125 protein-coding genes, 2 tRNA genes and 3 pseudogenes (2 of these 130 cut by a window edge) are annotated in these 112620 nt (G+C 40.4%); 18 read left to right on the forward strand and 112 right to left on the reverse strand.

What is annotated here, in order from left to right:
• The 18 genes from ACZ5C4_RS10605 to ACZ5C4_RS10690 form a co-directional block, all read right to left on the reverse strand.
• Positions 1 to 138 carry the 5' end (the start) of an SIR2 family NAD-dependent protein deacylase gene (locus ACZ5C4_RS10605; RefSeq protein ID WP_464520962.1) on the reverse strand. The gene continues 606 nt to the left of window position 1, outside the view, so 138 of the gene's 744 nt are visible here — the first part of the coding sequence; the start codon lies at positions 136 to 138; its stop codon lies off the left edge, out of view.
• Positions 139 to 448: 310 nt separating this feature from the next.
• Complete coding sequence (locus ACZ5C4_RS10610) at positions 449 to 886, reverse strand: threonine/serine exporter family protein (protein ID WP_464520963.1); 438 nt, start codon at positions 884 to 886, stop codon at positions 449 to 451.
• On the reverse strand, positions 886 to 1656 hold the full coding sequence (locus tag ACZ5C4_RS10615) for a threonine/serine exporter family protein (RefSeq protein WP_186874283.1): 771 nt from the start codon (positions 1654 to 1656) through the stop codon (positions 886 to 888). Before ACZ5C4_RS10615 ends, ACZ5C4_RS10610 begins: the two co-directional genes overlap by 1 nt.
• 22 nt (positions 1657 to 1678) lie before the next feature.
• Entirely contained in the window at positions 1679 to 2728 is a 1050-nt protein-coding gene (locus ACZ5C4_RS10620) for a leucine-rich repeat protein (protein ID WP_464520964.1), read from the reverse strand.
• Positions 2729 to 2862: 134 nt separating this feature from the next.
• Positions 2863 to 4296, reverse strand: a complete 1434-nt coding sequence (gene purB / locus ACZ5C4_RS10625) for an adenylosuccinate lyase (RefSeq protein ID WP_464520965.1) — start codon at positions 4294 to 4296, stop codon at positions 2863 to 2865.
• A 66-nt stretch (positions 4297 to 4362) separates the two neighbouring features.
• Entirely contained in the window at positions 4363 to 5070 is a 708-nt protein-coding gene (gene purC / locus ACZ5C4_RS10630; RefSeq protein ID WP_186874280.1) for a phosphoribosylaminoimidazolesuccinocarboxamide synthase, read from the reverse strand.
• Positions 5071 to 5274: 204 nt separating this feature from the next.
• Positions 5275 to 6036, reverse strand: a complete 762-nt coding sequence (locus ACZ5C4_RS10635; RefSeq protein WP_186874279.1) for an amino acid ABC transporter ATP-binding protein — start codon at positions 6034 to 6036, stop codon at positions 5275 to 5277.
• Positions 6037 to 6048: 12 nt separating this feature from the next.
• Positions 6049 to 6696, reverse strand: a complete 648-nt coding sequence (locus ACZ5C4_RS10640) for an amino acid ABC transporter permease (RefSeq protein ID WP_186874278.1) — start codon at positions 6694 to 6696, stop codon at positions 6049 to 6051.
• Between the two features lie 92 nt (positions 6697 to 6788).
• Entirely contained in the window at positions 6789 to 7634 is an 846-nt protein-coding gene (locus tag ACZ5C4_RS10645) for an amino acid ABC transporter substrate-binding protein (RefSeq protein WP_464522335.1), read from the reverse strand.
• A 111-nt stretch (positions 7635 to 7745) separates the two neighbouring features.
• Positions 7746 to 8513 (reverse strand): hypothetical protein, encoded by a 768-nt coding sequence (locus ACZ5C4_RS10650; protein WP_186874277.1) that lies wholly within the window; start codon positions 8511 to 8513, stop codon positions 7746 to 7748.
• Positions 8488 to 9771: a DUF5716 family protein gene (locus ACZ5C4_RS10655; protein WP_464520966.1), complete on the reverse strand. Its 1284-nt coding sequence runs from the start codon at positions 9769 to 9771 to the stop codon at positions 8488 to 8490. The genes ACZ5C4_RS10650 and ACZ5C4_RS10655 overlap by 26 nt, the downstream gene beginning before the upstream one ends.
• A gap of 15 nt (positions 9772 to 9786) precedes the next feature.
• A complete protein-coding gene (locus ACZ5C4_RS10660) occupies positions 9787 to 13080 on the reverse strand; it encodes a DUF5717 family protein (protein WP_464520967.1) in 3294 nt (1097 codons plus the stop codon).
• 145 nt (positions 13081 to 13225) lie between these two features.
• Positions 13226 to 13690: a GNAT family N-acetyltransferase gene (locus ACZ5C4_RS10665; protein WP_464520968.1), complete on the reverse strand. Its 465-nt coding sequence runs from the start codon at positions 13688 to 13690 to the stop codon at positions 13226 to 13228.
• A 21-nt stretch (positions 13691 to 13711) separates the two neighbouring features.
• Complete coding sequence (locus ACZ5C4_RS10670) at positions 13712 to 14956, reverse strand: redoxin family protein (protein ID WP_464520969.1); 1245 nt, start codon at positions 14954 to 14956, stop codon at positions 13712 to 13714.
• A 169-nt stretch (positions 14957 to 15125) separates the two neighbouring features.
• Entirely contained in the window at positions 15126 to 17120 is a 1995-nt protein-coding gene (locus ACZ5C4_RS10675) for an FtsX-like permease family protein (protein ID WP_464520970.1), read from the reverse strand.
• Positions 17117 to 17881: an ABC transporter ATP-binding protein gene (locus ACZ5C4_RS10680; RefSeq protein ID WP_464520971.1), complete on the reverse strand. Its 765-nt coding sequence runs from the start codon at positions 17879 to 17881 to the stop codon at positions 17117 to 17119. Before ACZ5C4_RS10680 ends, ACZ5C4_RS10675 begins: the two co-directional genes overlap by 4 nt.
• A 177-nt stretch (positions 17882 to 18058) precedes the next feature.
• On the reverse strand, positions 18059 to 19090 hold the full coding sequence (locus tag ACZ5C4_RS10685) for a sensor histidine kinase (protein ID WP_464520972.1): 1032 nt from the start codon (positions 19088 to 19090) through the stop codon (positions 18059 to 18061).
• A 41-nt stretch (positions 19091 to 19131) separates the two neighbouring features.
• Positions 19132 to 19803, reverse strand: a complete 672-nt coding sequence (locus ACZ5C4_RS10690) for a response regulator transcription factor (protein ID WP_464520973.1) — start codon at positions 19801 to 19803, stop codon at positions 19132 to 19134.
• 228 nt (positions 19804 to 20031) lie between these two features.
• On the opposite strand from ACZ5C4_RS10690, the gene ACZ5C4_RS10695 reads away from it, so the two are divergent.
• Genes ACZ5C4_RS10695 through ACZ5C4_RS10705 form a run of 3 tightly spaced genes read left to right on the forward strand, consistent with a single transcriptional unit; the run spans position 20032 to position 21882 of the window.
• Positions 20032 to 20352, forward strand: coding sequence for a PadR family transcriptional regulator (locus tag ACZ5C4_RS10695; RefSeq protein ID WP_464520974.1), 321 nt, complete (start codon positions 20032 to 20034; stop codon positions 20350 to 20352).
• The gene (locus ACZ5C4_RS10700) at positions 20345 to 20929 is read left to right on the forward strand and encodes a DUF1700 domain-containing protein (RefSeq protein WP_464520975.1); all 585 of its coding nucleotides are present in this window, start codon (positions 20345 to 20347) and stop codon (positions 20927 to 20929) included. The genes ACZ5C4_RS10695 and ACZ5C4_RS10700 overlap by 8 nt, the downstream gene beginning before the upstream one ends.
• The gene (locus ACZ5C4_RS10705; protein WP_464520976.1) at positions 20926 to 21882 is read left to right on the forward strand and encodes a DUF4097 family beta strand repeat-containing protein; all 957 of its coding nucleotides are present in this window, start codon (positions 20926 to 20928) and stop codon (positions 21880 to 21882) included. The genes ACZ5C4_RS10700 and ACZ5C4_RS10705 overlap by 4 nt, the downstream gene beginning before the upstream one ends.
• 677 nt (positions 21883 to 22559) lie before the next feature.
• Here ACZ5C4_RS10705 and ACZ5C4_RS10710 read toward each other — a convergent pair.
• The 3 genes from ACZ5C4_RS10710 to ACZ5C4_RS10720 all read right to left on the reverse strand — a co-directional run bounded on the left by ACZ5C4_RS10710 (position 22560) and on the right by ACZ5C4_RS10720 (position 27307).
• Positions 22560 to 22907, reverse strand: a complete 348-nt coding sequence (locus ACZ5C4_RS10710) for an arsenate reductase family protein (protein ID WP_186874265.1) — start codon at positions 22905 to 22907, stop codon at positions 22560 to 22562.
• 244 nt (positions 22908 to 23151) lie between these two features.
• Positions 23152 to 25152 carry an AlwI family type II restriction endonuclease gene (locus ACZ5C4_RS10715; RefSeq protein WP_464520977.1) on the reverse strand — a complete coding sequence of 667 codons (2001 nt, stop codon included), beginning with the start codon at positions 25150 to 25152 and terminating at the stop codon, positions 23152 to 23154.
• Positions 25153 to 25171: 19 nt separating this feature from the next.
• Positions 25172 to 27307, reverse strand: coding sequence for a Dam family site-specific DNA-(adenine-N6)-methyltransferase (locus ACZ5C4_RS10720; RefSeq protein WP_464520978.1), 2136 nt, complete (start codon positions 27305 to 27307; stop codon positions 25172 to 25174).
• 262 nt (positions 27308 to 27569) lie between these two features.
• Between ACZ5C4_RS10720 and ACZ5C4_RS10725 the strand changes: the two genes are divergently transcribed.
• Together ACZ5C4_RS10725 and ACZ5C4_RS10730 are read left to right on the forward strand one after the other, a co-directional pair.
• Positions 27570 to 28772 (forward strand): FprA family A-type flavoprotein, encoded by a 1203-nt coding sequence (locus tag ACZ5C4_RS10725; protein WP_464520979.1) that lies wholly within the window; start codon positions 27570 to 27572, stop codon positions 28770 to 28772.
• 64 nt (positions 28773 to 28836) lie between these two features.
• Positions 28837 to 29322 carry a cytidylate kinase-like family protein gene (locus tag ACZ5C4_RS10730; RefSeq protein WP_186874263.1) on the forward strand — a complete coding sequence of 162 codons (486 nt, stop codon included), beginning with the start codon at positions 28837 to 28839 and terminating at the stop codon, positions 29320 to 29322.
• 84 nt (positions 29323 to 29406) lie between these two features.
• Here the strand turns inward: ACZ5C4_RS10730 and ACZ5C4_RS10735 are convergent, their stop codons facing one another.
• From ACZ5C4_RS10735 to pth, 3 genes are all read right to left on the reverse strand, one after another.
• Positions 29407 to 30468, reverse strand: coding sequence for a SurA N-terminal domain-containing protein (locus ACZ5C4_RS10735; protein WP_464520980.1), 1062 nt, complete (start codon positions 30466 to 30468; stop codon positions 29407 to 29409).
• 145 nt (positions 30469 to 30613) lie between these two features.
• Positions 30614 to 33964 (reverse strand): transcription-repair coupling factor, encoded by a 3351-nt coding sequence (gene mfd / locus ACZ5C4_RS10740; protein WP_464520981.1) that lies wholly within the window; start codon positions 33962 to 33964, stop codon positions 30614 to 30616.
• 5 nt (positions 33965 to 33969) lie between these two features.
• Positions 33970 to 34548 carry an aminoacyl-tRNA hydrolase gene (gene pth, locus ACZ5C4_RS10745; protein ID WP_186874260.1) on the reverse strand — a complete coding sequence of 193 codons (579 nt, stop codon included), beginning with the start codon at positions 34546 to 34548 and terminating at the stop codon, positions 33970 to 33972.
• 123 nt (positions 34549 to 34671) lie between these two features.
• On the opposite strand from pth, the gene ACZ5C4_RS10750 reads away from it, so the two are divergent.
• Positions 34672 to 35103, forward strand: a complete 432-nt coding sequence (locus ACZ5C4_RS10750; protein WP_464520982.1) for an FMN-binding protein — start codon at positions 34672 to 34674, stop codon at positions 35101 to 35103.
• Between the two features lie 14 nt (positions 35104 to 35117).
• On the opposite strand, the gene ACZ5C4_RS10755 is transcribed toward ACZ5C4_RS10750, so the two are convergent.
• From ACZ5C4_RS10755 to asnB, 20 genes are all read right to left on the reverse strand, one after another.
• On the reverse strand, positions 35118 to 35381 hold the full coding sequence (locus ACZ5C4_RS10755; RefSeq protein ID WP_186874258.1) for a glyoxalase: 264 nt from the start codon (positions 35379 to 35381) through the stop codon (positions 35118 to 35120).
• Entirely contained in the window at positions 35374 to 36051 is a 678-nt protein-coding gene (locus ACZ5C4_RS10760; RefSeq protein ID WP_464520983.1) for an HAD family hydrolase, read from the reverse strand. The genes ACZ5C4_RS10755 and ACZ5C4_RS10760 overlap by 8 nt, the downstream gene beginning before the upstream one ends.
• Positions 36052 to 36159: 108 nt before the next feature.
• On the reverse strand, positions 36160 to 36942 hold the full coding sequence (gene sigG / locus ACZ5C4_RS10765) for an RNA polymerase sporulation sigma factor SigG (RefSeq protein WP_186874256.1): 783 nt from the start codon (positions 36940 to 36942) through the stop codon (positions 36160 to 36162).
• A gap of 203 nt (positions 36943 to 37145) precedes the next feature.
• Entirely contained in the window at positions 37146 to 38756 is a 1611-nt protein-coding gene (locus ACZ5C4_RS10770; protein ID WP_464520984.1) for an MBL fold metallo-hydrolase RNA specificity domain-containing protein, read from the reverse strand.
• 59 nt (positions 38757 to 38815) lie between these two features.
• Positions 38816 to 39556: an RNA polymerase sporulation sigma factor SigE gene (sigE, locus tag ACZ5C4_RS10775; protein ID WP_186874254.1), complete on the reverse strand. Its 741-nt coding sequence runs from the start codon at positions 39554 to 39556 to the stop codon at positions 38816 to 38818.
• Position 39557: 1 nt separating this feature from the next.
• Positions 39558 to 40343: a sigma-E processing peptidase SpoIIGA gene (locus ACZ5C4_RS10780; protein WP_464520985.1), complete on the reverse strand. Its 786-nt coding sequence runs from the start codon at positions 40341 to 40343 to the stop codon at positions 39558 to 39560.
• A gap of 172 nt (positions 40344 to 40515) precedes the next feature.
• Positions 40516 to 41697: a cell division protein FtsZ gene (ftsZ, locus tag ACZ5C4_RS10785; protein ID WP_464520986.1), complete on the reverse strand. Its 1182-nt coding sequence runs from the start codon at positions 41695 to 41697 to the stop codon at positions 40516 to 40518.
• A 156-nt stretch (positions 41698 to 41853) separates the two neighbouring features.
• Complete coding sequence (locus tag ACZ5C4_RS10790) at positions 41854 to 42606, reverse strand: cell division protein FtsQ/DivIB (protein ID WP_464520987.1); 753 nt, start codon at positions 42604 to 42606, stop codon at positions 41854 to 41856.
• 34 nt (positions 42607 to 42640) lie between these two features.
• Positions 42641 to 43726 carry a putative lipid II flippase FtsW gene (gene ftsW, locus ACZ5C4_RS10795; protein ID WP_464520988.1) on the reverse strand — a complete coding sequence of 362 codons (1086 nt, stop codon included), beginning with the start codon at positions 43724 to 43726 and terminating at the stop codon, positions 42641 to 42643.
• A 13-nt stretch (positions 43727 to 43739) separates the two neighbouring features.
• Complete coding sequence (murD, locus tag ACZ5C4_RS10800; RefSeq protein WP_464520989.1) at positions 43740 to 45098, reverse strand: UDP-N-acetylmuramoyl-L-alanine--D-glutamate ligase; 1359 nt, start codon at positions 45096 to 45098, stop codon at positions 43740 to 43742.
• Positions 45099 to 45100: 2 nt separating this feature from the next.
• Positions 45101 to 46057, reverse strand: coding sequence for a phospho-N-acetylmuramoyl-pentapeptide-transferase (mraY, locus tag ACZ5C4_RS10805; protein ID WP_186874248.1), 957 nt, complete (start codon positions 46055 to 46057; stop codon positions 45101 to 45103).
• A gap of 72 nt (positions 46058 to 46129) precedes the next feature.
• Complete coding sequence (locus ACZ5C4_RS10810) at positions 46130 to 47854, reverse strand: peptidoglycan D,D-transpeptidase FtsI family protein (RefSeq protein WP_464520990.1); 1725 nt, start codon at positions 47852 to 47854, stop codon at positions 46130 to 46132.
• 84 nt (positions 47855 to 47938) lie between these two features.
• A complete protein-coding gene (locus tag ACZ5C4_RS10815) occupies positions 47939 to 49957 on the reverse strand; it encodes a peptidoglycan D,D-transpeptidase FtsI family protein (protein WP_464520991.1) in 2019 nt (672 codons plus the stop codon).
• Positions 49958 to 49970: 13 nt separating this feature from the next.
• Positions 49971 to 50516, reverse strand: coding sequence for a hypothetical protein (locus tag ACZ5C4_RS10820; RefSeq protein WP_464520992.1), 546 nt, complete (start codon positions 50514 to 50516; stop codon positions 49971 to 49973).
• A gap of 79 nt (positions 50517 to 50595) precedes the next feature.
• Complete coding sequence (gene rsmH / locus ACZ5C4_RS10825; RefSeq protein ID WP_464520993.1) at positions 50596 to 51531, reverse strand: 16S rRNA (cytosine(1402)-N(4))-methyltransferase RsmH; 936 nt, start codon at positions 51529 to 51531, stop codon at positions 50596 to 50598.
• Between the two features lie 32 nt (positions 51532 to 51563).
• Entirely contained in the window at positions 51564 to 52001 is a 438-nt protein-coding gene (gene mraZ, locus ACZ5C4_RS10830; protein ID WP_464520994.1) for a division/cell wall cluster transcriptional repressor MraZ, read from the reverse strand.
• A 316-nt stretch (positions 52002 to 52317) separates the two neighbouring features.
• Positions 52318 to 52572: a hypothetical protein gene (locus ACZ5C4_RS10835; RefSeq protein ID WP_464520995.1), complete on the reverse strand. Its 255-nt coding sequence runs from the start codon at positions 52570 to 52572 to the stop codon at positions 52318 to 52320.
• Positions 52573 to 52658: 86 nt separating this feature from the next.
• On the reverse strand, positions 52659 to 53498 hold the full coding sequence (locus tag ACZ5C4_RS10840; RefSeq protein ID WP_464520996.1) for a DegV family protein: 840 nt from the start codon (positions 53496 to 53498) through the stop codon (positions 52659 to 52661).
• A 320-nt stretch (positions 53499 to 53818) separates the two neighbouring features.
• Positions 53819 to 55234 carry an FtsW/RodA/SpoVE family cell cycle protein gene (locus ACZ5C4_RS10845; RefSeq protein ID WP_464522336.1) on the reverse strand — a complete coding sequence of 472 codons (1416 nt, stop codon included), beginning with the start codon at positions 55232 to 55234 and terminating at the stop codon, positions 53819 to 53821.
• Positions 55235 to 55297: 63 nt separating this feature from the next.
• Positions 55298 to 57178 (reverse strand): asparagine synthase (glutamine-hydrolyzing), encoded by a 1881-nt coding sequence (asnB, locus tag ACZ5C4_RS10850; protein WP_464520997.1) that lies wholly within the window; start codon positions 57176 to 57178, stop codon positions 55298 to 55300.
• A gap of 390 nt (positions 57179 to 57568) precedes the next feature.
• On the opposite strand from asnB, the gene ACZ5C4_RS10855 reads away from it, so the two are divergent.
• Entirely contained in the window at positions 57569 to 57868 is a 300-nt protein-coding gene (locus ACZ5C4_RS10855; RefSeq protein WP_464520998.1) for a LytTR family transcriptional regulator DNA-binding domain-containing protein, read from the forward strand.
• Between the two features lie 63 nt (positions 57869 to 57931).
• Positions 57932 to 58153 (forward strand): helix-turn-helix transcriptional regulator, encoded by a 222-nt coding sequence (locus ACZ5C4_RS10860; RefSeq protein WP_279287335.1) that lies wholly within the window; start codon positions 57932 to 57934, stop codon positions 58151 to 58153.
• Between the two features lie 69 nt (positions 58154 to 58222).
• Here ACZ5C4_RS10860 and ACZ5C4_RS10865 read toward each other — a convergent pair.
• The 5 genes and pseudogenes from ACZ5C4_RS10865 to ACZ5C4_RS10885 all read right to left on the reverse strand — a co-directional run.
• Positions 58223 to 58657: pseudogene (locus ACZ5C4_RS10865) on the reverse strand (manganese catalase family protein); the annotation flags it as partial.
• Between the two features lie 82 nt (positions 58658 to 58739).
• The gene (locus tag ACZ5C4_RS10870) at positions 58740 to 59660 is read right to left on the reverse strand and encodes a tyrosine-type recombinase/integrase (protein WP_464520999.1); all 921 of its coding nucleotides are present in this window, start codon (positions 59658 to 59660) and stop codon (positions 58740 to 58742) included.
• 218 nt (positions 59661 to 59878) lie between these two features.
• Positions 59879 to 60112: a hypothetical protein gene (locus ACZ5C4_RS10875; RefSeq protein ID WP_464521000.1), complete on the reverse strand. Its 234-nt coding sequence runs from the start codon at positions 60110 to 60112 to the stop codon at positions 59879 to 59881.
• Positions 60113 to 60139: 27 nt separating this feature from the next.
• Positions 60140 to 60337, reverse strand: coding sequence for a hypothetical protein (locus tag ACZ5C4_RS10880; RefSeq protein ID WP_464521001.1), 198 nt, complete (start codon positions 60335 to 60337; stop codon positions 60140 to 60142).
• Between the two features lie 152 nt (positions 60338 to 60489).
• Positions 60490 to 60732, reverse strand: coding sequence for a hypothetical protein (locus ACZ5C4_RS10885; RefSeq protein WP_464521002.1), 243 nt, complete (start codon positions 60730 to 60732; stop codon positions 60490 to 60492).
• A 280-nt stretch (positions 60733 to 61012) separates the two neighbouring features.
• Here ACZ5C4_RS10885 and ACZ5C4_RS10890 point away from each other — a divergent pair, with 280 nt between their 5' ends.
• Both ACZ5C4_RS10890 and ACZ5C4_RS10895 read left to right on the forward strand, forming a co-directional pair.
• Positions 61013 to 61201 carry a cag pathogenicity island protein gene (locus tag ACZ5C4_RS10890; protein ID WP_464521003.1) on the forward strand — a complete coding sequence of 63 codons (189 nt, stop codon included), beginning with the start codon at positions 61013 to 61015 and terminating at the stop codon, positions 61199 to 61201.
• Positions 61202 to 61289: 88 nt separating this feature from the next.
• Positions 61290 to 61469, forward strand: coding sequence for a hypothetical protein (locus ACZ5C4_RS10895; RefSeq protein ID WP_464521004.1), 180 nt, complete (start codon positions 61290 to 61292; stop codon positions 61467 to 61469).
• Positions 61470 to 61554: 85 nt separating this feature from the next.
• Here ACZ5C4_RS10895 and ACZ5C4_RS10900 read toward each other — a convergent pair whose 3' ends face one another.
• The 5 genes from ACZ5C4_RS10900 to xerA form a co-directional block, all read right to left on the reverse strand.
• Positions 61555 to 62223, reverse strand: coding sequence for a LysM peptidoglycan-binding domain-containing protein (locus ACZ5C4_RS10900; protein ID WP_464521005.1), 669 nt, complete (start codon positions 62221 to 62223; stop codon positions 61555 to 61557).
• 31 nt (positions 62224 to 62254) lie between these two features.
• Positions 62255 to 62737, reverse strand: a complete 483-nt coding sequence (locus ACZ5C4_RS10905) for a phage holin family protein (RefSeq protein ID WP_464521006.1) — start codon at positions 62735 to 62737, stop codon at positions 62255 to 62257.
• Between the two features lie 16 nt (positions 62738 to 62753).
• Positions 62754 to 63557: a hypothetical protein gene (locus ACZ5C4_RS10910; RefSeq protein WP_464521007.1), complete on the reverse strand. Its 804-nt coding sequence runs from the start codon at positions 63555 to 63557 to the stop codon at positions 62754 to 62756.
• 334 nt (positions 63558 to 63891) lie between these two features.
• The gene (locus tag ACZ5C4_RS10915) at positions 63892 to 64161 is read right to left on the reverse strand and encodes a hypothetical protein (protein ID WP_464521008.1); all 270 of its coding nucleotides are present in this window, start codon (positions 64159 to 64161) and stop codon (positions 63892 to 63894) included.
• Positions 64162 to 64360: 199 nt separating this feature from the next.
• Entirely contained in the window at positions 64361 to 65350 is a 990-nt protein-coding gene (gene xerA / locus ACZ5C4_RS10920; protein WP_464521009.1) for a site-specific tyrosine recombinase/integron integrase, read from the reverse strand.
• A gap of 156 nt (positions 65351 to 65506) precedes the next feature.
• On the opposite strand from xerA, the gene ACZ5C4_RS10925 reads away from it, so the two are divergent.
• A complete protein-coding gene (locus tag ACZ5C4_RS10925; protein WP_464521010.1) occupies positions 65507 to 65770 on the forward strand; it encodes a hypothetical protein in 264 nt (87 codons plus the stop codon).
• Here the strand turns inward: ACZ5C4_RS10925 and ACZ5C4_RS10930 are convergent, their stop codons facing one another.
• The 46 genes and pseudogenes from ACZ5C4_RS10930 to ACZ5C4_RS11155 form a co-directional block, all read right to left on the reverse strand.
• Positions 65771 to 67231, reverse strand: a complete 1461-nt coding sequence (locus tag ACZ5C4_RS10930; protein WP_464521011.1) for a hypothetical protein — start codon at positions 67229 to 67231, stop codon at positions 65771 to 65773. It lies immediately after the preceding gene.
• 11 nt (positions 67232 to 67242) lie between these two features.
• On the reverse strand, positions 67243 to 67740 hold the full coding sequence (locus ACZ5C4_RS10935; protein WP_464521012.1) for an endolysin-like domain-containing protein: 498 nt from the start codon (positions 67738 to 67740) through the stop codon (positions 67243 to 67245).
• Positions 67740 to 69653 carry a phage tail spike protein gene (locus ACZ5C4_RS10940; protein ID WP_464521013.1) on the reverse strand — a complete coding sequence of 638 codons (1914 nt, stop codon included), beginning with the start codon at positions 69651 to 69653 and terminating at the stop codon, positions 67740 to 67742. The genes ACZ5C4_RS10935 and ACZ5C4_RS10940 overlap by 1 nt, the downstream gene beginning before the upstream one ends.
• On the reverse strand, positions 69650 to 70342 hold the full coding sequence (locus tag ACZ5C4_RS10945) for a distal tail protein Dit (RefSeq protein ID WP_464521014.1): 693 nt from the start codon (positions 70340 to 70342) through the stop codon (positions 69650 to 69652). Before ACZ5C4_RS10945 ends, ACZ5C4_RS10940 begins: the two co-directional genes overlap by 4 nt.
• Positions 70342 to 72477 (reverse strand): phage tail protein, encoded by a 2136-nt coding sequence (locus tag ACZ5C4_RS10950; protein WP_464521015.1) that lies wholly within the window; start codon positions 72475 to 72477, stop codon positions 70342 to 70344. Before ACZ5C4_RS10950 ends, ACZ5C4_RS10945 begins: the two co-directional genes overlap by 1 nt.
• A 178-nt stretch (positions 72478 to 72655) precedes the next feature.
• Positions 72656 to 73027 (reverse strand): hypothetical protein, encoded by a 372-nt coding sequence (locus ACZ5C4_RS10955; protein WP_464521016.1) that lies wholly within the window; start codon positions 73025 to 73027, stop codon positions 72656 to 72658.
• Between the two features lie 55 nt (positions 73028 to 73082).
• Positions 73083 to 73943, reverse strand: a complete 861-nt coding sequence (locus ACZ5C4_RS10960) for a hypothetical protein (protein ID WP_464521017.1) — start codon at positions 73941 to 73943, stop codon at positions 73083 to 73085.
• Position 73944: 1 nt separating this feature from the next.
• Positions 73945 to 74445: an HK97-gp10 family putative phage morphogenesis protein gene (locus tag ACZ5C4_RS10965; RefSeq protein WP_464521018.1), complete on the reverse strand. Its 501-nt coding sequence runs from the start codon at positions 74443 to 74445 to the stop codon at positions 73945 to 73947.
• Positions 74445 to 74768: a hypothetical protein gene (locus tag ACZ5C4_RS10970; protein ID WP_464521019.1), complete on the reverse strand. Its 324-nt coding sequence runs from the start codon at positions 74766 to 74768 to the stop codon at positions 74445 to 74447. Before ACZ5C4_RS10970 ends, ACZ5C4_RS10965 begins: the two co-directional genes overlap by 1 nt.
• Positions 74743 to 75093 carry a hypothetical protein gene (locus ACZ5C4_RS10975; RefSeq protein WP_464521020.1) on the reverse strand — a complete coding sequence of 117 codons (351 nt, stop codon included), beginning with the start codon at positions 75091 to 75093 and terminating at the stop codon, positions 74743 to 74745. Before ACZ5C4_RS10975 ends, ACZ5C4_RS10970 begins: the two co-directional genes overlap by 26 nt.
• The gene (locus ACZ5C4_RS10980; RefSeq protein ID WP_464521021.1) at positions 75090 to 75368 is read right to left on the reverse strand and encodes a hypothetical protein; all 279 of its coding nucleotides are present in this window, start codon (positions 75366 to 75368) and stop codon (positions 75090 to 75092) included. Before ACZ5C4_RS10980 ends, ACZ5C4_RS10975 begins: the two co-directional genes overlap by 4 nt.
• A 21-nt stretch (positions 75369 to 75389) precedes the next feature.
• On the reverse strand, positions 75390 to 77039 hold the full coding sequence (locus tag ACZ5C4_RS10985) for a phage major capsid protein (protein ID WP_464521022.1): 1650 nt from the start codon (positions 77037 to 77039) through the stop codon (positions 75390 to 75392).
• A gap of 2 nt (positions 77040 to 77041) precedes the next feature.
• Entirely contained in the window at positions 77042 to 77635 is a 594-nt protein-coding gene (locus tag ACZ5C4_RS10990; RefSeq protein WP_464521023.1) for an HK97 family phage prohead protease, read from the reverse strand.
• Positions 77636 to 78835 carry a phage portal protein gene (locus ACZ5C4_RS10995; RefSeq protein ID WP_464521024.1) on the reverse strand — a complete coding sequence of 400 codons (1200 nt, stop codon included), beginning with the start codon at positions 78833 to 78835 and terminating at the stop codon, positions 77636 to 77638. It abuts the gene before it with no gap.
• On the reverse strand, positions 78828 to 80546 hold the full coding sequence (locus ACZ5C4_RS11000) for a terminase large subunit (protein ID WP_464521025.1): 1719 nt from the start codon (positions 80544 to 80546) through the stop codon (positions 78828 to 78830). Before ACZ5C4_RS11000 ends, ACZ5C4_RS10995 begins: the two co-directional genes overlap by 8 nt.
• Positions 80547 to 80562: 16 nt before the next feature.
• Positions 80563 to 80937, reverse strand: a complete 375-nt coding sequence (locus ACZ5C4_RS11005; protein ID WP_464521026.1) for a P27 family phage terminase small subunit — start codon at positions 80935 to 80937, stop codon at positions 80563 to 80565.
• A 67-nt stretch (positions 80938 to 81004) separates the two neighbouring features.
• Positions 81005 to 81196 carry a hypothetical protein gene (locus ACZ5C4_RS11010; protein WP_464521027.1) on the reverse strand — a complete coding sequence of 64 codons (192 nt, stop codon included), beginning with the start codon at positions 81194 to 81196 and terminating at the stop codon, positions 81005 to 81007.
• The gene (locus tag ACZ5C4_RS11015) at positions 81175 to 81474 is read right to left on the reverse strand and encodes an HNH endonuclease (protein ID WP_464521028.1); all 300 of its coding nucleotides are present in this window, start codon (positions 81472 to 81474) and stop codon (positions 81175 to 81177) included. The genes ACZ5C4_RS11010 and ACZ5C4_RS11015 overlap by 22 nt, the downstream gene beginning before the upstream one ends.
• Positions 81475 to 81638: 164 nt before the next feature.
• Positions 81639 to 81711 (reverse strand) — tRNA-Ile (locus ACZ5C4_RS11020).
• Positions 81712 to 81875: 164 nt separating this feature from the next.
• On the reverse strand, positions 81876 to 82313 hold the full coding sequence (locus tag ACZ5C4_RS11025; RefSeq protein ID WP_464521029.1) for a hypothetical protein: 438 nt from the start codon (positions 82311 to 82313) through the stop codon (positions 81876 to 81878).
• Positions 82276 to 82530: a hypothetical protein gene (locus ACZ5C4_RS11030; protein ID WP_464521030.1), complete on the reverse strand. Its 255-nt coding sequence runs from the start codon at positions 82528 to 82530 to the stop codon at positions 82276 to 82278. The genes ACZ5C4_RS11025 and ACZ5C4_RS11030 overlap by 38 nt, the downstream gene beginning before the upstream one ends.
• A gap of 16 nt (positions 82531 to 82546) precedes the next feature.
• The gene (locus ACZ5C4_RS11035; protein WP_464521031.1) at positions 82547 to 82687 is read right to left on the reverse strand and encodes a hypothetical protein; all 141 of its coding nucleotides are present in this window, start codon (positions 82685 to 82687) and stop codon (positions 82547 to 82549) included.
• 18 nt (positions 82688 to 82705) lie between these two features.
• Positions 82706 to 82906, reverse strand: a complete 201-nt coding sequence (locus ACZ5C4_RS11040) for a hypothetical protein (protein WP_464521032.1) — start codon at positions 82904 to 82906, stop codon at positions 82706 to 82708.
• A 4-nt stretch (positions 82907 to 82910) separates the two neighbouring features.
• Entirely contained in the window at positions 82911 to 83174 is a 264-nt protein-coding gene (locus ACZ5C4_RS11045) for a hypothetical protein (RefSeq protein ID WP_464521033.1), read from the reverse strand.
• Positions 83171 to 83548 (reverse strand): hypothetical protein, encoded by a 378-nt coding sequence (locus tag ACZ5C4_RS11050; RefSeq protein ID WP_464521034.1) that lies wholly within the window; start codon positions 83546 to 83548, stop codon positions 83171 to 83173. Before ACZ5C4_RS11050 ends, ACZ5C4_RS11045 begins: the two co-directional genes overlap by 4 nt.
• Positions 83548 to 83769, reverse strand: coding sequence for a hypothetical protein (locus ACZ5C4_RS11055; RefSeq protein WP_464521035.1), 222 nt, complete (start codon positions 83767 to 83769; stop codon positions 83548 to 83550). Before ACZ5C4_RS11055 ends, ACZ5C4_RS11050 begins: the two co-directional genes overlap by 1 nt.
• A gap of 18 nt (positions 83770 to 83787) precedes the next feature.
• Positions 83788 to 84129: a hypothetical protein gene (locus tag ACZ5C4_RS11060; protein WP_464521036.1), complete on the reverse strand. Its 342-nt coding sequence runs from the start codon at positions 84127 to 84129 to the stop codon at positions 83788 to 83790.
• Positions 84130 to 84173: 44 nt separating this feature from the next.
• Positions 84174 to 84659 (reverse strand): SAM-dependent methyltransferase, encoded by a 486-nt coding sequence (locus tag ACZ5C4_RS11065; RefSeq protein WP_464521037.1) that lies wholly within the window; start codon positions 84657 to 84659, stop codon positions 84174 to 84176.
• A 1-nt stretch (position 84660) separates the two neighbouring features.
• Positions 84661 to 84819 carry a hypothetical protein gene (locus tag ACZ5C4_RS11070; protein ID WP_464521038.1) on the reverse strand — a complete coding sequence of 53 codons (159 nt, stop codon included), beginning with the start codon at positions 84817 to 84819 and terminating at the stop codon, positions 84661 to 84663.
• The gene (locus ACZ5C4_RS11075; protein ID WP_464521039.1) at positions 84807 to 85109 is read right to left on the reverse strand and encodes a hypothetical protein; all 303 of its coding nucleotides are present in this window, start codon (positions 85107 to 85109) and stop codon (positions 84807 to 84809) included. Before ACZ5C4_RS11075 ends, ACZ5C4_RS11070 begins: the two co-directional genes overlap by 13 nt.
• Position 85110: 1 nt before the next feature.
• Positions 85111 to 85419 (reverse strand): hypothetical protein, encoded by a 309-nt coding sequence (locus tag ACZ5C4_RS11080; protein WP_464521040.1) that lies wholly within the window; start codon positions 85417 to 85419, stop codon positions 85111 to 85113.
• 10 nt (positions 85420 to 85429) lie between these two features.
• Positions 85430 to 85858 (reverse strand): hypothetical protein, encoded by a 429-nt coding sequence (locus tag ACZ5C4_RS11085; RefSeq protein WP_464521041.1) that lies wholly within the window; start codon positions 85856 to 85858, stop codon positions 85430 to 85432.
• Between the two features lie 25 nt (positions 85859 to 85883).
• Positions 85884 to 86792: a radical SAM protein gene (locus tag ACZ5C4_RS11090; protein WP_464521042.1), complete on the reverse strand. Its 909-nt coding sequence runs from the start codon at positions 86790 to 86792 to the stop codon at positions 85884 to 85886.
• 26 nt (positions 86793 to 86818) lie between these two features.
• Positions 86819 to 87709 (reverse strand): phosphoadenosine phosphosulfate reductase family protein, encoded by an 891-nt coding sequence (locus ACZ5C4_RS11095; RefSeq protein ID WP_464521043.1) that lies wholly within the window; start codon positions 87707 to 87709, stop codon positions 86819 to 86821.
• A gap of 23 nt (positions 87710 to 87732) precedes the next feature.
• Positions 87733 to 88278 carry an MT-A70 family methyltransferase gene (locus ACZ5C4_RS11100; protein ID WP_464521044.1) on the reverse strand — a complete coding sequence of 182 codons (546 nt, stop codon included), beginning with the start codon at positions 88276 to 88278 and terminating at the stop codon, positions 87733 to 87735.
• Between the two features lie 124 nt (positions 88279 to 88402).
• On the reverse strand, positions 88403 to 88639 hold the full coding sequence (locus ACZ5C4_RS11105) for a hypothetical protein (protein WP_464521045.1): 237 nt from the start codon (positions 88637 to 88639) through the stop codon (positions 88403 to 88405).
• On the reverse strand, positions 88636 to 89211 hold the full coding sequence (locus tag ACZ5C4_RS11110; protein WP_464521046.1) for an HD domain-containing protein: 576 nt from the start codon (positions 89209 to 89211) through the stop codon (positions 88636 to 88638). The genes ACZ5C4_RS11105 and ACZ5C4_RS11110 overlap by 4 nt, the downstream gene beginning before the upstream one ends.
• Positions 89211 to 89399 (reverse strand): hypothetical protein, encoded by a 189-nt coding sequence (locus ACZ5C4_RS11115; protein WP_464521047.1) that lies wholly within the window; start codon positions 89397 to 89399, stop codon positions 89211 to 89213. Before ACZ5C4_RS11115 ends, ACZ5C4_RS11110 begins: the two co-directional genes overlap by 1 nt.
• A 256-nt stretch (positions 89400 to 89655) precedes the next feature.
• Positions 89656 to 90081: an RNase H family protein gene (locus ACZ5C4_RS11120; protein WP_464521048.1), complete on the reverse strand. Its 426-nt coding sequence runs from the start codon at positions 90079 to 90081 to the stop codon at positions 89656 to 89658.
• 3 nt (positions 90082 to 90084) lie between these two features.
• The gene (locus ACZ5C4_RS11125) at positions 90085 to 90846 is read right to left on the reverse strand and encodes a rolling circle replication-associated protein (protein WP_464521049.1); all 762 of its coding nucleotides are present in this window, start codon (positions 90844 to 90846) and stop codon (positions 90085 to 90087) included.
• 172 nt (positions 90847 to 91018) lie between these two features.
• Positions 91019 to 91345, reverse strand: coding sequence for a hypothetical protein (locus tag ACZ5C4_RS11130; RefSeq protein ID WP_464521050.1), 327 nt, complete (start codon positions 91343 to 91345; stop codon positions 91019 to 91021).
• A gap of 1 nt (position 91346) precedes the next feature.
• Entirely contained in the window at positions 91347 to 91571 is a 225-nt protein-coding gene (locus ACZ5C4_RS11135) for a hypothetical protein (protein WP_464521051.1), read from the reverse strand.
• 47 nt (positions 91572 to 91618) lie between these two features.
• Positions 91619 to 91774 (reverse strand): hypothetical protein, encoded by a 156-nt coding sequence (locus tag ACZ5C4_RS11140; protein WP_464521052.1) that lies wholly within the window; start codon positions 91772 to 91774, stop codon positions 91619 to 91621.
• A 263-nt stretch (positions 91775 to 92037) separates the two neighbouring features.
• Positions 92038 to 92292, reverse strand: a complete 255-nt coding sequence (locus ACZ5C4_RS11145) for a hypothetical protein (RefSeq protein WP_464521053.1) — start codon at positions 92290 to 92292, stop codon at positions 92038 to 92040.
• Between the two features lie 27 nt (positions 92293 to 92319).
• Positions 92320 to 92511: pseudogene (locus tag ACZ5C4_RS11150) on the reverse strand (Thoeris anti-defense Tad2 family protein); the annotation flags it as partial.
• A gap of 40 nt (positions 92512 to 92551) precedes the next feature.
• Positions 92552 to 92722, reverse strand: coding sequence for a hypothetical protein (locus ACZ5C4_RS11155; protein ID WP_464521054.1), 171 nt, complete (start codon positions 92720 to 92722; stop codon positions 92552 to 92554).
• A gap of 140 nt (positions 92723 to 92862) precedes the next feature.
• Here ACZ5C4_RS11155 and ACZ5C4_RS11160 point away from each other — a divergent pair, with 140 nt between their 5' ends.
• The 5 genes from ACZ5C4_RS11160 to ACZ5C4_RS11180 all read left to right on the forward strand — a co-directional run bounded on the left by ACZ5C4_RS11160 (position 92863) and on the right by ACZ5C4_RS11180 (position 96577).
• The gene (locus ACZ5C4_RS11160) at positions 92863 to 93243 is read left to right on the forward strand and encodes a helix-turn-helix domain-containing protein (protein WP_464521055.1); all 381 of its coding nucleotides are present in this window, start codon (positions 92863 to 92865) and stop codon (positions 93241 to 93243) included.
• A gap of 302 nt (positions 93244 to 93545) precedes the next feature.
• A complete protein-coding gene (locus tag ACZ5C4_RS11165; RefSeq protein ID WP_464521056.1) occupies positions 93546 to 94064 on the forward strand; it encodes a hypothetical protein in 519 nt (172 codons plus the stop codon).
• A 72-nt stretch (positions 94065 to 94136) separates the two neighbouring features.
• Positions 94137 to 94334 carry a type II toxin-antitoxin system HicA family toxin gene (locus ACZ5C4_RS11170; RefSeq protein WP_464521057.1) on the forward strand — a complete coding sequence of 66 codons (198 nt, stop codon included), beginning with the start codon at positions 94137 to 94139 and terminating at the stop codon, positions 94332 to 94334.
• A 35-nt stretch (positions 94335 to 94369) separates the two neighbouring features.
• Entirely contained in the window at positions 94370 to 94774 is a 405-nt protein-coding gene (locus ACZ5C4_RS11175; RefSeq protein WP_464521058.1) for a type II toxin-antitoxin system HicB family antitoxin, read from the forward strand.
• 228 nt (positions 94775 to 95002) lie between these two features.
• Entirely contained in the window at positions 95003 to 96577 is a 1575-nt protein-coding gene (locus ACZ5C4_RS11180; RefSeq protein ID WP_464521059.1) for a recombinase family protein, read from the forward strand.
• Positions 96578 to 96678: 101 nt separating this feature from the next.
• Here the strand turns inward: ACZ5C4_RS11180 and ACZ5C4_RS11185 are convergent.
• The 3 genes and pseudogenes from ACZ5C4_RS11185 to ACZ5C4_RS11195 all read right to left on the reverse strand — a co-directional run.
• Positions 96679 to 96873 (reverse strand): annotated as a pseudogene (locus ACZ5C4_RS11185) (manganese catalase family protein); the annotation flags it as partial.
• Between the two features lies 1 nt (position 96874).
• Positions 96875 to 97144: a spore coat protein CotJB gene (locus ACZ5C4_RS11190; protein WP_464521060.1), complete on the reverse strand. Its 270-nt coding sequence runs from the start codon at positions 97142 to 97144 to the stop codon at positions 96875 to 96877.
• Complete coding sequence (locus tag ACZ5C4_RS11195) at positions 97141 to 97449, reverse strand: spore coat associated protein CotJA (RefSeq protein ID WP_464521061.1); 309 nt, start codon at positions 97447 to 97449, stop codon at positions 97141 to 97143. Before ACZ5C4_RS11195 ends, ACZ5C4_RS11190 begins: the two co-directional genes overlap by 4 nt.
• Positions 97450 to 97557: 108 nt before the next feature.
• Between ACZ5C4_RS11195 and ACZ5C4_RS11200 the strand changes: the two genes are divergently transcribed.
• Positions 97558 to 97632, forward strand: a tRNA-Pro gene (locus ACZ5C4_RS11200).
• Between the two features lie 59 nt (positions 97633 to 97691).
• Here ACZ5C4_RS11200 and ACZ5C4_RS11205 read toward each other — a convergent pair.
• The 5 genes from ACZ5C4_RS11205 to ACZ5C4_RS11225 form a co-directional block, all read right to left on the reverse strand.
• Positions 97692 to 98975: a S1C family serine protease gene (locus ACZ5C4_RS11205; protein WP_464521062.1), complete on the reverse strand. Its 1284-nt coding sequence runs from the start codon at positions 98973 to 98975 to the stop codon at positions 97692 to 97694.
• Between the two features lie 156 nt (positions 98976 to 99131).
• Positions 99132 to 100958: a glutamine--fructose-6-phosphate transaminase (isomerizing) gene (gene glmS / locus ACZ5C4_RS11210; RefSeq protein ID WP_464521063.1), complete on the reverse strand. Its 1827-nt coding sequence runs from the start codon at positions 100956 to 100958 to the stop codon at positions 99132 to 99134.
• 314 nt (positions 100959 to 101272) lie between these two features.
• Positions 101273 to 102742, reverse strand: a complete 1470-nt coding sequence (locus ACZ5C4_RS11215) for a cohesin domain-containing protein (RefSeq protein ID WP_464521064.1) — start codon at positions 102740 to 102742, stop codon at positions 101273 to 101275.
• A gap of 111 nt (positions 102743 to 102853) precedes the next feature.
• A complete protein-coding gene (locus ACZ5C4_RS11220) occupies positions 102854 to 104923 on the reverse strand; it encodes a hypothetical protein (RefSeq protein WP_464521065.1) in 2070 nt (689 codons plus the stop codon).
• Positions 104924 to 105139: 216 nt separating this feature from the next.
• Positions 105140 to 106498, reverse strand: a complete 1359-nt coding sequence (locus ACZ5C4_RS11225) for an LCP family protein (protein ID WP_464521066.1) — start codon at positions 106496 to 106498, stop codon at positions 105140 to 105142.
• Between the two features lie 566 nt (positions 106499 to 107064).
• Here ACZ5C4_RS11225 and ACZ5C4_RS11230 point away from each other — a divergent pair.
• The gene (locus ACZ5C4_RS11230; protein ID WP_464521067.1) at positions 107065 to 108387 is read left to right on the forward strand and encodes a DUF6020 family protein; all 1323 of its coding nucleotides are present in this window, start codon (positions 107065 to 107067) and stop codon (positions 108385 to 108387) included.
• Positions 108388 to 108438: 51 nt separating this feature from the next.
• Here ACZ5C4_RS11230 and ACZ5C4_RS11235 read toward each other — a convergent pair whose 3' ends face one another.
• The 4 genes in view from ACZ5C4_RS11235 to ACZ5C4_RS11250 are tightly spaced (at most 16 nt apart) and all read right to left on the reverse strand, a layout consistent with a single transcriptional unit that may run on beyond the window.
• Positions 108439 to 108825, reverse strand: coding sequence for a GtrA family protein (locus tag ACZ5C4_RS11235; RefSeq protein WP_464521068.1), 387 nt, complete (start codon positions 108823 to 108825; stop codon positions 108439 to 108441).
• Positions 108818 to 109744: a glycosyltransferase family 2 protein gene (locus tag ACZ5C4_RS11240; protein ID WP_464521069.1), complete on the reverse strand. Its 927-nt coding sequence runs from the start codon at positions 109742 to 109744 to the stop codon at positions 108818 to 108820. The genes ACZ5C4_RS11235 and ACZ5C4_RS11240 overlap by 8 nt, the downstream gene beginning before the upstream one ends.
• Positions 109710 to 111467, reverse strand: coding sequence for a DUF6020 family protein (locus ACZ5C4_RS11245; RefSeq protein WP_464521070.1), 1758 nt, complete (start codon positions 111465 to 111467; stop codon positions 109710 to 109712). The genes ACZ5C4_RS11240 and ACZ5C4_RS11245 overlap by 35 nt, the downstream gene beginning before the upstream one ends.
• Positions 111468 to 111483: 16 nt before the next feature.
• Positions 111484 to 112620, reverse strand: partial view of a lipopolysaccharide biosynthesis protein gene (locus ACZ5C4_RS11250; RefSeq protein ID WP_464521071.1) — the 3' portion only. The gene runs 381 nt beyond the window's last position; only the last 1137 of its 1518 coding nucleotides appear in the window; its start codon lies beyond the right edge, outside the window; its stop codon occupies positions 111484 to 111486.

Consider the following 112620-nt stretch of genomic DNA (forward strand, 5'->3'; position numbering starts at 1 on the left):
ATACTTTTTCTCCACATCATAGGAAGCAAAACCATCTCTCAATGCTGGGTATCCGTTCTCAATCATCATTTCTACGCCTGTCAATACTACTGTATACTTGCTGTTTTTCAGAACCTGAAGTATATTCTTTTCCCCCATATAGTACCCTCCACTGTTCTTGACTGAAAAAACACCACCCTGCTTCTTCTAAGCAGCCAAGGACACGAGAAGCCCCGTTCCTCATTCATATTATAGAACATGTAAAAGGATAGTTCAACAAACAAAAAAACCGATTTTTATGTAACAGTTCAGCCATACAGTGTGCGGGAAGCATAAAACATGCCTGCATGTTTTTGCGAGCGTACATCTGTATGAGCTTAAGCGCCCGTCAATGAGTAAAACGGTGGCGGCAGCCACGATAAGCACGTAGTGCGGTTTTACGAATGGCGCGGGCTGAACTGTTACATTTTTATATCTTTTTTTCTCTTTTCCCCACTATTTTAAACAACGTGTCCATGATGAAAATCGCCAGAGCAATCACCCCTGCGATCTCTAATGTCTGGAGCAAGTAATATCCACTTTTTTCACTGTCATTCTGAATCAAATAATATGCAGTCCTGTACATTCCAGCTCCAGGAACCGTAGGAAGAATCCCTGCAATTAAAAATACGGTAACTGGCTCTTTAAATATACGTGCAAACAAATGTGCCAAAAACGCGATAGCTAATACAGACAAAAAGGAAGAAAATACGACGCCCAGTTCATTTTTTGTTCCCAGCAGATACACAAAGCCGCCTACCGCGCCAACTACCCCTGCATGAATCAAATAGGATTTCGGAGTTTCCAGCAATATCGCAAATGCCGTAACCGAGAAAAAGCATCCCGCCACACCAATGATCAGACTCATCACCGTACACCTCCTGCTATAATCACTCCTGCAATCCACATGCCAGCTCCAGCACCGATGGCGATCCCTGCGGCTGTCAGAAATGCTTCTAGCACTCTTGCATTTCCAGACATGTAGTCTCCCTGTAAAATATCTCGGACAGCATTTGTGATTGCCACCCCCGGCACAAGCGGCATAATTGCACTGATAATTACAATGTCCAAATCCACACCCGATATTTTGGCACCTAAGAGAAACACTGCCGCTGCGACCATGAAGGACGATACTGTATCTAATATAAATCCATTTACATTCCACCGTTTGCCCACAGTGATAATCAGCGCCAGCAAAGCTCCCATCGCCGCAGACAGAAGTATCTCCGGCATCTGTCCCCCAAACAGGGGCGCAAATCCCGCCGGAATAATCAGTGTCGCCAGATTATAAATACCTGTTTTATACTGCTTCTTCTGAATACCGCCAAGTCGTTCATACGCCTCTTTCAACGGCATTTCCCCCGCACAGTATTTTCGTGAAATATCATTCACCTGCATAATCCGGTTCAAATTTGTACCAGAATTTTTTACCCGCCGCATCATTGTAACCGGTTCTATATCAGGATTATCAATTGTAGCCAGAATCCCCGTTCTAAACACAAGCGCCTCTGCCGTCTTTGTATGAGCTGTCTTGAGTATATGATTCATGGTATCTTCTACCCGATATGTCTCTGCTCCGCTTAACAGCATCAGTTCCCCCGCCAGGACCGCTGTACGGATAACAAGCTTATAATCCATTGGCACACCCCCTTAGATGAAATTAGAATGCACTTTCCACCGTCACATCATAACACAGAAACGCATTTTGGTAAATCTCCTCTGTTCCTTCCGGCACTGTTATTGTAATTCCCGTTCCGTTTCCTTCTCCAAATATGGAGGCTCCAATTTCTACTATTCCACATAATCTCATGTCGATTTTGGTAAGAGAGGTATGAAAGAAGGAATAATCTTCAAATCTCGTTACTGTCTCCGGAACAATATATGTTTCTATTCTTCCACTCGGAAATGCAACAATACAGCTCAAATCAGATGTGACTAAAACTCCATCCAGACTTGCATAGCTTTCATTTCCAGGTGCTGTCTCTATCCATTCCAGCTCATTTAATCCGATAAATGCGCCAGCCTCAATATTCGTGATATTTTCCGGAATATACATTTCTATTGCTCCCGCAGAAATATCGGCAAACGCACCTTTTCTGATTCCATTTACATTTTCTTGTGGAAGGCTGAGAAGATAACCGTCGTAAAGAATCTCCGTTCCTGGTTCGATTCCATAGATCATGCCAGCTTCATCTACCAGAAATCCATTCACTGAAACAACAGTTCCAGCACCGTTTTCGCCATCTGGATTTTCCAATGGAACATCGGTTTCCGGAGTAATGGGAATTTCAGGAACTATGCTCTCTTCATCTTTTTCAACTGGTACCTCCGTCACAATATCTGTTGTCACAGTTTCTTCATTTACTGGAATAGCTTCCGGCATATATGTAGCTTCAGCCGGCAAAGCAGGAGAATCTACTGCTATATCTGAATAACGATCCGCCTTTATCATTCCAGAAGCTGTACTGACTGCGGACTCCATCATCCCATACAAATCTGTAAACAGAACTTTCTCTTCTGTTATCTCTGCCTCTTTGTCTGCTTTTGCTCTGACATCTCCTTCATAGATTCCTTTCGTAAAATTTTCTGTAAACTCATGTGCCGCTAAAGAGAGAATACTCAAAAATACTGCCGTAAGAATTCCTCCCAGCAGCCGGACATACATTTCTCTTAAATTCAATCTGCTGTAAAACTTTTCACAATGTTCCATACACTTCACCTATACCTTTCCTATTCACTAAAACACCTATTAAAAATTAGCATAAGAAAAAGGAATGCCGCAATCATTTGCAACATTCCTTTGCACAAAATTCATCTCTTCTAAATCTCTGGTCTGCTTTGGAATTATATATGAATTTCTGCCTTCATTCCAAGTGCCTCTTCATTTTTCTTAAGCAGAGGGGAAATTACATTCTTTAGATACGCTTCCACCTGCTCTTTTGCCCGCCCTATATATTTGGATGGCTCCATTGTCTTTTTCAGTTCTTCCAGAGTCATATTAAACGCCGGATCCTCTGCAATCAATTCGAGTAAATTGTTCTCCTCTCCCTTTTCTTTTACATTTCTGCCGGCTTCCATGGAAAGTTCACGGATTCTTTCATGCAATTCCTGTCTGTCGCCTCCTGCTTTCACCGCATCCATCATAATATTTTCTGTCGCCATAAACGGCAGCTCCGACATAAGACGTTTTTCAATTACCTTCGGATATACAACAAGTCCATCCACTACATTCATACATAAATCTAAAATCCCATCCACCGCAAGAAAGCCTTCCGGTATACTTAACCGTTTATTCGCGGAATCATCCAGCGTTCTCTCAAACCACTGCGTTGCAGATGTAATAGCAGGATTCAACGCATCAATCATAACATAGCGCGACAAAGATGCAATTCTTTCACTGCGCATAGGATTTCTCTTATAAGCCATCGCTGAAGAACCAATCTGCGTTTTTTCAAATGGTTCCTCAATTTCCTTTAAATGCTGCAGCAGACGGATGTCATTTGAAAACTTATGGGCGCTGGCTGCAATCCCCGCCAGCACGTTTAATACTCTTGTATCCACTTTTCGGGAATAGGTCTGTCCAGATACCGGATAGCATGCCTTAAATCCCATTTTTTCTGCGATCATTGGATCGATCTTGTCTATTGTCTCTTGATCTCCGTCAAAAAGCTCCAAAAAACTTGCCTGGGTACCTGTAGTACCTTTCGAACCCAGCATTTTCAAGCTGCTAAGTACATAATCCAGATCTTCTAGATCCATTTCAAACTCCTGCAGCCAAAGTGTTGCCCTCTTTCCCACCGTTGTAGGCTGTGCAGGCTGAAAGTGCGTAAAGGCAAGCGTCGGCTGGCTCTTCTGAGCATCCGCAAATTTTGCCAGTTCCGCAATTACATTCAATAATTTTTTTCTCACCAGCTTTAATGCCTCAGACATAATAATGATGTCTGTGTTATCGCCTACGTAGCAGGAGGTCGCTCCGAGGTGGATAATCCCCTTTGCCTTAGGACACTGTACACCATAGGCATATACATGTGACATCACGTCGTGACGCACAACCCTTTCCCGTTCTTTCGCCACGTCATAGTTAATGTCCTCGGCATGCTCTTTCAATTCTTCTATCTGTTCTTCTGTAATATTTAATCCCAGCTCTTTCTCTGTTTCCGCCAGAGCTATCCACAGTCTTCTCCATGTCTTAAACTTCTTATCCGGAGAGAAAATATATTGCATCTCTCTGCTGGCGTAACGCTCTGACAGAGGACTTGCATAACGTTCATTACTCATATTTGTCTCCTTTTCTTAACTAAAAACCTGCCCGCCGCTTTTTCAAAGCAGCATATGCACACTGCCTTATTTAATACCAATCCGTTTAAATACTTCCTGATATGCGTCTTCTACATTTCCCATATCTCTGCGGAAACGGTCTTTATCCAGCTTTTCATGCGTCTCTTTGTCCCACAGGCGGCAGGTATCCGGTGAAATTTCATCCGCCAGTATAATCTCCCCGTGGTATCTTCCAAATTCAATCTTAAAATCAATCAGTTCAATTCCTGCTTCATCAAAAAATTTCTTCATCACTTCATTTACTTTAAATGTATATTTCGTGATTTTATCAATCTCTTCACGCGTAGCAGCGCCGATGGCAATCGCAAAGTAATCGTTGATCATCGGATCGCCGAGATCATCGTCTTTATAGCTGAATTCCAGGGTCGGTGCCAACAATTTTCTTCCTTCTTCAATGCCAAGCTTCTTAGAAAAGCTTCCTGCGGCTACATTTCTTACAATTACCTCTAACGGTACAATCTCTACTTTTTTCACCGCTGTTTCCCGATCACTTAATTCCTCTACATAATGAGTCGGAACGCCCTCCTTTTCCAATATCTGGAAAATATAATTTGTCATCCGGTTATTAATAACTCCCTTTCCTACAATCGTTCCTTTTTTCTCCCCATTAAATGCCGTCGCGTCATCTTTATAGTCTACGATTACAATATCCGGATCTTCTGTGGCAAATACTTTCTTTGCTTTTCCTTCATAAAGCTGTTCTAATTTTTTCATATGTTTACACCTGTCCCTTTCTTTTTTCTAAAATACAAGGTTCAATGCAGGCAGGACAGCCTGACCACTTCCATTCCTGCTGCATTTCTGATTATAATATAAGGCGGAGGGAAAATCAATATTCCCGCCGCCTTATCCGCGTATCTCTCATTATTTATTTTCTCGCAATTTAATAAGCTTTACTTATATATAACCATCTATTTATTATCTTTCTGATGTCAATTTTCCAAGAAATTCTCTGATTCTTTCATTCTTCGATCCAAATACATCCTCCGGCGTCCCTTCTTCCGCAATGACGCCTTTGTCCATAAAAATAATATGATCTGCCACCTTTCTGGCAAAACTCATCTCATGTGTGACAATCACCATTGTCATATGCTCCGCTGCCAGATCTTTAATTACTTTTAAGATTTCACCTGTCAGCTCCGGATCCAGCGCAGAGGTTGGCTCATCAAAAAACAAAATATTCGGATGCATCATCAATGCCCGCGCAATCGAAACTCTTTGCTGCTGTCCTCCCGAAAGCTGATATGGATACGCATTCTCCTTGTCCTCCAACCCCATTTTTTTCAAAAGCCGTCTTGCCTCTTCAAATACTTCCTCTTTTCCACGTCTTTGTACTTTCAGCGGAGCATCTGTAATATTCTTCATCACAGAAAAATGGGGAAACAAATTAAAATTTTGGAAGACCAGACCAAAATAGGACTGTATTTCCTTTCTTTCTTCTTTCTTTGGGAATACGGGTTTTCCGCCTTCTACCCATGCCGCCCTCCTGCCAAGATACTGTATCTCTCCGTCATCTATCGTTTCAAGCATCGTCGCACAGCGCAAAAGCGTCGACTTCCCAGACCCCGAAGGGCCGATAATTGCGAGAATCTCTCCTTTTTCCACAGAAAGAGAAATATCCTTTATTACTTGTACGCCGTTGAACGCTTTCTTTATATGATTCATTTCCAGAAGTTTCATATCATCTGCCTCCTATCGATAGTAATCCAGACGTTTCTCGAACAGTTCCATCACTCCGGCAACTGCATAGTTAAATATATAGTAGAATACACCGGCGATAAAAAATGGAAGCACAGTCGTCTGCGCTGCCGCAATCTGCTTTGCCACAGCAAACATTTCGACATAGGACAAGGAATATACAAGAGAGGTATCTTTTACCAGCGTAATCACCTCATTTGTTACAGACGGCAAAACAATTTTCACCACCTGCGGCAAAACAATCTTGAAAAATGTCTGCTGTCTGGAATAACCCAAAAGTGCGGCTGCCTCATACTGTCCTTTGGGTATAGATTCGATACCAGAACGGTAGATTTCTGCAAAGTATGCCGCATAATTCAAGGAGCATCCAATTAAAATAGCCGTCAGCTTATATCCTCCGATATTCATGCCCCACAGATAGAATGGAGCGAAATACCAAACCAGCAGTTGAAGCATAAGAGGCGTTCCTCTCATAATGGATATGTAAATCTTCACCAGCCAGCTGATTGGCTTTATCCTGCATACTCTTCCAAAGTATACAACCATTCCCAAGGGAAGTGAAAATACCAAAGTCAGGAAAAAAATCAGACACGTCTGTCCAAATCCTTCCAATAATTGTCTTAACATTACCTCAAAACTCATGTAACATCCTCCCAGACACAAGTATGCCCCTCGGAAGCCTCCGAGGGGAATGTTTTGCACGATACGCCCTGCAATTTACACTGCATTTTTCTTTATTCTGCTTTCAATGTCACCATATCGGCAATCTCATATTTTTCTGCCAGCTTCGCAACTGTTCCGTCGTTTGTAAGTGTCTGAAGATCTGCGTTTACCTTTTCGCACAGCTCATCATTCCCTTTTTTGAATCCAATTGCATACTGTTCTTTGTTCAGTGTTTCATCTAAAATTACATATCCGTCCCCGCGGGAATTGATCTGGTATTTCGCCACACCGATATCTATCGCCAAAGCATCCAGCGCGCCTGCCTGTAATTCTGTAAATGCAGTGTTATAGTCTGCAAACTCATTCAAGGAAGCAAAGGTATCTGCCAACGCCTTCTGGTCGCCGTTCAATACATCTAAAGCCGCGGAAGCCGCCTGTACTCCCACTACTTTTCCTGCCAGATCTTCCAGACTTTCTATTCCTGCGCTTTCCGACACGACGATTACCTGGCTGTTATCCACATAAGGAGTGGAAAACGTATAGTCGTCCTCTCTGCCGTTCATAGTAAATCCGTTCCAGATACAGTCGATAGAACCAGAGTTCAGTTCCATATCTTTAGAATCCCAGTTAATTGGTTTTTTCTCTAACTCCCATCCTTCAATGTCACAGACTGCCTGTGCAAGTTCCAGATCAAATCCGGTATACTCTCCATTATCATCCATATATCCATATGGCGGATACTCCGCATCAAAGCCTACTACAAAAGTGTTCCCGCCATTTGTGACTGAATCAGATGTACTTTCTGTTTTCTTATCCTCATTTCCATCTGACTGTCCTTCTGTTGTCTTGCCGCATCCTGCCGCCACAACAGAGACAGTCAAAACTGCCGCAAGCATACACGCTACTTTTCTCTTCATCATACATATCCTCCTTGCCGTGGCGCTTTATCATATTAGTAATTGATTACTTTACCACGCTAAAATATGTGGATATAGTATCATATTTCTGACACTCTGTCAAACCTTTTATCAGGTATGGCTTCTCCTGTGCCTCCGCTTCCATTTCTCGATCCATTCACGCCCTGGCTCTGCTGGTACTTTTTTCATTATCTCTTCCATTTCCCGCCGCATCTGGGCATTGACTTCTACATATTCTTCGTGCTTGGTAAGCAGAATATGATATTCCTCCAACGACATATATTTATAGGAGGCATAAAGATATGGCTTCAATAATGCCTTATCCCCACAAATTTGATATGCCCTGTCATACATTTTGGCAGACTCCTGGTATAAAAACAGCCTGCCATATGCCGCGCCTAAACATGCATAAATTTTTCCATAAAATTTTGCATCTACGCTTTCGTCCCTTTCCCCATTTAAAATCGCCTGATATACAAGGATTGCCTCCTCAATTTCTCCACTTTCTAAAAGGTTATCCCCTTTATATTTTTGCCGTTCAATATCTTTTTGGTTTTTCAGATGTTCCAGGACATTCTGAATCCGGATCATCTCCGGTTCTCGGTAAATCTTCGATGCTTTCAAAATTGTCAGTACAAATTTTTCCACAGACCCTTTCAGGCGGATGACATCCCTTAGTTGTCCTGCCAGTTCTGTCATCTCAAGTTCTTCCTCCAGCCAGCTTAAAAGCTGTTGATTCATGATCGTATAATCGATCAGATAGAGATTGTTACACAGATAATAGCAAAGTTCTTCCAGTGTAAAAATCTTACAGTGGATTCTCGTAATTTCATATGGGTGAGTCGCGTGTTTATCATGACAAAGAATTAAACTTCCCATCATTTCCTCCTAAATGTATGATTTTTTCCTCCTGAAAATCTGTCGGCTGGAAGAATTCTCCAAATCCGGCATCACGCACTGTTATCTTACAGGTTTTTTCATCCAAAAACAATGTCTCAATCTGAAGGCGCATAGAATATTCTGCTCTCTTAGGGAACTTTTCCAACGAGATCTTCTCTGTTTTTAAACTTCCCTGAATCAAAGATTCTATATGGAACTCGATGTCCTCCACATCCTCTAACAGCACTTCCCACTGATTGTTTGATTCATACCAGTGTGCCCCCCACGAAACAATCGGATACCACATCTCCTGTCCATCTACCCGCATATTTACTGTAATCTGATCCGTCAGCTTATCTTCAGAAAGATACACTGGATTTTCAATATGCATAAACAACTTCCGGTATGCGGTATAGCATGCACCCTTACTGTAAAGATTATTTCCGATGAACGCACGTCTCCCATTGCACAACACTCTAAGTGCTTTGGGATACCAGTTATTTTCAAATCCCTCTCCTGTCAAAAAGACAGAAGATACAATCCGTTTATCAAAAACACTTTCTATGAACCGGCAGAACATGAAATCCGCTTCTTTTGCCTTGTCCTCATTTAATACCGGATACACAGCCGCCAGTTCTTTCATGTGCGCGCTTGCAACCTCGTCGACCGTCACAAAGGTCGTCTTTCCGCCCCCGAGTCCTGGCTTCAGCCTTCTAAGCATATACGCCTTAATTTCATTTCTGTCACAGCAAAACAATGCCGCATCATACTGCCACAATTCTTTTGGCTGGTAAAAAAGATAGTTGCAGAAGCTTTCTTTGTAATCCTGTATAAAAATGTGCCGTTTATCGATATTCATACGAACCGCAATTCCACGCAGCATTTGTGCCAGTTCCTCTGTCAGTACCGGAACGCTAAATACAATTCCGTCAATCTGCGGAAAAGACTGCAGTGACATCTGGATAAACTGTGACAACAGCCATACTGCGTCATACGTTTCTTCTCCAAACTCAATTTTTTCCCCTGATAAGCTCTTATCTAAAAGCCGCGTCACTGTAAAGCCTTCTTTGATCGTAACCAGCCTTTTCGCCTCTTTACCGTATGCCCATGTGTCTCTTAATTTTCCTATAATCAGCGGAATCTGGTAATTATCTGTATCCACTTCCAATGTATCGGGCTCTAATTCCTCTTCATTATAATAGCTGATCTGACATGTCTTTTCATTGATTTCATACCCGATAATACTGCCTTGTCCCATAGGCAAAATGCCTCCTTAATATTGTATAAACATATGCGCTGCCACCGCATCTTCCACAGCGTAGGCCCGCATCATTTTTTGCTGCTTTTCCTTCTCTTCCTCCAACAGAATATCGTTGAGCCGCCCATATCTTCCGGCTTCCCCTTTTTTCGCCTCGCGTTCACAGCTTTCCTTGCTGCTGCGGTAGGAATTTCCATCTATGGTTTCTTTAAAATAATATTTTAATTTTTCATTGGCAAACAATACAAATTTTTTGACATACAGGTTCTCATACATAGGTGTAAGCACTTCTGTAGAATAATCTGCCGGCTCCATACTGCCCTTTTGAAGCTGGTAATACAGCATTACCCGACTTCCTTTCTGCCCTTTATACTCAATCAGCGTCTTATCCCAGAGCTGCAGCTCAATCAGCCAATCCTTTTCATACTGTAAAAAGAATGGGAAATAGAGCTGCTTTCCGCACAATTCCTGAAGAAATTTTTTCAATGTTTTGCGTGTCTGCGAACTATATTCTCTCTGTGCGTAATATTTCAAGACTGCGATTTTACATATGTCAATGGTATCCTCACCCTTCTCGTACTCGCGGCAGATGATGTCAATGATACTTTTCCCAACCTTTCTCTCCTCCACCACATATTCTCTGGATACATACGCCAAGTACGCCTGCTGCAGCCTGAAATACGCGCCTTCCGCATAGTATTCTTCAAAGACTGCCGCTTCCTGAAACACCTCTTCCGAAAACAGCATCTGTGTCAGAATTCGCTCCGCCAGTTTATGTGTATGTACTTCATATTCTCTTGCCTCTCTCCAGAGCCATTTCATATCAGAGGTCGCGCCGCAGTAATAATTTGCAAGATAAGTCAGTATCACCTTGTCATACTGTCCGCGTTTAAATAGTTCAAAGCATATATAAGTCAAAAAGTCATCGGATTCATAATTGCTCTCCCGAATCGTTTTGCTGCATAAACCGAACATTTCCTCTTCTGAATACTTCTCTATTCCCTGTGCCCTGACAATCTGAAGGTTCAACTCCTGCTCTTGCTCTTCTTCCTTACTCCTTTTCAGTCCGTTGATAAACTTTCGGCACATGTCCATATACCGCAGTTCATAGAACAGGCGCTTGCTGTCATAAGGAATCGAATCAGTATAATGTCTTCCGTCCTTTCCCTCCCATACAAGCCTGTCTGTCTTTGCATATAAAAAGACCTGCGTGCCATTGTCTGTATACGGCACCTTCTGCGTAACTGAGCCATCCTCTGCAATCACATGGATAAATTTCATATTCGGTACTTTTGTCGTAATTTCATATGCATGGCAAATATCATACAGCGCTTTTACCCTCTCTGGATTCATAGAACGTTCCACAATAAATCTTTTATAAATCACCCGAAGCAGTTCATCTATGTGTCTGCGATCCAACTGGTTCCAGGCAAACGCCTCCATTTCATCGCGGTAATGCGCATAGATTTCACTTCCTTCATCTTCATATGTAATTAAGTTTGCATACAAAAATGCACATTTGTGATAGTCCAGATTATTTCCATGCATAAAATATAAATACACAGAACGCGGCAAAGCTTTGTTGAAATAATGTGGATCCGCTGCCGCCATATAGTACTCATAAAGCTGTGCTATCTTTAACTCTGACTCTACTGCCTTTTCATACCATTTAAAATAGGTACTTTCCATACGGTTTCCTTTGATCAAAAGCGTACAGATAGCTGTCAGAATCATCGATTCCTCATACATCTCATAAGACAGTACCAATGTATCATAAAGATGCTTGTCAAAGGTTTTTAACTGACTTGCAAGATTCGCAGTATAAAGAGCCAATTCCTTCGTCATCATCTTATATTTTACTGCAAAGAAAAGTACTCTTACTTCAAACATTCCCAGCTTTTTCAGAGAGGAACTTTTATCGCGGAAACACCTGAACGCTTCCAGATAAAACCAAATACTATGGGATTTTTCTTCATAGAACTGTTTTTCTAACGCCCGCAGTCTCTCGCTGTAAATCTTGTATTCTGAATCCACATTCACAAGCATACATAAAATCTTCCAGCTCTCCGGATGTTTCATATAGGATTTTGAAAGCTCCTCTGCCACTCGACGCTGCCCGATACTGTCATTGCTTAAAAGTGTCGTAAGGTAGAGATAATACGAACTCATCTCTACATCCTTGCCAATTTCAAACCGATTGTAATTATAGGATTCTAAAAGCCATTTTGCCTCCTCCGTCATTCCTCCAAGCAGGCAGATATGCGCATGTACCAGCAGATACACCTCATTTTTGCTGTCTATATCACGCAAATGTTCAATCCGCTTCAAGGCCTCTTTCGCCCATGTATTGATATCTGTCTTTCCCGCCTCATAGTTTAAATAGCTTTTTATAATTCCTGCAAACTCCTGATCTGCTGCTCTGTATTCTTCATCTCTTTTTACATTTTTCTCCACCACAATCTCATAAGAAAGGGTTTCATACGGTGTTTCCAGCACGATCTGTCCGAAATTACTTCCATTATGCAGGTTCTCAGTTGTAATAAAATACTCCAAACGGTAGGAATTGCCGATAAATTCTTCTGTCGTGATCCGCGTATGCTCTACAGAAAGAAAATCTCCCTCTGCCCTCACGTCCATTTCCAGATACCCCCACGTATTCTTTTTCACGGTAAAGGTCTCTTTCCTGGCTTCCTCCAGAGAGATAAAGGCACGACTTTCTTCCTCCAATGTCAGAAAAATCTTTTCTTTCTGTTTACAGCCGACAAGAAATTCCTCCAGTGCATGCTGGTTTAATTCCCATTTGCGCATATTGTCATATAAAGCCTGAATCCGCTTATCCTCATATTTCAATATTTCATAGAAATCTCTGGAACGGAACAGCTTTTCAGCCTCAGCCCTGTCTCTAAAAGCCAGCTTCTTAAAATCCTCGAGGCTTTGTACTTTCCCATAGCTTGTCATAACAAACGGCTTTTCTATGATTGCAGTAAATGCAATATCAAACTCTCCGCCATTGCAGACAATCGTGAATTTGCCATGCTCTACATGTCCTGGAACCAATCCCGTTCCATCATATGTATAATAAATATTTACCGGATTTCCATCAAATCCCTGCTCGTCACAATGCACACGAAAAGAAGAGGGATATACAAGCCCTCTGATTGTTCCTTCTCCTTCATTTTGCAAGGAAAAGCTTCCTCTGTATTCTTCACCCTCCCCGACACGCATGATAATCCGCGTTTCCGGAAATATGATTTCCGGCTGAGGAATATGAAAATCTCCCTTTGCAAATCGTTTGATTTTATTCTTCAAGTCAGTCACCTACTCATATTTCTTCTTTTGACATGGCATAGCGCCAGAACATTGACGCTGACATACTACAGTAGATTATAGCATTATTGTAGTATTTCTTGCAATGCCAGAATAGAAGAAATTCTGTTCGGATTGTATACACGTATTATGCCTTTGATACATCCTCCCTCTGGCTGTCCTTTACCATCTGCACGTATTTCAGCACCTCGTACCCGCAGCGTTTGTATAAGGCGATCGCTCTTACATTTTCCTCCTCCACTTCCAGACGCAGCCTTGTCACCTGCGGTTCCTTTGTCTCTTCTACATAACGCAAAAATTCACTTCCCAGTCCCTTAGACCGATACGCTTCCAGAATATATAGTTCCTCCAGCCAGTATACATATCCTCCTGCTTCTTGTGAATAACTCTTTGAAATCAGCCCGTATCCTGCCGTATCTCCTTCCCATTCCAGAATATATCCCCTTGCATATCCTTCCGGACGCATACATTCCTCAAACGTCCTTTCAAAGCATACATCCGGTATAGGATGCAGGACTGCGGGAGAATGATAAAAATCATGTGCCATCCGAATATATAACTCCCTGTCTTTCTTTTCCAATTTTCGAATCATACGTCTCTCCTTCCCTTCTGTCTATTTTTTATTACTATTCTTTTTTCCGTCCAGCGTCTGTTGTATGATGCTTCGCATCACATCTTCCGAAAGCTGTCCCTGTGCATACCCAAAGATGTCACCTTCTTTGTCAATCATAAAGGTAGTCGGGTAAGCAGTAATTCCATACTGTGCAAAGACTTCCCCTCTGGAATCCATCACTACAGGGTAAGTATACCCATTTTCTTCTAAAAATTGTCTGATTCCCTCTTCATCGGTCTCATTTCCATAACCTGGGGCGGCGATTCCAAGAATCACTACCTCTGCTTCTTTTCCATTCTCTCCATATTCTTCGTATAATTTCTGAATATCCGGCATTTCTGCCTTACATGGAGGACACCAGGTTGCCCAGAAGTTTAAAAATACGACTTTCCCTTTATATTCAGAAAGCGTATGTTCTTCTCCATATTGATCTTGCAGAGTAAAATCATAGTCTGCCTGTTTCTCTCCCTGTTCTTTTTTCTCCTGCTGCGTATTTTCTTCCACCGTTGTTTCCTGCTTTGTCCCTGTACCCGATAGATACCCTGTCACAGCGTTCATTTTTCCTGTAAACATCATCAAGCCCATCAATAGCATTAAAACGCCGCCGGCTTTTACTGTATAGCGCACTGCCTTTCCATGCTTTTTAAAAAAACGCAGTACTTTTGCCGTAAACAGACCTACTGCCAGAAATGGCAGCACAAATCCTGCTGTATATACACCGATCAAAAGAAAGCCTACTGCCTGTGTCTGCGCGCTTCCCGCCATCACAAGAACACTTGCCAGGGCCGGCCCTACACAGGGTGTCCATGCAAAGCTGAAGGTAAATCCAAACAAAAGTGCTGTCAGAGGAGACATCGTCAACCTTTCCAAATGAATCGGCAGACGGTGTTCATTTCCCAGCACTTTAGACTTTCCAAAAACACCCAACTGATACAGCCCGAACAAGATAATTAAAATCCCTCCTGCTCTTGCGAATAGTGCCTGATGTTCATGCAGAAAACTGCCTGCTGCAGAGACACCTGCCCCCATCAGAAAGAAGGCTGCACTGATCCCAACGACAAAGCAGACCGTATGAAACAATAACTTCCCTCTATATTTTGAAAAGTCTCTTTCTCCCTGAACGCCGCCGGAGAGGTATCCCAGATACAAGGGAACCAACGGAAGTACGCAAGGAGAAAAAAAACTCAACAGACCTTGTAAAAATACAGTAATCGCGGGAATACTCGCTTCTAACTGAAATCCCATTTCTTCCTCCTCTTCTTATTTTCCCTAGTTTTTAACTTCTCCGACTTAGGTGCGTTCATTATACCATGTCCACTAAGCTCGTGGAATACCTCGCCAAGTGGAACAGGTATGACTCACACTAATCTCGTAAAAAACCTCGCTAAGTGTTCATATTATACCATGATTCCTTTTATCTTACAATTTTATAATATTCTCTGGATGTCACAGCAAACACGAACACATAAAATACCACGAAAACCAGAATCGTTGCTCCTGTACAGAGAGCGAATAACGGAACATTCGTCAAATACATGATTTCCAGAAGCTTTGCCATCAATTTAAATGCGACGCCCAAGTGCAGCACTGCCGCCGCAAGAGGCAGAAAAAACACCGTCATTACCTGGCTTTTTATGGAGCGTACAACTTCCCGTTTGCCCATTCCTACTTTCTGCATAATCTGGTATCTGTCCCTGTCACTGTACCCTTCCGAAATTTGTTTATAGTAAATAATCAACACAGTCGCCATCAGAAACAGAGCGCCGACAAAGATTCCCAGGAACAAAAATCCGCCGTCTATCTGCAGGAAGTCCGCCTTGTGCTCTTCGCGGATTTCTGTCCTTGCACTTTCCCCGATTTGGACAGAAATATTCTCTTCCATGTTTTTCATTGCGCTGCTTACTACTTCCTTTTTCCCTTCCAGATTAAATTCAATATTATAGCTTAACGCGTTTGCACCTTCTATTCCGTATCGACGCACCAGGTTATCTATCTGTGTTTCATCAGACATAATCACATAAATGTTCTTAACCACATTGGACATCGTCCCTTCTTCTATCCGCATACCTTTTAGTTTTTCTTTTACCTCATACGTACCTTCTCCCAACTTCAGCGTATCTGCAGTATATGGCTTAGAACCTGATGAAAAAACTAGAACCTGATTTTCCATAAGTGTCACATCTGTGCTCTCCAGCTCATTGTAATCGGAAACAGGGAGCAAGATCAGTTGACAGTACTCCTCAGACAAGGTAGAAATGTTCTCGTCTGCTTTCGTCATATCTACTACTATTTCGTCCCCTCCATCAAATATACAAGACAGATTTCCAGATGTGTATTCTGCTAAGTCTTTGATTGTGACATCTGCTGCCTTAGCCTCTTCTTTTACGATCTGATCTGCCCTCTCCTTCATTCCTTCCTCAGGCATATAGAGCTCTGTCTTGAAATCTGTAGGATACCGTGTCGCTATCACATCATCAATCCCCACATACAAGGATACCGTCATGGATATCAGAACCAGTACAACCGTACTCATAATACAGATATTTGCAAGCCCTACTGCATTTTGCTTCATACGGTATATCATACCGGAAACCGAAATAAAATGCCTAGTCTTATAGTAATATTTTTTCTTCTTTTTCAGCGTCTTTAAAAGAGCAATACTCCCTGCCACGAACATGCAATAGGTGCCTATGATCACCAATACAACGGCTATAAAAAACTTGGGAATCGCTGTCAGTGGCTCCTCTGTCGTAAGTGCGATATAATATCCGCCTGCAAGAGTTACGATTCCAACCAATACAAACAGCCACTTCGTTTTCGGTTCTTTTTCTCCTATGCTCTCTCCTTTGAGCAGTTCAACCGGTTTTACACTTCCTACCTGAAATAGGTTGGTAATAAGCGTCGCTGTAAAAATTCCCAGAAATAAAAGCGCTCCTTGCAGAAGTGCCATAGGCTCCACCGAATAAGAAAGCGGCACTGGAAACTGCACCACCTTTAAAAGAAGCAAAAACATCAATCTGCCGAACAACATCCCCAGCAAAAGTCCTGCCGTCAGACTGACAGCTGCAGTAATAACGGTTTCACAGATCTCCATCTTTATTAAGTTCCTTTTGTCCATCCCCAAAACCTGATATACACCAAATTCTTTTTTCCTTTGTCTGATAAGAAAACTATTTGTATAGAACAAAAATATCACAGCAAAGATTCCTGTTGTCCAGACTGCATATTTTAAAATCCATTTCAGGCTTTCACTTCCGTTCATCTGATCCAGGCCGGAATTTCTCGAAACAGCGCTTAGGCAATAAAACATCATAATCGTGATAATACAAGTCAGAAGATAAGGGATATATGTTTTATGGTTTTTCTTCAAATTTGTAAATGCCAGTTTAAAATAGAACACCTTACTCACTTCAGCTCACCCCCTGTTGTCAGGACGGTCAGTGCGGCTGTAATTTTCTGATACATTTCCTCATTCGTCTGACATCCTCGGTAAATCTGGTGAAAGACCTGTCCGTCTTTGATAAACAGTACTCTTTTGGCACTGCTTGCCGCCTTTACACTGTGGGTAACCATCAAAACAGTCTGCCCACTCTGGTTGATCTGCGTGAATAGATTCAGCAATTCATCCGAAGCCCGAGAATCCAATGCCCCCGTCGGTTCATCTGCAAGAATCAGCTGTGGCTTTATAATCAGCGCCCTCGCAACTGCCGCCCGCTGCTTCTGTCCTCCTGATACTTCATATGGATATTTTTTCAAGATGTCCATGATCCCCAACTGTTCCGCTATAGGAAGCAGACGCTTGTGCATCTCTTCATATTTTCTTCCCGCCAGTACAAGAGGAAGATAAATATTGTCCTCCACAGAAAAGGTATCTAACAGGTTGAACTCCTGGAATACAAATCCCAAATTCTGCCTGCGAAACGCCGCCATTTCCTTCTCTTTTACCTGGCTTAAATCTCTTCCTTTTAAATAGACTTTTCCACTGGTCGGTTTATCTAATGCAGCCAGAATATTAAGAAGTGTTGTTTTTCCTGAACCACTCTCTCCCATGATTGCCACGTACTCCTGCGGTTCCACAGAAAAGCTGACATCCTTTAATGCCAGAACCTTGCTTCCTCCAAATCTTGTTGTATAAATTTTCTTTACATTTTTTACATCCAATAATGCCATAGTATCCCGCCTTTCTTTCATTTTTCTAGAATCAGGCAACAAAATATAGTCTGCTCCTGACTCTTCTTAAATTATAAAGAGCTACGTCTTCCTTCTGCCATAACCTTCCCTTACAATTCAAATCCCAATTCTTACATTTTTGTAATGTTGCTGTCTTTTTAGCGGGATACATATCCTTTAGTCTTCACAGTGAAGCTCTCTGCGTGAAAGGCCGATCACTACTTTCGTCCCTTTTCCCTGCACAGAATAAATCGCAATCTCATGGTTTAATTTCTCACAAACTGACTTACATAAGTACAGCCCGATTCCCGTTGATTTTTTATCCTGTCTGCCGTTATATCCAGTAAAGCCTTTTTCAAAAACCCGCGGCAAATCCTCTTTACTGATTCCGATACCTGTATCCTCTATTACAAGTACACTGTGTCCGCTTTCCTCTCGTTCCTTTTCGTGCATAGCAACACTTCCGGCTTCCAAATTTTTCTCCGGCTCTGTATAGATAGAAATGGCTCCTTTTTTCGTATACTTTAAGGCGTTGGACAAAATCTGTTCCAGTATAAATACCATCCATTTTTCATCTGTGAGCACCATTTGACTGCATCCTTCATAATTCAGCTTTATCTTTTTTAAAATAAACATCTGTGAATACTTACGAACAGCCTGCTTTATCAGAGTATCTATTTTATACCAGCAAAGCATCATATCAGAAGAAATATCTCCGACTCTTAAATAGGTCAGTACCATTTCCACATACTGTTCTGTCTTGAACAATTCCAATTTTAATTCTTTCACTGCCTCTTTTCTCTGTTCTTCATTATTTTCTTCCATCGTCTGAAGCAACAGATTCATTGCAGAAATAGGCGTCTTAATCTGGTGTACCCACATTCCATAATAATCCTGCATTTCCTGATATCCGATACGCATCTTAGATTCCAACGTATTCTTATCCTCAAATAGCTCCGTCAGTCTGCTCTGATAAATTTCTTCTGTTATTTCTTCTGACTCTGGAAATTCTCCCAGCTCATCTGGCAATCCCTTTACTGCCTGTGCCACTTTCTCATAATGTCGAAGATAATGTATAAATCCTAACGTCCCTGCTGCCAAACAGAAGAAGCCTCCAAGCAAAACCATATATCTTAATGCATCCTGCCTGATATTATATAGATACAACACCAGATAAAGGATACCCAAAAATCCTAAATAAAAGAGCATATTTTTCCAACTCTTTTTCAAATACGCCGCAAACACCTTTTTCATTCTATCAAATACCCGATTCCTTTCTTAGTCTTTATAAACTCTCTTAAATCTGCCTCCTCCAATTTTTTTCGTATTCTCGTTATATTTACTGTCAGTGTATTGTCGTCAATAAATGTATCGCTCTCCCACAAACGCTGCATCAGTTCTTCCCTTTTTACAATTTTCCCAGCGTTTTCCATAAGTACTTTTAATATTTTAAAATCGTTTTTTGTCAATTCTATTTTTTCATTTTTATATGTCAGTGTAGCATCACTCAAATTCAGAAACGCGCCATTTCTCTCCAATAAATTGACCTGTCCTTGAAAAGAATATGTCCTTCGAAGAAGAGCCTGTATTTTCGCCGTCAGCACATTTAGGTCAAACGGTTTCTCCACAAAATCATCTCCGCCCATATTCATTGCCATGACAATATTCATATTATCACTTGCAGATGACAGAAACAGTATCGGCACTCTGGAATTTCTTCTTATTTCTGTACACCAATGATAACCGTTATAAAATGGAAGCAGAATATCCAGCAATACAAGTTCTGGACCAAACGCAGCGAATTCTTCCATGACATTATGAAAATCCTGTGCCACACATACTGTATAATCCCATTTTTCCAAGTGTTTTCTCACACTCTGCGCAATTGTAATATCATCTTCTACGATAAAAATCTTATACATATATGCCTCCTGTCTCCATTCTTTTCTTCTCTTTTTTCACAATTTTAAGATTCCTTAAAATCTGTTTTTCATTATACTCTATCTTCTTATCTTTCAACAAGTATCCTATGATTTTTTTCAAATACCTATTGACATTATATATTATATAATATATAATATAACCATATTAAATATATACATTTAATTTATATATATTTAAAATTATTATATAGAAAGGATTGGTGTACTATGACATTTACTTTAAATGCGCCTATGCTTGATTTTCTCGTCTTATCTGTCATCGCCGAGGGGGACACTTACGGCTACCAGATAAGTCAGATTATCAAACGTGCTTCCAACACAAAGGACTCCACACTTTACCCGATTCTCAAAAGACTTCAGGAAAATTGCCTGGTAGAAGCCTACGATATGCAGTATCAAGGCCGTAACCGTAAGTACTACTCTATTACAGAAGACGGCCGCAGACATCAGCAAGAGCTGCTCAAGGAATGGGAAGCTTATAAAACAATTATCGACGACATTGTAAAGGGAGGAATTTCAAATGAATAAAAATGAATATATGAGACAGCTTGCAAGAAAACTGCGCCGTCTGCCAAAAGAAGATTATGACAAGGCGCTTGCCTATTTTGATGAATATTTTGAAGATGCCGGTCCTGAAAATGAACAACAGGCAATTGCGGATCTTGGTTCTCCTGAGGAAGCTGCAAAAGAATTGATTATGAATCTTGCCGAACAAAATATAGAAGAACCGCCAAAGACAATGAAAAAAGGACTTTCCGCCGTCTGGGTAGGAATCCTGGGCGTATGTGCGGCGCCAATCGCCCTGCCGCTTATGCTTGCTTTTGTCGTTGTCGCAGTGGCTTTGATTTTTACAGTATTCGTTCTTCTATTTTCTCTGATTCTCTGTGCTATAGCGGTAGCAGCAGTCGGTATCCTGGGAATATTGGGAGGCGGTATTCTCTTGTTTCACACATTTCCTGACGGGCTATGTAATTTAGGTTTGGGGATTTTTGCTCTGGGCGCAGGTATTCTCTGTATATATGGTGCTATTTTACTATTTAAATGGTTTTTGAAAAAGACGACTTGTTCACTTGGAAAAATCACAAAAGGAGGACGCGAAAAATGAAAAAAACAACAAAAAGGATTTTACTTCTCTCCTGTTCCTTAATGGCAGCCGGACTTCTCTTTACAGGTATCGGCTTCGCCGCAGGCGGACGCCCTGGAATCTCCTGGACGCAAAAAGGAATTGTTTCTGTATCCTCGCAGACAGAATATAGACTTGAAAAGACGAAAATAAATTCTTTCAAAAATGCACAGATTGACATAAATTCCATGGCAGACATCCGCATTCTGCCCTCCGATGACAAAAACTACTATATAGAATATATTTTGGACGGAGATTACAATGAGCCCTCATACGAAGTAAAAGGTGATACACTGTATCTTAGTCAGGACGGTTCTTCCATTTCCTTTATTAACTTCGGCTTTGATTTTTCAAATATGTCCAATACAAAATCCTACTGTAATCTGTATGTTCCCGAGAACATCGCACTTGGAACACTGACTGTTTACAATGATGCCGGCAATCTCTCCGTCTCGTCGATTTCTGCTGATACGGCAGATATAACCCTCGATTACGGCGATTTAAATATAGAAGATTCTTCGTTTAAAAATCTGACAGTGGATATGGATGCCGGTGATGTTGTCACAAAATCTGTCCACGCAGAGGTACTCTCTCTTATAAATGCTTTCGGTGACTCCACATTAAAAGATTTTTCAGGAAAAGAAGCATCTGTTGAGATAGATTCCGGTGATTTCTACATGGAAGCAAATACACTAGATTCCTTCAATGGAGAAAATGATTTCGGAGACATGACCCTTCTTCTGCCTGAAGCACTGAAAATGTATACCTTCGATTTGAACACAGACTTCGGAAGTATACACCTTCCAGAAGATGCACCAAAAGGTTACTACTCCGAAGACGAAGTCATGGAAGAATACTATAAAACCGATGGAGAAACCAATAAAACAATCCATATTACCGTAGACACCGGAGATATAGAAGTCAAAAATTTATAAATTTAACGAAGCAACAAGCAGTGCGAAAAGAACAGGCAAACTCTGTGTCATGCTTGCATGTAAGCAGAAGTTTGTCTGTTTCTTTTCATTCGGCGACTGCCGATAGCGAAATGAAGCGTATGCGGAATTGAGCTGGCACTGCGGAAGCTGACGAAATGGTTCGCGCAAGAGGGCGTGTATTGCAACGTTCGTCAGGGCTTCGCCGGAATTCCTCACTTTTGCAACACACGCCCTCCCTCGCTTACACTTTCGCCAGCTTAAGTTTATAATTTCAAACAAAAAAGAATCGACTTCACGCTGCAATATATTTCCAATCGGAAATAAACAAATTTTTCTGGTTAGGAACTCATGGCAGTGTGAAGTCGATTTCTTTTTTATGAAATTTAACTAACAAAATGCCTTCCGAATGGAGGGGTAAAAACTTCTGGCTGGAAGTGACAGCAAAAACACTGTGTCAGATAAGCAGGGCATTGACAAGGAGTGTTCCGAATACAGTTCGCCTGGTTCTTAGTACAGGGCATCTGCGTGTTCCAATGGACACACAGATGCTTTGTGCTTAGAACCACTCGAACGGATGAGGTAAAGCGGGTCCTGCCCTGTGTTCTGATACAGTGTTTTTTGCGTACCTTCTGCTAAAGCTTTTCTTCCAGACGAGGAATGCATTTCGTCAGTTAAATTTATATTTTCTCCTCCCACTCCTTTTCTTTAAATCCTACCAATACTTCTTTTTCTGTAACGAGAATGGGACGTTTTACAAGCATACCGTCTTGTCCTAGAAGTTTAAGCTGTTCTTTTTCACTCATCGATGCCAATTTTTCTTTCAGCTGCATTTCTTTATAAAGTTTTCCACTTGTATTGAAAAATTTCTTGAGTGGAAGTCCGCTTTTTTTGTACCATTCTTCTAGCTCAACGGCAGATGGATTCTCTGTTTTGATGTCTCTTTCTTCAAAAGAAATGTGGTTTGCCTCCAGCCATTTTTTTGCTCTCTGACAGGTGCTGCATTTTGGATAACATACAAATAACATACTTTTTCTCCCTTCTCTATCTATCATGATTTCTTCATGGTCATCCCTAATCGATTTTGTTTAAATATTATTAAGTTAGCTAATCCTTTTTGTTCTTTTGCTGTTATTAAGGCACTATCTCCTTTAACCTTTGGTACCACTTCATTATTAGATGCAAAAAACCTATTACTATTTAGAGAAATTCTTCCACGCTTCTAAATTTTCCAATTACTTATTTTTATATAAATTGTTTTCCTCGCAAATATCACATTTCTTCTCCGTTATACCTAACAGTTTCCCGTACAATATTATTCTCATACCATTCTTTAGGCGCACCTTCTCTATTGTACGCTGTATCAAGCATTTTATAAATTTGCGGGTACTTAACATCAAATTTTATCAAGGTCTTTAATTCACTGGTCTGTATTGGCAATATCTTCATGCCGGAGATGTATTCTGTCCCAGACATATTGTAATACTGCATGTTTTTTCTAGCTCTAAAATCCGATATTACATTATTATTCAAATATGTTGTTATAAAAACACAGTACGCTTCATCATCAGGATGTGCCAAACAATAATCTCCCAGATGTCTTGAAACGGGTTCCATCTCCATTCTACGTTGGTTAGAGCCATCTGAAAGAGTAGCTTCAATCAGTAGAGCATGCTTTGGATAGGCATATGTTTCTTCGTACTTCCATACAATATCTGCTTCCCCTCCTCCAGCATGCGTTTTTGGCAACAGGTTAGCTTCCAGTGATAAATTCATATATTCAAGCACATCTCCTTTGCGTCCACTAATTATATACCATGCTACACCAAGTACATACTCAAAGATAGTCGGAATATCCGCATTGTCCGTAACTATACCTCTTATTTCATCATCATTTCTACTCTCAAAATCATTGAACAATGCAATAAGAGTCTTTTTATCAAATTTCTCATCTATCATCCTGTTAAATCTTGCATATCGCTCATCTTTTATAACTTTTTGAGCCATCTCTTTAGTGGATACACTTATACCGAGAACCCGTTCTAGTTTCTGATAAAGTAAACTCGTGTCTATATCAAGGAATGGAGCGATTTCCTGTAAATCAACATTCTTTTGTAGTAGTTCCGTCTGTTCAAAAGCAATTTCCAACAAATACTCACCTATCATTTCAATATAACATTTTGGCAACACATCAAGTTTTACTTTGTTATCCTCAAACAGAACTATATCAGTAATTTTAAAATATCGCCTATTCAAGTCAAAATAATCTGACAATGTTGCTTTTGCTTTAAACAGATGCATAATCTTAAAAAATTCCTCATTAAACTGTTCCATTGAAGAAGCACTTAAAATAGGAACTGAATTCAAGACACCTACGCCTTCTCTTAATATCACATTTCTGGCAGTACTATTAAAAAAATATTTTCTCCATGCACCTCCAATTTTACTATTGGTTAGTTTTTTTGTAGCTTCATAAAATTCTAATACCGCATTTTCCTTAGAGAAAACGATATTTTTCAGTATCATATACAACTTATAATACGGTCTGTCATACTTTGTACTTTTTCTGTTGATACCAACATTGCAAATCAATTCTTCTGATATCGGTTCCGTTTGAAGTAAGTCTAACGCTTTCCGGTAATTATCCATATCCATCAAAACTGACAATATGATATCTTCATAGCTCTCTTTACCGGTGCTTCTGGCTTCTTTGATACATTCAATTATCTTTTCAGTTGTATGTTCATCAACACATAATGGTAGCAAGTATGTAAATTCATCATTGGTAAGATATTCTACCTTGTTCACAACATACAAAAATACTACAAATGGTCTGACAGTCTTTTCTCCGACAATATTCGCAGTTTTTAACAACTGTTTTAAATACAAAAAACTATCTTTAGGAATTTCCAAAAAATTATCTGATGTAAAATCATCTGATTCTGTAATTTTCAAAAGTTCCAGACCTGTTTCCGTTAAATTACGTTCATCGTCAAGCAACCCTATATCCTTCAATCCTGAAGTTTTCTCTCTTGCATCCTTATCAGGTCTTCCCGCATCGCCCTTTACAAATGCATTCTCTTTCAGGTAATTATAATATTCTGCCTGAAAAATATTATTACTATTCCACTTCTTTCCTTCATTTTCTTTCAGCCTGCGGAAACGCTTCATCAGTTGCAGCTGCCTCTCAATGCTCATATTAAAATTGTCTGTTCGATAACTTGTCGTGCCAATAGCCCAGCAATAACTTTTGAATCCAATTTTATTTGCCATAGAATATCCTCTTCCTTTATCAATAATTTACAATCAATACTTCTTTCGTCGCTCCATCTTTTTTAGTATGGTAATTTGAATTTCTATAATTATAATTTAACGGAATTACTTTAAATTTCTTATGCATTTTTATCCATTCGGACAAAATAATATTTTTCTTCCCCTTACTTTCCAACACATTTGACAGTGCAAAACGAATCCCCTTTTTATCCAGTTGCACCAAGTAGTTCAATAAATCCTTTTCATCATTCTCAGTCCAGCCTGATTGCTCATTATATGTTGCACAGGTAATTAAATATGGAGGATCAGCATAGAAGAAACTCTTATCTGTATAATCAGCCATACTTATGTTTCTAAAATCAACATTTTTGAAGCTATAATCACTATTTTTAATTCTATCAATAAATGCTGCTAATTTCTTTTGCATTTTCAAATTAAAATCTCTTTTTCCTACTGGTAGATTAAACTCTCCTTTTTGATTAAAACGTAATTGATTATTAAATGAATATACGATTAACAAATATAACATCAGGAAATACTCATCATCCCGTATTTCTTTTTTATTAAAATCATCTCTTAACTTTTTGTAACCCGATCTGTTATATTCTCCCAATCCCTTTGAACTATCACAACCGTAAAATTCGTATCCATTTTCGCTAACTAACGATAACCCATATTTCTTTATAGTGCAATATATCCAATTAAATATACTTTCCTTAGACATTCTTCTAAATGTATTCAATAATCCCATAAGATACTGATTACTGTCGTTAAACAATACTTTATTACAATTTAGATTTATTCCCACATTACAACCACCGCAAAATAAATCTACTGCCCGATCTATATCTTGAGGAAACAACGGTAATATCTGTGAAAGCAATTTATACTTACCACCAGTATAATTCAAAGCAGAAGGGAGCACCTCTTTTTTCTCATTACGGCAGATACATAAAAACAATCTTTCCTGATTTGCCTTAATCTCTGATTTACCTGTGGAAAACGCTTTGTAATCCTCCGCAAAAACTTTAACTTCTCCCTTTCTTTCTAAAATTCTCATAATGTCTTTATCACTTATCTTTGCATTAGAACGGTCATTCCCTTTATTTGCCATATTATTGTAAGATAATAAAATATACTTTGCATGAATAGATTCAATTAAATTTTTAAATGCCGAGGTTGCTTTCTGTGTACAATATTTGCTCTTTAATGCTGTTCTATCCATCTTTCGCGCCACACCAAATACCTCTGGTTTTTCCCACTTAGCTACATTTTCAAGCAAATGATATGCATCACAATATTGTCTAGAATTATATGGTGGATCAATATAAACTAAGTCCGCTTCTATTTTAGGTGCGAGTTCATTTGTATCCATATTACAACACACATTGTTGGTATTTAACTCCGATTCCGGCTCCGGAACTAATAATTCCAAATGCTTTTCAAATCTCCCCCTCTGTCTATATGCATCATAATGACCACACGTATTAGCAATTTTATCCATCGCATACAATAAAGATGTTATAAGCAAAGCTCTTTCACGAAAATTAATTTTCCCCGAACCATATCTATCTTCTATATCCTGTCTTATAAAACCTATTTTTCTGCAATCCTCAAGTGAAAAGTATGTATCTGAAAAATTTTCACTCATATAGTTATCTTCAAATACATGCCATTTATTATAGTTTGTAATAAGTTCAACAATTTTTTCTTCGGAATATGCTTCACTACTAAACCATGCCACATGACATATATAATTACTGTACATAATATCGTTTGTAATAAGTTTTTTATTAACAAATGCAGAAGCAACTGCACCCGTACCGGCAAAAATATCTGCAACAGTATTTATATTGTTGCATTCTTCTTCAACAATTTTTGTAATAAATGGCAGTAACTTATATTTATTCCCCAAATATCGACGATTATTAATCTTGATCGTTTTATAATCCTTTGTTATCTCATACTGTTCCACAGCATTTTCAACTTTGTTTTTCTTTATATATTCCTGAAGTTTTCGATAAGCTTCTTCGTTCCATATCACTCTGCCCTTTTCATTCATTTCAAATTCTATCGCACTATTATCTTTCAGATAATATAGATATGATCTAGAAATGTCTAATTTTTGCGCAAGCTTTGTTGCTGAATAACTCATAATCTCATCTCCATTTATGCAACATATTTTTCTTTTTATTGGACACTTTTCTTCTTAATTATATCATTATTTAATATTTTTTCAATCTAATTCTAAAATACTCTCCCCTAAAACGGATGCTAATATGTATATGTTTAATGATACTTTTTGTACGAAAACAAGTACCTGTCTTGCTAATTTCCACTTTTATGTTAAAATAGATACGGCAGTAACCTTATAATTGCATGTTATCTTTTCTATAATATAAAGGAGGAACTCACAAATGCATAATTACAGAAAAATAACAGAGGATTTGTACTGGGTTGGAGGAAATGACAGACGCCTGGAACTATTTGAAAATATTTTTCCGCTTTCTAAAGGCGTATCTTACAATGCTTACTTATTAATGGATGAGAAAACTGTGCTTTTAGACACTGCTGACGCTGCAATAAGCCGGCAGTTTCTTGAAAATGTCACAGCAGCCTTAAACGGACGTTCCTTAGATTATCTCATTGTAAATCATATGGAACCAGATCATTGTGCTTTGATCGAAGATCTTCTTTTGCGTTATCCTGAACTTAAAATAATTGGAAATGCAAAAACATTTCCCTTAATCAACCAGTTTTATGATCTAGAAACAGAAGGTAAAACGGTTACAGTAAAAGAAGGAGATTCTCTCAATTTTGGCAGACATACCCTACACTTTGTTATGGCGCCTATGGTGCACTGGCCGGAAGTTATGATGACTTATGATGAAACAGACAAAATCCTTTTCTCTGCCGACGCGTTCGGAACTTTCGGTGCTTTAAACGGCAATCTTTTTAATGATGAAATTGATTTCGACCGCGACTGGCTGGATGAAGCAAGACGTTATTATACAAATATCGTCGGTAAGTATGGCATGCAGGTACAAAATGTCCTAAAAAAAGCAGCCGGATTGGATATCCTGATGCTCTGCCCTCTTCATGGCCCAATATGGAGAAATAATCTCTCTTACATTCTGGACAAATACAACACCTGGAGTAAGTATGCGCCGGAAGAGAAAGGTGTTATGATCGCGGCGGCTTCTATGTATGGAAATACAGAAAATATGGCTGAAATCTTTGCTTCTATGCTTGCAGAAGCAGGCGTAAAAAAGATCTGTTTCCACAATATCTCAAAAACACATGTTTCTGAATTGATTTCCGATACCTTTAAATACAGCCATATCATCCTTGCTGCTCCAACTTATAATAATGGCATCTATCCACTCATGGATAATTATCTGGAAGATATGAAAGCACTTTCTGTACAAAACCGCACGTTTGCTGTACTTGGCAACGGAAGCTGGGCTCCTCAATCGGCGAAGCTAATAGAGGCAAAGCTAAACGAAATGAAAAATATTCGTCTTATTACAGAAAATTTTGCCGTCAAATCTGCTTTGAAAACGGAGCATACACAGCTATTAAAGGAACTCGCAGAAAAAGTAGCAGAAGAGCTCAAATAGATAATTCTTCATTTTTTTACAGATTAGTGTTATAATGTACAGCATATACAAAGGAGGAGTTATTATGAAGTTAGTCATTACTATGAGCCGTCGTTTCGGAACTGGTGCCAGCGTAATTGCGGAAGAGCTTTCTAAACGACTTCATATCCCTGTCTATGATAAAGCTTCCATTGAGCAACAGCTAAATGACCATATATACGAAAATGAGGCGCAGGCAATTCGTAAGCTTGCAGAGCACCCATGTATTATCCTCGGACGTTGTGCTTCTGATATACTCAAGGATAAGCTGAATGTACTGAACATTTTCGTATGTGCTCAAAAAGAAGATCGGATACAGAGAATCATAAAATTATATTCTCTTACCTATGAACAAGCAAAGGAATTAGTTGAATCCACAGATGAACAGCGTGCTGCTTACTATTATGAACATACAGGTAAAACATGGGGAGATGTAAATGATTATCATATGATTCTAGATACTTCACAGCTTGGCATTGATAACTGTCCGGATATTCTGATGCATTATTTTGAAAAACTAGAATATATTTAAATACCATGTATCGCAAATTATATTTCTAAAAAAGGGGCTGTCCTGAAAACGAAATTCAGTGACAACCCCTTTTTTCATTTTACATTATTCCTCTGTTGTTTCGTCCGTATACTCATCTGGGCTTTCCAGAATCGTCACGCCCTGGTCTTCAAAATCTACTTTTTTCCACACATTTTTGTGTACTTTAATCTCTGTATCATTCCGCCATTTTTCTAACAATTTATCATACTGCTTTTCTTTACGTTCTTCCACAATGCTTGTCTTTTTTGCATCGGTTGCTTCTCTGTCCAAAAGACTAGTAAGCTTGGCTACATATATCCCGCTGTCTGTCACAACAGGTCCAGCAATTTCCCCTTCCTTTTCCAGCGCATCTACCGCCGCAACTAAATCTGCATTCGGACTGGTCGATTCAGAATCAAATGTTGCTGTCTGCACTTCCAGTCCTGCATTTGCGGCCGCAGTGTCTATATTTCTTGTTTCATCTGCATTTAGATTATCCACAAATTCCTGTGCCGTTGTTTTAAGCGCTTCTTTTTCTTCATCTGTCAGTGTTACAGAATTTCCGCTTTCGTCTGTTGTCGTATAAGAAAAGTACACATACTGCATACCCTTCTGTGCTGCCTCCTCATCAGAAACCTCTGTATCCACATCCGCCGTCATTGCTTCTTTCATCCGCGTTTGTATTGTTGCAAGCTCCAGTATTTTCTCCACATTCTTTTTATATCCGGAGACCATTTCTTTGTCCTCCAGACTGTTATCCTCATCAAATATTCCCACCGCTTTTGCGATTGCTTTTTCATCTTCCTCGGTAATACTTATATCGTATTCTTCCCTATGCTGGGAAAGAAGATACATGTCTTCCAGATTCTTTAGAATACTCTCCTTTGTGGTTTCCTCATAGGTCTTATCCTCTTCCGTTTCCTGTGCCCACATTGCTTCCGCTGTTGTACCCATCATACTTGCATAATACGTTTCATACTGCGCCTGCTGCATTCTTGCATAGAAATTCGCAACGCCAAATGGAATCTCCTCATTCCCAACTTCTACTACAACGGCATCGTCCGAAGCTTTACATCCTGTAACCCCAGTTACTGCCAGGGCCAAAACTGCTGCCGAGATGACTATTTTCTTCCTAAACGGTCTCATACTATCCTCCTAAGTAGATTTCTTCGGGCAAAATTCTATCGAGTACCCCGAATAACTTATATATTATACCCTGTTTTTTGCAGACACACACCCCCTTCTGAAATTTTACCTGCTGCCTACCTCATATTTTTCTCTATTTCCGTCCCTAATCTGCTTTTAGGCACTCCATGTCCGTCAACAGCTTTTCTAGTACTTTCAAAATCTGCTCCTGTTTCTTCTGCGCACTTTTCCCCTTTCTCTGGTAAAGAAAATACGGTGGCTCTTCATTTTTAAATGTCAGGCTTCCCGCATACGCTTCCAAAAGCTCTGGTATTTTCTGCGGCTCCAGACGTGCCTTCTCATACATCGTAATTTTCAGTTCGCTGCCTTTTTGTTCCACTGCAGCCACATAACAGGAATGTGCCAGTGCTTTTAAGCGGGCGATACAAAGAAGCTGCTCCACTCTCTTTGGAATATCTCCAAACCGGTCTATCAGTTCTTCCGTCATATCCTCTAATTCTTCTTCACTTTCAATTCCGGCAATCCGTTTATAAATATCCAGCTTCTGATATTCATTTGGAATATATGTCTCTGGAATGTAGGCATCTACATTTAAATCCATTGTTGTAGTAAATATTTCTTCTTCCGATTCTCCTTTTAACCGCCTTACTGCTTCTCCAAGCATTTTGCAGTATAAATCATATCCCACTGCCGCCATATGCCCGTGCTGCGCCTCTCCGAGCAGGTTTCCTGCGCCTCTTATTTCCAAATCCCGCATAGCGATTTTAAACCCAGAGCCCAGATCTGTAAATTCTCTTATCGCCGCCAGACGTTTCTCCGCTACTTCCTTTAAAAGTCTGTCTCTGCGGTACAGCAAAAATGCATATGCCATGCGATTCGATCTTCCTACTCTGCCTCTAAGCTGATATAACTGGGAAAGTCCCAGACGGTCTGCGTCATGGATAATCATAGTGTTTGCATTGGATATATCCATACCTGTCTCAATGATGGTTGTACACACCAGAACATCAATGTCCCCATTGATAAAATCATACATAATATTTTCCAGCTGGCGCTCATTCATCTGTCCATGTGCAAAAGAAACATTCGCCTCAGGTACTAGTCTTTGTATCCTGCCCGTTATATCAGCAATATCTGTCACCCGATTATATACATAGTATACCTGTCCGTTTCTTGAAAGCTCTCTTACAATCGCCTCGCGCACCATCTCGTCATTGTATTCCATCACATATGTCTGAATCGGCATCCGATCCATAGGCGCTTCCTCAAGTACACTCATATCTCTGATTCCTATCAGGCTCATATGGAGTGTACGCGGGATTGGAGTGGCAGTCAGTGTCAAAACATCTACATTCTCTTTTAATTTCTTGATCTTTTCCTTATGCGTAACTCCAAAGCGCTGCTCTTCATCGATCACAAGAAGCCCTAAATTTTTATATTGTACGTCTTTTGACAGTACTCTATGAGTACCAATCACAATATCTACCAGCCCCTTTTTCAAATCCTCCACCGTCTTTTTCTGCTGCAGTGATGTCCGAAATCTGCAAAGCAGGTCAATACGCACAGGGAAATCTTTCATCCGCTGCACAAAGGTATTGTAATGCTGCTGTGCAAGAATCGTTGTAGGCACTAAATAGACTACCTGCCGGCCTTCCTGTACAGCTTTAAACGCCGCACGTATGGCAATCTCCGTTTTTCCATATCCTACATCCCCGCAGATAAGGCGGTCCATAATTTTCGCACTTTCCATATCCCGCTTTGTATCTTCAATGGCATGAATCTGATCCTCTGTCTCCTCAAAAGGAAACATCTCTTCAAACTCCTTCTGCCAGACCGTATCCTGCTCATAGGCATACCCTTTGGACTGCTGCCTTTTTGCATACAGCTCCACTAAGTCCTTTGCAACCTCCTGTACTGCCCCTCTTACCTGTTTCTTTGTTTTCGCCCACTGGCTGGTGCCAAGCTTATTCAATTTAGGCTTCTTAGCGTCTGCTCCTGCGTATTTTTGAATTAAATCTAACTGTGTCGCCAGAATATATAAACTTCCTCCATCTGCATAAGAAATTTTCATATAATCTTTTGTCACTTTGTCTATTTCAATTTTTTCAATTCCCTGATAGATACCCAAGCCATGATTTTCATGGACTACATAATCCCCCACTTTTAACTCGGAAAAATTCTGGATTTTCTGGCCTTCATAAGCACGCCGTTTTTTCTTTTTCTTCTTTTTCCCGAATATATCCGTTTCTGAAATCACCATGAACTTCAACATAGGATACTCGTATCCTTCTGCTACATGACCATACGCAGCCATAATTTCGCCGGGTTTTACTTCCCTCTGCATATCTTCACTATAAAAACTACTCAAATCATAATCGCGCAGATCCTCCGCGAGCCTTTTTGCTCTCGTTCTGGAGCCAGAGAGAAGAACAACTCGGTACCCCGCGCTTTTCAGCCTTTTCAAATCTCGGGTCAGTAATTCAAAGCTATTGTTGTATGGGTTCACTCCCTTTGTCTGCATACTAAAAGTGCTGTGTACTTTAAAAGGGCCGCATTTCGATTCCAGCATAGTAAGGGCGATTCCAAAATACGCATTCATCTCCTCTGCAATCCTTTTGACTGGATATACAGTGAGAACCTCTCCATCCTCATCTATTCCCGCCGTCTCCCGTTTTTCTCTGCTATGCAGATATTCCGCCTCTACTTCTTTGGCACGCTCTGTCAGGCGGATCGGCTCGTCTAAAAATAACAGGCTGTTTTTTTTCGGAAAATACTCCAAAAAGGAAACGTTTCTTCCTTTTTCTTCTTTTTTTTCTTTCGCCGGATATATTACAATCCGTTCTAAATTCTCTATGGAACGCTGACTCTCCACATCAAAGGTACGAATAGAATCAATTTCGTCTCCCCATAATTCAATCCGCACAGGCAATTCCTCTGTCAAGGGATAGACATCTAAGATTCCTCCCCGCACTGCAAACTGTCCTGGCCCCTGTATCTGTTCTTCCCGTTCATACCCAAGCTGGGAAAGTCTTTTTTGAAGCGCTGTAAAGTCTACAGAATCCGCATTGGATATACAGATTCTCCTCTTTAAAATTTCATCCGGAGAGGGCAATCCGTCTAAAAACGCATCTATTGTTGTAATCACTGTGATAGATTGGGACATTTCCTTTTCCACAATAGCGCGGATTACTTCCATCCTCCTGCTTACCAAAAGACTTCCCTGAATATCTGCCTGGTAAAACAATAAATCCTTTGCCGGATACAAAAATACATTTTCGTCCAAGAAACGGTATTCTTCATACGCTTCTTTTGCTTTTTCTTCACTGGAAAAGGCGATGATTTTGTATTCAAAACCATCGCTGAGTGCATACATCAGATGGGTTTTCTGCGAATTTACACACCCCGAAATCTGCACAAATCCTGCTTCTTTTTTTCGCTCTTTTCTTATTTCCTGATAATCCGCGAGTTCATTAAGCGGCGCCAAAAAAGCCTGCATATCCTCTATTCATCCTTCTTTTTTCGATTAAATTCATTCATCGCCGACGTTATCTCTCCAGAGAGAATCCGTTCCGCGGCTATAACCGCGTGCGCGTATCCCTCCTGCATTTTTTCTTCCTCATTTTTTGTAAAATGTCCTAGTACATAATCCGCTAAATCCTGTTTCGGAGGTTTTTGTCCGACTCCGACTTTTATCCGCAAAAACACCTGGTTTCCCAGATGGGCAATAATATTTTTGATTCCGTTGTGCCCTCCGGCGCTTCCCTTTTCTCGGATTCGAATCTGCCCTGGGTTCAGGCTGATATCATCATAGATGACAAGCAAATTAGAGACCGTATCTATCTTATAGTAATCCACCAGACTTTTTATACTCTCTCCACTCAAATTCATGTATGTCTGTGGCTTTGCCAATATCACTTTTTGACCGGCAATCATTCCCTTTCCAATATATGCCCTGTGCTTTTTTGTATCTACTGCTATATTATATTTTTCCGCCAACGCATCTATTACTTCAAATCCAGCATTATGCCTGGTCCCTTCATAGTCCCGCGTCGGATTTCCTAATCCTGCTATAATAAACATATCTTTCACCTCTCACTTCACGTATTCATTTTACAGGATGACTCTTTGTTTGTCACGCAAAGATACGAATATTTTTCCTATCCGTGTCATACACTTATAAAAAATACATTGGGAGGTTACTCTATGGGTTCCAAAACAAAAATTGTCGTCCTGCATATGAAAGAAATTATCTACACTGCTGTTTTTGCAGCGCTTGCTATTCTTTTGATCGTCCTGCTTGTAGTAATGTTCAAACCGGACGGAAACGGGAAAAATGCAGATACGAAAAAATATACTCCGGGTATCTATACTTCTTCCCTTACATTAAATAACACAAACCTGGAGGTAGAGGTATCCGTAGATGAATCCCGAATCAACTCCATCCGGTTCTCTAATCTGGATGAAGCAATGGCAACGATGTTTCCACTCATCCAGCCCGCCATAGAAGATATTGCGGAACAAATCTATGATACCCAGTCCTTAGAAGAAATTACACTCTCTGAGGATACCCCTTATACATCACAGGTTATCCTGGATGCAATCAAGGAAGCCGTTGAAAAAGCCGCAGTCGAATAACTGCGGCTTTCTTTTCACCCTTCTACAATCAGGTATTTTCCATTGGGAAGAACGAATACTTCCGAAGCTTCTTCCAGTTCCTCTTTCGACATCTCTTCTACATCTGCTCCGATCTCCTCAAAATATTCCTTCACTTCATCCAGCGATTCTACAACAACCGCCATACAGTCCTCCAGAAATGCTTCTGCCTCTTCCAGTGTCTCCGCGACCGGTTCATCAAACAACTGAGATTGGTTCTTCAGAAAAGTAAGTAAACATTCTTCATCATACTCATTCATGTCCATTTTCCTCCTTCTTCTCTATCAGCTTTATGATTTCGTCCGGGGAACCGACAATATATCCGGCGCCTGCTTCCTTTAGCTCTTTGGCTCCTCTAAATCCCCATGCTACACCTATCGTCAGCATTTTTGCCGCCCTTCCTGTAGCAATGTCCACCTCTGAGTCACCGATATAGATCGTTTCCTCCACTGTGGCTCCCAGACTTTTTGCAATCGCAAGCGCTGCAGAAGGGTCTGGTTTTCTGGGTACACCTTCTTTCTGACCCTGAATCTGGTCAAACCTTCCTCTTCCAAATACTTCCTCTACCACCTTTACTGCCTGGGCATCCGGTTTGTTTGACAGTACAGCAAGCTTCATTCCTCGTTTCTTGAGCACATCGAGAAGTGTTTCTATCCCTTCATAAGGTATTACATGATATGTGCAGTTTGCGTCAAATATACGTCTATACCGTTCCATCCCTTCCTCAAGACGGCTTTTGGCGTCTTCACTGCTTGTTAAGATTGCCTTCTCTATCAGTACTCTTGCCCCATTTCCCACAAATCTTCTGCACTGCTCCTCTGTAATGAAAGGAAGCCCCATCTCCTGTAATGTCTGATTTACCGAAAAAACCAGTGATTCTAAAGTGTCCGCCAGTGTCCCATCCAAGTCAAAAATACAAGCCTTGTACATCTTCCCTTTTTCATCCCTTCCTTTTTGCCTTGCTGACAATCTATGAATATCATAGTATGAAGTTCTGGAAATTTCAACTAAAAACAGAGCATTTTTTCAATATCGGTATTATTCTCCGAGCAGATACTGCCGCATTACTTTTAATGCATTTTTTTCCAGTCGGCTCACCTGTGCTTGTGAAATTTTAATTTCCTCTGCCACTTCCATCTGTGTTTTTCCTTCAAAAAAGCGCAGTGTAATAATATACCGTTCTCTTTCATTCAGTCTCTCCATCGCAGCCTCCAAGGATAATTCCTCAATCCAGTTTTCTTCTTTGTTTTTCTTATCGCTTACCTGATCCATCACGTACAATGTATCCCCGCCGTCGCTGTATACCGGTTCTTGCAGGCTCATAGGCATCTGAATTGCGTCTAAAGCAAATACAATGTCTTCTTTGGATATCCCTATCTCATCCGCAATTTCCTGCACCGTTGGTTCCTTCAGATGCTTTTTGATATACCCTTCCTTTGCATAGATCGCCTTATAGGCTGTATCCCGAAGAGAACGGCTTACGCGGATAGAATTATTATCTCTTAAATAGCGACGAATCTCCCCTATAATCATTGGCACTGCATAAGTCGAAAACTTTACCATCCGTTCCGGATCAAAATGATCGACTGCTTTCATAAGGCCGACACAGCCAATCTGAAATAAATCATCTGCATTTTCATTGCTTGCCGCAAATCTTTTGATAACGCTTAAAACCAACCTTAAATTCCCCTTAATATATTCCTCCCGCGCCTGTTCATCCCCTTCCTTGATACGCACAAAGAGCGCCTCCTTTTCTTCCTCCTTTAAAAGAGGCAGCTTCGCCGTATTCACTCCACATAATTCTACCTTATTTAACGCCATTTCAAGAATCCTCCTAGAAACATTTTCTAATAAAATGATTCTCACAGTAGGCACAAGATATGCGGTAAGGAAGAAAATTTTATAAACTTTTAGCCCTTGACAAAAAATTACGGTCTGTATTCTGTACAAACAGGAAATCCCATCTTTCCTGTAGTATAGACTACAGACCGTCTGTGCCTCCAACCAGGCGTTCTATTTATGTTTTATTCGATTTTATCCCATTTTTCTGCCAGATTCTGTATTTGGCTTTCAAATTTTGCTTTATCTTTATTAGACATACCCTCGTTTCTTGTGATGACATCCAGAAGATAACGACCTGCCCTCATAAGACGTTCATATGCAGAATCTGCTTTTTTCTGAACAGCTTTCTTTGCTTTGATAGGAATCCGAACCCCTTCATCCAGTATTTCATTGCTCAGCAGATCCACCTGTCCGCACGGATACGGAGCCCAGGCTTTTACTTGCAAGTTCTCTTCTATCGTTCTGGCAAACTCTTCGGTCACCTCATCCTCTCCATGGACAACAAACACTCTCTCAATCGGACTTCTAAAGCCCTTCAACCAGGCAAGAAGCCCCTCTTTATCCGCATGTCCACTCACCCCATGAAGACTTTCTATCCTCGCCCGTACCTCAATTTCTTCTCCGAAAAGTTTTACCTTCTTCTCTCCGTTAAGCAGTCTGCGCCCTAATGTTCCATTTGCCTGATAGCCCACAAACAGTACGGTACATTCCGGACGCCATAGATTGTGCTTTAGGTGATGGCGAATTCTGCCTGCATCACACATTCCCGATGCGGATACAATAACCTTTGGCTTTTCAATAAAATTAATCAATTTAGAGTCATCACTCGTGGTAGAAACCTTCAGTCCTGGAAATACAAGCGGATTGATACCCGCATTGACCAACTCCATTGCCTCTGTATCAAAGCAGTCTCTCATATTTTTTGTAAACACCTTTGTTGCCTCAATTGCAAGAGGACTGTCCAGATACACTTCAAAATCCGGAAACTCACTCAATAAATTCTTTTCTTTGATTTCCCTGATAAAATACAATATCTCCTGTGTTCTTCCCACAGCGAAAGACGGGATCACCACATTTCCGCCTTTTTTAAATGTCTCTTTTAATATCTGTGTAAAATCTCCCACATAGTCAATCTTTTCCGTCGTATGCACCCGATTGCCATAGGTGGATTCGATCACGATATAATCGGCTGTCTCCGTATAAGTAGGATCTTTGATAATTGGCTGGTTCGTATTCCCTACATCTCCGGAAAAAACAATTTTCTTTGTGACATTTTCCTCTGTCACCCACACTTCGATACTTGCCGATCCAAGCAGATGTCCTACATCTGTAAAGCGAATCTGTATTCCTTCACAGATAGTAATCCGTTCTCCATATTGGCAGGGAACAAGCAGCTCAATTGCATCGAGCGCATCCTGCATGCCATAAATCGGTTCATAGAGGGGAGCTCCAGAACGCTTTCCTTTTCTATTGCGCCATTCTGCCTCAAATTCCTGAATATGCGCACTATCCCGAAGCATAATATTGCAGAGATCTGCTGTTGCAAACGTTGTCATAATCTGCCCTTTAAATCCATCCTTTACGAGTTTAGGCAGCATGCCGGAATGATCGATATGTGCGTGTGTCAAAAGGACATAGTCAACCTCTGCCGCTGCAAGAGGAAGTCCGGGATTTTCATACAAATCTGGGCCCTGCTCCATTCCGCAGTCGATCAGAATATGTTTCCCTGCCGCCTCAAGCAGATGACAGCTGCCTGTCACTTCGTGGGCTGCTCCTATAAAGTTCAGTTTCATAAGCTTCACCAACCCTTTTTTTCTTATTGTACCACCTTTTTATGTGATATACACCTCTTTTATTCGTATCGTACCATTTCTCTTTTGAGTCTCTGCATAATTTTCTTTTCCAGACGCGAGATATAAGACTGTGAAATTCCAAGCAAATCTGCCACTTCCTTCTGTGTCTTTTCTTTTCCTTCTGGATTGTCAAGGCCAAACCGCATTTTGATAATCATCTTCTCCCTGCTGGAAAGCTTATTGATTGCACGGACAAGTAATTTTCTCTCCGCCTCATTCTCCAGATCTTTATAGATTGTATCCTCCTCCGTTCCTAAAATATCAGAAAGAAGCAGTTCATTTCCATCCCAGTCTACATTTAATGGCTCATCAATAGACACCTCTAGCTTTGTCTTATTATTCCGCCGCAGATACATTAATATTTCATTTTCAATACACCTTGACGCATAGGTTGCCAGCTTGATTTTTTTCGTCGGATTAAACGTATTGATGGCTTTGATAAGTCCAATGGTTCCGATAGAAATCAGATCCTCAACTCCAACACCCGTATTGTCAAATTTCTTTGCTATGTAAACGACAAGCCGCAAATTATGTTCAATCAACAGCTTTTTTGCCTCCTGGTCATATTCAGAGCCAAGCCTTTGTATCACTTCCGTCTCCCGTTCGTTATCCAGCGGCGCCGGCAAAACTTCTGACCCTCCAATGTAATGGATTTCCTTATGGTTTGCAAACAACAGACTTCGTATATCGGGTATTACTTTTAATTTAAACTGCTGCGGTACAGCGACTTTTACAATCATTTTATATTCCTCCTAATATGTCAGGATTCAAAATCATCTGATATGCATCCTGTTCTGATATTCTTTCTTCTCCAATTCCAAGCACCGGACGAAACACCCACTTTTCTTCCTCCATGTGAATACACATTCGTTCGATCACAAAAGCAGGCATTACACTTTCTTTCCCGACACACCGGTATGGTATGTAGTGAAACCCTTTCAGCGGTTCCTCCTTACAGATAGTTTTAGCAAACACTTTGTCTATGATACTTACCGGTTCTCCCGTCAAAGAATCCTCCAAAGTATTTCCTGTATCAATCAGAGCCTTGATTTCATACTCTCCTGTATTCGTATACAATATGACCGTACAAATATTCTTCTGTTCTCTTCCAGTCCTTCTTAAAAATTCCCATCCCTTTATCAACAGGTAGTAGCTGCACACAGCAGCGAAAAAAAACAGGCTTGCTGTTCGGATATAGGGATGTAGGAACTGTAAAATTCCACCCAGAAGGAAAGAAGACAGGTACAAAAGACACAAGGCTTTTCCCAGAGCTTTTATTCCTTTTATCTTTATTCCAGCTTTTATCATTATGGTATTTACCACCATATGGAACAGCAAAAATTTAACGGCTCCTGGAAGCGGCAGGGAAATTACCAGACAGGTAAGCCCGCTTCCTACAGCGCTCCCTAAAAATATACGACCATATGTAGATGGGCTTTTGATTACTTTATTCACTGCAAGAAGAAGCAGGGAGTCCATCATAAAGTTCTCCAAAAACAACACGTCTATGTATAACTCATAGTACATGCTCCACCTTCTTTCTCCTTGGTACAAATCGATTTAGCACTCAAGCACTGCCTATTATAGTCTTGTTCTTTTTGAAAATTTGTCAGATACTGACATAAGATATGGAATATGTTTCGACAAAAACAGCCTGTCCCTATACAGGACAGGCTGTCTGGTTTAGATTTTTTATTACTTATTTCTTAAAGAAATCCGGTATCTTAATGGACTGTTCCTTTACATTGCTGGACGGAGTGCGCGGCTGCTGCAATGTCGGCATTGCACCGCCAGCCGTTCTCTTTGCAAACCCACCGGCAGTTCTTCCTTCTCCGTCAGAAGCTCTTCCAAGCATATCTCCGGATGGAAGAATAGAACCTACTTTCTGCTGACCCTCTAGTCTCGCTTTTAACTTAGAAGCACTTCCACCTACATTATGTAATCCTGTAGCAATGACCGTAATTCTCGCCTCATCTGATTTTGTATCATCATACATTGCACCAAAGATAATATTCGCGCTCTCACCTGCCAGCTCCTGTACATAGTCTGCCGCATCAGAAGCATCCATCAAGGTAATATCGCCGGAAATATTAATAATCACATGGGAGGCACCCTGGATCGTTGTCTCAAGCAGCGGACTTGCCACAGCCTGCTTTACAGCCTCCAATGCCTTATCGTCTCCGCGGCCTTCTCCAATACCAATATGTGCGATACCCTTATCCTTCATAACTGTCTGGATATCTGCAAAGTCCAGATTGATAAGAGATGGAACGTTGATCAAATCCGTAATACCCTGAATACCCTGTTGAAGAACCTCATCTGCCTTTTTCAATGCTTCCGGCATCGTTGTCCTTCTGTCAACTACTTCTAACAGTTTATCATTCGGAATTACGATAATTGTATCTACATTTTCTTTTAATTTATCAATTCCCGAAAGCGCATTTGCCATTCTCGTCTTAGACTCAAACCGGAAAGGCTTTGTCACAACTCCGACAGTCAGCGCCCCTTGTTCTTTTGCAATTCTCGCTACAACAGGAGCCGCCCCGGTTCCGGTTCCGCCACCCATCCCACAGGTAACAAAAACCATATCCGCACCTTTTAACGCTGCTGAAATCTCTTCTGCGCTCTCCTCTGCCGCTTTCTCTCCTACTTCCGGCTGCGCTCCCGCGCCAAGTCCTTTCGTAAGCTTCTCCCCAATCTGCATTAAAGTCGGCGCTTTACATAACTGCAATGCCTGCTTGTCCGTATTTACTGCTATAAATTCCACACCTGCAATCTGCTCGTCAATCATACGATTTACCGCATTATTTCCGCCGCCGCCGACACCGACAACTATAATTCTTGCAGCTGCTTCTGATTCATTGGTTTTAATTTCTAACAAGAGTATTTCCTCCTTTGTCGTCCTATTAATTTTTTTATACATCCCTTTATTGAACGATATAATCCAATAAGTATATAATATAGTCTTTTTAGCAAATAATCAATAGATTTTTTTGTATTTTCTTGCATTTTCACACACTTTTTATTCTCTATTCTGCTATTCTCCCTCCGCTGCTTCCGGCACAAAACGAATCGCTGTATTTGAAGTGTCATAATTTTCCAAATGCAAAATTCCCGCCTGATCTGGATACTGCTCTGTCAGCTTTTCAAGAATAGGCGGAATCTGTGCAATACGATCCTCATATTCTTTTTTTCCCAATTGAACAGTCACCACTCCAAACGTAAGATAAATCTCTCCTCCCGGGCAGGATATGCTGTCCGGATTGAGCTGGTATTTTTCTAAATATTTAGAAACTTCCACAATTTTCTGAAAAATATTTTTATCTGACACAGGAAGCGCTTTTCCTATCTTTACCTTAGATAGCTCTACTTCCATTCCCTGAATATAAGGTACTCCCTCTATCACCTTTTTTGTGCGCAGGCTCGCAGTTCCCTCTTTGTCAAAATACAGATATGCATTGTCATAATCAATGTATCCTATCATCGTCTTTTCCTTTACCTGCACCTTTACAGTCCAAGGAGATTTTAGAGACACCTTCATCTCTTCCACGCCGGAAGGGAGAGTCGGATTCATAAAACGATATTTTAAAAAAGTATAAAGAGAATTGACAGACAATTTATCCTTCGAAATCCACGTCACAATCGAATTCTCGCCATAATAGGAGTTTCCTGTCACCTGAATGTTTTTTGTCCGGAATCCAAACACCACAATCACGCTAAGTAGGAACAATGTCAGAAAAGTAATCAGAATTTTTCTTCCTGTTTTCCTCTTTCGTCTCTTTTTCTTCATTCAAATTCCTCCTTCATGTACATACAGGTGTGTTCTATTCTACCAGATTGGACACACTTAACACAAGCCCCATTTCTAATAGAAGAAACACCACCGAGGTTCCTCCATAACTGATAAACGGCAGTGTAATTCCTGTATTAGGAATGGTATTTGTTACAACCGCAATATTTAAAATTACCTGAATCATCATATGTGCCATCGCACCAGACGCAATCATTGCTCCCAGCAGATCTTTTGCCCGCGTCGCAATCACAAAAAAACGCCAGATAAGAATCAGAAACAACAGAATAATTATACTTGCACCCACCAGCCCTAATTCTTCGCATATAATAGAAAAAATCATATCATTTTGTGCTTCCGGAAGAAATCCCAGCTTCTGGACACTCTGTCCGAGCCCTCTTCCAAACAGCCCTCCGCTTCCGATCGCATAGAGTCCCTGCAAGGTCTGATATCCTTTCTCATACTGTTCCGGATTTCTCCAAATGGCAAGGCGCTCCAGCCGGTAGCTTTCCAGTGCCAGAAACACTGTAAGAAATGCGGCGGCTGCTACCCCCATCCAGATAAACTGTGCATATTTCGGACTCGCTACAAACACCAGTACGACTGCAATTCCAAGAATAATGATAGCTGTACTCAAATTGCTTGCACCTACCAATCCCACAATGGGGAGCACAGGAAGCATCACCTTAATCAATGTCCTGAATTTATCCATCTTCTTTACATTCTTCGTAATCAGACAGGCGAGAAACAAAATGACTGCCACCTTCGCAAATTCAGATGGCTGAAATGAAAGCGGGCCCAAAGACAGCCATCTTTTGGACCCGTTGTACTCATCTCCTACTAATATAACGGCAACTGAAAGGGCGATTGCTGCCAAATACCCCAGATTCGCCAGTGGAACCCACCTGTGATAATCAATCCTGGCAACGATAAACATCCCTGCAATTCCAAGTAAAGTCGCAAATCCCTGTTTTTTTAAATAGTAAAAGGAATCATGGAACTTTGTTTCACCATTATACGCACTCGTACTGTAAAGCAAAATCAATCCGATTCCTGCTAAAATGATCACCACGACCAGCAGCGTATCGTCATACCGCCTCTTTTTTGCCGAACGCTCCAATAAAATTCACTCCTTATAGCTGATTTACAAGTTCTTTGAATTTATCTCCACGTTCCTCATAATTTTTAAACATTCCCCAGCTCGCACATGCGGGTGACAAAAGCACCGCATCTCCAGGGGCAGCCATCTCCACACACAGGGAAAATGCCTCTTCAAATGTATCTGCCAGTACTACGTCCTTAAAGCCTAATTTCTCCGCCGTTTCTGCGATCTTTTCTTTTGTCGCCCCGATGAGAACCAGCTTTTTTACCTTCCCGTCAAAAGACTGTATCCATTCCTCATAGGAGGATTCTTTATCATACCCGCCTCCAATCAGAAGCGTCGGTCTTTTCATTGCTCGAATTCCTCGAATTGCCGCATCTGGGTTTGTTCCCTTAGAATCATTATAGTAAGCGACTCCGTTCTTTTCCGCAACAAATTCGATTCTATGCTCTACACCTTTAAATTTCTTCACCGTTTTTTGAATACTTTCTATCGGTATTCCATAAGAAAATGCCATTGCAGCCGCAGCCATCACGTTTTCATAATTGTGTATCCCTAAAAGCTGCAATTCCTCCACATGACAGAGCTGTATTTTTTCTCCTAAGTCAAACACAATACTGCCGTTTTCTAAGTATACACCTCTCTTAAGTTTACGCTGGCTGCTGAAAAATAGAACCTCTGCTTCTATTTTTTCTCCGAATTTTCTTGTCACTTCATCCTCATAATTTAGGATACAAAAGTCTGTTTTTGTCTGATTCCCGGCAATCTTTTCTTTCGCCTCAATATATGCCTCCATCGTATGATGACGGTTTAAATGATCCGGCGTAATATTCAAAATAGCACTTACCTTTGGTCTAAACGTATGTACTGTCTCCAGCTGAAAGCTGCTCATCTCCGCAACAATTACAGAGTCGCTCTTCGTCTCCAGTGCAATATCTGTATATGGATTCCCTATATTTCCAACGACAAAGGTATCTTTGCCGGCCTCTTTCATAATCTCTCCAAGCAGCGCCGTTGTTGTTGTCTTACCATTTGTTCCTGTAATAGCCAGTACCTCTCCCTTACCGAACACATAAGCAAGCTCAATCTCTCCCCAAATCGGAATTTTTCTTCTGCGCATTTCCTCCACAATCGGCAGGTCTGTCGGAACTCCGGGACTTATCACTGTCAAGGACAGCGAATCCAAAACCTCTAAAGGCAGTTCCCCCAGGATCACTTCTACTTCGCCCGCTGTTCCACTAGCTATTTGGGCATGTATTTTTTCTTTATCCAGGGATACATTTCCATCATACAAAACCACCTTCGCTCCCTGACACAGAAGAAGCCTGCCTGCCGCTGTTCCACTGATTCCAGAACCAAATACAAGTACCTTTTTTCCTTTTATGTTCATCTTTATACCCCCATCAACGCAATCAGGCAGAGGATCGCTGTGATAATAGAAAATACTGCAACCACTCTTGTCTCAGACCATCCGCACAGTTCAAAATGATGATGAATCGGTGCCATTTTAAAAATTCGTTTTCCGCCGGTTTTCTTAAAATATGTTACCTGGATCATAACAGAAGCAACTTCAACTAAATAAATCAGACCTACAATGATAATATACAGGGGCATCTGCATCATATAAGCAGTTCCGGCGACAAAGCCTCCGAGGGCAAGAGATCCTGTATCTCCCATAAATACACTCGCAGGATATACATTGAACAAAAGAAATCCCAGCAGAGCACCTACAACCGCACAGGTTATCGGTTCCACTCCACTCTTCGTCCCAATAGCGACCACTGTAAAAAATGTTGCTACCAGGACTGTCACGCTGGACGCAAGCCCATCAAGCCCATCTGTAAAGTTCGTTCCATTGACAGTGCCAATGACCGCAATAAACAGAAGCGGGATCGCTGCCCAGCCGACATCCAGATATTTTCCGTCTGAAAAAGGAATCAAAAGAGTCAGCGGCACATGTGCCACTTTTACAATATAATAGGCAAATACTGCTGTCACTACAATCTGAAGCGCCATCTTCTGTTTCGGATATAATCCATCCGAACGTTTCATCACCACTTTTAAATAGTCATCCAGAAAGCCGATAATTCCAAATCCTACTGTCAGAAACAGAATTGGAATAATTTCGCTGTATTCTTTTACATATAACAGCGAGGTAATAATAATACTGGCGAGAATGATGATTCCTCCCATTGTAGGAGTACCTGCCTTTTTCAAATGGGACTGTACACCCTCTTCACGCTCTGTCTGCCCCATCTTCAGTTTTCTCAGGAAAGGAATTACCACCGGCCCTAATATCAGGCTGATCGCAAAGGATATCAACACCGGAATAATTACGTCATTATTCATAAATACACCTCTTCATCTCTTTTGTCTTTACAGGTTTACGCTCAAAATACCCCATACAGTATACAGCATAACCTATTCTTTTTCAATCCCCATATACGGCAGGACATTGTCAAAAATATTTTGCAGAACAGGAGCCGCAATCGTACCGCCATAATAGACGCCCTGCGGATTGTGAATCACAACCATTCCCAATATCTGTGGATTATCTGCAGGCGCAAATCCGATAAATGAAGAAATATATTTGTTCGCACTTCTTGGAAGTGTCTGAGAGGTTGCCGTTTTTCCTCCGATAGAATATCCTTCAATATATGCATTTTTTCCAGACCCCTCTGCCACCACAGACTCCAAAAGCATCTGCATTGTCTTTGATGTATCCTCTGATACAATCCCTTTTTGTGTCTCATAAGAAAAACGCTCTATCTCATTTCCTTCTTCGTCCAAAACTGCGACCCCTAAATGCGGTGTAACCCTTGTACCTCCATTTATCAGAGAACTCACTGTTGTCGCCATCTGTATCGGAGTGATCTGAAAAGACTGTCCAAACGCCATTGTTGCAAGTTCTACGGTTCCTATATCTTCTTTTTTGTGCATGATCGTCCCCGCCTCTCCCGGCAAATCTACATTTGTCATATCTAATAACCCGAACTGCTCAAAGTAGTCGTAAAATTTTTCTGCCCCCAACCTAAGACCAATGTCGATAAATACTGGATTACAGGAATTCTGAATTCCTTCTACAAATGTTTCACTTCCATGTCCGCCTACTTTATGGCAGCGGATTTTTCTGTCTTCTACAATCCGATAACCCGGACAGGAAAAAGTATCATCCAAAGATACTACGCCTTCTTCCAGACATGCCGATGAAGTAATGATTTTAAATGTAGATCCTGGCTCATACGTATCATTGATACAGCCATTTCTCCACATCTGATTCAATGCATCCTGTAATTCCTCGTCTGATAAGGTTTCTTCATTCACTCCAGTATTTAATTCATAAGGTTCATTTAAATTAAACTCCGGCACATTTACCATAGAAAGAATTTCCCCATTCTGTGGATTCATAAGCAGGATGGACACGCTGTCCGCCTGTTTTTCTTCCATTACCTTCATGGCTGCCTGTTCGCAGTATGCCTGCATATTATAGTCCAGACTGATCTGAAGTGTCTCTCCGGCAACCGGTTCAATTCTGTCCTCCGCGATTCCCTCCAGCTCAATCCCTCTTGCGTCTGTCATGGTCAGAATCGTACCGTTCGTCCCTTTTAAATATTCCTCATATTTTACCTCCAGGCCGATAATACCCTGGTTGTCTCCTCCGGTAAATCCGAGTACCTTGGACGCCAGTTCATTATAAGGATAATATCTTTTGTAGTCTTCATCTACCTTCACTCCCGCCAGATTATAGTTTCGAATCCTGTCTCCTACCTCTTTTTCTACATTTGTCTTTACTTTCTCCATGGAAGACACTTTTTCTACTTTCTTTCTCACTGTTTCCTCATCCAGCTCCAATTCTTTTGCCAATGTCTGTATCACCAGCTCTTCGTCCTCAATCTGACTGTGAATCACAGAAATCGTGCAGACTGTTTTGTTTGTCGCCAGAACAACTTTATTTCTGTCTACTATTTCTCCTCTCGCCGCCTTGATTTCCCGTTCTCTTTCATGCAACGCCTTTGCCATTTCCTGATAATATTCTGCGTCAAATACCATCAGATATACCAGTCTTGCGATCAATCCAAATAAAATAACAAACGCGCACCCAAATACGACTAAAATTTTCTTTTTATTATATGTTTTGTTCTTCATAAAATAAATGACCTTACAAAAGAATCTTTCTAAAACATATTAATTCTTCTGTAAGGTTATTCATTCTCTTATCTTATAACAGGATTATTCCGATGGTGCTCCTGTGGCCCAGTCATCCAAATCTGGTGTATAGCTTTCATCCACATATGCCCCGTCTTCGTTGCTGTACGTGTCTTCATAATTTGCGTCAAAATCTGTATATTCCGTCTGTGTATCCCCGCTGTTTGCTTCTGTGTCTGTACCGCCGCTTTCCGGTGTATATCCATCTATGGTTGTAATATCCAGATACGGAAATGCCTGCGCCATAATATTCTGTGCTAATTCCAACACAAGCGCACTGTTATCCTGGTTTTCCACATTCGGTTCGTCAATTATTACATACACCAGCACTTCTGGATTCTCCTGAGGCGCATATCCGGCAAAGGAAAGTAAATATTTCTTATCGTCTCGCGGCAGCTTTTCCGCGGTACCTGTCTTTGCTCCAATGTCATACCCCTCCACATTCGCCGCTGTTCCTGTCCCATATTCCATTGTCCCCTTCATATACTGTTTCAACTGTGCGGAAGTCTCTGCAGAAATCGTTTTTCTAAGCAATACCGGATCCTTTGTCTCGATTACTTTACCGTCCTCATCCTGTATTTGTTTTACTACATGGGGTTCGTAATAATATCCCCCATTAATCAAAGAACAAAATCCCGCTGCCAGCTGTGTCATTGTCACATTAAATGTCTGTCCGAAGGAGTTGGTCGCCAAATCCGTAACCTGCATCGTATCCGCTGTATAGAGAAGCGGTGCTGTAGACGCTTCTCCTGGCAAATCAATCCCTGTATACTCTCCAAAGCCGAAAACCCTCTGGTATTTTGTAAAATTTTCAATCCCAATCGCTTCGGCAATATGCATAAGCGCCACATTACAAGAATATGCAATGGCATCCTGCACAGATACTGTCCCGTGACCTGTTTTTAAATGGCAGCTGATGTCATAATCTCCTACATGTAGATAGCCGCCGCACTCATATGTTTCATTTCCTGTGATTGCTCCTGTCTCCAGACCTGTCGCAACGGTAAAAGGCTTGATTGTAGAGCCAGGCTCAAAGGTATCACTGACACAGAAATTTCTCCACAATGTATTCATGGCCTCCACCTGCTCTTCTTCCGACATTGCATTCCACTCTTCTTCTGAATATAAAGAAGACAAATCTCTCGGATTGTTTAAATCAAAATTGGGATAGGATGCTTCTGCCAGAATTTCTCCTGTATTAGGATTCATAATAATCACTGCTGTATTCTTGCTGCCTGTCTCTCCTTCTTCTGCATATTTGCTGTTGAAATCTAAAATACACTGTTCCACAATACTCTGCAGCGTCACATCGATCGTAGAGACAACGGTATTTCCATTCTGCGGGGCCTTTACTGTCCCTTCCACCGATGACTTGCCCGCAAAATAACCGTACTCTCTTCCATCTGTACCGTTTAACACATCATTATAGGCGCTCTCTATTCCGACAGCTCCTTCATTTCCCGAAACAGTAAATCCCACTACGTCACTTGCCAGCGTATTATATGGATACACACGCTCATAGTCGTCTTCCAGCCAGACACCTTTTACATTCGGGTAATTTTCTGTATCGTTCTCAATGTCCTGAAACCTTTTCGCTGTCTCATATTCTACACCTTTTGCAAGTATTTCATACCTGCTGTCCGGATTTTTTTCTATCACTTCATCTACAGTGCTTTCCTCTATCCCGAAGCAGTCTTTTAATACTTCTTTGGTTGGGTTCAGATACTCTTCCTTAGAGGTTACTACTTCTACGTCTAAAATTACATTGTAAACTCGTTCGCTGGTGGCCATCTTCGTACCGTTACGATCTACAATATCTCCTCTTTTATATGGAATCACTCTGCTGTCATACCCCTGTTGATCCAAAACAATCTTTGTATATCCACTGCCTTTGGAAGCATTAATATATGTAATTCTTCCTATAAGAACAACAAAAGCCAGTATAATTGCCATAAACAACAGTACCAGCTTTTTTTGCATCCTCGTCGGAAATTTTTTTGTTAAAAACTCAAATCTGTTTCTTCGCTTATTTTTTCTAGCCATTTATTAAATATCCTTACTCTGTTACGCTCTTAGACTGTGCCAATACCCCGTCTTTCGGAATATCACTGTACTGCCTCACGTAATCACTCGTCGGGCTGTCATACTCAATCACGGTTCCCTGTGCCGCATAGACCATCCCGAGCTCATTCATTGCTTTGCTGCGCACTTCTTCCAGATTTACAGAATCTGTAGCTGCATTATAAGCTGTATCATTGGCTTCTGTCAAGTCTGTCAATTCCTGCTGCAGTGCCGTAATATTTTCTGAACGGCTCACTATATCTGATTGAAGCTGCAGATACATCATACATACAAATACTGCGCAGAATGCTGCTACCACAAGAAAGCCTGCATATGCCGGACTTATACTAAGCGCCCTGTTTCTGTTTTTTCTGACTTGCCTGCTTGTCCGTCTAGGTTGCTTTGTGTGCTCTCTTGTCTCTCTCTTTGGCAGAATCTCCGCTTGGCGTACGGTATTTCCATAGACATAAAATGCCCTCTGGTCTCCGCCAGCATATCTTTGTTGCCTGTAACTGTTTGTATTCCTTCTTGCTGTTGCCATAAGCGTCTGCCCCTTTCTTAATCTGTTTTGTCAGGCTCTCCCCTTCCTGACATCTTATATGTTTAGATACTCCCAGTTGTTACAGTCGTTCAAAAACCCGAAGCTTTGCACTCTTAGAACGGCTGTTGTTCTCCATCTCTTCCTTCGTCGGAAGGATCGGCTTTTTTGTAACCACTCTTCCCTTTGCTGTTTTCCCACAAACACAAACCGGAAAGTAGCTTGGACAGGTACATGGATTTTCATTCCTTTTAAAAGTACTCTTTACAATCCTGTCCTCCAGTGAATGAAACGTAATGATGCATATCCTTCCCCTTGGATTTAACATCTCTATCATCTCATCCAGCGAACCTTTTAAAACTTCCAGCTCCTGATTTAATTCAATCCGAATCGCCTGGAATGTCCTCTTTGATGGATGTCCGCCTGTTTTCTGAATCTTCATCGGAATCGCCTGCCTGATTACTTCATTAAGCTGTCCTGTCGTTTCTATCGAATGTATCTTACGCTCCCTGACAATATGTTTTGCAATATTTTTTGCAAATTTGTCCTCCCCATAGTCGCGGATAACCCGATATAGCTCCATTTCACTGTAATCATTGACAATGTCTCTTGCTGTTTTTGTCTGTCTCTGATCCATTCTCATATCCAGAGGAGCATCCACACGATAGGAAAACCCTCTGTCTGCAGTGTCCAATTGATAAGACGAGACTCCAAGATCCAGTACAATACCATCTACCTTTTCAATTCCCAGTTCACCTAGCCTCAACTTCAAATCACAATAGTTGCTTCTGATAATTGTGACCTTCTCCCCAAAGTCAGACAGCCGGCTCTTTGCCGCTTCAATCGCCGCGGCATCCTGGTCTATTCCTATAAAACTCCCCTTGCTACTTAAACGCCTGCACACTTCAAAGGCATGTCCCCCTCCTCCGAGTGTCGCGTCTACATACGTCCCATCTGGTTTTATTTCCAGACTTTCTACTGTTTCCTCAAGTAATACTGATGTGTGCTTGAATGCCATCCTTCTCTCCCACCTTGCTTTACTGTTTCAAATCAGATGCGGATCCCGATTGATTCCATACGTTCTGCAATCGCATCCAAATCTTCTTCGCTGACTTGGCTTCTCTCTTCCCAAAGCGCTTTATCCCAGATTTCCACGCGATCCTGAACTCCCACTAAAACCACGTCTTTTTCCAGGTGTGCAGCTTTCCGTAAAGATGGTGGTACCAGCACTCTCCCCTGCTTATCAAAACTGCCTTCTGAGGCACTTCCGAAAAAGTAACGCTTAAAGATTCTGGCATCTTTATTCATTCGTGGCAAGGTTTCCAGTTCAGCAACAAATTTGTTCCATTCTTCCTGTGAGTAGACAAAGAGACATCCCTCCAGCCCATTGCAGATTACGAAACTCTCTCCCAAATCGTCCCGTAATTTAGCTGGAATGATTAATCGGCCTTTTTCATCAATGCTATGATTAAACTCCCCTAATAACATCTGGAACCCTTTCTCTTTATGTGGGCCTCCACATTACTCCCCACTTTGTACCACTGTCTACCACTTCTCACCACTTGTCTCCATTGTAAACCACACTTTCCCCTTTTTCAACCCCTTTTTTGTGATTTTTTTGTTTCTTCAGTTTTTCAAAGCAATAAAAAAATATCCTGAAAATCTTTTAAGTTTTCCTTATATACCAAATGTAGGATGCATGTTCTCTCATGCATCCTACATCTTGTATATTTTTCAACCCTCATCGATTTTCAGGATATTCTATTTATTTTTAAATTTAAATCTGGAATTTTTTGCCATCCGGCTATTCTGCTGTTTCTTCTGTCTCCGTAAGTCCATTTAAATAGGTGTTCACTGCGTCATAATTAACCTGTGCCACAGTTCTTTCCTTGTCAGAATCATACATATCATAAGCTGAGTATCCTATCCAAACCACCAAAGCCAATGCTACCAGAGAAAGAACCGTCTTGCGCATAATTCCCATCATTCTCTGCTTCTTCATAATTTTCTTTCTGTTTGCTTTTTCTTTTTTATATCGCTCTACTTTCTCCTGGCTCATTTTTGCTTACTCCTTCACTGTTCATTCTTAAACTAGTTTACCACACTTCTCCACAATTTGACAAGTAGCGGTTAAAGTATGAACGACTAGATAACAACAATAATCCCCCCGTCATTGGCATACATTGTGCTGATTCCTGCTGTATCCACAATAAAGCTTGCCTTTACATCCAGCTTTTCTAAAAGCATCTGCTTTACTTCCTCTGCTCGTTCGGGACAGTTACAATGTGCAATTCCCAATATCTTTTTCTTTGAATCTATACATTCTTTTGCAATCTGCTCGACCATTTTTGTCAAAGCGCGCTTGATGCCCCTTGCCTGCCCCAACTGGCAAATCGTTCCTTGCGGTGTAGCACCCATGACAGGCTTGATATTTAATGCACTTGCAACCATTGCTTTTATCCCCGTCAGCCGTCCATTTTTTCTCAGTGTTTCCAAATTCTCCAACACAAAATACGTGTGCTGTTCTTCGATATAATTTTCCACTGTCTGTACAACCTCTTCAAACCTCATGCCTTCTTCTTCACATTCACGTATCTTTAGTGCAATCAGTGTCTCTCCCACAGAAGCAGATCTGGAATTAAACACATGTATCTGTTTTTCTTCGTTTCCTTCCATATATAGCTTCTTTCCTAATTCTGCACTGTTGTAAGAACCACTCAGTTCAGATGAGAGCGTCACTGCATACACTCTTTTCGCCTCCCCTTTATAGCTCAACATATACCTTTCAGGGGAAGGGCAGGATGACTTTGGACATTCTGGGCTTTGGGCCACTCTTCTTAAAAAATCTGCCTGATTAAAAGTCTCATCATCCACAATATTCGCTCCACCCACCTGCATGCTCAAAGAAGCGGTCTCATACACTCCGCTTTTTTTCATCTCTTCAGTAAGCTCGCCGCAGCTGTCTACAATTATCTTATATTCCATATTCCATCCTCCCGCACCGTATTGCGTGTAGTATATTTCTATTATATGTAGTTTTAATTACTACATAACTCCATATCAATATATCACACTTTTCACAGTATGAAAAGGCTTTTTCTCAATCTTAAAAAGAGTTTGGGAACAGTTCGGCCATACAGTGTGCGGGAAATATAAAACATACTTGCATGTTTTTGCGATCGTACATCTGTATGAGCTTAAGCGCCCATCAATGAGTAAAACGATGGCGGCAGCCACGATACGCACGCAGTGCGGTTTTACGAATGGCGCGGGCTGAACTGTTACATAGTTTGTTACAGAATCTGTCAATCCTCCAGTTTAATTCTTCTCGATATTCCCAGAGCAATCCCCATCTCCGTCATCAAAAACAAAATAGAGGTTCCCCCATAACTGATAAACGGCAATGTAATTCCTGTTGTGGGAATCAGATTTGTCACAACTGCAATATTTAAAATAACCTGCAGCGCAATATGTACAAAAATTCCGCTGGCAATCAAAGCGCCATATAAGTCCGGAGCATTTCTGGCAATAAACATCAGACGATATAACAAAAATCCAAACAACAGCAGAATGACAATCGCGCCGAACACGCCTAATTCTTCGCAAATAACTGTCAGAATCATATCATTTTGTGCCTCTGGTATCACTCCAAGCTTCTGCGTACTGTTTCCTAACCCTTTTCCAAAGAAGCCGCCGGAACCAATCGCGTACAGTCCCTGCATAACCTGAAACCCGCCCGTATCAGAATGATTCTCCGGATCCAGCCAAGTAAGGATACGTCTCAGACGGAAATTATCGCTGTTTACCAAAGTAACTGACATCACCATCACCGCAACCGCAAGCACTGCTGCCACCCCGGCCGCTATTGCTATGAAAGGTTTAATTTTCGGATGAACAATAAAAATCAGAATACAAGATATTGCCATAACAATAATCGCTGTACTTAGGTTGTCTGTCAGAAACATTACACCGCCTGCCGCCACTGCACCAAAGGCAAATACGCGCAATATTCCAGCTCTGGTATTTATTTTTTTTCCAATTCTACATAATTCATAAGAAAGGAATAAAATCACTGCAATTTTTGTAATTTCTGAAGGCTGTAGTGTCATATTTCCCGGCAGCTGTATCCATCTTCTCGCCCCATAGATCGTCACTCCCAACGGTGTTTGCACGAGCGCCATCAAAATCATTGCAAAAATATAAAGTTCAAAAGAAAATGCTCCATAAAAATGGTAATCAATTTTGGAAACAATCATCATTCCCACAAAACTAACCGCCCCAATCAAGGCCTGCTTGGAAAAGTAATACATATCATTTCCAAAATCCGCCTGAGCGCTGTATGCACTAGTACTATACAGCATAACGAGCCCAAAGCACATTAAAAATACAATCGCCAGCAACAGGTCATAGTCAAAATATTGTACTGCATTTGCTTCTTTTCCCTTTGCTCTTTTGCCAAGCAGTGCGCCTATCACACTGCTTTGCTTTTTTTTCACTTTCCTTTCAAGCTGCGCCTCTGGTTTTGGTACAGAAATTTCCTTTCTGCGCCGTGAAACTGCCTGCTGGTATCTCCCTCTATATGAGGCTGACCTTGTCTGCCTTTGCCCTGAGGGTATTCTTATCGGCTGGGTATCCGAGGACACCCGCAATGGTTTTGTATGCGAAGATACTTTTATAGGCTGGGTATCCCCTATTGCATTTTTCTTTTTCTTCCCCCGCATATTTTTACTCTGTTCCCGCCGTTTTACCGGCTGTACAGTTCTGCTTCTCATAGAATCTCCTAACTATCTGACATGCATTGCTGGATGTACCGGTTTGCCATGTCCAAAAAATCTGTCATACCAAACAAGAAAAATATAGACCGTCCAGATTTTCCTGCTGTTATCCGTTTTTTCATTTAGATTTTTTCCATTTTTGTGGTCATCCAGCATCTTTACAAGTAAATCTGTATGAAAAAATTTCTTAGCCGCTTCCGAGGTAAACATCTCTTTTACTCGGTTATAATATCTCTCCTCTTTTAGCCAGACACGAATCGGAATTGGAAATCCAAGCTTTTTCTTCTCTGCCGTCTTGCTCTGAATTACTTTCTCTGCTGCTCCTCTTAAAGCTACCTTCGTTTTCGGCGCCCTTACTTTGTATGCAAGTGGAAGAGTCTGTGCAAGCTCCAATACCTTTTTATCCAGGAATGGCACCCTCACTTCGAGGGAATTTGCCATGCCCATCTTATCCCCCTTCATCAGAATATCATGCACCAGCCAAAGATGCAGATCTACGTACTGCATTTTCGTCACCGCATCCTTTTCTTTGACTCTGTCATACAATGGCCTGGTCACTTTACAAATGCCCGGCTTACATCCCTTTTTCAAAATCTTGTCCGCTTCTCTCTCTGTAAAAATATTTGTCGCATTCGCAAAGTACCTCTCTTCCAGTGTCTTGCCATGTCGTATCAGAAATCCGCGTCCCTTCATTCCTCTCGGCAAACAATATTCCGCAAATTTTCCGAGAAGCTTTCGGATTCCAAAAGGAATTTTATTGAATCCTGTATGTTCAAGTGGTTCACAGTAAATATTATACCCGCCAAACAATTCATCGGAGCCTTCCCCCGAAAGTACAACCTTTACCTTTTTCGATGCTTCCTCACTTAAAAAATACAGCGCAACCGCAGCCGGATCTGCTACAGGTTCATCCATGTAATACTGAATATCCGACAGTTTATCCCAATATTCTTCCGGACTTATTACTTTCGCATCATTTTTCATCTGAATACTAGCCGCAAAATCTTTTGCGTCCTGAATCTCGCTGTACTTGCCCTCGTCAAATCCCACTGTAAAGGTGCGATCTACTTGTCCAAGATACGTCAGATAACTGGAATCTACGCCGCTGGAGAGATAGGAAGCAACCTCTACATCACTGATCTTGTGTTTTTCCACCGACTCTTTCATCACTCTTTCAACTTCATCCACCACTTCTTCAAACGATTTCTGACAGTCCCCTGTAAAATGTGGTTCGAAATATCTGACAATATCCATTTTCCCATTTTCATACGTAAAATAATGCCCCGGCTGAAGACAGAAAACACCTTTGAAAAACGTCTCATTCGTAGGAACAAACTGAAAGGACAGGTAGTTGCCGAGCACTTCTTCATTAAATACTTTGTCAAATTTCGGATGCTCCAGAAATGACTTGATTTCTGACCCAAACAGAAGGGATCCATTCATCTGTGCATAGTACAACGGTTTAATTCCAAAAATGTCTCTTGCCGCAAACAATTTTTTATTCTTTCTATCCCATATGATAAACGCATACATACCCCGCAGCTTATTTACCAACTGTTCTCCCCACTGTTCATAGCCATGCACCAATGTTTCAGAATCTGTATTTGACACAAACACATGCCCTGCCTCTATGAGTTCTTCCCTCAATTCCTGATAATTATATATTTCTCCATTAAATACCAGAACCATACTCTTTTCTTCATTATATAATGGTTGATCTCCCACAGCAGACAAATCAATAATGCTGAGCCTGCGAAAACCTAAAGCTACATCCTCATCCACATATCTCCCTTCACTGTCTGGCCCTCTGTGAATAATCGTATTCATCATATTTACCAGCACTTGCTCTCTATTTTCTACTTCTCCGACAAATCCTGCAAATCCACACATCTTATTCGTCTCCTTCTAATCTAGCCAACATAACATACTTTTCCTTATAATCTTAATTATTATAGCCTCTTTTATTCCCAAAAACAACAAGGAATAAAAATTAGTTGATCCACAGATGATGAAAACAGGAAGAAATACAGCATAGAAATGCCAGGAGAAGTTAATGTATAGATTGTTTTCCTTTGTTACACTTTCTCCAAAGACAGAGCAATCAAAATCAGTAAAATATGACAAATTTCGACAAAAGATGAAAAAATCTACCTTGGCGTACAAAAATGTAGTATCTTATATTAAGTTTATGTGGTGTTTCTCGTAAAAAGACAACCGAGGGAGGAAACAGCTACGGAAAAGAAAACACATATCTATATTTTGGATGAAGACGGGATGTGGATGAAAGTGGAAATTGAAGACATCTATTATATTCAGACAATCAAATCTACTCATTACTGCGAAGTCATCACTAAAAATGGAGAAGGAAAACTCAGAGCCGACATAAAGCCGCTGCAGAAAAAACTGTCAGAAAATTTTTTTAAGACAAGAGCCTCCACACTGGCAAATCTAGATTTAATCTGTAAAATCGATACGAAAAAGCGTCTCCTATATTTTAATGAAGAAATTTACTGCACTTATACAGAACGTGTAGCAAAAGAACTGAAGCAGCGGCTGGAGCTTCGCAGCTACAGAAGCTAAAATGTGCGAATTATACTGTTTGTCCAAAGTGCACTCATGGTATAATAGAGAAGAGGTGCAGTCATGCAGAATAAATTCGCGGAGAGGCTCAAAATGCTAAGACTAGAATACGGAATTTCCCAGAATATGCTTGCAAAATGTATTGGAGTAACCAGACAGGCAATCGGTAACTATGAAAAGGGAAAACGAGAATGCGGGTTTGACATATTGATAATGTTGGCAGAAATGTTTGGAGTAACAACAGATTTTCTAGTCGGTTATTCTGATAAAAGAAACGGAAACTGAAACGCTTTTATGACAATTGCCGCTTCCTGGCTACAGGAGGCGGCAATTTCATATTTACTGTAAATCGTGTTATCTGCATCCGCAATCCTGACGTGTATCAAATTCAGGATTGATAGCATAAAAGTTTTTACTGTCCAATTTCTCCTGGACGATACGAAGACTTTCTCCGAACCGCTGATAGTGTACAATTTCACGTTCACGCAGAAAACGGATCGGCTCGCATATTTCTGGATCCTTTACTAATCTTAGTATATTGTCATAGGTTGTGCGTGCTTTTTGTTCTGCAGCCATATCTTCGTGCAAGTCAGTAATCGGATCTCCCTTCGACTGGAAATAAGTAGCCGTCCACGGTGCCCCACTTGCTGCTTGGGGCCACAGGGCAAGGGTATGATCTACATAATACGTTCCAAATCCGGACTTTTCGATTTCTTCTGGGGTTAAATCTTTTGTAAGCTGATAGACAATCGCACATATCATTTCCATATGAGCAAGCTCTTTGGTTCCTTGAGGCTTTACATGATTTTCTTCCTTATTATAATAGAGATGATACAATATTTTTCCCCTGGATGCAAATCCAGGGGATTTTTCAGTTAAAACTTAGTTTATTCATAGCTTCTACTGCTGTTTCTTGAACGGTCTGAGTCGTATGACTATATGTATCTATTGTTTCTTTTATGTTTGCATGTCCTAGTCTTTCCTGTACAATTTTAATATGTACGTTATTTAATAGCAAAAATGTAGCATGAGCATGTCGCAGATCATGAAACCGCCGCGGACGAACCCCTGCAATTTCACATTTTTTTCGCAATGTATTAGAAATATTGTACGGCACTATCATTCGTCCATCTTCCCACGAAAATACAAACTCGGATTTACTATTTTCACAACGCCTGCGTAATATTTGCATTGTTCTTTCATCGCAGTCTATACGCCGTTTCGAGCGCTTTGTTTTTGTTTTTCCGATTACTGTCTTTCCCTGCTTATTCAGACTTTGTGATTGTTTTACTGTAATAAAATTTTGCTCAAAATTTATTGCATCTTTCGTTAGCGCAAATATTTCTCCTTTTCGCAATCCTGTGCGGAATGCTATTTCTATACTGTCTCTTGTCCACTCTTTCATTTCCACCTTTAAAATTTTTTCTACCTCTTCCGCAGTGAACGTATCTATTATATGCACACCTTTCCCCGGTATAATCAGTCCCTTACAAGGTGTTTTTTTTATATACCCTCTTTCTTCTGCATATTTGAAAGACATATTCAATACTTTACTATAACCTATGATTGTATTTCTCTTTTTATTGTCTTTATTAAATTCATTGTAAATATTTTGTATATCTTCTTTTTTTATTCTTTTTATCTTTTTATTATATATATCGTAATTTTTCAATAAATCTATACTTTTCATATATCCATACGTTGTCGATCCATGTACTTCAATTTGATGTAATTCAATCCATTCATCTAATAGCTTTCCCAGCGTCATGTTTCCCTTTTTTCGAAAAAACATTTTAATACCTCCTTTTTTCAAAATCACTTGAAAAAAAGGACTCCACAATGTTATAATCCAATTGTCTAGTGAAAGGATATAACACCAGTTAATTGTGGAAACACTTTTAACAAGCGACCAAGCACCTTGTGTGCTTGGTTTTTTCTATGTAAAAAGCATTTCTGCTTCCTCTTCTTGCTCTCCTTTTCCCCCAGGAATAAAATCCTGGGGGAAAATTATTATTTCTTAGTATTTCTTTTTAATTTTCTCTGCAGTTCAATCAATATTTTTTGCATAATACGGCCTTTTTCTTTCATATCTACATCCGGATCTGTTAATTCAATAAGCTCACCCGGTGCGGATGTTCCTGTCATTGTGTAATGTAACAAGGCAGCATTCAAAAACGCAAACACATCTTCTTTTTCACAGGCTGCTAACATTTCATTAAAAATTTTTTCTGATACTTTTCTCATATTTACTTCCTCCTAAATTTGTTATTTTTAACACATTACTGCACTTTCTGCTACTTCTCGCCCTTCCGAAATTGTCATACAGGAGGCTACGCGAACCCACGCTGAAAAACGTTCTGAAAATTTCATAACATCATAGCGCGGATTAAATTCATTGATTTCGCAGTTGCCTGTGAATCTGTTTACAACATTGTATTTGACTCCATCGATTTTAAAGTTCCTTCTCATGCTTTTCACCTTTTCAGATATATGCTATAATATATCTGCCTTTCTATTTGATTGGTGCCGTCCGTGTTAGTTGGTAGCTGTCCGGACGGCTTTATTCCTTTTTAAGGAAAATAGCGTTTCCAGGAATCGAACCCGGTTTATGCTCCAGCACGCTAAAATTCTATCTGGCTCCTATCAGAAAATACTGCTGCTGGTCGCCAGTCTTTTGTTATCTCGAATGGATCTAGAGATGGAGTAGTGAATGTAAAATCCCCTTTGCAGAAATAATATTCTTCATCTGTGTAAAATGTTTCATCCCATTTGACAGCCTTTAAAGCTGCTTCGAAACCATTATAGTTTCTTGTAGATGTCTCATAAGCCTCTTGTAAAGTTTCAAATAATTTAAGTTCGTTCATAATGTACCTCCTATATTAAAAAACATTTATTAGTTACTTTTATGTCGGATTTTCACCCCGTCTGTATTCAGCCGCCGACGGTCGCTGTTGCCGAACTCTACGCCCCGGCAACCGGGCGGTGTGTTTTGTTTTCCTTACCTTGTGATTATATTATATACTATAGCGCACTATATTTCAATATTCATATTTCACAATATTAGCGCACTAATTTTGTGCATTTTGCATATAGCGCACTAATAATTCACTTGATATAATTACAATTAGAAAGAAGGTGAAAAAAATGGCATATAACCAAAAACAAAAGGAATACACTATGAAATATTTAGATAAACTAAAAGAAATTCGTTTTCGTGTACAGCCGGAAGAATATGCACAATATGAACAGGCTGCAAAGCAAGCAGGCTACCCTAGTATGAGACAGTTTTATATAGATGCTATCAATGAAAAAATAGAAAAAATTATAAATTAGCGCACTAATTCGCTTGACATATAGCGCACTATATTATATAATAAAAATAGTTAAAGAACGGCAAGACTTTAACGGAAAGGAGCTTAAAATGGAGGTATTACAAGAAATGACAGAAAAAGAATTAAAAGATCAGACAATCAGAGAGTATGTAAATATTCAAAGAATAAAAAATGCACAAGATAAAGACAAAGAATTAGCTTATCAAGAAAAAGTATTGAAAGCAAGACTTCAATCTTTAGGAGTTCCAACAGAGGACTTAGACATCTAAGCATACAGTAAGGGAGGGCGGGCTTGCCACCGTTCCCCTACACCAAATATTACTCCTGGATATAGGAAATATCCAGGAGTATTTTTTATATTTTAAGTACCTGTCCCGGATAAATCAGGTTTGGATCTGAAATCTGATTGTCTGATGCTATTTTCTGATAAGTAGTGTTAAAACGCTGTGCAATACCTGACAGTGTATCTCCTGCCTGTACTGTGTATGTTGTTCCTGTATCATTTCCAGCAGCCTTTTCTCCGTCTGTGTCTGTGCAGATACATTCTAAAATGCCGTCCCAGGGGTAATCATAGTACGCATGTATATATGATTCTCTTCCCGTCTGGTCTCCCTCTGCTCCGTCGATTCCGCCCGTTTCGCTGATAGAAAATTCCGCCAGCATGTCCGGCACAGCGGAGGTGCACATAGCTGTATGATTCGCTTCATTCAAATAGACATCTCCGCGCTGTGCTATATATCCGTCCGACATAGGATGCCATTTAAAATTTCCCGTTCCTGTCATACACGAACGCATATTTCCTGTGTATGTAGCACCACCACAGGAGATTCCCGCAGCTTCAAAAGCTGTAATAATTGCAGAACTGCAGTCCCTATCACCTTGTTCTAAATAGTATGTTTTTCCGTTAATTTCTACCGGACATGTGCCCTCTCCATCCCCGTACCTACTTATTTGACTGTATCCATGCCAACTATGGCTACATAAATGTTCCGTCAATTGTGCTGCAATTTCTTTTAATAACATGGCTTTCTCCTTTCATCAAACGAGGACGCTGTTACACGTCCTCACCTTCGTCTTTTTCTTCAAAATCATCTATATCCACCTTCATTTCTGCCTGTTCTTTTATGTAATATACTATCTTCTGCAAAAACGCCGGTAGTTTAATTCCAATATCTGCAATATTTTCTAGTATGCTGATTAACTCGTTGCATATCAGCCAGATTGCTACTATACACGCTATAAGAAATGTAAATGGAACAGATAGCCCTATTGCGGTTACAGAATATTTTATCAATTCATCTATAATCACACCCACTACAACCAGTAGCCACATAGCTACTTTCTTTGTAATTCCTCGAATGCTTTTATAAGAACTAAGATTCTCTTTTCTGCTCGGTGTTGCTAGTAACCCTGTTATATAATCAATGATATTGCATAAAACAAGCAAAATAACAGGAACAAACAATATTCCCAGCGCACTTGATAAAGCCCCCGTTATCACTGTGATAATTGCCTTAATCTTGTCCATTTTCTTCATGTACCTCTCCTTCTTTCTATTCTGCTATTTCCACATAGATTCCTACCAGATCGGCCAGCGTCTGAAATACTGCCTGTCCTGTATCGCGGTTACACAGGTACGTTACACCGCCCTGGCTGTAATATTTTCCCTGCTCTAGTTCCATATTGCCTGCGTACGGGATTGGATCCTCTTTTGTCCCTGCATGGGTTTCATCAATTCTAGTATATAAAGATTCTGTCCCCTGCCCTGGCACATACTGCTCCTGTATCAGCAAGTTATCCTGAATAGTCTTATAGAGCGTCTCTTCATAAACAAATTTGAATCCTTTTTTCACCATCTGTCCGATAACTTCCATCCAGGACGGATACAGTGCTTTTGCCTGCAACGCCTGCTCGTCGTCCAGCTCTTGAGCATTTGCCCGCGCAACGACTACAGAAGCGGAAAACAATGCCGGATCTACTCCTGCACCCCTGGAAGCAATTTCTTCTTTGAGCTGCTCAATTTCTTTCTCTTGTGCTTCTGTTGCTGTTTTCGCAGCAAGCGCATCCGCCTCCGCAGATGTCAAACGCTGTTCTGTTACATTAACCGCTTTTGTTAAAATAACTGTTTTCGTTTCATCGTTCAGTAATACCCCGCCGTATACACTCCAGCCTGGTAGCTCTCCAAATTTTTCCCCATTGTCCGTTAGCAGTTCAATCGTCTCCAAATTTGCGGGTACTGAAAAAATCTCTTGTACTTCTTCTGCAGTCTTATCTGTATAATCAATTTCAAGTCTACTATTCACGATTTCCGCACGGGATACTGTGTAAATTGTTTTGTCTACTAGTCTAATTTTCATCAAAATTCCTCCTTCTAGGGGAAGTTCTTACTTAAATGATAATTTCAATATCGAAGAGGTTCAAATATCGTTAAATATAAGTGATTTTACATTAAATACAACCTGGGCGCACAAACAAGGAAAGCAGGTGATTATATATCCTTATGTCACAGGAAAACCCACGAAGGGCACTACTATAGCAACAGGATTTCCAACACCCTTGAAGCAAGTAAACATACGTGACGCTGGATTTGGAATAGTCACTCTGGATGAATCAGGAAGACTTTATATATCATCCGCAGGTGTTACGACATCTTCGTACTTTATTATGCCGCTTTCGTATTTTACAGAATGATTACTTCCATGTTCCAATCGCGCTCCAGTTTACATTTGCCGTAGGATTTGCACCTGTCGGCTGCATTATAACCACATCAAAACCTGTTTTGTTTGTGTTGGATGTCGAGGTTTTTAACCATTGTATTCCATTTGAATAAACGGTAGCTACAATACGTGCGGATGTTTTTGATTCAATAGGAAATGGTATTGTTCTATTAGCAGAGTAATAAATACCGCCTTGTACGTTTCCAGAAGGAATAGAAAATGTGCCGCGATAGCCTCCCCACATCTCAAGCGTGCCGTTGCTCCATTTTCGATAGTGACCGTTGTCATTTTCGCCTTCTTCGACAATGTAATTATCATTTAAGTAAGAACTTCCCTTTATATTTACTTTTTATATTTACTTTTTATAGTTACTCATAAAAGTACACAACAAAAACACCCGACCGGAAGCCGGATGTAGAACTTACATATTCTTTTTTATATTGTTATGCGCTCAAATATTTACGGTGATGATACTGCACGCTATCTTGAGACACTGTGCAATATCTCATTGTCGTCTGCAAATTTGCATGACCTAAAAGTTCTGCGACCTCCTGTACTGGCATGCCTCTGTTAAGCGCGTTTGTTGCTGCCGTGCGTCGGAAGCGGTGCGGGTGCGCCTTTTCTACTTGTGCTCGTCGGCCAGTACGCCGGATTATATCCTCGATTCCTGCTTTTGTCAGACGTTTATGCGGGCTTTTTGCAGATACAAACAACGCTTGATTCCCGTCGGTTCGGCTCTGCAAGTATTCGCGCAAATACATGTTTGTACGATCATTTATGTATACCCTCCTTTCTTTTGCTCCTTTTCCAAATACGACAAGGTCTTTATTTGTAAACCGTATATCTTCCCGATTCAACCGTGCCAATTCTGATACACGGACCGCCGTGGAATACAAAAACTCTAGCATTGCTTTATCTCTCAACGTTTTGCAATTTCGCAATAACATTTCCCGTTCTTCGTCCGTATACGGCTTCTTTAGCACTTTTTCTGTTTTGATATTTTCTACCAATGTAATAGGGTTCTCTCGGATTCTATTTCTATCACGAAGCCAACTGAAGAAACTACTGTACACTGCCCGGACATTTTGAAGAGTTTGATTGCTAACCTGACGCAGTCGTTTGTACGCTCGCATATATCCGCTGATGTCTCCTGCCGTCACGTCTGTCACTGCTTTATTGATATACGATAACAAACGCTTCAGTTCGTATCTATAACGCTGTACTGTTTCCGGTGATTTACCTTCTAATACTTTCGACATTAAAAAATCCTCCAAGTCTGTCATCCAGCTACGTTCAATCACCTGTATTGCCGTCTCTTCTACCAACTTGCATCCTGCAAAAACTATATTCAATACATTTTTTAGTTCTCGCATCTGATTCTCTTTCAGCACTGACTGCATACGCCGTAGCACTTCCATTATTTTTTGTTCCATTTTGCTATACTCCTTTTTTATTTTTCAGTGTAGCAATTTCTATGTACTATGTATGCAAAAGATTATTGCATTCCTTAATTAAATGATAATTCTATTGTGGAATCTGGTGAAAATGATAATGGGTATTATCGAAAGTGGGCTAATGGTACACTTGAAATGTGGGGACGCAAGCGGGCGGAAGTCTGGATACAAAATGGAAATAGCGCACCGTATTATAGTAATGTTATTGATATTACACTACCAGTTGAATCTATAACATCAGTCGTATCCAATGTGTACGTAGAAAGCTCTGGAATTATATGGGCTACAGGTGCAGCATATAGCAATAAATCATCAGTAGGCTTCCGAATGGCCGCTAACGCATCTGTTAGCGATCTTGGTGTAGTCTATAACTGGCACGTTATTGGAACATGGAAATAATTACTTCCACGTTCCCGTTGCACGCCAACAAATATAATGTGAATTTCCATTACTTATACCTGCAGCATATAACCAAAACATGAAGCTAGATTTTCTGTCTCCTCCAGTGGACATGGATACCCATGCACCTGTATTTGAATAATTCGTACAGGTTACAATACATTCTGATAATGAAGCAAACGGAAATGTGATTCTATATTGTGTCGAATTATAAACCGTCGTTGAAGTATTAGAACGATTATTGATATTAACATTATTTAAAATCAGTTTTCCCCACATTTCTAATGTGCCGTTGCTCCATTTTCGATAGTGGCCGTTGTCATTTTCGCCTTCTTCGACAATGTAATTATCATTTAAATTAGCAAGTGCTTCCGAGCAGATTTTCCCATCCATCAAAAACCCTTCTTCAGATATTTCCGTACTTTTTACAATTTTATCCTTATCAATTTTTTTATTATCAAGCACTTTTCCTTGTGTCGCATCTAATACACTTCCTTCTTCTGTAGTTGTCAGATTGTTTTGTATTTTAGGGGTGTTTGATAAATTGTTGTAACTCCCTGTAAATGCAACTGTTTTTAAATCAGAAAAGTATTTTTTTATTTTTCCAAACAAAGTTGCAAATGTTTCTCCTGTATTAATATTTTTTCTTTCTGCTGCTTGTTCAAATTCTACTGTTACAGTATCTATATTTTCAACTTCTCCAGTATCTCCACGTGGAATTGTAAAATCTAAAACAGCATCCTTTTCTGTACCCCTGTTTGTAACTCCTGCATTTGTTCCTGGCTCGCCTGTCGTTACAGTACCAACTGTTATTGTACTTGTAAATTCTCCGTTTTCTGCTTTATTTTGTATATCCTCCGCCGCTGTATCCGCTGCCTCTGCTGCTGCATTTGCTTTCCCTGCTGCCGTATCCGCTGCCTCTGCTGCTGCATTTGCTTCCCCTGCTGCTGTATCCGCTGCCTCCGCTGCTGCATTTGCTTCCCCTGCTGCCGTATCCGCCGCCTCTGCTGCTGCATTTGCTTTCCCTGCTGCCGTATCCGCTGCCTCTGTTGCTGTGCTTGCTTCCTCTGTAGCTTCCTTTATATCATCTAAATATTTGTCTATGATACTAGAGCCTGTCCCGCTTTCAATCGGATACAGCGATTTTTTCACATCCATTCTTCGTACAATTGTGTATAATGCTCTATTATCTTTTCTAATTTGAACCTGTATTTCTGAAAAGCCTATCTCCGCTGTCATTTGTGATGTTATATTAAATTTTACATCATTCCCTATAATTGTCACTTCATCAAGCTGTTGCTTTTTCGATGGCTTCGTTGCAATCACACTGCCTGTCGCTCCATCCGGTATATTATAATCCGAAAATCTAAATATAACAGATACTTCGCTTCCCTGTGCTAATTCAATCGGTTCTTGTATTTCTTTGCGAAGTACATATACATCCCTTATAATTTCATTCATAATATCCTCCTTTACGCCGGAACAAATCGGGTAATATATACACCGGAACTTCCTGGGTATCTTAATACATAATCCCACGGGCCATAATTATAATACCCATGTTCGTATATCTCTTGTCCTGTCTGATCTCCTGTTTGTCCGCCTGTTATTCCTCCAAATTCATTTTGACTTGCCTCTACTAACATTCCGTTTCCTGTACTCATAGCGGTATGATTTGCAACATTTAACAATACATCACCTTCTATCAATCCGCTTCCAGATGATAAATCAATCAAATGTGTTACATCTTCAAATCCTGACGCTATAAATGCGTTATACATATTTCCTGTATATGATGCTCCATTTTCTTTAACCGGAATCCCTGCATTTTCATACGCTGTTATTACAAATGAAGCACAGTCATAGTCCGGCCCCCATCTATTTCCTTGATCGTACCCATGACTATCATCATTTGCTATCTCTCTCGCCCATTGCACCGCCTTCTGTGCTTCCATTGACGCTTCTGCCATTAAAAACTTCCCTCCTTCGAATTTCCTCCTACGCAAATTCCATTTACAAGATTTAAGTATGTACCGTCAGAAAATTCTACACGTCCGCTTTTTCCTGTATACCCCTTTGAGCCTTGTATTACAACTAACGAATTGCATCTAAGTGTTAATTTATTGTCTGCTTGCATATAAATTGTATTAAACTGCGCTCTTAATTCACTTTCTGAAATAGACAGATATTTACTTATTGAACTCCCCTGTTCTGCGAATATTGTCAACTTTCCCTTATTTTCTCCTTCTATTCCTGCTTCAATGTAACATATATCTCCGTTGTCATTTTTAAATTCAATCGTTCCATTGTACATGTTTACGAATCGTTTTCCATTTAACCCTTCGCATGTATATTTTCCTTTTGCATACACCCCACCTTTGTCTAACCGAACAATTTCATTCCCGGAAGCATCCAACACTCTTCCTACTCCGTTGCCGTTATTCTCTCCGCCTAGTTCCAGTGTTCCACCTTTTATGCGATCGGCCAGCATAGTACCCGCAACGATAAAATCGGCAAAAAAACCCTGCCCCGTTCCAAATGTAGACCAGTCCCATTCCTTATTATCCGCCGTGCGCTTGCTTGCAATTTGAAATCCCATCGTCCCTAAGCACATAGCTCCGTGCGTAGGGGATTCCTCATCGAAATCCTCAAAAATAATAGCCCGTACATCCTGCTTTTTAGCAATGCTGGACTGCGCCCGCATCTGGCTTTTTACTCCATCAATAACACCTTTTACCTGTTCGGCTACTACACTTCCATCTGACCGTATAGCTTCATCAATCCTATTTGTTGCGGATGTTACGTTATCAAAATAATTGTATTCAAAGTCTCCGAGTGTCACTGCTTTTACTTTTTTACTGATGCAATCGTACTCTAGTTCAATTACCCTTGCTTCTGTAACAATATCTAATTTAGAGTGCTTACAGTGTATCGTATCTCCCAGCGAAATATCTTCTAAAACTTTGTACTCTTTATATTGTTCTGTATTTTGTAATAATACAATATTCGCTGAAATAGATACTGAAGGTTTGTCTGCCCCTGCCTCATACTGTGCATTGCATTTTGTTGTTAATGCCTCGTCCAATTCTTCCTGTGTATCGCATATAATAATCCCATCTTCTTCGTCGCCTTCCTGCGCATCCTCTCTCATTTTTACATCATCAAATGTCATAGTTGCTGCTTTGACGGTCGCATAACTGTTGATAACAGGAGAATCTACATATCCGTTGTCTGTTATCGTATGTCCGTTATATGCCTTCGGATATATTCTCGTAATAACTGCACTTGTATCTACTTCCTCTGTTAATCCATCCGCCGGGATATTCTTTCCATATTTTAGTTCAATTCCATAATCACCTCCGGTACGTTCATTAATTATGACTTGAAAATTGTCGAAAAGTATTTCCCCACCCCATCTATTGATGAAGCTGTTTTCATCATCTCCATTGATTGCCTCAATCAGATTTTTGTATTCATAATATGCCGTTGATATTTTTTGTATATCAGAGCTTCCCGAATATTTACTATTTGCCGCACACATAATATCAAGGGCCTGCTGCCCGTTCTTTTCTGTCGGTCTAATATCTGTTAAAAAGCAGTCCCCCATTGCATCCATAAAGATTGGTTCCATATTGGCAGTTACGCCTCCGTCTGCTTTTTTAACCTTTTTGATTCTAAATAACTGTATTCCGTTGAATGACTGCATTTTAATGACTGCTTCCTCTTTTATATATTTCCACCGCCCCATGTCATCAATCGGATGTGATAATTCTGCAGTCCACGCTCCATTTAAAACAGTATGTACTGTTGCCGTAGTCGGCATTAATGTTATATTTCCATTTTTTTCAAAATCTGTATTATCCTGATTATATATTTGAATCATAGTACCCTCCAGTTCGGTATAACAGATATTTCAAATCCGTCCGTCACTAAAATTTCATTGTCACCTTCCTGCAGATATAAATCTTCGTATTCGCCTGTGACAACGGTGTTTTGTATTGTTCCGTCTGTTCTGTATGCAATCATCCGTTCTGTATCAATCGTCACATTTTGTCCAACATTTACGGACACTTCTTTTCCATTTATATTTATCCTGCATAATCCTTCTCCGGTTATTTTATATAAAGGATGAGATATGCAGTATGGATTCCTTTTAATTTCTTCTATTGTCTTTTCTCGCTGTCCGTCCCTTACAAATAGATACGGATAGCATGTAAACTCTGCTGTAAATTTTCCAATTTTTCTTGATGTTCTTTCACTGTCTGTTATTTTGCAATAGTACACTTTATATAAATAATGTGCATCATCTGAAAACTCTAAATTTCCACTTCCTTGCAGCCATTTTTTCGCTTTTCTAAACGCTCCCGCCCATTCGTCCGGTTCCTTCATAAAATTGAACTCAATAGAAATAACAACAGGCAGATAACGCTCTTTTGATTCTGTCAAAATGCCGTCTCTGCCTGGAATAGTTATTTCTTCTACTTCTTTTTCTGCTGCCGGAATGTCAGGGCGCCGCACCGGAAGTATGCCATATTGTAAACAGTTTTTGCCGTTAAAACTTATGCTGTACATTATTTTCTCCTTCCTTTAGCCGCCATCGCATTTCTCTGTCCAGTGCTGATTACTCTTTCCGCTGTCTTTCCTATGACTTCTCCATTTAGTATTATTGTGTCTCCTTCGATAGTTATCATCTGATTATTCGTCGCGGCTGCAGATTCTACCATTCCATCAATATTTCCCGAAATTGTATTGTTCATTGTAGCTGACACTGCATTTACTGCATTTTTTACTTTATCAATGTTATTATAAATGCCGTCTGCTATTCCACTCATCATATCCGGCATCCATTTTTCGTATTCATGCAACGGCCCCTTATCTGGCCGTGAAAAGTGTAGATAGGATGCAATCGTATCTACTACATCACCCACAGCATCAGTCACAGCTCCAATCGCGCTTTTAATACCGTCCGCTATTCCACCGATAAAATCAGATCCCCATTCCAACGCTTTTCCCGGAAGTGAGGTAATAAAATCAATCGCCCCTTGAAAACCGTTAGAAACTACCGTTCCTATTTGTCCTAATTTTTCTTTTGCACTGTTTATGATGTTTCCAAAAAATTCAGATACTTTCGACGCCATACTTTTCACTGCATTTACAATTGAATTGACTCCATCTGTAAACCAATTTTTAATAGAATTCCATATAGATGATATTGCATTTCCTACCATCTCCCATCCTATTTTCAATCTCTCACATGCCAGTTCCCACTGTTCTTTAAACCAATCTACAATAGAACCCCAATTTTGGAATATTGCTATAATCGCTGCTATCGCCGCTACTATCAATGCAATAATTCCAATGATGGGTAACAGCGGAGCTTCTAAAGCCGTTACTGCTGCGGCTACCGTAAGAATGACAGGGGCAAGTGCTCCCAGCACAATTATTAATGTTCCGATGACTGCTATAACCGTTTGAACAGGGCCGGGAAGGGATGTAAACCAATTCGCAAATGCCGATAATGCTTCCGCTGCAATATTCAATACATTTGTCACTGCCGGCATAATTACTTCCGCCAAATTTGCCATTGCTTCATCAAAATTTGCTTGTGCTTCATTATTTTCAATAAGCGCTTGATTATTATCCCGAAATCCCTGTGCTACAGAATCTAGCCCCTGACTTTTTAGCACTTCCATAATCATTCTTGCACGTTCAGATTCGCTTGATGTAGAGGCTAATTTTTCATTAAATGCATCCTCACTTACTCCGGCCCAGTTTAGTGCATCGGCAAAAGTTCCCGTTACAATTCCGGTTTGTGCTGTTTCATTTATAGCCTCCGCAAGAGAATCAATAGGTATAGAATCGCCATATTGAGCCCACGCTCCTATAGCAAGTTCTGTCATTTCTGTTAGATCTTTCTGTGAAAGTCCTAATGCCTGTAAATTCGCTGTTGCTGTAGCTGCGGTTTGATTATCTCCCAGGATTCCATATAATTGCGTATATGTCTGTTCTGTTTCTTGTGTTGTATACCCTAATCTTTGTGAGGATGCTTCAAGTTGTCCCATGATAGACAAATATTCTTTTGAATTTTCCACCATGCTTATCATTGCATCCCCTGCCGCTGATATATTATCAGCCAGTCCGCTTAAGGCTTCCGCCTTTGTGCTTCTCGCTACTTCGTCCAGCTTATCTCCTGCGTCGTCCGCTTCGTCTGCCAGTTTGTCCAGTCCCGTAGCCGCATCTCTTGCGCCTGCTTCGATTTCATCCAGCATATTACCATTTTTGCTGATTGATGTATTTAGTTTATTTATGTATGTTTGTGTCTCATTCATTGAGACTTTCAATTTTGAAACTGCTTCCGCCTGCTTGTTAAATGCTGTCTCTGCCTTTGCGGATTCTGCGGATGTTTCTCCTGTTTCAGTTTTTGCCTTCTGATACGCATCCCCAAGTTCTTTTAAAATTGTAACTTGCTTTTGATACTGTTTTTCCAAGAGGCTCATTTTTTGCTTTTGCAAATCCAACTCTTTCCCTAGATTTTTGTTTTTTGCAATAAGGGCTTCTTGCGAATTCGCATTGCTCTCAAACTGACTGGATAGCGATTTCATTTCTGACCCACATTCACGGATCGCGTTATTTATCTGCTTTATCTGTTTATTAAATTCCGCCTCGCCTTTTATACCTATCCGCGGCCCTATATCATACGCCATCATTTCACCCCCATTGGAAAATAATTCGTATCATTTGTTATTTTTTCTCTTAATGTTACGTTTCCTTCTGATGCTGCATAAAAATCAATTAGATCAGATATTTCTCCAAGCGGCATGCAATTATATTCCAAATATGGAATACCTATTTTTCTCGCCGCAATATCAAGCCACTCAAGAGCCTTTACGCTTGAGTGGCTTTTACGTTTTTTCCCTGTACTTTTGCTTCTACCCTTTTCTTTGCTCCCTTTGTCACACATTCCTCGATTTTTTCTCTTATTTCATCCGCATCATAGAGCATAATTGCAATATCCAGCACTTCTGCTGTAATCGGTTCCCATTTGCCGTTAATAATCGGTGCGGTTTCCGGCGCCGGCATATCTTTTTCAAAATAATTTTTATATGCGCACCCTTGTGCTATCAATAACGCCAGCATTTCCGTTAGTAAATCTAGTTTTTTTATATCATCCCCCGATTTTTTTAACTCATTTTGCATTTTTTCAATACTGCCATACTTAGCTATCATCTTTTTTGATGCTCCTAAAGAAAATGACATCGGGTACTCCTTACCAGCTATTTTTATATATGTACATCTATCCATTTTTCTCACCTTATTCCTTTGCTAAAACTACAGTGCTTCCGCATTTGATTGCTTTTTTCTCTGTATTTACTTCTGCTATATAAATCGTACTTCCGTTTGCAGCTTCAATTTCTTCTGCTCCATTCCAGTCTTCCCATGATGTTAAATCCTCTTTATACGCCGGGGCCTGTCCTTTAGTGCTATACTTATACGAATTTCCATTTGTTAGAGAAGGTGTGACTGTTATTTTTGTCTTTCCTGCTTCGGTTCCTTCCTGTGATGTAACTTCCAGCCTTTCCATTACGTTTAGCACCGTTTTTAAATATTCCAACGCTTCTGCCTCTGTATCAAACCATGCTTCTCTCTGCCACGGGTGATTATATTTTTCATTTACTTCCTGCGTTCTTTCAATCGTAGATTCAAATTCTTTTGTCTGCCATTCGATTGACTCCCCTTTTGTCGTTGCCGCCTCTGCCGGGTTTTTCGGCGTAACCTTGCATAAAATCAGCGCTCTAAATTTATCCACATCATTAATCTGATGCATTTCTATGATTCCAAATCCTTTAGATTGCGTCTTAGCGTCGTCATCGCGCACTAATTCTTTTACCTTTGCACTTCCGACCTCAACCTCAACTTCTTTCAAATTCAATAATCTTTTCGATGAATAAGGATCTAAATCTGTTGTATTTAATGTCAATGTTCCAGTTGAAAATGTACCGTAATCATGTTCCGCGACATCATTATCTCCATACAGCGGGTTATCGTCTGATAATTCTATCTCTGCACCATATTCCACTGCTTTTCCCGCAATAAATCCATTTGTATAGTATGATTTATTTCCATCATAGTTGTAATCTGCGAATGCCGGTACCGCTACTCCTTTAATTGCCATATCATTCCATCCTTTCCTTTATCTGTTTATCTAATTCTTTTTCCATTGCTTCCTGTGCTCTTTTTTTTGCTCTGTTTACCGCCGGCCTGACTGTAGGCCTCTTTTCTCTGAAAGAAGTTCCACTCTCTACACTTCGCATTAGCATAGCGTTTGGCGTTCCTTTTGGATATTTTTTTGTTTTTATACTTCCGTATCCCTCGAACCCTGCTTTTGTATTTATAAAGTCTCCGCTGTCCTCCATAGGCGATAGCCCAAAACCTGCAATTAAGTCTTGTTTCTGCTTCCGAGATATTCCGGTAAGTTTATTTTTTGAATCTCCTCGCGGAGGCAAGCCATTTTTTCCTTCCTGTATCGGAATTCCTTTTAATCCTTCTTTTATTTCGTCAGCGACTATGCCTGCCCCTTCATATACAGCACTTTCAATTATTTTCCTTTCATCCTTCCATAATTCCCCTAACTTTTTCGCATATTCATCTATACCGCCAAATTCTACTTTTGCCATTATGCCACCTCGAATACCCATTCATAATGAATAAACTCTGTTTCATCTTCATATTGAACAGAATTTAGATAAAACGAAATACAGGCAGCATTTAACGCCGCCTGTATCTTGTCCACATTTTCATCCATATCTGTTTTTGTATAATAATCAATTGTACCCTGTATAGATTGATTTGTCTTTCTGTTATCTCCTTTTACGGCGCTTCCTTCCGAATCCTCCTGCCATACAATATACTTATCTGTCTCATCCATAGCTTCATAATGACCTACATTTTCTGTAACACTCAAAAGAGCTTCTTTAATCGCTTTCAGCTTTGAAATCATACTTTTCACTTATCCTTTCTAGTGACAGTTTTGTCATTTTCAATCCATCCTTGTCTAGCGTAGGCTGAATAAGGGACAATCTATATTGTTTCTCGTTTTCCAGTACACAAATATCTGTAGATTCTATATCATTCCATCCTGGAATATTTACTACGCATTCAATCTTCTCTTGTGCTTGCTTTGCTGTGTAATACCGCTGAAATCCTAACGTATCATACCCATAATAAAATTTGTCCTTTTCTTTCAGTTGTGTAACGGGCTTTTCTCCCGGAGCTGCTACATTTATAGTTCTGCATATGCGCAGAATTCCATCATCGTATGTCATAGCATGCCGCCTTTCTGACTGAATAGCAGATTGTTTAATTCATACCGCAGGAATCGCGGCATAGTGGTTACATCTCCAGCTCGCTTTCTAAATAGAAATGCTGCATATTGTATAACTGCCATGTCGCACCGAATATCTCCTTCTTTTAACTTGATTCCTTCCATCCTGATATTTTCCACCGCTAGTTCAAGAAGCTTTTCAAGATATTCGTCATTTGCTGTTGTCAGCATTTGCAGGTCTTTTTTCAGAATTGCCAGTTTCTCTTTATCGGTCATAATTCACCTCCAAAGGCGGAATTAACCCGCCTTTGTGATTTTTACTGTGTACACTAACTTACCGCTTCCATTTTTCACAGTTACTTCTAATGTCTTTGTTCCGCTAAACTTTATATCTGCCCCATTATTTATCTTTTTCCCATCATATTGCAGCTCTACCTTAGCCGTATTCTGCGCTGTTACCGCCTGCACTGCTCCATCTGCTCCTGTTGCAGTAATAGTATAATCATATTTTCCCGGTGCAAACGATGGAGAAAGGGTCTCTGTTCCAATTGTTAGTTCTATGAGGCTCGCGTCATTTGCAATATCTCCCGCAAATGACGCACTTGTTGCAGGAGCACTGCCTAAGCCAATAGCGATAAATCCTTCTGCAATGACTGGTTTTCCGTCATATCTTGCGGCGCCTTTGAAGGCTACTTGATCATCTGCAAAGCGATATTCGTCAGAACGTGCAAATGTGCTGCCTGCTCTTTCTGCTAATAGATATAATTCCCCATATCCTGCAATAATGTTATTATCTGCGATAATATCATCAGACAGTACAATAATATCACCGCCAGCTACCGGCATTGTCCCATCCTGCACCGCGATAATTGCGCCTGCTGCATTAAAGTTCATTGCTTCAACCTTCAATGTTGTATATGTATTATCATTCATTACCCAGAACTTTGTTCCTCTTGCATACTTGCTTTTTGCTTTGCCTCCGGCTAATACAATTTCTTTATAAAAATCAAGTCCATGCTTTTCGCTGTCAATCGTAATAAGGTGTGAACTTAGATCCTCCCACTTTCTGGCTGTCGCCGGATAATCGGACGGTTCGCTTTCCTGTCCCAGTCTTTTCGCAATGCCAAGCGGCATCTTTGTTCCTACTCCATAGAGGATTGCCTTGTCAAGTGCGATTCCAATCGCAATGCCGAGCGCATCAATAATTTCGCTTGCAAGGTTATAGTCGGAATCTTCTAAAGTCGCCTCGCAGATATAGATAATGCCCCCGACTTTATAACCGTCCACCTCGGTCTGTGTAAAGCCAAAGTCGATTTCATTCAAACTCGCACACATTTCCGTCCATACCGCTTCCGGAATTGTCCCCATAACATTCTGTCTCGCCTTTCCGGATACAGGGCGCTTCCTTACACGATTCACTAATTTAGAATAATCAATGATATTCTCGCGGATGAGTTCTAGTACAACTGTCGGGATTGTCAATTCCGTTCCCGCCACCGCCCTTTTATTAGAAGCGGCTGCCTTTCCAATCTCTCGCGTTCTTTCGAGGAACGACTTTACATCAGGATTCGCAAAAAAAGCGTCTCTTTCCTGTGCATCCATGCCGAAAAATTTTCTGTTTGTTCTCACGTTTCCCATTCTTTTCTCTTTCCTTTCATCTTTATTTGCCTCTGTAGGCTCTTTTTCAGTCTCGTCCAACTCTTTTTCTAAATCATCAATTTCCGTCTGAAGTTTCGCTTTTGCCTCTTCATGCTCTTCCTTCTCTTTCTCAAACTTTTCCACCTCTTCCGAGACAGCCTGCTGCTCTTCTTCTGTATCAGCCTCTCCTATCGCTGTTTCAAGTTCTTCCTCTCTCTTTGCAAAATCAGTATCTTTCTCCCTAAGTGCTTTAAGCTCCTGGTTCTTTTTGTCGATTTTTGCTCTTAACATAATTGCTCTTAATGCCATTACTATTCTCCTTTCAGGCGGCTTCTCATACTTTTCCGCCATTCCTCTCTTTTCTGTTTTTTTGCTTCATCATACCGTTTCCGTGCGTCCGCAAGGCTTTCTTTGTTCCGCGCGGAAATACTTGTTGCTTTATAAGCTGGAAATGTGCAAGGGGATACTTCATACAGCGGATCTACTTCGGTTATCTTCGTGTGATAGATACCCTCTTCATCCCACCAATCATCCATACGTGCAATGTCGAATCCAAACGAACACCCGTCTACATCTCCGCGGGATACTCTTGCGTATCCGTTAACTGCCTCTTGATCGTTTTCATTTATCTCTACACTTCCCCATAGTCCGATCTCGTCTTCTCGTAATATTGCCGTTCCATTTGTCGTAGAGCCTAAGACAATATTACTGTCGTGGTTCCATAAGACTTTCACATCTTCTCCAGATGAAAGATACCTTGCAAATGCTCCACGCTCAATGGTTTCTACCCATCCTGTCCAAACCTCATATGTTTCTCCAAATACAGCGAAATATCCTTCAAGATATTTTTTTCCTCCTTCTTCACGCGTTTTCATGTCTTTCATTTTTAAAATTCTTTGTTCCACTTACTCACCTCCCTCTTGTATCAGTTTTTTCTGCTCACCAATCATTCCCCTCGGTATGTAGTTCTCTAGTATAATTAATTCGTCAAGTCCTTCCCTCGGCGGAAGCCCTAACCAATCTCTTACTTCATTTCCTGGCATAATCCCTCGAATATACTGATCGTCTGCAATCGCTGCTAGGTCTTTCAGTTCGTAACTATATAAACTTCGCGGATTAAATTTGAAATACCAGCTCGGATTGATAAGAATTTTCTTTGTCAGCTCCTGTTCGATCATCTGTGCCAGCGGCATAATTCTTGAACTAATGAAATTATTCCATTCCTCTCTTTTAAACTCTCCAATTCCCAAAACAAAAGGCGGCACGCCCAAAATGGCAGCCACCGTTCTTTTATCCAGTTGAACCATATCCGCTAAAGCCAGATCTGACAAGGATAGTGGTTTCACCTGTTCAATTTCAAATTGTTCTGCCGGTATCATCCACGGTTCACCGGCCTGTGTAGTATCTATATAGCTATTTAGAAGTTCTTTTCTCCCTTCGGGACTAGAAAATTCATCCGTCAAACCATCCACCTTTACGATAATACTTGGTTTCCATTTGGATTGCATAAACCCTTTTTCTGTAGCTGCCGCCTGTTTAAGATTGTTCGCAACATCCTTTAATGCCACTGACACCCCTTCTCCCTTCCACGGGTAGGTTGTCCCTGGAACTAAAATAAAGTGAAGCACCTCGTCTGGATCATACTCTAAACCATTTACACGTATTTTATAGTTCCACGTATCCTCGGGAATAAAACTTACCATGTGTGCAGGCACTGGATTTAGATTTTTCAAAATTCCCCGTCTGGATTTTGGATATACAACTGCATTTCCATCTCCATCCAAAAATAATGTTCTTACAATCCATTGTACAAATGCCGAACGTGTCATATTATTATTCGGATTTATATCAATCTTTCGGCTTAGTTCATTCTTTACCCGATTATCTCCGCTTTCTCCATTTTCCATTAAATAAATTGTCATACTCCCTACAAGCCTCGCGATCGTATTCACTCCTGTTATAATTTCCGGGTTATGCGCAAGGCTTGTATACCCTTGACAAGTTAAAATGTCGTAAGCATCGCTGCTGCACAGCCATGTCTGCGTGGATTTCTTCTTTGGTTCTGCTCTTACCCTGTTGCGTGTTCGGTTCCTTTTTTTACTCATCTTTATTCTCCCTTCCAAACCAAGCGTTTGCCTTTTTGCTTCTCTCCATATTTTCCAAATATCTTACACAAGCAAAAACCGAAGCGTCGAACAAATCAATCCGATGCTCCGGTTGTACTTTTTCATACTGTATCATATCATCTGTTTTTTCCACTGCCGCTACATTCTCCACACAATACTCATATGCTTCTGAATGTAAATAATATAAATTTCCATCTTTTGCGCTCTTTTCAATATGTCGAAATCCCTCTGATTTTTTATAATAATATTGCGGTTGGTCTATGATGTTAAATTTTGCCTGCTTCATTCCAATAAAATATTCTCTGCAAAATTTCCGGTCATGTCCTACTTGCTTGATTTTAAATCCCATATCTCTCATTTTTCGAAACCAATTAATTACATCCGCCTGGTTTACTGTAGGACTGTTGCACATTGTCAGCCATCCATCATCCGCCCAGCCAAATAGCGGTATATTGTCTTCATCTGCCTTAATGTGCGCCGCTACCACCGGAAAAAATGCATGCGTGATAATGATGTCCACCCCTTTGTAATTTCCAAATAATGCCGCAGCAGTCAAATCATGTAATTTTGACAGGTCGGCCCCGCCATACCAATTAATTGGTAGTTTAGATAATTCTTCAATTGTCCATTTGTACTGCTTATCGCTTTTTCTAAATTCATCAATATTAAAATACGCTTTCAGAGAATTAGTATATACGTTTAAGGACTTTGCGAAAAAATCTTTTCTTTGCTGTGGATCGTTTAGCGCCTGCAACGCATCATTCATCAATTCCTCTGGCCGTATAGAAACTCCATATGCAGGATTTGCCATCTCGTGTATTTTGGGATCTGTAAAATCTACGCTACCATCTTTGATTCCTTCCGGTGCGCAGCACATAAAAATGAAATACTGTTCATCTTTTACAGTTCCATCCAGCACTTTTCTGCAATACTTCAGTCTTTGCCCTAGAAATAGTTTTTCATCATCTCCTGCAGTAGAAATTCCAATAATTAATTTATTTGTATACGCTTTCATCGCTTCTTTGAATAAATTGTACTGCTTTGGTTTTTTGAAAGCGTGGATCTCGTCACAAATGGCAATATTACAGTTTAGCGAATCCTGCGCATCTGGATTAGCTGCCAGCGCCCGAATAAAAAAAGAACCATCTTCCATATCGCACGATAAACTGTGTTCGTTATTATTATCTATTGCCCTTATCATTCCACCATCTTTTTTGTTCTCTCCCATGCGAGTTATATTATAATTTAGAAAATTAAAGCTCTCTAATGATTGCATAAGTGCGGCTGCTGCTATATATATCTTTGCCCCACTCTTTCTGTATAAAAGCGAAAGCGACCATGCTAATCCAGCAGCAAAACTCGTCTTAATATTTTTTCGTGGTATAAAAATAAGGGCTTCGTGAAATCTCATTACATTAGTGCCCTTTAGTTTGAATCCTGTTAAATTGTAAACAATAAATTTATGAAACGGCTCTAGCAAAAATGGCGTTCCGCGCAGAGGCGTTCCGTTTAATTTCTCCCCTTGTTGATGGCATAAGGTCTTTTCGATTATCTGTATACAAAATTCCGGATCTTTATAGTCTATCCAATAGTCTTTATTTTCTAAATCCATGAAGAATCTTTTAACAGCTTGTTTCAATTCCGGGCATGCAATCTTTTTTTCGTCCCGGATACTACAGGCGTACTCCATAACAATATCCCAATTTTTAGCTTTCGATTTCTGCAAGAGCTGCTGCCAGTCCTTTCTGATTTGATTCTTTCTTCACTCCATCCCCTGTAAGTTTTTTATATGCCGATGGTGTAAGTCCTAGCTCCCGCCAGTACGCCAATGCGGTTTTATTCATCTCGTCCCACATCACAAGCAACGGATTTTTTGACATATTTGTTGCTCCGCCTTTGTTTGTGTATTCTATCACAGACTTTCCTCCACCATCCTCAAACTCTTTTCTTGTAGCATCTCTTTGCACAAGAATTTCTGCTAAAGATTCTATTACACTGTCGTAACTTTTTTCTTGAATTCCAAGTGCAGATAACTGCTTTAGAATCAGATTTTTATACTTCTTTTTTGTCATTTCTGCCATATCTGCACCCCTTTCATTAAAAATTTTCCTAGAGTTGGAAAAGGCTACCCCCTGCCAGTAGATTCGGTCAAATTTTGTCTATTATAGGGAGGGGAGGTATATTTTCCTCTTCATCTTTTCTTTCCACCGCGAATATTCCAGCCTCATAATTCATACGTTTTTCTTGTACTTTTCTTAGCTTCCTGATTTCTTTTGTTAGTTCATCAATACACTTACATATCATCCTTGTCTCTACGCTTACCATCTCTTTTTCCTCCAATCAACTCCTGGCTTAGTCCTTCTTTGCAACTGCAATCCTAGTTCTGTAAGTTCTCCCGTCTTCCTGTTCTCTAGCTTGTTATGTGTTGCAATACTTACACTAATCAGATTCCAGTCTTCCCATGCGTATTCAGGATATTCATTCGCTGGGTATATATGATGTACTACTGCCGCTTCTTCCGTGCGCCCATATCTTTTTGCTATCTGGCATATATACTTATCTTTACGCAATATTTTTAATCTTTTCTTTTTCCACTTTTCTCCGTAATAATCAAACATACCTTTATCCCTTCAACTTGTTGCAAATTCTGCCTGCTACCCAAGTATATTTTCAATGAGCAGGTTGGGATTCGAACCCAACTACGCCCCGGCTTTCACCGAGCGCACATCCTTTACTATGCTATCTGCTCTCCTTTTCATGTACATGATAGCCTCTCGGCTAATCGGAACAGCAGGAATCGAACCTGCGACTTGCTGTGTATAAGACAGGTGCTCTACCAACTGAGCTATGTTCCGTCGTGGGTATTATTTCAAAAGGTGAAGCGTAGCCCCCGGAGTTGAACTGGGACACCGGGCGCTACCCTGCACATCTGCCGTATAGGTATAAGAAAAGCGCCACTTCGGTAGATGGACGCTTCGCTTTTTCTTCTTTCCCTTCGTTATATCATGCTATCATAATATCACATAAGCAGGTCGATTTTGTCCCCACTTTTTATTTTGTCGAGATAAAAATAAAAAAGCCTTCTATATGCGTAGAAATCCGTCTTTCCAACTGTTATCTTTCCATACTTTTCGCTGTATTCAACAAATTGATAAGATAGCCCATTTGTTACACTCTTGATTATGTACGGATATAGCTCTGCTGATGCCGCGACTGCTGCCTGTTCAATCATTTCACAATCTTTTTGATACATCGCATTTCGTATTGCATTATTTTCTAATTGATTTTCTTTATAATTGCCTTTCGGCATCCCGTTATTTGCCCCGCTTGTAATCCCTCTATTTATTTTTGCTTTCTTTTCTTCGTATTGTAGACAGAACGCTTTCAGTTCTTCATATCTATGTCTTGATATGCCGTAATCATCCCAAGTATTTTTCCGTAGTCTTTTCTTGTCCATCCGCAACACTCCCTTTTATGTCTACTCCCCATTTGCGCAGTTGATTGTCTACCGTCGTTTTAATCAATTTCTTTGCCTGCTGCCCTGGAGCTTTGTTTACTGTCTGTACCCCAGCAGGACGGCGGAACCATTTCTGTGCCCGCTTGTCCGGTTGTTGTTCTGATAATTCCTCATAGTGCTCTATGCTATCTAAATATATTTCTTTTCTGCTTCTCACTCTTCCTCACTCCAATCTATCGCCTGTCCACAATTTCCCGGTACTGCTGGATTTCCTCTAGGGCTTTGATTGCAATGCTAAATGCAACTATGTCTTGTGCTTGTATATAATACTTTGTACGATTCTCTAATATTTCAATCGCTTCTTTCTCTGTCATTTCTTTCTCCTCCTTAATCTATGTCCTTGTGACTGGAATTGGATAGCCATCTGGAAGGGCTTTGAACAATTTTCGTTGTGCGTCCAGTGCGCGAAGTTGGACATTTACAAAGGCATTTCCCTGGCAGGTTTTTAATTCCCGTTCAATATCTTCAATACTTGCCAATATTTCCGTTCTAAATTTAGGCGTTAAAGGTTTTATCGCTTCTTTCTCTGTCATTCCTCTACACCTCCTCGACAATCCGTTCAAGTTCTGCCATATAAGCCAACGCTTGCATTTTATTTCCCATAGTAATATGGCTATTAGCACTGGCAATAATGTTAATCACCTTTTCCTTGTCAAAAGCAGTCGGCATATTCTGCAGCATTTTTATAGCCTTATCCAGCTCATTTCTTCCGCTGTGACTTCCTCCATTGGCCTGAAATCTATCATACTCAGCAATCACTAATTCTATTGCCGCTTTCCGGCTGATTAAATCATCACTCATTCTTTTCTCCTTTCCGGGCGGTATGGCTCTGGTTTCCTTCGCCAATATAGCGGGGGATTGCTTTTCAGAAATTGATACGTACCCATTCTGTCTATTCCTACAAATTCAGAACCGTTATAAAGTCCTTCCATTATGCCTTCATTTTTCAGTTGAATCAAAATGGTTCTACAATCAATCTCCGGTGGCTCCTCGCACGGTATCCAGCCGTCATTCATGTGCTTGCGGATAATATCTTTTATTTCTCTAATTTCGTCAATCCTATATCCCACAGCAAGGTCGATATCTATGCCGCCTTTTTTAGAATTAATCTGCATATCTTTTAAATAACTTTCTCTTTGCTCTATCTCTTCCAGAATCTTCTCTAATTCCTGCATTACTCTACTTCCTTCCGTTTCTCATATCTAACCACTTTTCCGTTATCCATCTTCACCTCAATGTAAAGAGGATAGCCTGTTGCGTCCTGCGATACAGGCAGATATTTTACAGGCCTCATGTCTCGCGGACGTCTATGCCCTCTTTCGCACTCTTGACACTTTATTTTTGTACTGTAAGTTGTTCCGCAAAACTCGCAACGATATATTTTTAATTCCTGCATCTTTAACCCTCCAAATGCTTACTTCATAAATTTGTCCAGAATTTTATTCCCTAATTTATGCCATTTTTCCCATTCTTCTGTTCCCGGTATGTTTCTGAGGCTTAACCATTCATAAGGGTCTTTCTTTATACCGTTCCAGTACCAAGACGGAATTCCGCCTTTGACAGAAGATGTTTTCTCGTCTTTATAATTCATGCTTTTAACTAAATCCGCCCCTATCCCACCTTCAAGCAAGGATTTAGTATCCTGTTGATAAAGAAACAAAAGCGAAGATTGAACTAAACAAGCCATTTTCAGTTCTTCATATGTGGGATTATTTCCATCTTTTAAATCTGCTACTATTTCACACGTTGTTCTCATTCAATTTTTCCTCCCAATATTCCATCTCTTCTCTAATTCCTGCATTATTCCACCCCTTTCATAAAACATAGCCAATGCGTTTTGTTCCCGCGTTTCCTGCAACGATTCCCAAATAGCGGCTTCTGGTTAAACAAGGGTAGAATTTCACTTAAAGAAAATTGTATTTCGCTCCATTTAAAAATCAGCGTTCCATTTGGTTTTAATACCCTCATGCACTCGTCAAAGCCTTTTCGGAGCATTTCTTTCCAATCCCCTTCAAGCACACCGTACTTTAACCGCATAATTGATTTTTCTCCCGCCCACTGCAAATGCGGCGGGTCAAATACCACAAGGTAAAAGCTGTCATCCTCAAACGGCAAATCCGTGAAATTGCAAATGGTATCTGGATGAATTTCTATGTATCTTCCCGGATAATACTCCGTCCTATCCATCTCCCTGATGTCGCAAAATTCAACCTCTGGGTTATTTTTATCAAACCAGAACATTTTGCTTCCGCAACAGGGATCAAGAATTTTCTTTGATTCCTGCATTTCAGTCCTCCTTTTCAAGTATATATTCCAGATCTTCTCCTATTTTGTTGCACATAACAACTTTCCATCCTTCTGCAAGTGCCTTTTGTAAATGTTCAAATCGTGATGGCTCATACCACTCCCATGTGCTTGTCGGTGCTGTTCTTACTACTTTCTGCATGTCAGTCCTACCTCTCTTTCATACTCCTTTATCATATCCGCAAGTTTTTGAATTCTTTTCGGTTCTGCCTTTATATCATACTCAAGCTCTCGTTCATCTTTCTTACGGAAATATTTGCAATATTGTTCATGTTCAATATACTTCGTCCGCATTGTACGATCGCAAACAAGCGTATTCTTTACCATTCGGAGACAATGCTTTGCATATTCATAATTATTTTCAGTCACGCGTTCTGGAAGCGCCCACCGCATACTTTTTTCACACATCTTACACTTTACTTTTCTACTCATTTCAATCCTCCCACTTCAACCGCTGGCCACACTCCGGACAGTACTCATATTTCATATTTTCCTCGCAATAATAGATGTTGAGACTTCCACAATGAGGACATTCAGGAACATCAACGCCATAATTCACAATTTTCTTCGCTGTATCTCGCTCCTTCAGTTCCATGATTTCTTGTGGAGTGAGTCCAGTGTCCTCGTATTTTTTCAGCGCCCAGTAAATAGACATGGCACACTTCCTTACTTCCTCGGTATCAATAAAAGCTCTCTTCCATCCTCCGTCTATCTTTTCATCTGGTATTGTTAATCTCTCCATCTTCGCTCTCTTACCCTTCTAATAAAAATTGTTTCTCTTCTAACTTTTCAAATACCGTCTGTCCCTGCACTTCAATGTATGGCAGGAATATTTCTTCAAATCGTACCATCTCTATATCCAACAGCGCCATCTGCGCTTCCACCCAGTCTTTCAAGATCCTCCATGCGACCCTTTCTGCCTGCTGCCATGTGTCTTTTATCTGTTTGCGCGGATTTTCCTTCTTTTCTTTTTTAAGCACTGCGAGGCAGGCGTCTACTTTTGCGGGAAGCCTTACTGGTATTTGTTGCGCCCCTGTATCGATCAGGAATGACAAACCTGTTACAGATTCACCTTCATAATTTTTCATAATAGATTTTGCCCCATGTTTCATCAATATATATTCGATTTCTGACACAGTTTTAAATGCATCTATCGTTGTCGTATAATTCAAAATTGCCATCTTCGCTCTCCCTTCGTTTGTTTCGCTATCTTTTATAATCTTCAAACTTTTTACATACCGCGAACGCATACTTGCTATTTACCCATCTTTGTAATTTTATTAGCCTGCTGCCCTGCGGCAATTTATGTTTGTCGTATATCATCACATACGGGTTATATCCCATATCGCGGAGCGTGTATATCCTCTCTAAATCCTGTGCAAATGTTGTGTTATATCCCGTCAGTACATAGACTGACATTTTTTCTCTGCTCCATCCTGTTAATTCTTTGAACCTTTTGAATTTTTCCACAACTTCCTCTTTATCTTGGTATCTGTCCCACGCGAAATGAATCCGTTTTATTTTCATACGCTTGATATATGCCGTTTTTTCATCTGTCATAATTCGGATGTCGCACCCCTGCGTAAAATCTATCCATGCGCCACTATTAATAAGCTGTTCGGACAATCCCCGCCACTCTCGGCAAGCGAACATATTCGGATCCAAAAGTTTTATATGCTTTTGTCCTCTCCAAAATTCCGACAAGTCCGCCACTTTGTGACTTTGCTTTCCTTCCTTTTCGCTGACTATGCAGAAGTCACACCCTCTCGGACAGCCACGCGTTAAAAATCCATAAGCCGTATCCTTGCATAACTCTGGATAAAGGCTATAATCTGGATAGATATGCTCTATCCTTTCCGATAGAGTTTCCCCACCATCTGGATAATTGTATCCAGTCCCTCCACGTATGATTTCACCCGCACAAACTGGATGCGGATAATCTTGTGTAAATGTAAATATTTTGCTCATATACACTCTGTCTGGCGTGTCTATCCATGCCGTAAGCGGATTGTACCACTCTACTATATCTCCTTGTGCCTTGTGCCACGCGGATAGTTTCATCAATGGAAGGTTCGGAAAGTTATGTCCATCTACATCAATCAGTTGTATGTTCATCTCCACTCTCCCTCCTTTTATTCTGCTCAATACTCCTCTTCTAAAAACTCGTCCAGTGACATTTGCCCCGGTATGTTGTCATCTTCCATCCACCAAGCAAAAACTTCCTCTGCGTTCTTCCATTTAGTTTCTTTCCCACGCCGTTCGCGTTCCTTGAGCATGCGGTCAAAAGCGTGTATATATAGCTTTTTATACTGTGGGAAATCAGCAAATTCTTTCCATCTCTTTTTACCTGCCATTGGACAGCCAATACAGCCAACACGAACATAGCCGCACTGATACAGTTCACATGTCTGTATGTTCTCGGAATTGATATACTCCCATATGTCTGTATGTGTCCAATCAATAATCGGATTTACGACTATTTTGTTTTTTTGCATACACAACTCGGTCATGCGTCTGCTTTTATCGTTATCCGTCAGCAACATCACTGTCGTAAATTTTTCTTTATCTGTCTTTTTTGACGTTATATATTCAAATTCTTCCCTGCCACTTCTTGCTGTACTTTCATCCCATCTAACTCCAGTGGCTATATATCTATTTGTGCATCCAGTTTCTTTAAGAATTTCGCAGCAATATCTCGCAAGTCGTGTTGGCGGCATAAGTTTTTGTGTCATCAGTTTCCACATGCTTGTTCTTTTTCCCTTGTAAGTCGGTTTTTCAATCTCACATGAAATCCCTTGTAATTCTAACTCCCGAAACACTTTGCGAATATGCCGTACTGTTTGCGGAGCGTCTGCTGTGGTATGACTGTGATGTACCTCAAACGGGATGCCCGACCGCTTGAAGAGTTCCAGCATCACATCACTGTCCTTGCCTCCGCTATATGTGCATACAAGAGGTTTTTTGTAATGCTGTAAGCTCATTTCACTTGCTAATTTGATTCTTTCTATCGCTTTTTGTTCCCTGTCGCACATCTCCGCGCACCCTCCATTTTTTATTATATTTCATTTCCCCAGCAGTCCCAGCCCTCTACCTGTTGCCGCGCGAAAAGTTCTATTTTATTCTTTTTCTCTCCTCCCATGAGTTCTATAATCTTCTCTCTTACAATCGAAGGCTTAACACTATGTTTCCCTATAGGCTCCATAATAAGCTGTGATACTCTATTACTTTCTCTGTGCGGTTTGCCTTTTACAGCAATTAAGCAAGGCTCTGTATTTCCTCTAGTCCACCTTCCCAAACCGAAAAACCATCCATCACCACTCTTATTCTTCTTTACCCATTGAAATCCAATTGATTTATATGTAAATCCCCATGCTTTTATCAGCTCCAATGCCTCCCCAAGCATAGGGTATGTAGTCCAAAGAAAAAGTACGCAATCCTTATCCGAAATTTGAGGGATAGGCAACTTTTTAATTTCTTCTATTTTCATTGTTTTGTAATGAAATTCACACGCTCCGTTGCATTTGCGATCCGAGTATCTCCACGGTGGGTCGGCGTAAATTATGTTGTATTTCTTGTCTGTATTAAAAATATCTACTTTCATTTTCTAAATAAGTCCGGTATACCTTTGCCCCGACTATCTCCTTTCTCTTCCTGCCCGCAGGCAGGAAGGAATACAAGATTTATATGTTGCAGTGACATACTGCCAACGCCTTACGGCGGAGGTGCTATAAATAATTTCTCTTAAACAACCTCATCCATTCGTCTCGCGTATGTGTCTGTTCAAATTCCTGTTGTGCGATTCTACATAATAAGATTCTTGTCTGCTCACAATTATGTACTGCCTGCTGCCCTTCCTCATACAGGCAGCGGCAAAAGCTCTCAAACTGCTGTCTGTCCATCTTTTTTACTTTTTTGTAGTCTTCCCGGCGCATCTTTCTTGTACCTACACTGTTTTTGTTCATTGCTCCTCCCACCTTTCATCCAGCCAGGTCGCTTCCATATCTGCCAGATGAAGAAGAACGGCAAGAGGATGCTTTTTCCATGCCTCGTTAAGTTCTCTCGTTTCCCGCGCGCGGGCATCAAAACCACCCATGTGCCAGCTTATCGCAATGATTTCTTCGGCTGTAAGCTGCATATAGCGCTGAATCAAGATAACAGATTTCTCTCCATGTCCGATCGGGAATTCATTCCTGTATGTGTAGTTACATGACACTATTCCATCCCCTGTATAGATTTTCGTTGTTTGCTCATATGTATTGACTTTGCAGATGTCATGCAGAAGTGCTATGACTATGATTGTTTCATTTTCTGTCCCTGCAGGCATATCTTCCTGTTTTGACACTAAACGCCTGTATACATTCAAAGAGTGTTCCACCAGTCCACCTGGATATGCGCCGTGATACTTTGTGCTTGCCGGCGCGGTAAAAAAATCTGTTGTTTCAAGATAATCTAACAGCTCTGTTATGCCCTTTCGTCTTATGTATGCTTTACACAATGCTATGAATACTTTTTTCTGTTCATCTAATTTCCTCATTATTTGTTCCACCTTTCTAACAGCCTCCTATTTGGGTTTTTCTTTGTCGGCGTAATCCTGCAGCATGTCTTTACCCACTCTTCGTAAAATGCCATGTACGCGCCAATCCCGTTCCATTTTCTTAAAATTTCCGGCTTTGGAACACTTCCCGGCATTTTCTTATACTGCCCTTCATATATATTTTTCATTTTCCCTTCACCCTCCTTTTTCTTTTGCGCCTGCTCCCTGCATACATGAATTTATACATGTTCCCATGACGGAACGGTACTGCTGCCTTTTGTGTGTCCTTATATGAAAATGTTCTTTCCTGCATGTAAAATCCTCCTAAATGCTATTTTTTCAGAATCTGCCGGACTTTTTGATTGTAATTCTCATTTATGTCCTGTTTTACCCTGCAAAAATGCCGACAAACGTTGATTTTTCAGAATCTAGCGTGCATTTTGCTTATGCTGCTGTCAATTCGCTTAGCTTTTCTACGTAATCGTTGTATTTACTAAAGCGGACAGCTATTTTATGCCGCCTTGAAAGTTCCTGGTACTGCTGCCACAACTCTTTATTTTTCCTTTCACCACCTGCCGGGGCTTTCCACTCTGCCCGCTGCCATTGTTCCGGCCTGCCTTGTTCAATCATGTTTTTTACAAATGTACAGTCTGTGTATACTGTCACAGTACAGGCTGTATTTAGTAAATATAGTGCGTTCACAATCGCAAGAAGGACAAGGCGATAATACGTTGACTTTTCTTCTGTCCCTTTAATGCCCCGCGTTGCCGGGCCTTTTTTTGTCTGGCACTCTACGATTGCCGCCCAGTTCCCTTTACTGATACAAGGCCCGTGCAAGCTTGTCCCGATATATATTTTTACTTCTCTCATAATTCAAATCCTCATATGCAGACGTATCATTGTGTACCGTCTGTATTTGAAACCTGTTGCCGGGTTGATTCCTTCATGTATTTTTGCAATATAATAGCCTTTCTTTGCTTTTACTTCTTTTTTCCACCGCACAAGTTTTTCTGTGTGCGGCTCTTTTAACGGCATATTTCTACTTGTACTGTAGCTTGTCTGTTTCACGCGCGGCTTTTCATATGTACCGTCTTCCCGCCGCTGTCCCAGGCGTTCATCTTTCGTTATGTAATTTGCCAGGTCCGTAAAATCTTCATCATAAAATTTGCTTTTCCGGATCTGTACTGCATAGGTTCCACCATGTTCCCAGGCATCCTCTATCATTTCAGCCGTACCTGGTATACGATTGATAATCAGATGAATATGCCAGGCTCCCTTTGTTCCCTGCTCTATATTTTTTATCCAGCGCAGAGGCTGCCCCGCTTTTTTGTACCGCCGCTTTATGTATTTGATTGCTTTTGTAAAATGCTTCTGCGCGGTTTCCATGTCAGGCGGTCTTGCATCTACCTTGTATGTCCACGTGACGAAGTAGTCCCCTGTATTGAAATACGCTAACAGTTGTTTTCTTGCCTTCCTTGCTTTATTCATTACATTTACAACAATCATCTGCTCCGGGGTGGGCTTTTTCTTTTTCTGCCTTCCCATTCCGGGGGCGCCATATCTTCCGTCATGGTATTCCTCTACATCTATGATATTTCCCTGCTTGAATCTGTCTGTTTTTCTCTTTGTTCCCATCTACTTTGTGTCCTTAACTTTAATATCTTTATGAACTTTGAAAACAGGGCAAAAACCCCCATTTTTCTTGACTTTTTCACCCTGCAGATGGTATAATATTTATGTCCAAATATTATCCAACCGCAGGATAAAAAATATCTTTATGAATAACACTTCTGTTTCCGGCAGGGTGTTATTTTTTTATTCTTTTTTCAATGTGCCAGGAGGCCGTATTTAAAATTCCGCAGAGTAATATGACTGTTACCGCCATCAGCAAAGGCTGTGCCTGGGCTGAAAGCGACTGATTGCAAATATCTGTTGTCTGTACTACTGCAGTTATATAGATACATGCGCATCCGATTACTGCCTCTGTAGCTGTCCGTATCCAGTGCAGGTATTTTATGTAATGATGTACCCGCTTTTTTTCTTTTCTGCTTTCTTCTCTGCGTACTGTCGTACTTCTTCCTTTGTTCCGCTTCAACATTCCATCTCTCCTGTACGCACCCAGCGTATGATCCATATCATTTTTTCTCCTTTCTCGGAAAGCCTAATTCAAACACTTTCTGAAGCTGTTCTTCTTTCCAGGCTCTTCCTGTGTTTCCGTCCGCATTTCCAGCTACATAGCCCATAATTCTGCAGCGCTTTCCGTTCCAATCGTCCGGATCGTCTACTTCACTAAGCATTAACTTGATAGCTTCATAATGAAGAGCAAACTCTTCATCTGTCATAACCTTGATTTTTTTCATCGCTACTCCCTTCCTGCTTGTCCACTCTTCCCCGCGCTTTGCAGGGTTCATGTACTTACTGAAATATTTTCTCTTTCTGCTGCGCAGACAATAGCAGAGGCGTTTTGAATTATCCTTTCTACATCATCTGCGCCAGCTTTCGAAAATGCATCATCATATATGATGACTGTACACTCTCCTTTTTTTATAGTTTCTACAACCATCTTCATCACCTCTGGTTATATGTATGCTTTACTGTTTGTCTGACTTATCTTGTCTTTCTTCTTGAATTCTCCTATAATTTTTATACAGGCACTGCCATGCCAAGTATTATGAAAGGAGAATATAGTCCATGAATAAACTCGCTTATGACCTTGCTCTCTTATGTGCTGAATATAGTTTAAGCCGTTTAGAACCCGAAAACTGTCAAGAATCTGCTCAACTTGTTCTCGAAACCTTCCAGGACTCCTATCGGATTATTATGGAATCAGGAGAACCACTCCTTGACTCTTTTGGAAAAATCGGATGATTTTTTCTGATTAAGCAGTGTGTAATTTTCTTGTATAGGCTCCATTCTATTTCTAATAGTTTGGAGTTCTTTTCTTATTTGAATAAGTTCCTGTAATGTTTTTCTCGATACCTGCTCAAGCTGTATCATTTCTTTTTTCATTTTTCGAACTTTCTTTATAAATTTTTTGTATCCTTTGATTTTTATTTTTATGCTGCTCTCTCTTTTATCCATTTTTATATCCCTTCCTTATCTCTAAATTTATTCCTTGATAACATTCCAGTCGTCAGCCATCAGGTCGTCCGCCGTAGGATTCCACCAACGACATGCTCCTGCTGCCTTATCCCCTCTCATCACGATTAGTTTGCATGTGTCGTATGAATTACTCGGTCTGATTGCAGAATAAATGTCTGATTTTGTCTCCTTAGCAGACGACCTGATAATCAGTCCGTTTTCTTCTAATGCTTTTTTTTACTGCTTCATGTATGTACATCTATACCACCTCCTTTTTTCGTTCTCTCCTATTTTCTGCTTTTTCGTCTTTAATCCCTGCCATAATCACCATTCCTTCACCTACTAGCAAAAATTTTTCAAGCTCATTGTCATCCATGTGTTCCATTACACCTTCAATTTTCTGCATTAAAGTCCTTTCTTTATCGCTCATGTTTTTCCTCCTTTCCTTGTTTTGTTAAACACATTATATATTTTAATTTTGTGTTTGTCAATACATTTTAATTCTATTTTTTGTGCTTTACAAAACATTTAGTTTATGATAGTATGTATTTATGGAAGGTGGTGAAACTAATGACTATTAGCGAACGAATCCGTTATCTTAGGAAAGAACATCTCGAAATTACTCAAGAAGCTCTTGGAAAACCTTTAGGTCTGACACGTGCTAATATAGCAAATATAGAAGCAGGCAGAATTTCTGTTACTGAACGTGTCCTACTTGCTATATGTAATGAATTTGGAGTAAATGAGAATTGGCTTAGAACCGGAAACGGTGAAATATTTACAGAGCTTTCAAAAGAAGAATATATAGCTGAATTTATCGGCCGTGTTTTAAAAGATAAAGAAGATTCTTTCAAAAAAAGATACATAGATATGCTTTCAAAATTAGATGATGATGGATGGGAAGCACTTGAAAAAGTTGCTGCTGCTATGGGGCATATAAAAAAGGACTAGCTTTTCGTCTAGTCCAGTAGTCCTTTTATGAATCGGTAGATTACTTTTAATATTGATATATTATCTATATTGTAAATTGCTTCAATTATGTATTTTTTATAATCTTCCTTTTTCATATGTATAACCTCCGCACAAACATTTGTTTGCTCCCCTTGTCAGTATATTATCATTATAACGATTAAGGGTCAATACAAATCCGAACATTTGTTCTTATTATTTTGTTGGTAACTATGTGGATAACATGTGGAAAACTTTGGAAGTGGTGTTTTCTCGGAATACTAAAGAAAAGAGGGTAAAGCAAAATGTATTGTCCGCGTTGTGGAAAGGAAACAAGAAGAAGCGACCGTGACCCTAGGTATATGGTTTGTGATAATTGCAGAAAAAAATTTTTCCGCCCCATTGAAGATAATTATGAAATAGATCCTCTCGGTGCGCCAGCGGATGAACTTGTCGAAGTTAAAGAAAAAAGAAGTATTTGTACAATTATAGCATTAGTGCTGTCACTTGCATATTTAGCACTTTCGGCTTATTATTGGCAATCTTCCGGCGGAGAATTTTCTTCTCTTGCCGAATTGACTGGCTGGCAACTTGCAAAAGCTCTTGTTATGCCACACTTAATTGCTGTAGCTGTAGCATTTGTATTTAATGCTGTCGGCGTGATTCTTCCAAATAGGTGGTTTATACTTGTTGGCGCTATTATATACGCAGTTGCTATTCTTCTATTCCCTATGTATTTTATGTTTGTACTGATACAGGTTATTTTATCTTTCGTCGGGTTTGGATTGATGGTATCTTATCGAAACAAGCAAAAACAAATATAAAAATATTTGTTTTTTATCGTTGACAAATATAATTATATGTGTTATTATAATATTGTCAGGAGGGAATGATACATGAAAAGTTATTCTTCAAGGGAAGTCTTAAAAATGTTAAAAGCGGACGGCTGGTATGAGGTAAATATAGTTGGTAGTCATCACCAATTCAAGCACCCTACCAAAAAGGGGCGTGTCACTGTAAAACATCCTGACAAAGATATTCCCCGAAAAACGCTTGACAGCATAGAAAGGCAGTCGGGGCTACGGTTTAGGTAGCCCCTCCCCTTGAAATTATAGATTGGAGGAATACCATGAAAAAAGTAGAACGTTATTTTTATCCTGCTGTTTTTACTTATGAGGAAGGAAAGGAAATTGCTGTTGTATTTCCCGATTTAGATGTTGCTACAAGCGGTGTCAATGATGATGACGCGCTTCTATCCGCGCGTGAGCTGCTTGGATGTGTAATGTTTGGACTTGAGGAAGATAACGAAGAAATCCCTGCCCCTACCCGATTATCCGATATTAATGTAGAGCAAAATGAGCGTGTTGTTTTGATTGATGTGTATATGCCGTCTATACGCATGGCAAACGTCAACAAATCAGTAAATCGTACTGTTACACTTCCAGCTTGGCTAAATGCCAGCGCTTTAGAACTTAATGTAAATTTTTCACAGGTACTTCAAGAGGCTCTATTGCAAAAAATCCACAAAAATTGAAAGAAGTATTGATATATCACTTTGGCAGCATTCAAAAATAAAAACCGCTTCAGTATTGGCGTACTGAAGCGGCACCTGTGCTTTGAAAGCACGACAAACCACCGAAGATGGTTCTAACACCATAAATATTGTATCATCTTCGGAATGGTCAGGCAATCAGAACTTTTGTTCGTGTCTGGCTGTTATTTTTATACTTTTTTGCATATAGTTATAAAAGGAGATGATAAAATGCTAAAAACTGATGGAAATTACTGCGCCTATCTGCGTAAATCTAGGAAGGATTTAGAAGCAGAAGCACATGGAGAGGGGGAAACACTTGCCAGGCATGAGCATATACTTTTAGATTTAGCTAAACGGCTAAATATATCCCTGCACGCAATCTACAAAGAAATTGTGTCGGGTGAAACGATTGCCGCGCGTCCGGTTGTGCAAAGAGTTCTTCGTGAAGTTGAACAGGGATTTTGGGATGGCGTTCTAGTTGTTGAGGTTGAACGTCTTGCCCGTGGAGATACAAGAGATCAAGGGTACATATCAGAGGCATTTACGTATTCCGATACGCTCATTATAACGCCGCTTAAAATTTATAATCCGTCCGACCCGTCTGATTCTGAATATTTCGAATTTAACCTTTTCATGTCTCGACGTGAATATAAAACGATTAACCGCCGACTTGAAACCGGACGTCATCAATCATTCCTGGAAGGGAAATTTATCGGTAATATTGCTCCGTATGGCTGGGAGCGTTATAAGTTATCAAAACAAAGAGGGTTTTCTTTAAGACCGGATCCGGCAGAAAGCAAATATTTAAAAATGATGTACGATTTAATCGCATATGGAGCTGATGGCGTTCCTGTCGGGCCGGATAAGGTTGCAAATTTATTTAATAAAATGGGGGTTCCTACCCGAAACAACGCTTCGACATGGACCGGCGTAACTATCAGGGGAATTATAGAAAATGAACATAATATAGGCATGGTGCGCTTAGGTCACAGAAAAACAGTCAAAAAAATGCAGAACGGACAGCTTAAAAAGATTCGTCCTCGTCAGAAATCTTATGAACTGGCAAATGGGATGCATGAGGGCCAGATTTCAGAGGAAACATTTAAAATCGCAAATGAACATCTTTCTTCTGCTGCTCTGCCTGTCAATCGAGATTACACTGTCAAAAATCCCCTTGCAGGAATCATATATTGTTCCTGCTGCGGCCGTGCCATGCGCCGGCGCCCTACACACACGAAGGCGGCGTATGATTTTTTATACTGCCCGTATGGCTGTGGAACTGTCGGCTCTCCTTTGTATGTTGTTGAAAAAGTCATTCTTGATATTTTGAACGACTGGACATCAGAATATGAACTGAAAGATGTGGAAGATACCTCACGCTTTGATGAGATGATTGCCTTGAAGCAGTCTGCTCTCTCCGAGCTTGACGAAGATTTAAGAAAATTGTCCGTTCAGCGTGGCAACCTCTACGATCTGCTTGAGCAGGGTATTTATGATACAGATGTTTTCCTTTCCCGACAAAAAGAAATTTCTGACCGCGAAAAAGCATTAAAGGAAAAACGGACAGCTCTTATGCAGGAAATTGAATATGAGAGTAAAATACAGGCTGACAAAGCTAATTTTATTCCTCGATGCAAAAAGCTGATTGACAATTACAATTATTTAAGTGTGCAGGATAAAAACCGCTTTCTAAAAGAATTAATCGACCGTATTGTATACACAAAGACGGAGCGCAATAAACGCGGATGCGGAAATACGGCAAATTTTCAGCTTGAAATTTATCCCCGCGTCCCGCGTTCTTAGCTATTTAGAGCCTCATTGTGCAGACGTGTCTGTACATTATGTAATGAAATGAACGTATTTTCGCGGTCTGCGGGGCTTTATGTAAAGCCTCGCGGTACTGCTTCTTCTGTTCCGATATCTGTAAGTATTCCAGTAACTTCTTTGTACGGCATCGTATAACGCTGAGACAAATAGCGCATGGAGGCAGCTAGTTCTCCATCTGGTCCGCCAAACTGAGAAATAATAATCTGCGCAATTTTAGGATTTGTTTGCGTAATTTTTACTGGATACTGCAATCTTTTTTCATAATTCCACATACTAACATCCTCCTTCCTGCCATGGCCACGGTTCATTAATCCAGTTCCATCTGTCAGAACAGGAGGAATCGGCTGTATCCACTATCAATGGTCCATAATATGAAGCATATTCCTTAAGTGCCTGGCCGCGCAGACGGCTGTATTCCTGGAAATAGGAAAGTGCTTCCTCATCACACGGATGCGTATCCAGGTATAATTTCACATCATCTACTGCAAAACTAACCTGGTTAATATAGTTGAGCAGCTCTTTTCTGCCTGGCTGTTTGCTCATCGGTTACATCCTCCTTTTCCATGGAATGGTTTATCAAGATCTTGAAAAATCGTCCCTTGATTAAGGCCTTTGCAGGGTTCATAAATATTCTGCCATTTCTGCCAGGGAACATACGCCATAGCAAGAGGCATTGTATCCACCGGAGCCTTTGAATGCCCAGGACAGATTGAAGAAGAACGGCTGCTTTGAGCACTGCGGTTTACCGGTTCTGGTACAGGGCGGCATCCGTTATTCTGATTCTGCATATACGGATTACGCATGGAGGTCTGACGTCCATAGCGCATATTGTTTTGACAATTCGCCATTTGCGATTGCTCCTTTCCTAAAAACTTTACAGTATTATAGTATGGAAAAAAAGAAAAAAAGGTTCCGCTTTACTTTTGTGTAAAAGTTGTATATAATATATAAGGCATCGGGGTGTGGCTCAGTTTGGTTAGAGCGCACGGCTGGGGGCCGTGAGGTCGCAGGTTCGAATCCTGTCACCCCGATTTCTAAAAAGAGCTGTGGCATTAAAATGTCACAGCTCTTTTTGTTTTAAAAAATCACTCTATTTTTTTCCTAGTATTACATCTATTTCTTCTTCTGTATATTCTCCGTTATTTTCCGGTATTTCAACAGTCAACGTCACTTTTTCTCCTTGTTCGTAATATTGCAGTTCATTTTTCAAGTTCTCCATACTGGTGACTGTCGTTCCATTAATTCCTGTAATAATACTTCCTTTTGTCAATCCTGCATCGGCTGCTCCGCCGCCTTTTGTCACCTCTGATACATAAACCCCGATCGGCATATTAAACTGCTGTGCATATTCCGATGTTACGTCAAATCCTTTGATACCGATTGCGCCCTGGTCATCTTCATCTACCTTTGTTTTTGTTTCCTGGTTCATCAGATCTGTAATAATATCTGAGACATCACTGATTGGAATGGCATACCCTACTCCCTCCACTGTCTCTCCTACTAATTTCGAAGAATTGATTCCAATTACCTCTCCGCTTGCATTGACAAGAGCTCCACCGCTGTTTCCCGGATTGATAGCTGCATCTGTCTGAATTAAGCTTACATCACTATCCGATGACTCTTCTGTCTGTCCGTTTGCCTGTGCACTGGAACGATCCGTCGCACTGATGACACCGGTCGTAACAGACTGCCCATATCCCAATGCATTTCCAATTGCGATAGCGGGTTCCCCAACTTTTAATTTTGTAGAATCTCCTAGCTTCGCAACAGATATTGCCTCCTTCGTATCATCTGATATAGATTTAAGTGGAACTGCAATTACCGCTAAATCATGGGCGGCATCTGTCCCTTTTAAGTCCGCCTCTACACTAGAATTGTCACGAAATGTAACTGTCAGAGTTTCACTCCCCTCTATCACATGATTGTTTGTTACGATCAGAAGCTCTGAATCATTTTGCGCAATGATAATCCCAGTCCCCGCACTTTCACTGTTTTGCTCATACACCCCGCCGAAAAAATCCTGTACCTGCTGTACACTCATATTTGTAATAGACACAATAGACGGCATCACCTGTTCCACAATCTCTGATACATCAGATGTAACAACACTGGACGTCTGTGTAAGAGAAGCATTATTTTTCACCTGTCCAGAGGAAGTACTCACGGATTTATCAGAAGACTGATTCCAGCCAAGTATTTTATTTCCCACAATATTGGCTGATATAAACGTAGCGCTGGAAACAAGCCCAAATAAAAGCGCAAGGCCCGTTACTGCGACTGCTTTCGGCATTTTCTTTTTTTTCTTTTTATTATCGCCGGACTGCTGGTTTCCTGGCTGTCCCTGCGGATTATAATAACTATATTGATTTTCCATAACAATTCCTTCCTTCTTCTATTTTATGCTCCTATCATAACCGCCTTTTGTGTCAAATCTGTGTTTAATTATTGAACTAACTCTGAAAAAGCCAAGAATGAGAACGCCGTTTTACAGCATTCTCATTCTTCATTTCCTATCAGAAATTATACTTCTTTATTCTACTGTCACTGATTTTGCCAGATTTCTTGGCTTATCTACATCGCATCCTCTTCCTACTGAAATATAATAGGAGAACAACTGAAGCGGTATAATTGCAAGAGAATTTGCAAAAAACTTATTTGTCTCTGGGATATAAATCACATAATCTGCTGCACGTTCTACTTCGTCGTTTCCCTCATTTGTCACTGCCAGTACAAACGCTCCGCGGGTGCTTACCTCCACCATATTGCTGATCATTTTTTTGTACAGCTCCTTCTGCGTCAGAACAGCCGCCACCAGCGTTCCCTCCTCAATCAGTGAAATCGTTCCGTGCTTTAACTCTCCTGCCGCATAGGCCTCTGAATGAATATAGGAAATTTCTTTTAATTTAAGAGACCCCTCCATAGAAATTGCGTAATCGATTCCACGCCCAATAAAAAACACTTCATGTGCCGCAAGATAACGATTTGCAAATTTCTGTATTTTCACTTTGTTATTCAGAAGCATTTCTACCTGCTCCGGAAGTCGTTTCAAGTCTTCAATATAACCATACACCTGCTCTTTAGACACAACACCCTTTACTTTACCAAATTTAATTGCCAGAAGGTACAACGCAATCAACTGACTGGAGTATGCTTTTGTAGTTGCAACGGCAATCTCCGGCCCTGCCCATGTATACATTACATTATCTGCTTCTCTGGCAATCGAGCTTCCCACAACATTGACAATTCCAAGAACCTTTGCCCCTCTTTCTTTTGACTCACGAAGCGCCGCAAGAGAATCTGCCGTCTCTCCTGACTGGCTGATAACAATCACCAGTGTTCCCTCTTCCATAATCGGATCCCGATACCTAAATTCAGAGGCCAAATCTACCTCTACAGGTATCCGCGCCATTCCTTCAAATACATATTTTCCAGTCACCCCTGCATGGTACGCGGAACCACAGGCAACAATCATAATTTTCCTGATTGCCTGAATCTCCTCATCCGTCATATTCAGCTCATCAATCACGATTTCACTGCCTTTGATCCGAGGTGAAAAAGTATCCGTAATTGCCTTTGGCTGTTCATACATTTCTTTTAACATGAAATGCTCGTATCCGCCTTTCTCAGCGGCGTCCACGTCCCAATCAATATGCGTGGATTCTTTCTCAATCTGTTCCTCATCTACATTGAAAAACTCCATTGCGTCTTTTTCCATACGCACAATCTCTTCATTTTCAATAAAATAGACATCTCGCGTGTATTTCAACACTGCCGGAACATCGGATGCGATGATACACCCACCTTTCGTATGTCCGACTATCAGTGGACTGTCCTTTCGTACAGCATACAGTTCATCTGGAAAATCTTTGAAAATAATTCCAAGTGCATAAGAACCTTCCATCCGGTGCATTACCTTTGTAATTGCACGCAGAGGATTACCATCATAATAATAATCTAACAGATGGGCAATGACCTCCGTATCTGTATCCGATATAAATTCATACCCTTTGCTGATTAGTTTTTTCTTTAGTTTCAGATAATTCTCTATAATTCCATTGTGTACTACAGCAATACTTTCCTTCTTATTCAAATGCGGATGGGCATTTGTATTAGAGGGTTCTCCGTGAGTCGCCCATCTTGTATGGCCGATTCCCATTTCTCCAGGAAGAGTTTCCCCATCATGTGTCAATTCCTCCAATACCTTCAGTCTGCCCTTTGCTTTTGTCATATTGATGCTGCTTCCATCAAACACTGCGATCCCTGCTGAATCATATCCCCTGTATTCTAATTTTGACAATCCATCCAACAGTATAGGCGCTGCCTGTCTGTCTCCAATGTATCCAACGATGCCACACATAAATATTTGCTCCCTTCGCATATATAATTTTCCGCTATGAGACATATTGTAACAAATTTTTTAATAATTGTAAATGAACAAAGTGGACAAGCACACTTCAACTTCCCTGCCCCTCACTCTTGATGGGCTTGTACACTTTGCGCGCCGCCGAAATACCGCAAAGCGGTAAAATTTCTTTATTGCGGCGTGCGCATCCCGCCCAGAGGGTTTATTGTATAGGGAATGAAGTTTCCTAATACAATAAAAAAGCAAAGCAGTTTCAACTCTGTTCCATAGCTTAAACTACTTTGCCTTTTATAAATATTAAGATTCTTTTACAAATCTATGAAATCTATATCATAGTCCTCGTCCTTACCAGAAGAAGCTTTATTCCTTCTTCCGGTTTTTACAGCGCCCTTTGCTCTGCTTCTGCCAGCAGGTTTTACTTCTTCCTCATAATCGTCATAAAGGTCATCTTCATCCTCATAATCGGCTTCCTCGTCGGCTTCTTCATATTCCTCGTCGTACTCTTCCTCATAATCGTCATATTCTTCCTCATAATCGTCATCGTACTCTTCATCCTCATAACCGACAAACTGTTTTCTGGATTTCGCTTTTTCCGGAAGCTTTTCCTGCGATTCCTCCTCCAGCGGAATATCATACTCCTCATATAAATCATCTAGCTCCTGATTCCGGTGGATTACCTTGATAGCCAGGACAATTACCAATATCAAAAGAAACAGCACCAATACAGCGCCTGCAACCATGGCGATCAGCAAATGCTCTGCAACAAAATTCTTTACTTTTCCAAGAAAAGAAGCATCTGTCTTTTCTTCTACTACTTCCGGCGCTTCGAAGTTCTGATATGTACCATCTTCCATATCATACTGGTACAACCCCTTAACTCCCGTCCTTGTATTCAATGCATAGATGATATAATATCTTTCATTTCCCGCCGCGTCGTTCCATGTAGGGAACGTCTGATCTAAAACAGTTAAATCCGTTTCCTGATAGGAATCTGGCAACGAAACCGCGTCTGGATCATTCAACAGAATAATCGAAGTTGTCTCCGATATCTCCATCTCTACATACGGCGCAAATGTTGCATCCTCTTCATTATAAAGGAAAAAGCTTCCTATTCCTGTACTGTCAACCAAGTACCCGAGATACACTCCCCCTTCACTGGTGACAAATTTTCTCTCTGCCCCATTAAATGTCAAAGTCGTCTCCGTGTATCCCTCTGGAATGTCTGTAGAAGTAAATGCCTCTGAAAAGCTATACTCGACTCCGTCTACAGTCACCTTTACATCTGTAGCCGCTGCAGTACCTGCTGTAGATGAAGCTTCTATTGATGTACTGCCGTCATCCGCCGCGTTGATTTTCACTGCGGAGGAGCCCTGTGACAGATTCAGGCTTTCATCTGAATATAAATAAGCTGTATATTCGTCTACATTAATTGTTGTATCTCCTGCTTTTAGCGCCCTGAATTCTATCGTCGTGCGCAGCTCTGTCTCGCTTCCCGTACCGCTGCCTGAAAACGTGAGCTTCCCAGAACCATCTGCCTGTACTCCTGTTCCGCTGACAAATTCCAAAGACGTCGCGTCATAACTCATTGTTACATCTGCGTCTCCGATCGCTGCGCCTCCTGTCTGTATCACTAAGTCCACACTTACGTTTTCCCCTACTTTTGTCTCAGGATCGGAAAACATCAGCGTACCATCTGCCGCAAATACTGTCAGAGACATTACCGGAAGGGCAAGACATACAGATAATAAAACAGCAGCTATTTTCTTCATTGCTTTCATGTAGAATTCCTCTCTTTTGTGTTTAATCTCTTTCATTATCTCTAGGTATGTATATACCAACTCTTTTATATCATACACTCTTTAAATAAAAATGTCCATAAGTATTCAGCTTTAGTCAATGGAATCCTCTTTCCGTTCCCTTCTTACCGATACAGCATTTATAGCTATCACAGCTATGATAATCAGCACTGCACTTCCCGCGCTGACGGCTCCTATTATTCCAAGTATGCCGCTGACATTCGAATCTTTCGTAACAGGCGCCTCTGCTTCCTCATATTGTACGCTGCTGTTTTTATTCTGTATTCCTGTGCCTTCCCGCTTTTCTGCCGAATCCTTACTTGTATTTCCAGTATTTGTCGCTTCGTTTCCTTTCTCTGCTATATCTGTACCAGATGCATCTGATTGCTCTGATGCACCAGACGCAGATGTATTCGGCTGTTCTGGCGTTCCCGAAGCAGGTGCTTGTGGTTTCTCTGAAGTATCTGACGTATGCCCCGCCCCGTTCTGAGGAGGCACTGTTCCTGAATCACCAGAAGTATCCAGGCCTCCCTCGGTTTCATCCCCAGAGACCTCCGCATTCTGTATTCCTTTCACAGTTGCAGCCTGGCTGCTCATCGTCAACAATACTTCGTCCGCTGTCAGCACTCGTGCTTCTGATATGCCTATTTTATGTTCTCCTGCCTTTAATACTTTAAATACAGCCTCCAACTCAACTGTACTTTCCGCCTGTTCTAAAGCCCCCTCCAGATTTGCTGCACCAACGCCTCCTCTTTGAGAATCGTCCGGTATAAACTCTAAGCTCTGCGGATCGTAGATAAGGCTTATAGAGTAGCTGCTGATAGCCGCCTTTTCACTGCTCACTTCCGCTTTCACAGTCACCGTATCTCCAACCTTTGCTTCGCCTCCGGTCAGCTCAATGTTTCCATTGATATTTTCATTTCCATTATTTCCCGTATTGGAATTATTTTCCTCTGTGCTTCCAGAATCTACACTGCCAGTTCCTTCTGTAATATCTGTATTCGTGCCCTCTCCTCCACTTTCTGGCGTTTGGTCTGTATCTGGCTTGGTCTGCTCTTCCTCTCTGACTGGTGTTTCATTTCCAGTTGGCTTCTGGCATACTTCCTCAGGCATATTTTCATATACTGGAATCTTAAATGTCAGATTTCCCGTTCGGAGAGCATCTGTGTATGCCTCTGACATAATACTACCCTCTGAAGCACTGCCTGCAACATTTGTCATATACTGGTGATTGTACAAATTGTCTCCCTGTACATTAAATTTCTTTAGATACAAGGTATCCTGGCCTTGATTCACATAGTTTTCTCCATAATGCTCTGCCCCGCCTATAATGGATTTTGTTCTTGTATCCCATGGACGATTATATGATACTGCATCCTGTCCACTTCCTTTTGCAAACCATAAGCCTCTTTCTACAGCAGACATGCTGTCTGTCTTATATGCTCCGATATTAAAATAATTATAGTATCCTTCGTATCCTTTTACCTTTCCGGAAATAGATGCACCGCTTCCATCTCTTCCCTGCTCCATAATGATCATAGAAGCCAGGACATATGGATTGACCCCCGAAACCTGCGCCGCCTGTATCAAAGCATCCGAATATAACTGTGTCTGACCCTCTTCATATGTTCCTGCAAGAAAAGTCCCTACAGTCATATTTTCAATCCCTTCTTTTGTCTCTGTCTGTGGATTATAGCTCTGCTTTAAAAACTGAAAAACATACGTTTCATCCAAAAAGTTTCTCGGATCCATATAATATTCTATAATCGCAGGAGACGCCGCGACCCATCCGCCGGTATCCAGCTCTGCCCATTCTCCTGTTTCCCAGTTATATACCTTTTCGTCTGTCGACTTCCATGAAGTAATACTGGAACCTGGCACAAGATTCTTACCGATAGTGCTCTCTGCGCTGACCACTTCCACCCATTCAAGCCCCGTATGCTGTGCCTCAAAAATCCAATTTGGGTAGCTGTCATGCAGCTTTCTTAATTCTGTTTTATAGCTTTCTGGAAATCCCTGCTCTGTCAGATAGGCTTCAAAATCTGTTGCACTGTACGGCTCTGCCTCCTGCATGGAATCCGCCGCTTTGACAGGTAGACTTAAAAGAGCATTGCTAAGTGCTACTGAAAAACACAGCAATGCGATAGAAACTCTCTTTTTCATTTCATCACCCCTATTATTCTTTTATTTACACTTCCCTTTTGCTTTTTACAAATCTCCCCACGATATTTGTATGTGAATTATAACCTATTTGACAGAAAAAAACAACCTTTTCCAATTGATTCCATTTTTCAGCACAGTATCTGCCTTAGCTGACGCAAAAACCAGGCAGTCCTTTTCAAAGTCCTGCCTGGTCTTTCTTTCAACTACTTCTATTGCCTATTGTCCTTCTACGCTGCCGCCCGTATCCGTGCCGCCGCCCGGAGTCTCACCGCCGCTGCCTGCATTTCCTGCGCCGCCTGTATCTCCTGTGCCGCCTGTCCCCTGCGATCCATCATCTACCGGTGGAGTTTCTGGGATAACAGGCTCGGTGGTTTCTGGTATCTCCTGTTCCGTATAATCCTGGGAACCACCATATGAATTGCCTCCTTCTGAATACGTCTGCTCCGTTTCTGATGCATTTGTTTCCGTACTCGAAGTACCAGAGCTTCCTGCCGTACTTACCGTATAAGCAATGTTCGCGCTCAATGTATTGACCGTCGACGACGGAGTATATCCTGTAGTACCAAATAAAAATTCATGTAGCTTTGATACGTTGCTTGCCAAATCCTGTGGAATAACAACACTTCCCAGCTCTGACAGTGTATCCGTCGTCAAATCCATTGGGAATCCTGTATTTCCAACTAATTTATAGTCCTTATATGCCTTCGCATAATTTAAAATCTCTGGCAGTGTAAAGCTGGTAGAAATCTGCGGAAATACTTCATCAATGATCGTATTGAGTGTTCCCAAATCTGTCTGTGTTGCCTTTTCTACAATTTTTTCAATTACAAGACGCTGCCGTTCTGTACGGGTAAAATCCCCGCCCTCTGTAGAACGAATTCTTGCATATGTAGTCGCCTGCGCTCCGTCTAAAACCATATGTCCACCATAGTCCAGGAAGTGAGCTTCCTTTCCGGCTGAATCGGCCGTTTCCTGCAGATACTCACTGATATAATAAGCCTCTTCATCCGTAACATCCATCTCCAGGCCGCCTAATAAATCAATCGCATCTGCGATTGCCCCAAAATCCACAGTTACATAATCCTGTATGTCCAAATCCAGGTTCATGTTCAGCATATTTACTGCCATCGTAGGCCCACCATAACTATATGCCGCATTACATTTCTGGTAGGTGCCCTCTGACAAATCCAAGAGTGTGTCCCTGTATATAGATGCCATCTTGATTTCTTTTGTCTCATTATTTAAACTGGCTACGATAATACAGTCTGTACGGTTTCCTTCTCCCAAGTTACCGTCCCGGGAATCTACCCCAAATAACGCAACATTTGTATATCCTTCTCCCAGGTCAATATTTTCCTGTACTTCTTTGTTGATAATCAAATCCTCTGCTTTAATTTCCTGCGTATCCACTTTGCTCCATTTTGCAGCAACATACGTTGCTGCTGTTGCCAGCAGGCAGACAAAAACCCCAACAAAACATACTAGAACCTTCTGCCATGTCCGCATCCTTGTGAACCAGTTTCCACGTTTCTTACGCGCAAGCTTTCTGCCGCGCCTTCTTACATTTTTTGACATAGAATTCCTCGCTTTGTAAATTTTATTTGTATTTTTCTTACTGTTTATACTCTATTTTTTACCTGTTTATCATAGTACAACAAAGGATAAAAAGATTCAACTATTTATTGAGAAATTCCTAAATTCTCCGAAAATTGAAAAAACGTCCAGCAAAACTTTGCGCCGAATATAAACAAAGTATATGCTTCCACTTCTATTCTTAATCAGTTATTTACTTTCACTTTCATTTATGATATAAAACAATTACGAAACTTAGAAAGTAGGTAAATCTGATGAATTTAGTATTGTTATTCTGTTCTTTTTTATTATCTATTTCCTCCGTAGTATCATGGAATGTTTATAAAACGTCACACCTCCTTGCCGGACATCTTTCTCTTACTCTACTGCTTATTATAGTACTTACTGTCCTATATGCCTTCATTCTTAAATTTTTCTATTGCCTTTTTCAGACCGTCCATAGCAAAATTTCCTGTAACTGTCGATTGAATGCTTTTCCTCTTTTTGCTCAAACAATCCCGTCTCTTCTTTTCTGCACCGGAATTCTTCTCCTGGCCTGGCTGCCTTATATGATTGCTTATTATCCAGGCACAAGCTTTGGCGATACCTCAACACAGATAGAGCTTTTCTTTGATTATCTAAACGGTACGAAAGATCTGCTGGATCATCATCCAATTTTTGATACCTTTGTATTTGGCAGCTTTATCTGGATTGGACAAACACTTTTCCACTCCGCAAATATTGGCTGTTTCCTTTTTATACTCATCCAATGCTTTCTTACAGCCCTGGCATTCTCAATGTCCTGTATTTTTATGAAACAGCATGGATTAAAAAATGCTCACTGTCTGATAGCACTCGTTTTTTTTGCATTTTATCCTCCCATACCTCAGTATGCGATCACTATGTTAAAAGACTCTTTGTACGCCTGGATTTATGTATTCTGGTTTCTTTTGTTTCTTGATTTTGTTATCACGAATGGGAGGAGTCTGCTGCAAAAGAAAAAACTGCTTCTGCTTTTTTTCTTAGCTCTGCTTAGTTCTCTCACCAAAAAAACAGGAGCCTATCTTCTTGTTTTTACGTGTGTTTTTCTTCTGTTCTTATACAAAAAATACTGGAAGCAGCTTGTTATTTCTTTTCTGCTGCCGGCAGTGATTGTACTTGTTCTCATGCCGCTATTTCTCTTCCCTGTCATATCCTGCCGCCCAGGAGGAAAACAAGAAACTCTTGGTATTTTATTCCAGCAGACAGCCAAATATGCTGTCGATCATCCAGAAGAAGTAACACCAAAGGAAAAAGAAGCAATCGATCCAATTCTGGATTATGATACTTTGGCTGAGCGTTATTTACTCACTGTACAAGATCCAGTAAAATTTCAAAATCCTCTTTATAGAGATTATTATGGAATTCAGAATATAGACCCTGATTTGTTTAAAAATTATCTAAAAACTTGGTTTTCCCAAGGATTAAAACACCCCGACACCTATCTGGAAGCTACACTTGGAACATGCTTAGGATATTTCTTTCCAGTAAATACGTTTGAGCTTTTTGACGAGCCTGGAAGCGGGCTGCATAATAAAATCATTTACCAGCCTTCTAGTTTATCCACTGTTCACTACTATTTTGTAAAAGCTTACAGCCTTTTAACAGAAATACCAATCACTTCTCTTTTCTTCCAGATAGTTATTTTTTCCTGGTGGATACCTGTAGCTGTATTCTGCTGGATGTTTTCACGCAATAAAAAAATGCTTCCTGTCTTGATCCCCGTTTTTGGAAGCATTGCCCTTTGTATCCTCTGCCCATGCACAATCGGCCGATATGTAATGCACCTGATGTATACAGCTCCTCTTTTATTCTGGGCACTTATATACCAAAAGCACGCTAAAGCCTTATAATATGATACTGGCTTACTGAAAAAAATATCTTTTTGTAAGCCGGTATCCTTTCTATTTCTTTTCCAGAAAAAGTTTTCTTGTCACAAAATTATATATCATAACAATTGCCGTAACGATAATTTTAGCTAACATATAAAACACACACAGCCCATCTACGAAAGCCCACATCAATATCTGATTCAATCCCAGTCCGATAAGGCTTAGAACTACAAACCACAAAAATTCTTTCTTTTTATCATTGGACTTATCAACATCAAATACCCATTTTACACTTAACATATAGTTATATATAACCGATACGGCAAAAGAAATCCCACTGGATGCTAAATAATGGATTCCCAAAAACTCCGTCAGGGCAATCATGATCCCATAATCTATTAAAAACGCACTTCCACCGACTACGCCAAATTTTAAAATCTGTGCCATCAATTTATTCATCTGTTCTCTCCATCTGATTTAACAGAATCTCATATAGCTGACGATGTTTTTTTACGATCACTGTAAGAATAATACCGCATACCCATAAAAGCATCCCCATTACCGCGATAATCCCAGATACAATCAATGTCGGAAACCGCAGCACCAAACCGGTATGCAGAAACTCTATTAATACTGGAATAAACAGAACTGCTGCGAGCAGCCACAGAACTACTGCGATACTAGAAAAAAATGCAAATGGCCTGTATTCTCTGAATAATGTGGCTATCGTAGATAACACCTTTATTCCGTCTGAAAACGTATTCAATTTTGATTCACTCCCATCCGGTCTGTCCCTATATAATACCGGTATTTCTTCTAACAGGAAATTTTTATCTACAGCATGAATTGTCATCTCTGTCTCTATCTCAAATCCTTTTGACAAAACCGGAAATGATTTTACGAACCTTCTGCTGAACGCTCTGTATCCAGTCATAATGTCCCTAACTTCATTGCCAAACAGTTTATTGATAAAAAAACGTACCATTTTGTTGCCCATATTATGAAACGGCCTTTTATTCTCTGTAAAATAAGTAGAAGATAATCTATCTCCAATTACCATGTCTACGCCTTTATCCAGTACTAGCTTTGCCATGTCTTTTGCATGTTCCGCCGGATATGTGTCATCCCCATCCGCCATAATATAACAGTCTGCTTCAATATCCCGAAACATACTGCGAATCACATTTCCCTTGCCCTGACGGTATTCATATCTCACAACTGCCCCTGCTTTTTTTGCTATTTCATCTGTATGATCTGAAGAATTATTGTCATATACATAGATAGTTGCCTCTGGAAGAGCTTCTTTAAAATCTTTTACTACCTTCTCAATTGTCATACTTTCATTATAACATGGTATCAACACTGCTATTTTTCTCATTTTTTCTCTCCTGTAAATTACTACATCCTATTACTATAAACAATGGCATCGTCGTTATCATTGCATAACTATACCGAAATTCCGCCTGTACTGGAGTTGCAATAAACAAAGATATAAGAATTGCCAGTACTGGTAAAAACGGTAGAATTGACTTGCCCTTCTTGATAGAAATTCCTGCCAGTACAAACAACATCCATGTATAAAATCCAATACTCCATAGAAGCCCCAAAACAGGAATATCTATATATATGTTTTCCCAAAATTCCATACTCTTCACAACACTATCCGGAAGTTTTGAATCGCGGAACATTCCCCAGTCATTTTCCTTTAGCATGGTAGTTGTCACCCAGTACTGTACATCTGGATACCAATATCCTTTTGTCTGGTCAATTTGTGCCTTAAGATAGGTAGAAGGATGTCTGACGCCAAGCTCCAGCCATAATTTAAAGTAGTCCCATTTATGCTTTTCTATATATTCTTGATCTCCGGTTTCTCTGACTAACGTTTTTATAGGATCCGAAATCGTAGGAAAATATACCTCTTTTATCTGGCTGACATCTACTGCCTTTTCCAAAAGCTCATACTGCTCCCGCGTAAGTTCCCCTCCGTCTACTATGACTCTGGCAATATGTTGTGCTGGAATAGACAATGATTCAATTCTATCTGGGGGCTCTACTTCGTAGTATTCTAAAACAGGTCCTTTATAAAATACAGTAAGCATTACTGTTGTTATACATATCGGAATTATAATTTTACGCTTTCTTTTAAAAAATAGAATAAAAAACGGTATACACAATAAATATGCATAATATCCGTTACTTCTTAATATACAAAGTAAAACTCCCGTTATACCAAATAAAACATAATCACCTGCTCCTTTTCCAGCTTCGCTTTTTCTAATTATTTTCCATATAGAAAGAGAAAACAAAAGCACTACAGCGCCAAGCAGCACATCCTTCCATAAAGTCACTGCATAGACTGCATTAAAAGGAATAACCGCAAAAAATAACAGACAACCAAAAATAAAATATTTATGCAGCTTTTCTTTGTAAAATGTCATTAAAAGATAGGCATAGCTGCCTGCCATCACGCACATCTGCGCTATAACACAGGCTGCAACCCCTGCATTAGGTGTATGAAAAAGAGAAAAACCTAAAGAATAAAACAGTCTGTGGAGCATTGTGTGTATCCACGGCTGGTGATTGCTGTAAGAACGTAATCCTATCGCCTGCGCCAGTTGCCACTCTGCATCATCTGTTATAATTCCCGGATAATAGGCAAGGAAATAGGGAAGCCAGCATAGAATACAAATACCAAAAACAGCAACTGCAAATATCCAAGGTCTTATTTTTAATTTCCTTTCCTCATACAGTTCAATCGCCAGCAGCTTATGAAAAAGCAGTCCTAAAATCTTATTTATCAGCATATACAGTCCACATACTGATATTATATACTGTAATATCTTTCCTACGCCGTTCATCTGATATGCTTCATAATTTCCTGCAACCCATAAAACAGAAAATCCAATAGACAATATAGAAACTATTTGCCTTTCTAGCCTATCCTGCTCATATACCTTTGTCTGTAAAAAGCAATATACTCCCACCAAAAGTATGACTGTGAAAATATTCGATGTCTGCAGCTGCAATGTCCAGATAACCGCGGCTGTGATTATGAGTAGTTGCATATAAATATTTTCAGTCGCTGTCTTTATCTTCCTCATAACCTTATCCCCTCTTTTACTTCTTCCCTAGTATTCCTTTTACCCGCATCAGTAATTCTTTAAATTCCTGCGGTTCCGCCAGATAGTTTACAGCTACAATTATGGCTACAGCTACGCTTCCCATACCTGCAGCGTAGAAAAACCAGGAAATAAAGGAGGTCATTTCCTGCGGAATGATGAAGATACCCAGACATATCAACGCTCCTACCGCAATCCCGTTCCTGAAAATACGAATAAACGACATTTTCCCGGAGCCTTTTATCAGATACTTATTGTTATATAGCACAATATCACATGACCGGTATCCATATGAGCACACTGCCCCTGCCAGTACCCCCGCCATTCCGAATTTCCAGACGAAAGACAAAGATACAACAAGGTGAATGATTGCCTCAAGGATTGCCTGTCGCCTCGTCTCTTTATAATGTCCTGCGGCACAGATGATCGTAAGCCCTGGAATTCTGACATTCTGCATCAATACAATGAGCGTAAATAAGGCGCCCAGTACCGGACGAACATACTCTACATCTTTTAAATTTATCGTGTATACCTTAATAAAGGGAAGAATCAACACTCCCATACATGCAATTACAATAAATAAAATCACCATATACATATATTCATAGCTAGAATAGCTTTTCTTTAATACCTCATCTTCCCCTTTGGCAATCACTTCCCCAAATCCGGCAGTCAGCCCATTAGAAAAGGAAGTCATCAACTGGTTTACCGCGTTTACCACCAGCATATAGGTTCCATAGACACTGACCTCAAGAAGCGATCTACTGCCAAGGCAGACTGTCAGTATGGCGGTATCCGTATTATTTACAATGATACTCACTACCTGATGCAAAAGTGCCGCATTCTTCTGCTTCAGTGCATTTTCCTTCGGCTCCGCATGGAAATCAAGCTGGGGGTATCTGCGTTTTGCATATGCCTTTACCAAAAGCAGACGAAGCATATACACACCTGTTGCAACTGCTTTTACAACCAGAACACTGGAACCCATATAAATCAGAAGAATAGAGACCACCATGTTTACGATAGTACCAGCCGACTGTATCAGCGCCACCACATACCCTTCCTGATTTGCTGTGAGTAATACTCTATACTTTCCCAGGAAAAAATAGTCTACAAGCGTACTTCCCGCCAATAC

Source organism: Mediterraneibacter flintii (assembly GCF_055387595.1).

What these genes read in the sequence shown, in the direction of transcription:
- rsmH (WP_464520993.1), bottom strand. Translation starts at nt 51,531, where the DNA reads ATGGCATTCAAGCACACATCAGTATTACTTGAGGAAACAGTAGAAAGT.
- ACZ5C4_RS11060 (WP_464521036.1), bottom strand. Translation starts at nt 84,129, where the DNA reads ATGAGAACAACGTGTGAAATAGTAGCAGATTTAAAAGATGGAAATAAT.
- ACZ5C4_RS11155 (WP_464521054.1), bottom strand. Translation starts at nt 92,722, where the DNA reads ATGAGCGATAAAGAAAGGACTTTAATGCAGAAAATTGAAGGTGTAATG.
- xerA (WP_464521009.1), bottom strand. Translation starts at nt 65,350, where the DNA reads ATGGAACAAAAAATAATGGAAGTGCTACGGCGTATGCAGTCAGTGCTG.
- sigG (WP_186874256.1), bottom strand. Translation starts at nt 36,942, where the DNA reads ATGGCGTTAAATAAGGTAGAATTATGTGGAGTGAATACGGCGAAGCTG.
- ACZ5C4_RS11175 (WP_464521058.1), top strand. Translation starts at nt 94,370, where the DNA reads ATGAAAAAAGTAGAACGTTATTTTTATCCTGCTGTTTTTACTTATGAG.
- ACZ5C4_RS10615 (WP_186874283.1), bottom strand. Translation starts at nt 1,656, where the DNA reads ATGGATTATAAGCTTGTTATCCGTACAGCGGTCCTGGCGGGGGAACTG.
- ACZ5C4_RS11095 (WP_464521043.1), bottom strand. Translation starts at nt 87,709, where the DNA reads ATGTGCGACAGGGAACAAAAAGCGATAGAAAGAATCAAATTAGCAAGT.
- glmS (WP_464521063.1), bottom strand. Translation starts at nt 100,958, where the DNA reads ATGTGTGGCATCGTTGGATACATTGGAGACAGACAGGCAGCGCCTATA.
- ACZ5C4_RS11045 (WP_464521033.1), bottom strand. Translation starts at nt 83,174, where the DNA reads ATGAGTGATGATTTAATCAGCCGGAAAGCGGCAATAGAATTAGTGATT.
- ACZ5C4_RS10875 (WP_464521000.1), bottom strand. Translation starts at nt 60,112, where the DNA reads ATGAGAAAAGTATCAGAAAAAATTTTTAATGAAATGTTAGCAGCCTGT.
- ACZ5C4_RS10900 (WP_464521005.1), bottom strand. Translation starts at nt 62,223, where the DNA reads ATGTTATTAAAAGAAATTGCAGCACAATTGACGGAACATTTATGTAGC.
- ACZ5C4_RS11070 (WP_464521038.1), bottom strand. Translation starts at nt 84,819, where the DNA reads ATGCAGAAAGTAGTAAGAACAGCACCGACAAGCACATGGGAGTGGTAT.
- ACZ5C4_RS11245 (WP_464521070.1), bottom strand. Translation starts at nt 111,467, where the DNA reads ATGAGGAAGATAAAGACAGCGACTGAAAATATTTATATGCAACTACTC.
- ACZ5C4_RS10725 (WP_464520979.1), top strand. Translation starts at nt 27,570, where the DNA reads ATGCATAATTACAGAAAAATAACAGAGGATTTGTACTGGGTTGGAGGA.
- ACZ5C4_RS10635 (WP_186874279.1), bottom strand. Translation starts at nt 6,036, where the DNA reads ATGAAACTTCTGGAAATGAATCATATAAAGAAAGCGTTCAACGGCGTA.
- ACZ5C4_RS10890 (WP_464521003.1), top strand. Translation starts at nt 61,013, where the DNA reads ATGGCATATAACCAAAAACAAAAGGAATACACTATGAAATATTTAGAT.
- ACZ5C4_RS10910 (WP_464521007.1), bottom strand. Translation starts at nt 63,557, where the DNA reads ATGAAAATTAGACTAGTAGACAAAACAATTTACACAGTATCCCGTGCG.
- ACZ5C4_RS11160 (WP_464521055.1), top strand. Translation starts at nt 92,863, where the DNA reads ATGACTATTAGCGAACGAATCCGTTATCTTAGGAAAGAACATCTCGAA.
- mraY (WP_186874248.1), bottom strand. Translation starts at nt 46,057, where the DNA reads ATGAATAATGACGTAATTATTCCGGTGTTGATATCCTTTGCGATCAGC.
- ACZ5C4_RS10815 (WP_464520991.1), bottom strand. Translation starts at nt 49,957, where the DNA reads ATGGCTAGAAAAAATAAGCGAAGAAACAGATTTGAGTTTTTAACAAAA.
- ACZ5C4_RS10810 (WP_464520990.1), bottom strand. Translation starts at nt 47,854, where the DNA reads ATGAAGAACAAAACATATAATAAAAAGAAAATTTTAGTCGTATTTGGG.
- ACZ5C4_RS11000 (WP_464521025.1), bottom strand. Translation starts at nt 80,546, where the DNA reads ATGGAGTACGCCTGTAGTATCCGGGACGAAAAAAAGATTGCATGCCCG.
- ACZ5C4_RS10755 (WP_186874258.1), bottom strand. Translation starts at nt 35,381, where the DNA reads ATGAATGAGTATGATGAAGAATGTTTACTTACTTTTCTGAAGAACCAA.
- ACZ5C4_RS10950 (WP_464521015.1), bottom strand. Translation starts at nt 72,477, where the DNA reads ATGATGGCGTATGATATAGGGCCGCGGATAGGTATAAAAGGCGAGGCG.
- ACZ5C4_RS10860 (WP_279287335.1), top strand. Translation starts at nt 57,932, where the DNA reads ATGCAGAATAAATTCGCGGAGAGGCTCAAAATGCTAAGACTAGAATAC.
- mfd (WP_464520981.1), bottom strand. Translation starts at nt 33,964, where the DNA reads ATGCAGGCTTTTTTGGCGCCGCTTAATGAACTCGCGGATTATCAGGAA.
- ACZ5C4_RS10610 (WP_464520963.1), bottom strand. Translation starts at nt 886, where the DNA reads ATGAGTCTGATCATTGGTGTGGCGGGATGCTTTTTCTCGGTTACGGCA.
- ACZ5C4_RS10655 (WP_464520966.1), bottom strand. Translation starts at nt 9,771, where the DNA reads ATGGGACAAGGCAGTATTATCGGGTATGAAATCAATGAAAAGACATGT.
- ACZ5C4_RS10750 (WP_464520982.1), top strand. Translation starts at nt 34,672, where the DNA reads ATGGGTTCCAAAACAAAAATTGTCGTCCTGCATATGAAAGAAATTATC.
- ACZ5C4_RS10925 (WP_464521010.1), top strand. Translation starts at nt 65,507, where the DNA reads ATGTGGGGACGCAAGCGGGCGGAAGTCTGGATACAAAATGGAAATAGC.
- ACZ5C4_RS10730 (WP_186874263.1), top strand. Translation starts at nt 28,837, where the DNA reads ATGAAGTTAGTCATTACTATGAGCCGTCGTTTCGGAACTGGTGCCAGC.
- ACZ5C4_RS11110 (WP_464521046.1), bottom strand. Translation starts at nt 89,211, where the DNA reads ATGAGGAAATTAGATGAACAGAAAAAAGTATTCATAGCATTGTGTAAA.
- ACZ5C4_RS11235 (WP_464521068.1), bottom strand. Translation starts at nt 108,825, where the DNA reads ATGAATAAATTGATGGCACAGATTTTAAAATTTGGCGTAGTCGGTGGA.
- ACZ5C4_RS11190 (WP_464521060.1), bottom strand. Translation starts at nt 97,144, where the DNA reads ATGAGCAAACAGCCAGGCAGAAAAGAGCTGCTCAACTATATTAACCAG.
- ACZ5C4_RS11205 (WP_464521062.1), bottom strand. Translation starts at nt 98,975, where the DNA reads ATGGAAAATCAATATAGTTATTATAATCCGCAGGGACAGCCAGGAAAC.
- ACZ5C4_RS10835 (WP_464520995.1), bottom strand. Translation starts at nt 52,572, where the DNA reads ATGAGCCAGGAGAAAGTAGAGCGATATAAAAAAGAAAAAGCAAACAGA.
- ACZ5C4_RS10945 (WP_464521014.1), bottom strand. Translation starts at nt 70,342, where the DNA reads ATGTACAGCATAAGTTTTAACGGCAAAAACTGTTTACAATATGGCATA.
- ACZ5C4_RS10995 (WP_464521024.1), bottom strand. Translation starts at nt 78,835, where the DNA reads ATGAGTAAAAAAAGGAACCGAACACGCAACAGGGTAAGAGCAGAACCA.
- asnB (WP_464520997.1), bottom strand. Translation starts at nt 57,178, where the DNA reads ATGTGTGGATTTGCAGGATTTGTCGGAGAAGTAGAAAATAGAGAGCAA.
- ACZ5C4_RS11100 (WP_464521044.1), bottom strand. Translation starts at nt 88,278, where the DNA reads ATGAAAGTAGATATTTTTAATACAGACAAGAAATACAACATAATTTAC.
- ACZ5C4_RS11105 (WP_464521045.1), bottom strand. Translation starts at nt 88,639, where the DNA reads ATGAACAAAAACAGTGTAGGTACAAGAAAGATGCGCCGGGAAGACTAC.
- ACZ5C4_RS10880 (WP_464521001.1), bottom strand. Translation starts at nt 60,337, where the DNA reads ATGAGAAGGAACTTTAAAATCGATGGAGTCAAATACAATGTTGTAAAC.
- ACZ5C4_RS10710 (WP_186874265.1), bottom strand. Translation starts at nt 22,907, where the DNA reads ATGTTATTTGTATGTTATCCAAAATGCAGCACCTGTCAGAGAGCAAAA.
- ACZ5C4_RS11125 (WP_464521049.1), bottom strand. Translation starts at nt 90,846, where the DNA reads ATGGGAACAAAGAGAAAAACAGACAGATTCAAGCAGGGAAATATCATA.
- ACZ5C4_RS10680 (WP_464520971.1), bottom strand. Translation starts at nt 17,881, where the DNA reads ATGGCATTATTGGATGTAAAAAATGTAAAGAAAATTTATACAACAAGA.
- ACZ5C4_RS11215 (WP_464521064.1), bottom strand. Translation starts at nt 102,742, where the DNA reads ATGAAAGCAATGAAGAAAATAGCTGCTGTTTTATTATCTGTATGTCTT.
- ACZ5C4_RS10665 (WP_464520968.1), bottom strand. Translation starts at nt 13,690, where the DNA reads ATGATTCGAAAATTGGAAAAGAAAGACAGGGAGTTATATATTCGGATG.
- ACZ5C4_RS11135 (WP_464521051.1), bottom strand. Translation starts at nt 91,571, where the DNA reads ATGAAAAAAATCAAGGTTATGACAGATGAAGAGTTTGCTCTTCATTAT.
- mraZ (WP_464520994.1), bottom strand. Translation starts at nt 52,001, where the DNA reads ATGTTATTAGGGGAGTTTAATCATAGCATTGATGAAAAAGGCCGATTA.
- ACZ5C4_RS11230 (WP_464521067.1), top strand. Translation starts at nt 107,065, where the DNA reads ATGATTGCTTATTATCCAGGCACAAGCTTTGGCGATACCTCAACACAG.
- ACZ5C4_RS10720 (WP_464520978.1), bottom strand. Translation starts at nt 27,307, where the DNA reads ATGAGTTATTCAGCAACAAAGCTTGCGCAAAAATTAGACATTTCTAGA.
- purB (WP_464520965.1), bottom strand. Translation starts at nt 4,296, where the DNA reads ATGAGTAATGAACGTTATGCAAGTCCTCTGTCAGAGCGTTACGCCAGC.
- ACZ5C4_RS10980 (WP_464521021.1), bottom strand. Translation starts at nt 75,368, where the DNA reads ATGACCGATAAAGAGAAACTGGCAATTCTGAAAAAAGACCTGCAAATG.
- ACZ5C4_RS11225 (WP_464521066.1), bottom strand. Translation starts at nt 106,498, where the DNA reads ATGTCAAAAAATGTAAGAAGGCGCGGCAGAAAGCTTGCGCGTAAGAAA.
- ACZ5C4_RS10650 (WP_186874277.1), bottom strand. Translation starts at nt 8,513, where the DNA reads ATGGGAAGTTTAATTCTTTGTCATGATAAACACGCGACTCACCCATAT.
- ACZ5C4_RS10735 (WP_464520980.1), bottom strand. Translation starts at nt 30,468, where the DNA reads ATGAGACCGTTTAGGAAGAAAATAGTCATCTCGGCAGCAGTTTTGGCC.
- ACZ5C4_RS10705 (WP_464520976.1), top strand. Translation starts at nt 20,926, where the DNA reads ATGAAAAAAACAACAAAAAGGATTTTACTTCTCTCCTGTTCCTTAATG.
- ACZ5C4_RS10955 (WP_464521016.1), bottom strand. Translation starts at nt 73,027, where the DNA reads ATGTCATTTTCTTTAGGAGCATCAAAAAAGATGATAGCTAAGTATGGC.
- ACZ5C4_RS10855 (WP_464520998.1), top strand. Translation starts at nt 57,569, where the DNA reads ATGAAAGTGGAAATTGAAGACATCTATTATATTCAGACAATCAAATCT.
- ACZ5C4_RS10790 (WP_464520987.1), bottom strand. Translation starts at nt 42,606, where the DNA reads ATGAAGAAAAAGAGACGAAAGAGGAAAACAGGAAGAAAAATTCTGATT.
- ACZ5C4_RS11005 (WP_464521026.1), bottom strand. Translation starts at nt 80,937, where the DNA reads ATGGCAGAAATGACAAAAAAGAAGTATAAAAATCTGATTCTAAAGCAG.
- pth (WP_186874260.1), bottom strand. Translation starts at nt 34,548, where the DNA reads ATGTTTATTATAGCAGGATTAGGAAATCCGACGCGGGACTATGAAGGG.
- sigE (WP_186874254.1), bottom strand. Translation starts at nt 39,556, where the DNA reads ATGATTGTAAAAGTCGCTGTACCGCAGCAGTTTAAATTAAAAGTAATA.
- ACZ5C4_RS10840 (WP_464520996.1), bottom strand. Translation starts at nt 53,498, where the DNA reads ATGGAATATAAGATAATTGTAGACAGCTGCGGCGAGCTTACTGAAGAG.
- ACZ5C4_RS11180 (WP_464521059.1), top strand. Translation starts at nt 95,003, where the DNA reads ATGCTAAAAACTGATGGAAATTACTGCGCCTATCTGCGTAAATCTAGG.
- ACZ5C4_RS11050 (WP_464521034.1), bottom strand. Translation starts at nt 83,548, where the DNA reads ATGCAGGAATTAGAGAAGATTCTGGAAGAGATAGAGCAAAGAGAAAGT.
- ACZ5C4_RS11165 (WP_464521056.1), top strand. Translation starts at nt 93,546, where the DNA reads ATGTATTGTCCGCGTTGTGGAAAGGAAACAAGAAGAAGCGACCGTGAC.
- ACZ5C4_RS10780 (WP_464520985.1), bottom strand. Translation starts at nt 40,343, where the DNA reads ATGTACTATGAGTTATACATAGACGTGTTGTTTTTGGAGAACTTTATG.
- ACZ5C4_RS10620 (WP_464520964.1), bottom strand. Translation starts at nt 2,728, where the DNA reads ATGGAACATTGTGAAAAGTTTTACAGCAGATTGAATTTAAGAGAAATG.
- ACZ5C4_RS10935 (WP_464521012.1), bottom strand. Translation starts at nt 67,740, where the DNA reads ATGGCAGAAGCGTCAATGGAAGCACAGAAGGCGGTGCAATGGGCGAGA.
- ACZ5C4_RS10645 (WP_464522335.1), bottom strand. Translation starts at nt 7,634, where the DNA reads ATGAAGAGAAAAGTAGCGTGTATGCTTGCGGCAGTTTTGACTGTCTCT.
- ACZ5C4_RS10970 (WP_464521019.1), bottom strand. Translation starts at nt 74,768, where the DNA reads ATGATTTCAAAGCTGAAAGCGATTAAAGAAGCTCTTTTGAGTGTTACA.
- ACZ5C4_RS10905 (WP_464521006.1), bottom strand. Translation starts at nt 62,737, where the DNA reads ATGAAGAAAATGGACAAGATTAAGGCAATTATCACAGTGATAACGGGG.
- ACZ5C4_RS10930 (WP_464521011.1), bottom strand. Translation starts at nt 67,231, where the DNA reads ATGAATGAAATTATAAGGGATGTATATGTACTTCGCAAAGAAATACAA.
- ACZ5C4_RS11240 (WP_464521069.1), bottom strand. Translation starts at nt 109,744, where the DNA reads ATGAGAAAAATAGCAGTGTTGATACCATGTTATAATGAAAGTATGACA.
- ACZ5C4_RS11080 (WP_464521040.1), bottom strand. Translation starts at nt 85,419, where the DNA reads ATGGAGAGATTAACAATACCAGATGAAAAGATAGACGGAGGATGGAAG.
- ACZ5C4_RS10685 (WP_464520972.1), bottom strand. Translation starts at nt 19,090, where the DNA reads ATGCTCTTTTATTTAGGATTTTTGGGTATCCTTTATCTGGTGTTGTAT.
- ACZ5C4_RS10940 (WP_464521013.1), bottom strand. Translation starts at nt 69,653, where the DNA reads ATGATTCAAATATATAATCAGGATAATACAGATTTTGAAAAAAATGGA.
- ACZ5C4_RS11065 (WP_464521037.1), bottom strand. Translation starts at nt 84,659, where the DNA reads ATGCAGGAATCAAAGAAAATTCTTGATCCCTGTTGCGGAAGCAAAATG.
- ACZ5C4_RS11040 (WP_464521032.1), bottom strand. Translation starts at nt 82,906, where the DNA reads ATGACAGAGAAAGAAGCGATAAAACCTTTAACGCCTAAATTTAGAACG.
- ACZ5C4_RS11220 (WP_464521065.1), bottom strand. Translation starts at nt 104,923, where the DNA reads ATGAAAAAGAGAGTTTCTATCGCATTGCTGTGTTTTTCAGTAGCACTT.
- ACZ5C4_RS10820 (WP_464520992.1), bottom strand. Translation starts at nt 50,516, where the DNA reads ATGGCAACAGCAAGAAGGAATACAAACAGTTACAGGCAACAAAGATAT.
- purC (WP_186874280.1), bottom strand. Translation starts at nt 5,070, where the DNA reads ATGAAAAAATTAGAACAGCTTTATGAAGGAAAAGCAAAGAAAGTATTT.
- ACZ5C4_RS10870 (WP_464520999.1), bottom strand. Translation starts at nt 59,660, where the DNA reads ATGTTTTTTCGAAAAAAGGGAAACATGACGCTGGGAAAGCTATTAGAT.
- ACZ5C4_RS11130 (WP_464521050.1), bottom strand. Translation starts at nt 91,345, where the DNA reads ATGGATCATACGCTGGGTGCGTACAGGAGAGATGGAATGTTGAAGCGG.
- ACZ5C4_RS10985 (WP_464521022.1), bottom strand. Translation starts at nt 77,039, where the DNA reads ATGGCATTAAGAGCAATTATGTTAAGAGCAAAAATCGACAAAAAGAAC.
- ACZ5C4_RS11035 (WP_464521031.1), bottom strand. Translation starts at nt 82,687, where the DNA reads ATGACAGAGAAAGAAGCGATTGAAATATTAGAGAATCGTACAAAGTAT.
- ACZ5C4_RS10975 (WP_464521020.1), bottom strand. Translation starts at nt 75,093, where the DNA reads ATGACATACGATGATGGAATTCTGCGCATATGCAGAACTATAAATGTA.
- ACZ5C4_RS10885 (WP_464521002.1), bottom strand. Translation starts at nt 60,732, where the DNA reads ATGAACGAACTTAAATTATTTGAAACTTTACAAGAGGCTTATGAGACA.
- ACZ5C4_RS10700 (WP_464520975.1), top strand. Translation starts at nt 20,345, where the DNA reads ATGAATAAAAATGAATATATGAGACAGCTTGCAAGAAAACTGCGCCGT.
- ACZ5C4_RS10770 (WP_464520984.1), bottom strand. Translation starts at nt 38,756, where the DNA reads ATGAAACTGAACTTTATAGGAGCAGCCCACGAAGTGACAGGCAGCTGT.
- ACZ5C4_RS10895 (WP_464521004.1), top strand. Translation starts at nt 61,290, where the DNA reads ATGGAGGTATTACAAGAAATGACAGAAAAAGAATTAAAAGATCAGACA.
- ACZ5C4_RS10715 (WP_464520977.1), bottom strand. Translation starts at nt 25,152, where the DNA reads ATGGCAAATAAAATTGGATTCAAAAGTTATTGCTGGGCTATTGGCACG.
- ACZ5C4_RS11195 (WP_464521061.1), bottom strand. Translation starts at nt 97,449, where the DNA reads ATGGCGAATTGTCAAAACAATATGCGCTATGGACGTCAGACCTCCATG.
- ACZ5C4_RS11075 (WP_464521039.1), bottom strand. Translation starts at nt 85,109, where the DNA reads ATGAGTAGAAAAGTAAAGTGTAAGATGTGTGAAAAAAGTATGCGGTGG.
- ACZ5C4_RS10760 (WP_464520983.1), bottom strand. Translation starts at nt 36,051, where the DNA reads ATGTACAAGGCTTGTATTTTTGACTTGGATGGGACACTGGCGGACACT.
- ACZ5C4_RS11120 (WP_464521048.1), bottom strand. Translation starts at nt 90,081, where the DNA reads ATGAGAGAAGTAAAAATATATATCGGGACAAGCTTGCACGGGCCTTGT.
- murD (WP_464520989.1), bottom strand. Translation starts at nt 45,098, where the DNA reads ATGAACATAAAAGGAAAAAAGGTACTTGTATTTGGTTCTGGAATCAGT.
- ACZ5C4_RS10695 (WP_464520974.1), top strand. Translation starts at nt 20,032, where the DNA reads ATGACATTTACTTTAAATGCGCCTATGCTTGATTTTCTCGTCTTATCT.
- ACZ5C4_RS11015 (WP_464521028.1), bottom strand. Translation starts at nt 81,474, where the DNA reads ATGTTTGATTATTACGGAGAAAAGTGGAAAAAGAAAAGATTAAAAATA.
- ACZ5C4_RS11115 (WP_464521047.1), bottom strand. Translation starts at nt 89,399, where the DNA reads ATGAAAAATATATATGAAGGGCAGTATAAGAAAATGCCGGGAAGTGTT.
- ACZ5C4_RS10845 (WP_464522336.1), bottom strand. Translation starts at nt 55,234, where the DNA reads ATGCGGGGGAAGAAAAAGAAAAATGCAATAGGGGATACCCAGCCTATA.
- ACZ5C4_RS11170 (WP_464521057.1), top strand. Translation starts at nt 94,137, where the DNA reads ATGAAAAGTTATTCTTCAAGGGAAGTCTTAAAAATGTTAAAAGCGGAC.
- ACZ5C4_RS11145 (WP_464521053.1), bottom strand. Translation starts at nt 92,292, where the DNA reads ATGGATAAAAGAGAGAGCAGCATAAAAATAAAAATCAAAGGATACAAA.
- ACZ5C4_RS11025 (WP_464521029.1), bottom strand. Translation starts at nt 82,313, where the DNA reads ATGGACAAGAAAAGACTACGGAAAAATACTTGGGATGATTACGGCATA.
- ACZ5C4_RS11090 (WP_464521042.1), bottom strand. Translation starts at nt 86,792, where the DNA reads ATGAACATACAACTGATTGATGTAGATGGACATAACTTTCCGAACCTT.
- ACZ5C4_RS10965 (WP_464521018.1), bottom strand. Translation starts at nt 74,445, where the DNA reads ATGGCAAAAGTAGAATTTGGCGGTATAGATGAATATGCGAAAAAGTTA.
- ACZ5C4_RS11140 (WP_464521052.1), bottom strand. Translation starts at nt 91,774, where the DNA reads ATGGTTGTAGAAACTATAAAAAAAGGAGAGTGTACAGTCATCATATAT.
- ACZ5C4_RS10640 (WP_186874278.1), bottom strand. Translation starts at nt 6,696, where the DNA reads ATGAGTTTTGAGGTAATGTTAAGACAATTATTGGAAGGATTTGGACAG.
- ACZ5C4_RS10690 (WP_464520973.1), bottom strand. Translation starts at nt 19,803, where the DNA reads ATGTATAAGATTTTTATCGTAGAAGATGATATTACAATTGCGCAGAGT.
- ACZ5C4_RS11055 (WP_464521035.1), bottom strand. Translation starts at nt 83,769, where the DNA reads ATGCAGGAATTAAAAATATATCGTTGCGAGTTTTGCGGAACAACTTAC.
- ACZ5C4_RS10915 (WP_464521008.1), bottom strand. Translation starts at nt 64,161, where the DNA reads ATGTGGGGAGGCTATCGCGGCACATTTTCTATTCCTTCTGGAAACGTA.
- ACZ5C4_RS10670 (WP_464520969.1), bottom strand. Translation starts at nt 14,956, where the DNA reads ATGGGATTTCAGTTAGAAGCGAGTATTCCCGCGATTACTGTATTTTTA.
- ACZ5C4_RS10960 (WP_464521017.1), bottom strand. Translation starts at nt 73,943, where the DNA reads ATGGCAATTAAAGGAGTAGCGGTACCGGCATTCGCAGATTACAACTAT.
- ACZ5C4_RS11085 (WP_464521041.1), bottom strand. Translation starts at nt 85,858, where the DNA reads ATGGCAATTTTGAATTATACGACAACGATAGATGCATTTAAAACTGTG.